The sequence below is a fragment of the Sphingobacterium sp. UBA3519 genome, assembly GCF_002377215.1.
GTDB classification, from domain to species: Bacteria; Bacteroidota; Bacteroidia; order Sphingobacteriales; family Sphingobacteriaceae; genus Sphingobacterium; species Sphingobacterium multivorum.
The window spans coordinates 1-105,047 of record NZ_DFPI01000001.1 but is presented as its reverse complement, the minus strand read 5'-3'; the positions used below and the strand labels follow the sequence as shown (position 1 = coordinate 105,047).

At 38.8% G+C, this 105,047-nt stretch carries 94 protein-coding genes and 2 tRNA genes; 52 read left to right on the top strand and 44 right to left on the bottom strand.

The features are described 5' to 3' along the window. The first annotated feature begins 733 nt into the window (after window positions 1-733). The 6 genes from B3297_RS00470 to B3297_RS00445 all read left to right on the top strand — a co-directional run bounded on the left by B3297_RS00470 (window position 734) and on the right by B3297_RS00445 (window position 9,737). On the top strand, window positions 734-3,109 hold the full coding sequence (locus B3297_RS00470; RefSeq protein ID WP_286778248.1) for an ABC transporter permease: 2,376 nt from the start codon (window positions 734-736) through the stop codon (window positions 3,107-3,109). A gap of 395 nt (window positions 3,110-3,504) precedes the next feature. Next, window positions 3,505-3,852 (top strand): 50S ribosomal protein L19, encoded by a 348-nt coding sequence (gene rplS, locus B3297_RS00465; RefSeq protein WP_046671854.1) that lies wholly within the window; start codon window positions 3,505-3,507, stop codon window positions 3,850-3,852. 295 nt (window positions 3,853-4,147) lie between these two features. After that, window positions 4,148-5,233 (top strand): carbohydrate-binding family 9-like protein, encoded by a 1,086-nt coding sequence (locus B3297_RS00460; RefSeq protein WP_070563028.1) that lies wholly within the window; start codon window positions 4,148-4,150, stop codon window positions 5,231-5,233. 123 nt (window positions 5,234-5,356) lie between these two features. After that, a complete protein-coding gene (locus B3297_RS00455; protein WP_286778247.1) occupies window positions 5,357-6,967 on the top strand; it encodes a CTP synthase in 1,611 nt (536 codons plus the stop codon). Window positions 6,968-7,006: 39 nt separating this feature from the next. Then, entirely contained in the window at window positions 7,007-8,833 is a 1,827-nt protein-coding gene (gene yidC / locus B3297_RS00450; protein ID WP_286778246.1) for a membrane protein insertase YidC, read from the top strand. Between the two features lie 118 nt (window positions 8,834-8,951). After that, on the top strand, window positions 8,952-9,737 hold the full coding sequence (locus B3297_RS00445) for an META domain-containing protein (RefSeq protein ID WP_286778245.1): 786 nt from the start codon (window positions 8,952-8,954) through the stop codon (window positions 9,735-9,737). Between the two features lie 112 nt (window positions 9,738-9,849). Here the strand turns inward: B3297_RS00445 and B3297_RS00440 are convergent, their stop codons facing one another. After that, window positions 9,850-11,199, bottom strand: a complete 1,350-nt coding sequence (locus B3297_RS00440) for an acyl-CoA dehydrogenase family protein (protein WP_204990850.1) — start codon at window positions 11,197-11,199, stop codon at window positions 9,850-9,852. A gap of 354 nt (window positions 11,200-11,553) precedes the next feature. On the opposite strand from B3297_RS00440, the gene B3297_RS00435 reads away from it, so the two are divergent. The 11 genes from B3297_RS00435 to B3297_RS00385 all read left to right on the top strand — a co-directional run bounded on the left by B3297_RS00435 (window position 11,554) and on the right by B3297_RS00385 (window position 20,362). Then, complete coding sequence (locus B3297_RS00435) at window positions 11,554-11,778, top strand: hypothetical protein (RefSeq protein ID WP_286778244.1); 225 nt, start codon at window positions 11,554-11,556, stop codon at window positions 11,776-11,778. Window positions 11,779-11,924: 146 nt separating this feature from the next. After that, the gene (locus tag B3297_RS00430; protein ID WP_046671847.1) at window positions 11,925-12,149 is read left to right on the top strand and encodes a hypothetical protein; all 225 of its coding nucleotides are present in this window, start codon (window positions 11,925-11,927) and stop codon (window positions 12,147-12,149) included. A gap of 128 nt (window positions 12,150-12,277) precedes the next feature. Continuing rightward, complete coding sequence (gene purB / locus B3297_RS00425; RefSeq protein ID WP_286778243.1) at window positions 12,278-13,627, top strand: adenylosuccinate lyase; 1,350 nt, start codon at window positions 12,278-12,280, stop codon at window positions 13,625-13,627. A gap of 71 nt (window positions 13,628-13,698) precedes the next feature. Then, on the top strand, window positions 13,699-14,253 hold the full coding sequence (locus B3297_RS00420; RefSeq protein ID WP_286778242.1) for a NifU family protein: 555 nt from the start codon (window positions 13,699-13,701) through the stop codon (window positions 14,251-14,253). Between the two features lie 284 nt (window positions 14,254-14,537). Further along, a complete protein-coding gene (locus tag B3297_RS00415; protein ID WP_046671843.1) occupies window positions 14,538-15,386 on the top strand; it encodes a transketolase in 849 nt (282 codons plus the stop codon). Window position 15,387: 1 nt separating this feature from the next. After that, window positions 15,388-16,341: a transketolase family protein gene (locus B3297_RS00410; protein ID WP_046671842.1), complete on the top strand. Its 954-nt coding sequence runs from the start codon at window positions 15,388-15,390 to the stop codon at window positions 16,339-16,341. A gap of 21 nt (window positions 16,342-16,362) precedes the next feature. Further along, on the top strand, window positions 16,363-16,908 hold the full coding sequence (locus B3297_RS00405) for an RNA polymerase sigma factor (protein ID WP_286778241.1): 546 nt from the start codon (window positions 16,363-16,365) through the stop codon (window positions 16,906-16,908). Window positions 16,909-16,941: 33 nt separating this feature from the next. Then, window positions 16,942-17,898 carry a hypothetical protein gene (locus tag B3297_RS00400; protein WP_070563055.1) on the top strand — a complete coding sequence of 319 codons (957 nt, stop codon included), beginning with the start codon at window positions 16,942-16,944 and terminating at the stop codon, window positions 17,896-17,898. Next, entirely contained in the window at window positions 17,898-18,317 is a 420-nt protein-coding gene (locus tag B3297_RS00395; RefSeq protein WP_286778240.1) for a hypothetical protein, read from the top strand. Before B3297_RS00400 ends, B3297_RS00395 begins: the two co-directional genes overlap by 1 nt. Window positions 18,318-18,378: 61 nt before the next feature. Further along, complete coding sequence (locus B3297_RS00390; protein WP_115046670.1) at window positions 18,379-19,566, top strand: aspartate aminotransferase family protein; 1,188 nt, start codon at window positions 18,379-18,381, stop codon at window positions 19,564-19,566. Window positions 19,567-19,600: 34 nt separating this feature from the next. Beyond that, entirely contained in the window at window positions 19,601-20,362 is a 762-nt protein-coding gene (locus B3297_RS00385; protein ID WP_115046669.1) for an SGNH/GDSL hydrolase family protein, read from the top strand. Between the two features lie 69 nt (window positions 20,363-20,431). Here B3297_RS00385 and B3297_RS00380 read toward each other — a convergent pair whose 3' ends face one another. Together B3297_RS00380 and B3297_RS00375 are read right to left on the bottom strand one after the other, a co-directional pair. Further along, complete coding sequence (locus B3297_RS00380) at window positions 20,432-21,628, bottom strand: MFS transporter (RefSeq protein ID WP_070563062.1); 1,197 nt, start codon at window positions 21,626-21,628, stop codon at window positions 20,432-20,434. 65 nt (window positions 21,629-21,693) lie between these two features. Beyond that, window positions 21,694-22,881, bottom strand: coding sequence for a class I SAM-dependent rRNA methyltransferase (locus B3297_RS00375; protein WP_070563065.1), 1,188 nt, complete (start codon window positions 22,879-22,881; stop codon window positions 21,694-21,696). A gap of 226 nt (window positions 22,882-23,107) precedes the next feature. On the opposite strand from B3297_RS00375, the gene B3297_RS00370 reads away from it, so the two are divergent. Then, complete coding sequence (locus B3297_RS00370) at window positions 23,108-23,881, top strand: hypothetical protein (RefSeq protein WP_139144922.1); 774 nt, start codon at window positions 23,108-23,110, stop codon at window positions 23,879-23,881. A 15-nt stretch (window positions 23,882-23,896) separates the two neighbouring features. On the opposite strand, the gene thrC is transcribed toward B3297_RS00370, so the two are convergent. The 3 genes from thrC to thrA form a co-directional block, all read right to left on the bottom strand. Continuing rightward, window positions 23,897-25,204: a threonine synthase gene (thrC, locus tag B3297_RS00365; protein ID WP_070563071.1), complete on the bottom strand. Its 1,308-nt coding sequence runs from the start codon at window positions 25,202-25,204 to the stop codon at window positions 23,897-23,899. A gap of 152 nt (window positions 25,205-25,356) precedes the next feature. Then, window positions 25,357-26,295 carry a homoserine kinase gene (locus B3297_RS00360; RefSeq protein ID WP_046672011.1) on the bottom strand — a complete coding sequence of 313 codons (939 nt, stop codon included), beginning with the start codon at window positions 26,293-26,295 and terminating at the stop codon, window positions 25,357-25,359. A gap of 87 nt (window positions 26,296-26,382) precedes the next feature. After that, window positions 26,383-28,830, bottom strand: coding sequence for a bifunctional aspartate kinase/homoserine dehydrogenase I (gene thrA / locus B3297_RS00355; protein WP_070563074.1), 2,448 nt, complete (start codon window positions 28,828-28,830; stop codon window positions 26,383-26,385). A gap of 536 nt (window positions 28,831-29,366) precedes the next feature. On the opposite strand from thrA, the gene B3297_RS00350 reads away from it, so the two are divergent. Both B3297_RS00350 and B3297_RS00345 read left to right on the top strand, forming a co-directional pair. Continuing rightward, window positions 29,367-29,948: a C40 family peptidase gene (locus B3297_RS00350; protein WP_046671999.1), complete on the top strand. Its 582-nt coding sequence runs from the start codon at window positions 29,367-29,369 to the stop codon at window positions 29,946-29,948. 105 nt (window positions 29,949-30,053) lie between these two features. Beyond that, a complete protein-coding gene (locus tag B3297_RS00345) occupies window positions 30,054-30,566 on the top strand; it encodes a phosphoribosyltransferase family protein (protein ID WP_070563077.1) in 513 nt (170 codons plus the stop codon). A gap of 9 nt (window positions 30,567-30,575) precedes the next feature. Here B3297_RS00345 and B3297_RS00340 read toward each other — a convergent pair whose 3' ends face one another. From B3297_RS00340 to B3297_RS00320, 5 genes are all read right to left on the bottom strand, one after another. Beyond that, window positions 30,576-32,042, bottom strand: a complete 1,467-nt coding sequence (locus B3297_RS00340) for a LysM peptidoglycan-binding domain-containing protein (protein ID WP_286753109.1) — start codon at window positions 32,040-32,042, stop codon at window positions 30,576-30,578. A gap of 183 nt (window positions 32,043-32,225) precedes the next feature. Continuing rightward, complete coding sequence (gene tatA, locus B3297_RS00335) at window positions 32,226-32,423, bottom strand: twin-arginine translocase TatA/TatE family subunit (RefSeq protein WP_046671996.1); 198 nt, start codon at window positions 32,421-32,423, stop codon at window positions 32,226-32,228. Between the two features lie 93 nt (window positions 32,424-32,516). Then, window positions 32,517-33,830 carry a murein hydrolase activator EnvC family protein gene (locus B3297_RS00330; RefSeq protein ID WP_070563083.1) on the bottom strand — a complete coding sequence of 438 codons (1,314 nt, stop codon included), beginning with the start codon at window positions 33,828-33,830 and terminating at the stop codon, window positions 32,517-32,519. A gap of 108 nt (window positions 33,831-33,938) precedes the next feature. After that, window positions 33,939-34,742 carry a DUF4292 domain-containing protein gene (locus B3297_RS00325; RefSeq protein ID WP_070563085.1) on the bottom strand — a complete coding sequence of 268 codons (804 nt, stop codon included), beginning with the start codon at window positions 34,740-34,742 and terminating at the stop codon, window positions 33,939-33,941. Beyond that, window positions 34,732-36,453: a tetratricopeptide repeat protein gene (locus tag B3297_RS00320; RefSeq protein ID WP_286766926.1), complete on the bottom strand. Its 1,722-nt coding sequence runs from the start codon at window positions 36,451-36,453 to the stop codon at window positions 34,732-34,734. Before B3297_RS00320 ends, B3297_RS00325 begins: the two co-directional genes overlap by 11 nt. Before the next feature lie 235 nt (window positions 36,454-36,688). Here B3297_RS00320 and rplM point away from each other — a divergent pair, with 235 nt between their 5' ends. The 6 genes from rplM (at window position 36,689) to B3297_RS00290 (ending at window position 41,391) form a co-directional block, all read left to right on the top strand. Further along, window positions 36,689-37,132 (top strand): 50S ribosomal protein L13, encoded by a 444-nt coding sequence (rplM, locus tag B3297_RS00315; RefSeq protein WP_046671993.1) that lies wholly within the window; start codon window positions 36,689-36,691, stop codon window positions 37,130-37,132. 11 nt (window positions 37,133-37,143) lie between these two features. Next, complete coding sequence (rpsI, locus tag B3297_RS00310; protein WP_070563091.1) at window positions 37,144-37,530, top strand: 30S ribosomal protein S9; 387 nt, start codon at window positions 37,144-37,146, stop codon at window positions 37,528-37,530. Window positions 37,531-37,548: 18 nt separating this feature from the next. Beyond that, entirely contained in the window at window positions 37,549-38,346 is a 798-nt protein-coding gene (gene rpsB / locus B3297_RS00305) for a 30S ribosomal protein S2 (RefSeq protein WP_070563093.1), read from the top strand. 195 nt (window positions 38,347-38,541) lie between these two features. Beyond that, a complete protein-coding gene (gene tsf / locus B3297_RS00300) occupies window positions 38,542-39,378 on the top strand; it encodes a translation elongation factor Ts (RefSeq protein ID WP_070563096.1) in 837 nt (278 codons plus the stop codon). Window positions 39,379-39,560: 182 nt separating this feature from the next. Next, a complete protein-coding gene (locus B3297_RS00295) occupies window positions 39,561-40,430 on the top strand; it encodes an SDR family oxidoreductase (protein WP_286709740.1) in 870 nt (289 codons plus the stop codon). A gap of 139 nt (window positions 40,431-40,569) precedes the next feature. Continuing rightward, the gene (locus B3297_RS00290) at window positions 40,570-41,391 is read left to right on the top strand and encodes a helix-turn-helix domain-containing protein (protein ID WP_286709741.1); all 822 of its coding nucleotides are present in this window, start codon (window positions 40,570-40,572) and stop codon (window positions 41,389-41,391) included. Here B3297_RS00290 and B3297_RS00285 read toward each other — a convergent pair. Next, the gene (locus tag B3297_RS00285) at window positions 41,388-41,648 is read right to left on the bottom strand and encodes a hypothetical protein (RefSeq protein WP_070563105.1); all 261 of its coding nucleotides are present in this window, start codon (window positions 41,646-41,648) and stop codon (window positions 41,388-41,390) included. The two genes, B3297_RS00290 and B3297_RS00285, sit on opposite strands and share 4 nt — an antisense overlap. A 195-nt stretch (window positions 41,649-41,843) precedes the next feature. On the opposite strand from B3297_RS00285, the gene B3297_RS00280 reads away from it, so the two are divergent. The 3 genes from B3297_RS00280 (at window position 41,844) to B3297_RS00270 (ending at window position 44,843) form a co-directional block, all read left to right on the top strand. Then, window positions 41,844-42,227 (top strand): hypothetical protein, encoded by a 384-nt coding sequence (locus B3297_RS00280; RefSeq protein ID WP_070563107.1) that lies wholly within the window; start codon window positions 41,844-41,846, stop codon window positions 42,225-42,227. Between the two features lie 158 nt (window positions 42,228-42,385). Next, window positions 42,386-43,162, top strand: coding sequence for an ABC transporter ATP-binding protein (locus tag B3297_RS00275; protein WP_070563110.1), 777 nt, complete (start codon window positions 42,386-42,388; stop codon window positions 43,160-43,162). Window position 43,163: 1 nt separating this feature from the next. After that, window positions 43,164-44,843: a hypothetical protein gene (locus tag B3297_RS00270; RefSeq protein WP_159333395.1), complete on the top strand. Its 1,680-nt coding sequence runs from the start codon at window positions 43,164-43,166 to the stop codon at window positions 44,841-44,843. A gap of 94 nt (window positions 44,844-44,937) precedes the next feature. Here B3297_RS00270 and B3297_RS00265 read toward each other — a convergent pair whose 3' ends face one another. From B3297_RS00265 to B3297_RS00255, 3 genes are all read right to left on the bottom strand, one after another. Further along, the gene (locus B3297_RS00265; protein ID WP_286776897.1) at window positions 44,938-46,854 is read right to left on the bottom strand and encodes a peptide-N-glycosidase F-related protein; all 1,917 of its coding nucleotides are present in this window, start codon (window positions 46,852-46,854) and stop codon (window positions 44,938-44,940) included. A gap of 135 nt (window positions 46,855-46,989) precedes the next feature. Next, window positions 46,990-47,063, bottom strand: a tRNA-Met gene (locus B3297_RS00260). A gap of 293 nt (window positions 47,064-47,356) precedes the next feature. Further along, window positions 47,357-47,430: transfer RNA gene (locus tag B3297_RS00255), tRNA-Met, on the bottom strand. A 66-nt stretch (window positions 47,431-47,496) separates the two neighbouring features. Between B3297_RS00255 and B3297_RS00250 the strand changes: the two genes are divergently transcribed. From B3297_RS00250 to B3297_RS00235, 5 genes are all read left to right on the top strand, one after another. Beyond that, on the top strand, window positions 47,497-47,874 hold the full coding sequence (locus B3297_RS00250) for an START-like domain-containing protein (protein WP_070563117.1): 378 nt from the start codon (window positions 47,497-47,499) through the stop codon (window positions 47,872-47,874). A gap of 102 nt (window positions 47,875-47,976) precedes the next feature. Beyond that, entirely contained in the window at window positions 47,977-49,461 is a 1,485-nt protein-coding gene (locus B3297_RS00245; RefSeq protein ID WP_070563119.1) for an LptF/LptG family permease, read from the top strand. A 71-nt stretch (window positions 49,462-49,532) separates the two neighbouring features. Further along, entirely contained in the window at window positions 49,533-50,747 is a 1,215-nt protein-coding gene (locus tag B3297_RS00240; protein ID WP_070563122.1) for a bifunctional 3,4-dihydroxy-2-butanone-4-phosphate synthase/GTP cyclohydrolase II, read from the top strand. 141 nt (window positions 50,748-50,888) lie between these two features. Continuing rightward, window positions 50,889-51,284 (top strand): thiol-disulfide oxidoreductase DCC family protein, encoded by a 396-nt coding sequence (locus B3297_RS24770; protein WP_070563123.1) that lies wholly within the window; start codon window positions 50,889-50,891, stop codon window positions 51,282-51,284. 77 nt (window positions 51,285-51,361) lie between these two features. After that, entirely contained in the window at window positions 51,362-52,795 is a 1,434-nt protein-coding gene (locus B3297_RS00235) for an NAD-dependent succinate-semialdehyde dehydrogenase (RefSeq protein ID WP_070563128.1), read from the top strand. A 21-nt stretch (window positions 52,796-52,816) separates the two neighbouring features. Here the strand turns inward: B3297_RS00235 and B3297_RS00230 are convergent, their stop codons facing one another. From B3297_RS00230 to B3297_RS00205, 6 genes are all read right to left on the bottom strand, one after another. Next, a complete protein-coding gene (locus B3297_RS00230) occupies window positions 52,817-53,710 on the bottom strand; it encodes a DUF4476 domain-containing protein (RefSeq protein ID WP_070563131.1) in 894 nt (297 codons plus the stop codon). Window positions 53,711-53,786: 76 nt separating this feature from the next. Continuing rightward, window positions 53,787-54,326, bottom strand: a complete 540-nt coding sequence (locus B3297_RS00225; RefSeq protein ID WP_070563133.1) for a CopD family protein — start codon at window positions 54,324-54,326, stop codon at window positions 53,787-53,789. A 171-nt stretch (window positions 54,327-54,497) separates the two neighbouring features. Further along, the gene (hemE, locus tag B3297_RS00220; RefSeq protein ID WP_070563136.1) at window positions 54,498-55,535 is read right to left on the bottom strand and encodes a uroporphyrinogen decarboxylase; all 1,038 of its coding nucleotides are present in this window, start codon (window positions 55,533-55,535) and stop codon (window positions 54,498-54,500) included. Further along, complete coding sequence (locus tag B3297_RS00215; protein WP_236560284.1) at window positions 55,535-56,053, bottom strand: hypothetical protein; 519 nt, start codon at window positions 56,051-56,053, stop codon at window positions 55,535-55,537. The genes hemE and B3297_RS00215 overlap by 1 nt, the downstream gene beginning before the upstream one ends. A 10-nt stretch (window positions 56,054-56,063) precedes the next feature. Next, complete coding sequence (locus B3297_RS00210) at window positions 56,064-56,771, bottom strand: response regulator transcription factor (RefSeq protein ID WP_070563139.1); 708 nt, start codon at window positions 56,769-56,771, stop codon at window positions 56,064-56,066. After that, window positions 56,761-57,636: a sensor histidine kinase gene (locus B3297_RS00205; RefSeq protein ID WP_070563141.1), complete on the bottom strand. Its 876-nt coding sequence runs from the start codon at window positions 57,634-57,636 to the stop codon at window positions 56,761-56,763. Before B3297_RS00205 ends, B3297_RS00210 begins: the two co-directional genes overlap by 11 nt. Window positions 57,637-57,849: 213 nt before the next feature. Here B3297_RS00205 and B3297_RS00200 point away from each other — a divergent pair, with 213 nt between their 5' ends. After that, window positions 57,850-58,554, top strand: coding sequence for a YjjG family noncanonical pyrimidine nucleotidase (locus B3297_RS00200; protein WP_070563144.1), 705 nt, complete (start codon window positions 57,850-57,852; stop codon window positions 58,552-58,554). A 32-nt stretch (window positions 58,555-58,586) separates the two neighbouring features. Here B3297_RS00200 and B3297_RS00195 read toward each other — a convergent pair whose 3' ends face one another. From B3297_RS00195 to B3297_RS00185, 3 genes are all read right to left on the bottom strand, one after another. Next, window positions 58,587-59,396, bottom strand: coding sequence for a 3-keto-disaccharide hydrolase (locus tag B3297_RS00195; protein ID WP_083295832.1), 810 nt, complete (start codon window positions 59,394-59,396; stop codon window positions 58,587-58,589). 67 nt (window positions 59,397-59,463) lie between these two features. Further along, window positions 59,464-61,905, bottom strand: coding sequence for a TonB-dependent receptor domain-containing protein (locus B3297_RS00190; protein ID WP_204990851.1), 2,442 nt, complete (start codon window positions 61,903-61,905; stop codon window positions 59,464-59,466). 99 nt (window positions 61,906-62,004) lie between these two features. Further along, window positions 62,005-62,286, bottom strand: a complete 282-nt coding sequence (locus B3297_RS00185) for an ATP-dependent Clp protease adaptor ClpS (protein WP_046671971.1) — start codon at window positions 62,284-62,286, stop codon at window positions 62,005-62,007. 78 nt (window positions 62,287-62,364) lie between these two features. On the opposite strand from B3297_RS00185, the gene B3297_RS00180 reads away from it, so the two are divergent. Continuing rightward, window positions 62,365-63,411: a 3-oxoacyl-ACP synthase III family protein gene (locus tag B3297_RS00180; RefSeq protein WP_070563148.1), complete on the top strand. Its 1,047-nt coding sequence runs from the start codon at window positions 62,365-62,367 to the stop codon at window positions 63,409-63,411. A 70-nt stretch (window positions 63,412-63,481) separates the two neighbouring features. Here B3297_RS00180 and atpG read toward each other — a convergent pair whose 3' ends face one another. From atpG to B3297_RS00140, 9 genes are all read right to left on the bottom strand, one after another. After that, the gene (gene atpG / locus B3297_RS00175; RefSeq protein ID WP_070563149.1) at window positions 63,482-64,381 is read right to left on the bottom strand and encodes an ATP synthase F1 subunit gamma; all 900 of its coding nucleotides are present in this window, start codon (window positions 64,379-64,381) and stop codon (window positions 63,482-63,484) included. 77 nt (window positions 64,382-64,458) lie between these two features. Next, window positions 64,459-66,033, bottom strand: coding sequence for a F0F1 ATP synthase subunit alpha (atpA, locus tag B3297_RS00170; protein WP_070563151.1), 1,575 nt, complete (start codon window positions 66,031-66,033; stop codon window positions 64,459-64,461). Between the two features lie 54 nt (window positions 66,034-66,087). After that, window positions 66,088-66,630, bottom strand: a complete 543-nt coding sequence (gene atpH, locus B3297_RS00165) for an ATP synthase F1 subunit delta (protein WP_070563152.1) — start codon at window positions 66,628-66,630, stop codon at window positions 66,088-66,090. Window positions 66,631-66,659: 29 nt separating this feature from the next. Next, window positions 66,660-67,160, bottom strand: coding sequence for a F0F1 ATP synthase subunit B (locus tag B3297_RS00160; protein ID WP_070563156.1), 501 nt, complete (start codon window positions 67,158-67,160; stop codon window positions 66,660-66,662). Window positions 67,161-67,256: 96 nt separating this feature from the next. After that, window positions 67,257-67,445, bottom strand: coding sequence for an ATP synthase F0 subunit C (atpE, locus tag B3297_RS00155; RefSeq protein ID WP_021188666.1), 189 nt, complete (start codon window positions 67,443-67,445; stop codon window positions 67,257-67,259). 34 nt (window positions 67,446-67,479) lie between these two features. Beyond that, window positions 67,480-68,676, bottom strand: coding sequence for a F0F1 ATP synthase subunit A (gene atpB / locus B3297_RS00150; RefSeq protein WP_070563159.1), 1,197 nt, complete (start codon window positions 68,674-68,676; stop codon window positions 67,480-67,482). A 106-nt stretch (window positions 68,677-68,782) separates the two neighbouring features. Continuing rightward, window positions 68,783-69,169, bottom strand: coding sequence for a hypothetical protein (locus tag B3297_RS00145; protein ID WP_046671964.1), 387 nt, complete (start codon window positions 69,167-69,169; stop codon window positions 68,783-68,785). After that, entirely contained in the window at window positions 69,166-69,381 is a 216-nt protein-coding gene (locus B3297_RS24765; protein WP_070563162.1) for an AtpZ/AtpI family protein, read from the bottom strand. Before B3297_RS24765 ends, B3297_RS00145 begins: the two co-directional genes overlap by 4 nt. A gap of 83 nt (window positions 69,382-69,464) precedes the next feature. After that, on the bottom strand, window positions 69,465-71,690 hold the full coding sequence (locus B3297_RS00140) for a helix-turn-helix domain-containing protein (RefSeq protein WP_070563165.1): 2,226 nt from the start codon (window positions 71,688-71,690) through the stop codon (window positions 69,465-69,467). A 197-nt stretch (window positions 71,691-71,887) separates the two neighbouring features. Between B3297_RS00140 and B3297_RS00135 the strand changes: the two genes are divergently transcribed. From B3297_RS00135 to B3297_RS00120, 4 genes are all read left to right on the top strand, one after another. Next, complete coding sequence (locus tag B3297_RS00135; protein WP_046671961.1) at window positions 71,888-72,385, top strand: cupin domain-containing protein; 498 nt, start codon at window positions 71,888-71,890, stop codon at window positions 72,383-72,385. 238 nt (window positions 72,386-72,623) lie between these two features. Then, complete coding sequence (locus B3297_RS00130) at window positions 72,624-73,370, top strand: hypothetical protein (RefSeq protein ID WP_139144923.1); 747 nt, start codon at window positions 72,624-72,626, stop codon at window positions 73,368-73,370. A 10-nt stretch (window positions 73,371-73,380) separates the two neighbouring features. Then, complete coding sequence (locus B3297_RS00125) at window positions 73,381-74,490, top strand: hypothetical protein (protein ID WP_088162938.1); 1,110 nt, start codon at window positions 73,381-73,383, stop codon at window positions 74,488-74,490. A 34-nt stretch (window positions 74,491-74,524) separates the two neighbouring features. Then, window positions 74,525-75,520, top strand: a complete 996-nt coding sequence (locus B3297_RS00120; protein WP_120333221.1) for a hypothetical protein — start codon at window positions 74,525-74,527, stop codon at window positions 75,518-75,520. Between the two features lie 72 nt (window positions 75,521-75,592). On the opposite strand, the gene B3297_RS00115 is transcribed toward B3297_RS00120, so the two are convergent. After that, entirely contained in the window at window positions 75,593-76,702 is a 1,110-nt protein-coding gene (locus tag B3297_RS00115) for a zinc finger domain-containing protein (protein WP_286778239.1), read from the bottom strand. 23 nt (window positions 76,703-76,725) lie between these two features. Then, the gene (locus B3297_RS00110; protein ID WP_159333399.1) at window positions 76,726-77,880 is read right to left on the bottom strand and encodes an SPFH domain-containing protein; all 1,155 of its coding nucleotides are present in this window, start codon (window positions 77,878-77,880) and stop codon (window positions 76,726-76,728) included. Between the two features lie 167 nt (window positions 77,881-78,047). Between B3297_RS00110 and B3297_RS00105 the strand changes: the two genes are divergently transcribed. From B3297_RS00105 to B3297_RS00095, 3 genes are all read left to right on the top strand, one after another. Continuing rightward, window positions 78,048-79,901, top strand: coding sequence for a DNA topoisomerase IV subunit B (locus B3297_RS00105; protein WP_070563183.1), 1,854 nt, complete (start codon window positions 78,048-78,050; stop codon window positions 79,899-79,901). Window positions 79,902-79,938: 37 nt separating this feature from the next. Continuing rightward, window positions 79,939-80,781, top strand: coding sequence for a formyltetrahydrofolate deformylase (gene purU, locus B3297_RS00100; RefSeq protein WP_286778238.1), 843 nt, complete (start codon window positions 79,939-79,941; stop codon window positions 80,779-80,781). Window positions 80,782-80,864: 83 nt separating this feature from the next. Next, window positions 80,865-82,643 (top strand): hypothetical protein, encoded by a 1,779-nt coding sequence (locus tag B3297_RS00095; protein ID WP_286778237.1) that lies wholly within the window; start codon window positions 80,865-80,867, stop codon window positions 82,641-82,643. Window positions 82,644-82,722: 79 nt separating this feature from the next. Here B3297_RS00095 and B3297_RS00090 read toward each other — a convergent pair whose 3' ends face one another. From B3297_RS00090 to B3297_RS00080, 3 genes are all read right to left on the bottom strand, one after another. Then, the gene (locus tag B3297_RS00090) at window positions 82,723-83,628 is read right to left on the bottom strand and encodes a class I SAM-dependent methyltransferase (RefSeq protein ID WP_070563192.1); all 906 of its coding nucleotides are present in this window, start codon (window positions 83,626-83,628) and stop codon (window positions 82,723-82,725) included. Window positions 83,629-83,735: 107 nt separating this feature from the next. Next, the gene (locus B3297_RS00085; protein WP_070563195.1) at window positions 83,736-84,494 is read right to left on the bottom strand and encodes an ABC transporter ATP-binding protein; all 759 of its coding nucleotides are present in this window, start codon (window positions 84,492-84,494) and stop codon (window positions 83,736-83,738) included. Between the two features lie 9 nt (window positions 84,495-84,503). Beyond that, the gene (locus tag B3297_RS00080; protein WP_112375483.1) at window positions 84,504-85,238 is read right to left on the bottom strand and encodes an MlaE family ABC transporter permease; all 735 of its coding nucleotides are present in this window, start codon (window positions 85,236-85,238) and stop codon (window positions 84,504-84,506) included. Window positions 85,239-85,484: 246 nt separating this feature from the next. On the opposite strand from B3297_RS00080, the gene B3297_RS00075 reads away from it, so the two are divergent. Both B3297_RS00075 and ispG read left to right on the top strand, forming a co-directional pair. Next, window positions 85,485-86,432: a LiaI-LiaF-like domain-containing protein gene (locus B3297_RS00075; RefSeq protein WP_070563198.1), complete on the top strand. Its 948-nt coding sequence runs from the start codon at window positions 85,485-85,487 to the stop codon at window positions 86,430-86,432. A 45-nt stretch (window positions 86,433-86,477) separates the two neighbouring features. Then, complete coding sequence (gene ispG / locus B3297_RS00070) at window positions 86,478-88,493, top strand: (E)-4-hydroxy-3-methylbut-2-enyl-diphosphate synthase (protein ID WP_286778236.1); 2,016 nt, start codon at window positions 86,478-86,480, stop codon at window positions 88,491-88,493. A gap of 114 nt (window positions 88,494-88,607) precedes the next feature. Here the strand turns inward: ispG and B3297_RS00065 are convergent, their stop codons facing one another. After that, window positions 88,608-89,042 (bottom strand): T9SS type A sorting domain-containing protein, encoded by a 435-nt coding sequence (locus tag B3297_RS00065; RefSeq protein WP_070563202.1) that lies wholly within the window; start codon window positions 89,040-89,042, stop codon window positions 88,608-88,610. A gap of 259 nt (window positions 89,043-89,301) precedes the next feature. Here B3297_RS00065 and B3297_RS00060 point away from each other — a divergent pair, with 259 nt between their 5' ends. After that, a complete protein-coding gene (locus B3297_RS00060) occupies window positions 89,302-91,248 on the top strand; it encodes a KUP/HAK/KT family potassium transporter (protein ID WP_046671947.1) in 1,947 nt (648 codons plus the stop codon). A 77-nt stretch (window positions 91,249-91,325) separates the two neighbouring features. Continuing rightward, window positions 91,326-92,237: a 23S rRNA (adenine(1618)-N(6))-methyltransferase RlmF gene (gene rlmF / locus B3297_RS00055; protein ID WP_070563205.1), complete on the top strand. Its 912-nt coding sequence runs from the start codon at window positions 91,326-91,328 to the stop codon at window positions 92,235-92,237. 88 nt (window positions 92,238-92,325) lie between these two features. Here the strand turns inward: rlmF and B3297_RS00050 are convergent, their stop codons facing one another. Together B3297_RS00050 and B3297_RS00045 are read right to left on the bottom strand one after the other, a co-directional pair. Beyond that, window positions 92,326-94,020, bottom strand: coding sequence for an amino acid permease (locus B3297_RS00050; RefSeq protein WP_112375480.1), 1,695 nt, complete (start codon window positions 94,018-94,020; stop codon window positions 92,326-92,328). Window positions 94,021-94,100: 80 nt separating this feature from the next. Continuing rightward, entirely contained in the window at window positions 94,101-94,784 is a 684-nt protein-coding gene (locus B3297_RS00045) for an ACP phosphodiesterase (protein ID WP_112375479.1), read from the bottom strand. Between the two features lie 103 nt (window positions 94,785-94,887). Here B3297_RS00045 and tyrS point away from each other — a divergent pair, with 103 nt between their 5' ends. Continuing rightward, the gene (tyrS, locus tag B3297_RS00040; RefSeq protein ID WP_070563213.1) at window positions 94,888-96,171 is read left to right on the top strand and encodes a tyrosine--tRNA ligase; all 1,284 of its coding nucleotides are present in this window, start codon (window positions 94,888-94,890) and stop codon (window positions 96,169-96,171) included. Between the two features lie 121 nt (window positions 96,172-96,292). On the opposite strand, the gene B3297_RS00035 is transcribed toward tyrS, so the two are convergent. After that, window positions 96,293-96,802: a GNAT family N-acetyltransferase gene (locus tag B3297_RS00035; RefSeq protein WP_112375478.1), complete on the bottom strand. Its 510-nt coding sequence runs from the start codon at window positions 96,800-96,802 to the stop codon at window positions 96,293-96,295. A 276-nt stretch (window positions 96,803-97,078) separates the two neighbouring features. Between B3297_RS00035 and B3297_RS00030 the strand changes: the two genes are divergently transcribed. Next, window positions 97,079-99,814 carry an FtsK/SpoIIIE family DNA translocase gene (locus B3297_RS00030; RefSeq protein ID WP_115046640.1) on the top strand — a complete coding sequence of 912 codons (2,736 nt, stop codon included), beginning with the start codon at window positions 97,079-97,081 and terminating at the stop codon, window positions 99,812-99,814. A 1-nt stretch (window position 99,815) separates the two neighbouring features. Further along, a complete protein-coding gene (locus B3297_RS00025) occupies window positions 99,816-100,469 on the top strand; it encodes a LolA family protein (RefSeq protein ID WP_112375477.1) in 654 nt (217 codons plus the stop codon). Window positions 100,470-100,566: 97 nt separating this feature from the next. Here B3297_RS00025 and B3297_RS00020 read toward each other — a convergent pair whose 3' ends face one another. After that, complete coding sequence (locus tag B3297_RS00020) at window positions 100,567-101,379, bottom strand: lytic transglycosylase domain-containing protein (protein WP_112375476.1); 813 nt, start codon at window positions 101,377-101,379, stop codon at window positions 100,567-100,569. A 242-nt stretch (window positions 101,380-101,621) separates the two neighbouring features. Here B3297_RS00020 and B3297_RS00015 point away from each other — a divergent pair, with 242 nt between their 5' ends. Both B3297_RS00015 and B3297_RS00010 read left to right on the top strand, forming a co-directional pair. Further along, window positions 101,622-103,238: a pseudouridine synthase gene (locus tag B3297_RS00015; RefSeq protein WP_112375475.1), complete on the top strand. Its 1,617-nt coding sequence runs from the start codon at window positions 101,622-101,624 to the stop codon at window positions 103,236-103,238. 94 nt (window positions 103,239-103,332) lie between these two features. Then, window positions 103,333-103,800: a nucleoside triphosphate pyrophosphohydrolase family protein gene (locus B3297_RS00010; RefSeq protein WP_070570070.1), complete on the top strand. Its 468-nt coding sequence runs from the start codon at window positions 103,333-103,335 to the stop codon at window positions 103,798-103,800. Between the two features lie 148 nt (window positions 103,801-103,948). Here the strand turns inward: B3297_RS00010 and B3297_RS00005 are convergent, their stop codons facing one another. Beyond that, the gene (locus B3297_RS00005) at window positions 103,949-104,890 is read right to left on the bottom strand and encodes a TIGR01212 family radical SAM protein (protein ID WP_070570068.1); all 942 of its coding nucleotides are present in this window, start codon (window positions 104,888-104,890) and stop codon (window positions 103,949-103,951) included. Window positions 104,891-105,047 lie beyond the last annotated feature (157 nt).

The window sequence follows — 105,047 nt, the reverse complement described above, 5'->3', positions numbered from 1 at the left end:
CCTTTGTTTTGTGTGGCACAAAAGTAAATTAAAAATATGTTTTTTTCAAAAATATTCTCTACATAACACCTAACAAGCTGACTTATTGTAAAATAATTTACAAAACATATAAAACACATATCGATTTCGATCCATAATAATTTTAAAAACCAGCATGACTGCCCTGAATAGCGAAGTTAACACTTGGCTAGCTAAAATAGCGGGATTGGCTGGCCCTGACTGAGTTTCCTCCGGATCAATCTAAATAACACCCTAAAGGCCGTAGGTTCGCCTTCCTACCCTGAAACAAAAAAAAGCCCTAACTTTCGTTNNTTGTTTTGTGTGGCACAAATATACGCTTCTTACAAATTATTTGCAAATGAAAAACATAAAATAAAACTAACAAGTTGTTATATTGCGACATACTCTTTGCCCTGACGATACATAGCTCTCCTTTATACATCAAATCTGATGCTATTTCGAATATTTGTCACTTCGATCAAGCGCTCACCTGTCAATTAAAATCTTTTTGACCTCCCCACTGTAGCCTGTTCGAATATGAACATGAAGTGTTCGAATCCAAACACTTTAACCACAAAAAGAAAGAATACAATCTATTGACTAAAAATACTTTAGCCCTTTGGCCGCTTTTTTGAAATTGATCCATTGAACATTTTTTTCAAAATAGAAATCAACCTATCCTTCAACGGGATTGATTACCATAAGTTCAGAATGAACACTTATAACAAAAAGTATGATAAAGACCTATTTCCAAATCGCCTGGAGAAACCTTATTAAGAACAAGGTTTTTTCCTTTATCAATATCCTTGGCTTAACAATAGGCATCACCGTCTGCGCAATGATATTCCTGTTTATCGCCAATCAGTTTAGCTTCGACAAGTTTCACAGCCAAGGTGACCGGATCTATCGGGTCATGCGTGGCTTTGACAACACCAAAGACCGCGCTCCTTATTTATCTGCACCCTATGCCACCGCCTTAATAACCGATTATCCGGATGATATCAAAAAAGCTGTACGGGTAATGCCTGCCAATGGGTTATTCTCTTTTGGCAATATCGCATTCAATGAAAAGAAACTCTTTATTGCAGATGACGATTTCTTTGAACTATTTAGTTTTCCGCTCATCAAGGGAAATCCAATGACTGTTTTAAAAAATCCAACAAGTGTTGTATTAACGGAAAAAACTGCGAAAAAATATTTTGGAGATGAGAATCCCATCGGTAAAATACTACAGCTTGATAAAAATAAACAATTAACCGTTACTGGGATCGCTAAAGATCTTCCGGTCAATTCGCATCTGGATTTTGATCTCATTATCCCCTTATCCAATTATCTCGATACCGAACCCTTTAAAGCCTGGCAAAACAACAATTTATTCACTTACATCTTACTTGACGAACATAAGGATGCTAGGCAATTGGAAAAGCAGTTTCCTGATTTCATGAATAGGCATATGAAAGCAGTTTCTACCAATATGGGCATTCATTTTGATCTTGCGCTTACACCGCTACGAGACGTCTATCTTGAATCCCACAGCGCATTTGACAGCGCAAAACATGGCGACAAAAAGGTTATTTACATTTTCCTTTCCATCGCCATACTTATATTGATTATCGCCTGCATCAATTTCATGAATCTCTCAACAATACGTGCAGTTGACCGATCAAAAGAAGTTGGTTTAAGAAAGGTACTTGGCGCTCGACGTCTTCAATTAATGGGACAGTTTATCGGAGAATCCATTTTATTAACCAGCATATCCTGCGCACTCGCCATGTGTCTGTTGCAACTACTCATGCCTGTATATAATCAACTATTGGGATACAGCCTAACAGTCCCATGGAATTCATGGCCGATCTATATTTTTTTGATTGCAGTTATCATTATAGTAGGTCTATTAGCGGGAAGTTACCCCGCATTATACCTTTCGACCTTCTCCCCTATACAGGCATTAAAAGGCAAATTGCGCTTCGGCAAGGGCGGCACACTGTTCCGACATACGCTGGTTGTATTCCAATTCAGCATATACATTTTACTTATCATCGGTACACTGATTATCTCCAAGCAGATGAAATATGTAAAAGAACTAGGGCTCGGCTACGACAACCAACAGACTGTGGTTATTCCAATAGACAATGAAGAACTGTACAACAACCTTCGTACATTCAAAAACGAATTATCTGTGAGCAGTGATATTGCATCGGTCTCCTTTATGTCCGGTGAACCGGGCGGCTTCTTCGATAGCCACACATTCGAGGTCGAAGGAAAGAACGGTGAGAAGTGGAAGTCAAGGACAGAGTTCACTGATTTTGACTATGTAAGTACGTTGAAACTCAAAATAATAGCAGGCCGAAACTTTTCAATACAACACCCGACCGACTCCACTAGGGCTGTATTAGTCAATCGTACTGCAGCATCGATGCTTGGATTTACTCCCGAACAGGCCATTGGCAAATGGATAAAAAATACGATCCGCGATCAATCCCCCCGGACAATCATTGGTGTAATTGATGATTTTAACTTCCTATCCCTAAAAGAAAACATGGATGCATTAGTTGTTGCCCCTTCTGATGATCTAAGGGTAGCCCTTATCCGCTTAAACACAAAAGATTTCCCTGAAGCTCTAAAAACTATCAGAACCGCATTTGGGAAAGTAGCCCCATTATATCCGTTTGAATACAGTTTTTTGGACCAGAAATTCGATATGCTGTACAAAACTGATCTTAGGCAACAACGTATACTCAGTCTTTTTTCTGGATTGGCCATATTTATCGCGTGCCTAGGCCTCTATGGTTTAGCCTCATTTACGGCTGCCAAACGAAACAAAGAGATCGGAATTCGCAAGGTGCTTGGCGCTTCGGTATCGGGTGTCACTACATTACTGTCCAGAGATTTTATAAAACCCGTATTAATTGCCTTGATAATCGCCTCGCCGATCGCCTGGCTAACCATGAACAAATGGCTGGAAGACTTTGCTTACCGCATCGAGATCCAATGGTGGATGTTTGTGCTGGCGGGACTAGTAACAATAGGCATCGCATTAATTACAGTAAGTTGGCAGGCTATCCGAACAGCCATAGCTAATCCTATAAACAGCTTACGGGACGAATAAAAAGAGGATACAAAAAAAGCTCTAACTTTCGTTAGAGCTTTTAAGTCGGGGTGGCAGGATTCGAANNTTGTTTTGTGTGGCACAAATATCGAATCATTTTTTGACTTTGTCAACACCCTATAGAAAATTAATCACTAAACAGCTGATTGATTGCATAATATTTTTATCAAAAGAATATATTCTATTGAATTTAGCAATCAAAAACCCTTTCCATATAGCCTACAAAGGAATATTCAAAATATCTTTAGATTATCCATTTCATTTTCATATCTTTGCATCCGATTTGAATATCAGTCAATAGTTTTTTAAAAAAGTATTTTTATATTCAGAAAATAAGTCGTAATATTGCATTCCGATTTTTACAGGATATAAATCGTTAATAATTACTCGAAATCATGGATTTAGTAAAATTTGTAGAAGAACAAGCGGTAGTAAAGAATGAAATTCCCGCTTTCAAAGCTGGAGATACCATCAGCGTTCATTATAAAATTCGCGAAGGAAATAAGGAGCGTGTACAGGTGTACCAAGGTGTAGTAATTCAATTAAACAGCGAAGGTGCTAACGCTACTTTTACCGTTCGTAAAATCTCAAACGGTGTAGGTGTTGAACGTATTTTCCCTGTAAACTCACCAAACATTGAAAAAATTGAAGTAAACAGCTACGGTAAAGTTCGTCGCGCGAAATTATTCTATTTACGCGGCCTTACTGGTAAAGCTGCTCGTATTAAATCGAAAAGAATCTAATTACGACTACCACGGCATAAAAAAAGGCTTTGAAATCATTCAAAGCCTTTTTTTATACCCTACCACCCGTAGCTTCCAAAACGCAGGTCATACAAACAACTGCTTCTGTAATAAATTTAGGACAATTATATATTGTTTCCTAAAATCACACCCTCCTCTTTGCCGCGCTAAAACATTTTACTTACTTTTAGCTTCGTATCTGAAAGGTAGAATCGTAGATGATCGCAATAGTTAAAAACATCCTAATTTTGTTCCATCTTCACTTTGCTGCCGTTAAAAATCAAACTGTATCTTGATGAGAATTATAGCTTTTATCCTTGCTTTTATAAGCTATCCGACCTTTACTTTTGCACAACGGAATCTGAATGAATTTCTTCAGTTACAGTCGCGCCCTGAAACCTATTATGTACACCCAGCAACAGATGCAATCACGATTGACGGAAAGGACGATGAGGCTTCCTGGTCAAAAGCGCCATGGACAGACTCTTTTAAGGATATTGAGGGATTAAATAAGCCTGTTCCTACTTTTAAGACGCAAGTCAAGATGCTTTGGGATAAAGAAAACCTTTATCTTTTTGCCAAGCTTCAAGAACCTCATATCAAAGGATATTTAAGACAGAAAGATACAATCATCTATCATGACAATGATTTTGAGATCTTTCTCAAGCCAAATCTATTCTCTCCGGAATATATAGAGATTGAAATAAATGCATTAAATACAGTTATGGATCTTTTGATGACTAAACCTTATCGCTTTGGCGGTAGGGCTAATCTAAATTGGGACACAAAAGATATTGAAACTGCAGTCTATCATGCCGGGTCCATCAACAATCCACAAGACAAGGATGAATTTTGGACTGTGGAAATGAAAATACCTGTAAAAAGTCTAAAATACTTTGGCGAAGGAAATCAGATCAAAGTAAATGAAACCTGGAAGATAAACTTCTCACGCGTTCAGTGGCATTATGACAACACCGAAACCACCTACAGCAAGAGAAAAGACAATACGGGTAAGACGCTCGCTGAAGAGAACTGGGTATGGTCTCCAATCGGCCTCGTTAATATGCATTACCCCGAGCGATGGGGACATATAAAATTTGTTGATGATGCAAACCATCAACCTATCGACCAGCAATTCCTCGCGCTCGAAAAAGTTACCTGGAATATCTTTTACCTGCAACAGATCTATAGAAACGATAAAAAACGTTATGCAACGTCAATTCAGGAGTTAAGCAAATTATATCCTGAAATTATAAATGAGCAAAAAAATTATGAGATTGTATTTTCAAACAGTATTAATTTCTATCGCATTGAAATCAAGTCAAAAGCACAGCCTACATTAAAGACGACAATCGATAGCCAAGGTAACATCTATTTTTAATTTAATTATTCGAGCGATCTTCAATTCTGATTTTGAATAAAAATTGCTATCTTTGTATCCCGTACATAAAGCAACTATTATTGGTCATTTTGACCACATAAAATTGAAAATCCTTTAATTGTTATGACTAAATATATTTTTGTTACGGGCGGCGTTACTTCGTCGTTGGGGAAAGGTATTATTGCTGCCTCCCTTGCTAAACTTCTCCAGGCGCGTGGCTATAAAGTTACCATTCAAAAATTCGACCCTTACATTAACATCGACCCAGGAACATTAAATCCATATGAGCATGGAGAATGCTATGTTACGGAAGATGGTGCTGAAACAGACCTTGACTTAGGTCATTACGAGCGCTTCCTGAACGTCCCTACTTCACAAGCAAATAACGTCACGACAGGCCGCATCTATCAACACGTTATCCAACAAGAACGTGAAGGTGCATATTTAGGAAAAACTGTTCAAGTGATTCCCCATATCACAGATGAGATAAAACGCAGAATGCAACTGTTGGGTGAGTCTGGTGAATATGACATTATCATCACTGAATTGGGCGGAACCGTGGGCGATATTGAGTCCTTACCATTTGTGGAAGCTGTAAGACAACTTCGCTGGGAATTAGGAGCCAATAATTCGCTGGTTATCCATTTGACTTTAGTCCCTTACCTAGCCGCTGCTGGCGAGCTTAAAACTAAACCTACGCAACATTCAGTAAAAACATTATTGGAATATGGTGTACAACCAGATATTCTAGTGTGTCGTACTGAACATAAATTATCACAAGAAATCCGTAAAAAATTAGCGCAATTCTGTAATGTCAACATCAACGCCGTCGTAGAATCTATCGATGCGTCGACGATTTATGACGTTCCATTACTGATGCTAAAGGAGAATCTTGATAAAACAGCATTAACAAAGCTAAAACTTTCCAACAAAAATGAGCCAGATTTAGAAAATTGGAAGAACTTCCTTGGCAAGCTCAAAAACCCAACTAGTGAAGTGAATATTGCCTTAGTCGGAAAATATGTTGAACTACCAGATGCTTACAAATCCATTATCGAAGGATTTATCCATGCAGGGGCAACAAACGAATGTAAAGTAAAAGTAAGCTATATTGCTGCTGAAAGTGTTACAAAAGAAAATGTTGCTGAAAAGCTAAAAGTTATGGATGGAGTTTTGGTTGCTCCAGGATTCGGGGAACGCGGTTTGGACGGTAAGTTAAATGCTATTCAGTATGTTCGTGAAAATAATATTCCGTTCTTCGGTATCTGTTTAGGTATGCAATGTTCGGTTATCGAGTTCGGAAGAAACGTATTGGGTCTGAAAGACGCTAATAGTTTCGAGATGGATGCCACCACGAGCAATCCGGTCATCAATTTGATGGAAGAGCAAAAAAATATCACCAATATGGGCGGTACAATGCGTTTAGGTGCTTACGACTGTGAAATTAAAAAAGGAACTAAGGCCTTTGCCATTTATGGTAAAACAAAAATTTCTGAAAGACACCGTCACCGTTATGAATTTAACAATGACTATTTAAAACAATATGAAGCTGCTGGAATGATTGCTTCAGGATTCAATCCGGAGACTGGATTAGTTGAAATTGTCGAATTGAAAAACCATCCATTTTTCGTTGCCGGACAATTTCATCCAGAATTAAAGTCAACTGTTGCAAATCCTCACCCACTTTTTGTTAGCTTTGTAGCCGCTGCTTTGGCCAACAAAAAATCAAAGTAGTAATAGAAGGATACAATTAATTAAGTTTAATTATTAAAAATGGATAGAAATACCCTAATTGGTTTGGTCCTGATGTTTGCTATCATCACTGGTTCATTTTACCTGATGAAGCCTTCAGAATCGGAAATCAAACAAGAACAAGCGAGACAAGAGGCTAAAGCGCGTACCGAAAAAGGACTGCCTGCCGAAAGTGACTCTACCGCTAAAGCCAAAGCAGCACAAACAGCAGTGATTGCTGATTCGGCGGAATTGAAAAAACCTTTTGGCGCGACAAAATTTGGAACGGAGAAAGTCATTACGATTGAAAACGAGAAAATCATTGCCAAAATCAGTACAAAAGGTGGTAAGGTTAAATCCGTAGAACTAAAAGGCGAAAAGAATTTCAATGGAAAACCGTTGATGCTTTTTGATGGCGACGACAACAAGTTTGGTTTTCAGTTTAATGCAGCTGGTCAAAATGTATCAACAAATGATTTATACTTCAATACAGAATCTTCGGATATCCAAGTTTCTGCTGAGGGTAAACAATCTGTAAAATTCCGACTAAATTACAGTGCCGATCAATATATTGAATATGTATACTCGATTGCTGGCAAAGGTTATAATGTAGGACTGGACATTAACACAAAAGGGATACAGAATTTAATTCCGCAGAGTCAAAAAACGTTGACCCTGAACTGGAACACCACGTTGAGACAGAAAGAGCAAAACATAGAATCGGAAAGACAGAAATCTACCCTGTATTATAAAGAAGATAATAAAGTAGATCACCTTTCCGAATCAAAAGATGCTGATGAAGCATTGGAGAAAAAAGTACAATGGATTGCATTCAAGCAGCATTACTTCTCTAGTATCCTCAGCGCTAAAGATGGCTTTGTCAATGCAAAAGTGGATGTAAAACATGCGTCAGAAACCGATATCGTTAAATTCTACAACACAAACGCGGAATTAGCATTTGATAACCATAAGGACAATAATTATTCCCTAAACTTCTTCTTTGGACCAAATCAATACAATGTATTGAAGGCTGAAGGAAATGATTATCAATCGATTATCAATATGGGTTGGGGGCCTATGCGTTGGATCAACCAATGGATTACAGTACCTGTATTCAACTTCCTGGATGGTTTCCATATGAGCTATGGTATCGTTATCCTTTTATTGACATTGATGTTGAAGTTGATTCTTTCCCCAATGACCTACAAGTCTTATGTCTCTATGGCCAAAATGCGTGTTTTAAAACCGCAGCTGGATGAGATCAAAGCAAAAGTGGGTGAAGACAATCAAATGTTGATGCAGCAGGAGCAAATGAAACTGTACAAACAGGTCGGTGTGAATCCACTTGGCGGATGTCTTCCTCTCGTCTTACAAATGCCATTTACCATTGCGTTCTTCTACTTCTTTCCAAATTTATTTGAATTGAGAGGACAAAGCTTCTTGTTTATGAAGGACATGTCAACTTATGATACGCTATTCACATTTGCACCTATTTTTGGATCATTCAACCACATCTCGTTGATGTGTATCTTGATGACATTGACAACACTGTTAACGACCTGGTATAACAACGCTACATCTGGTGCTACAGGACAAATGAAATACATGGGCTATATCATGCCGTTGATTTTCTTCTTTGTTTTGAATAGCTTCCCAGCAGGTTTGAATTACTACTATTTCTTAAGTGCATTATTTACGTTCTTAACGCAGTTGGTTATTCGCACTATGGTGAATGATGAGAAAATCTTAGCTAAATTGGAGGAAAATAAAAAGAATCCAAAAGCAGATAAAAAATCGAGCTTCCAAACGAAAATGGAAGAAATGATGCGTGCACAACAACAAGCACAACAAAATAAAAACAAATCGTAAGATTTATCCTACTGATAAAGAAGGCTTCCAAACTGGAAGCCTTTTTTGTTTGTGAACTTTTGTAGCATTTTGTCAAACCAAACGTTAAAAAGGGTGTTAATAGGTTAAAATTTAAAATATGAACTTTAAAAACATCGCCATACTGGCCATCTTAATCGTTAGTCTTGGAAGTTGCTCTGTGATGAAGAAAAACGCGAATGAGCAGAACACAGAAAGTAACCTGTCGTCAGTAATTGGAAAAAAATGGCAATTGATTGAAATCAATGGACAGCCAGTAGCGGCTCAGATCAACGGTAAAATGCCTTACCTCCAGCTGGATGAAAAAAGTTACAGTGCAAGTGGGGGATGTAATGGCATCGGTGGAGAATTGACTTTATCAAAGAATGGAAAGGTTAAATTTGCTCAGGGTATGTCTACGATGATGGCCTGTCCGGATATGTCTATTGAACAAGCCTTATCCAAAAACCTGATTGCTGCAGATAACTATACGGTTAAGGATGATATTCTTAGCTTGAACAAAGCGAAAATGGCTCCCCTGGCAAAATTTAAGTTGATTCAGGACAATAAGCAACAACTTAGTGGAACTTGGGAACTTGATTATATATCCGGCCCACGGATTGCTTTCGATGGCCTATATCCCAATCGTAAACCAACCATGATATTTGATGTTTCCAGTGGTAAAGTAAACGGAAATAGCAGCTGTAATAATTACAATATGACTTTTAAAACGAATGGAAACACCATTAATTTTGGCCCCATTATGTCGACAAAGATGGCCTGCGAAGGTAATGGCGAAGTAACCTTCTTTTCGACCTTAGACAAGGTAAATACCTTTAGTATAAGCGAGAATACGTTGACATTTATCATGGGTGACATTGCTATTATGCGATTCAAACGGAAATAGAAAATTAGATTTTTGCTCCAAATGAAGTAAAAAGGGCGTTGTTACGAAACAATGCCCTTTTTATGTATTAAGCGATATTTTGCAACAGGATGCCAAAGACTAGCCAGATACCCTAAACAAAGGCGCTAAATCCAGTTATACTTCTGCCAACAATGAGTGAATTGATTTCTTTTGTCCCCTCATAGGAATAAATGGCTTCAGCATCGGCCAAAAACCGTGCGACATTATATTCCAACAGAATACCGTTTCCGCCCATGACCTCTCGAGCCTTGGAAACAATATCCCTGGTACGTAAAGAACAGAAGACTTTGGCCAGCGAGGCATGTTCATCTCTTAGCTCACCCTTATCCTGTAATTCAGATAATCTGAAGACAAGCGTTTGCATAGCCGTTAAATTGGACAACATTTCAACCAGGTGATTTTGAATAAGCTGAAAAGAGGCGATTGGTTTACCAAATTGCCTCCTTTTACGCGTATAATCCAAGGCATTTTCATAGGCGCCTCGCGCACATCCTACGGCCATCCAAGCGACACCTGCTCGCGTCATCTGAAGAACCTTTCCTGTATCTTTAAAAGAATTTGCATGTTGCAGGCGATCACTTTCTTGAACGATGCAATTCGCTAAAGTAATAAGACCATTCTGTACGATACGCAAAGCCATTTTATCTTTAATTTTCTCAACGGAAAAACCTGGATTATCCTTTCGTACAATAAACCCCTTAACTTCGCCATCATCAAGATCCCTAGCCCAAACAATGGTTATATCCGAAAAAGTGGAGTTCCCGATCCATTTTTTCTGACCATTTAACACCCAGCCTTCGGCGGTCTTCTTACAGGTTGTTGTCAACCCGCCCGCTGCTCCCGACCCTACTTCGGGCTCGGTTAGACCAAAAGCACCAATCACTTGCATTTTCTGCATGTTGGGCAACCACTCCTGTTTTTGTTCTTCGGATCCGCATATATAGATTGATCCCATAGCCAAACCACTCTGTACGCCAAAAAAAGTCGCTACAGAAGCATCAACACGCGCTATCTCCGCTGCGATGATCCCCTCCATTAAAGAACTGCCCCCCATACAGCCATACCCATCGTAGGTATAGCCACAAATATTTAAAGCGGCTAGTTTCGGTATAATTTCGAAAGGAAATTCATCTCTTAACCAATATTTATTGACAATTGGCTTGACTTCATTCTCCATAAATTCCCGCACCTTCAATTGCAATGCACGATCTGAATCATTTAATTTGCTATCCATAGCATAGAAATCACCATTAATAGGAGGTAATTCCTTTTTTTCTTTTCCTGCACTCAGCATTTTCATTAAACCATGAAGCTGCTTATCATCCATTTTTGATACGGCATCCATTACTGCTCCCAAATCCACTTTCTTCGATATTTCTTCCAATTTGCCAAAGTCTATTGATTTTGCCAAATCCATTATATTCTTTACTTTATCAAACATAATTGCAATTTCTTTTTAAGTGTTTACTTTTTAAAATAAGAAATATAATCGAAAATTGTTTGTTATCAATACCATCTTATCCCTAGATTGGCTAAAATACATTCACACAAGCTCAGCACAACAAACACACAAGAACGACACAATGATCACCCTTCCTTAGCCCTTGTTAAGCTAAAGGATGACACAAGCCGAGACTTGTGGGATACCATCTTATTCTAAATAAATTAAACAACTTAAATTCAGTCATTTATATATTATTTTAAAAAAAACATATTTTTTGGGTTACCTTTTTTGGTTACGTGTATTAAGAGATGAAAAAGAAAATTATTTCAATTTAAATTAGAAAATTAGAAAATGAAAAACGCATTAAAATTCGGTTTCTTAGGTTTAGCTTTAACTGTAGCTTTCGCATCTTGTAACAATTCAGAGAAAAAAGCTGAAGGTGCTGCAGATTCAGCTTCTGCTTTAGTTGATTCAGCTGCTAACACTTTGGATTCAGCTGCTAACCACGTAGATTCAGCTGCTGTTAAAGTTGATTCAGCTGCTGCTAAAGTTGATTCAGCTGCTACTAAAAAATAATTTAGGACTGAATAAAGCTTTTGGAAGGCCTTTTTTAACAAAAGGTCTTTCTTTTTTCAAAAAGAGAAAAACCTGGGGTTACCTTTTTAATTTATCGGTATTAATCCCTAAATAACAAGATTTAAAAATATTTTAATTTTAATAAAATGAAAAACGCATTCAAATTCGGTTTCTTAGGTTTAGCTTTAACATTGGCTTTCGCATCATGTGGTGAAACTGCTAAAAAAACTGACGCTGCTACTGATTCAGCTAATGTTGCTTTAGATTCAGCTAACACACAATTGGATTCAGCAAAAACTGCTGTAGATTCAGCAAAATCTGCTGTAGATTCAGCTGCTGCTAAAGTTGATTCAACTAAAGCTGCTCACTAATTTTCTGAAATAGAATTTAGACCTTATAAAAAAGCTTCCTTCACCAAGGAGGCTTTTTTTATATCTGCGCCAATTAAATTGCTAAGCTCCAAGCATTTTTTTACCTTTGCCAAAAAATCATTCAATCTATGGCTTTATCATCTTTAACAGCAGTTACTCCTATCGACGGACGCTATTACAATAACACTCATGAACTTTCAGCATTTTTTTCTGAATTTGCTTTAATAAAATATCGCGTACGCGTGGAAGTGGAATATTTTATTGCATTAGGTGAATCAGGTATTGCTCAATTGCAACAATTTGACAAAAGAGTAAATGAGAAATTGCGTGATATTTATAGAAATTTTTCTGAGGAAGATGCCACTTGGATCAAAGACACAGAGAAAGTTACGAACCATGATGTTAAAGCGGTTGAATATTTTCTAAAAGATCAATTTGAAAAATTAGGGCTACAGGACTACCTTGAATTCATTCATTTTGGTTTAACATCGCAAGATATCAATAATACAGCTATTCCGCTTTCTTGGAAAGAAGCCATTAAAGAAAGTTACTCGCCAGCGATTGACGAGTTGCTTCATGAATTAAAATCATTAGCGACGTCATGGTCAGGCATTCCGATGTTGGCCCGTACACATGGACAGCCTGCATCTCCAACTCGTTTGGGCAAAGAATTTTATGTTTTCATTGAACGTATAGAACGTCAATTGCAGTTATTACATCAAGTACCGTATTCAGCTAAATTTGGTGGTGCGACTGGTAATTTTAATGCGCATCACGTTGCATATCCAGCGACAAATTGGATCGATTTTGGAAATAATTTCGTCAACAATATCTTGGGTTTAGACCGTTCGCAAACGACCACGCAAATTGAGCATTACGATAACTTTGCGGCAAGTTGTGATGCCTTAAAACGGATCAACAATATTGTCATCGATTTATGTCGTGATATTTGGACGTATATTTCCATGGATTATTTTAAGCAAAAAATCACTGCCGGTCAAATCGGTTCTTCGGCTATGCCACATAAAGTCAACCCGATTGACTTTGAAAATGCAGAAGGAAATTTAGGTATTGCAAATGCAATTTTTGAGCACCTCGCAGCGAAGTTACCTGTTTCCCGTCTTCAACGGGATTTAACAGATTCTACGGTATTACGTAATATTGGTGTTCCATTTGCACATACCCTAATTGCTATTAAATCAACTTTGAGAGGGTTACGCAAATTGATCTTAAACGAACAGGCATTGGCCAATGATCTTGAAAATAATTGGGCTGTTGTTGCCGAAGCGCTACAAACGATACTAAGACGAGAAGGCTATCCAAAACCGTATGAAGCTTTAAAAGACCTAACACGTACCAACACGCATGTCACGAAAGAAACAATAGCGACATTTGTTGATAATCTAAATGTGTCAGCGGAAGTTAAGGCGGAACTGAAAGCGATCAGTCCTTCTAACTACACAGGTGTTACTTTATAAGCTTTTACTTATAGATGACCTTAAGAAAGCTCCTTTTGACCTATATTTGTTTGGAATAAAATAGATATTACATGGCTACGATTAACGTATATACAGAGTCTACCCCCAATCCTTCTACAATGAAGTTCTTGGTCAATAAATTGTTGATCAACGGTAGTGTAGATTATCCAAATAAAGAAGCAGCACAAGATTCACCGTTTGCACTTGAATTGTTCAAATTTAATTTTGTAAGTGGTGTATTTTTCGCGAGTAACTTCGTTACTATTACCAAAACGGAAGATGCAGAATGGGAAGACATCGAAGCTTTGTTGAAAGATTTTGTAAAAGGTGCTGTAGAGTCTGAACTTGCTGTAAAAACGATACACCACGACACAGAAGTGGATTTTGAGGGCACCGAAACTGAAGTTAAGATACAACAAGTTTTACACGATTATGTACGACCTGCTGTTGAACAAGATGGGGGTGCTATACATTATAAATCATTTAATGAAGGTGTGGTAACGGTTGAACTAAAGGGTTCTTGTAGCGGTTGTCCATCATCTACAATTACTTTAAAAGCAGGCATTGAAGGATTGTTGAAACGCATGGTTCCGGAAGTGACTGAAGTTGTTGCTGAAGCCATGTAATCTTAGCTTCACATTTATAATAAAAAAAGGATTCGGCATGAGTGATGCTGAATCCTTTTTTTATGCCCGGTAATGCAAAAGGTCTGAAAATATCCAGCGTATCAAAGTAGTAATCAGGCAGGCAAAACTCCCTGGCTCCAATAGCATTTTATAAGTATTATCCTGCGAACATTTTTCTAAAGCGGCTTGAGATTCGGTTATAAGTCAATATAAATTCATTTTTTAACAAGCATCTAGCTTAAAAATAGTTAACTTTACGACCAATTGTGAAACCAACAAAAAAAATGAGTGCAGATATTAACAAACTAGAACAAATTGCATCACAGGTAAGACGTGATATCGTACGTATGGTACACGCTTGTCAATCAGGACACCCAGGTGGTTCGTTAGGTTGTACAGATTACTTTGTGGCGCTTTATTTCAATGCAATGAAACGCAATCCTTCCTTTGACATGGATGGAAAAGGAGAAGATTTATTCTTCCTATCAAATGGACACATTTCTCCTGTATTTTACAGTACATTGGCGCATGCAGGATATTTTGAAGTGAGCGAATTAGCAACGTTCAGAAAAATCAATTCCAGACTTCAAGGTCACCCAACAACGCACGAAGGTCTTCCAGGTATTCGTATTGCGTCGGGATCATTGGGCCAAGGATTATCTGTTGCAATTGGAGCCGCACAAGCAAAAAAATTGAATAAAGACAATAATCTAGTTTATGTATTAATGGGTGATGGCGAATTGCAGGAGGGCCAAGTTTGGGAAGCTGCGATGTATGCACCACACAATAAGATCGACAATTTAATTGCTACTGTTGACTATAACAAAGCACAAATTGACGGATCTACAGATCAAGTATTATCTCTTGGTGATCTTCGTGCAAAATGGGAAGCATTTGGCTGGGATGTGATGGAAATTGCTAAAGGCAATGATATGAATGCTGTTGTTGCAGGTTTAGCAGAAGCTAAGTCACGCACAGGAAAAGGTAAACCAGTCATTATTCTGATGCATACTGAAATGGGTAACGGTGTTGATTTTATGATGGGTTCTCATAAATGGCATGGTGTTGCTCCAAATGACGAACAATTGGCGTCGGCATTGAATCAGCTTACAGAAACTTTAGGAGATTACTAGAATGAAAAAATATACTTATACAGAGTCAAAAGATACACGTTCAGGATTTGGTGCGGGATTACTAGAAGCAGGAAAGCAAGATGAGAATGTAGTTGCATTATGTGCTGATTTAATTGGTTCGTTAAAAATGAACGATTTTATCAAAGAATTTCCAGAACGTTTTTTCCAAATCGGTATCGCGGAAGCTAATATGATGGGAATTGCTGCCGGACTTACGATCGGTGGTAAAATACCATTCACTGGTACATTCGCAAATTTCTCAACAGGACGTGTTTATGATCAGATTCGCCAATCGATTGCATACTCGGACAAAAATGTAAAAATTGCAGCGTCGCATGCCGGCCTAACCTTAGGTGAAGATGGTGCAACTCACCAAATCTTAGAAGATATCGGCTTGATGAAAATGTTGCCAGGAATGACAGTGATCAATCCTTGTGATTTCAATCAAACAAAAGCCGCTACGATTGCAGCAGCAAAATATGAGGGACCAGTTTATTTGCGTTTTGGCCGTCCCGTAGTTCCTAACTTCACTCCTGCTGATCAAGAATTTGTGATTGGTAAGGCGGTATTATTAAATGAAGGAACGGATGTTACGATCATTGCTACAGGTCATTTAGTATGGGAAGCTATCCAAGCTGGCGAGAAATTAGCTGAGTTGGGTATCAACGCTGAGATTATCAATATCCATACCATCAAACCTTTGGATGAAGAAGCTATTTTAAAATCTGTTGCGAAAACCAAATGTGTCGTAACGGCAGAAGAGCATAATCGTCTTGGCGGTTTGGGTGATAGCGTTGCTCAAGTGTTAACAAGAGAGTTACCTACTCCACAAGAGTACGTTGCCGTAAATGATAGTTTTGGAGAATCAGGTACTCCTGCTCAATTGATGGAAAAATACGGTTTGAATGCTGCGGCTATTGTGGCTGCGGTTCAAAAAGTAATCAAAAGAAAATAACAAAACTACGCAAGTCAATATATGGATGACGCTTTAATTATAGCAAAATTCGCCGAAGAGAGTACGCGAGAAGAAGCTTTCCGTTTATTGTTGAAGAAATATCAACAGAAGATTTATTGGCATGTGCGAAGAATGGTCATCGATCATGACGATGCGGACGATGTTGTTCAAGATATCTTTGTCAAAGTATGGAAAAACCTTGGGAATTTCCGTGAAGACTCACAATTATACACTTGGCTTTATCGTATCGCAACAAATGAATGTATTACCTTCTTAAATAAGAAAAAGCAAAAGCAGAACGTGTCGTTGGATGACGACACGACTGCTTATTTGGCAGAAACGCTTGCTGATGGCAATTATTTTAACGGTGATAAAGCTCAAATGAAATTACAACAGGCTTTGTTGACTTTGCCAGAAAAGCAAAAATTGGTCTTCAATATGAAATATTTTGAAGATATGAAATACGAAGAAATTTCAGAATTACTCGGAACAAGTGTCGGAGCGCTTAAAGCCTCTTATCATTTAGCTGTCAAAAAAATAGAGGCATTTTTTAACAACAACGATTAAACCTTTTAGCGAAATTAGGTTCTAACAGATACTATGAAGGAAAATGGCACATATCATGATGGGCTGGAGCCTACAAATCTTCCAGCATCGTTGCGTGAAAATCCATTTGGCTTACCTGAAAATTATTTCAGTGATTTAGAATCAAAAATAATTACGCAAGTCAAATTGGTTGAATGCAAGGAAGAATCCATCTTTGAGGTTCCAGAAGGATATTTTAATAGCTTATCTGACGCCATAATGTGTAAGGTTGCGGAAGATAGTTTAAAAAATCAGGTTACTACAGACGGCTTTGAAATTCCTGAAAATTATGCTTCTGAACTATCTTCAACTATCTTCAACCGAATTTTAGAAGACAAATTAAAAGAAACGATTGCATCGGATGGCTTTACCATGCCTTCTGCTTATAATCAAACCCTTGAAGACTCCATCTTCGCCCGTTTAGCGGCGGAGAAATTGAAGGAAACAGTTCCGACAGATGGTTTTACAGCTCCTGTTGGCTACGAAGAAATAGTTGAATCGACAATTTTTGCTCGTATTGCTGAAGAAAAACTAAAAGAAACGATTGTGACTGCAGGTTTTGATGTACCACAACATTATTTTGAGATTCTTTCGGACAGCATCATTGATCGTGTTCAAATGCTTGAAAAGGATAATACACCGATCCGTCAGATTGGGAAACCTAAAAAATGGTACGCTCGTTATGCGGTTGCGGCATCCTTTGCGGCTATGTTGAGTATAGGCGGATATTGGGGTTATCAATATCAACAGCAAAATACGACTCCTGTAGAAGCTGTTGCAGAAGAGCAGTTAAGCCAGCATTTGTCAGAAATTCCTAAGCAGGAAATCATTAATTACCTTGCGGAGTCGGCTTCTGGTGACGATATGATCTATATGGCCCAGTATACTGACGAAGCAAATCTCCCTACTAAGGGATTTGGAAGTAATATATCTAAACAAGAAATAGAAGATTATCTAAATTATACCTTATAATGATGTTCAATAAAAAATACATATGGATAACATTGTTCTTTAGTATATTTTCTATTGCCTTGGGCTTTGCGCAAGACAAAAATCGATTTCAAGCTATAGAAAATGAAAAAATAGCTTACATTACTAAAGAACTGGATTTAACTCCGAGAGAGGCTCAGCAATTCTTCCCGCTCTATAATGAATACAGCCAAACGCTTTGGGATATCAGGAAAGAAAAATTGAATGGTGCTCCAAAAAATAGTTTTAGAGGTGGCTCCAGAGACGTCTTACAGTATGATGCTAAGGAAGTGGAGATCAAAAAACAATATCGGGCCAAATTTGCCAAAGTTATTGGCAATGCGCGAGCATCGCAATTTTTTGAAGTAGAACAGGAATTCAGGGAACATCTATACAAATCCCTGCAGAATAGAAGAAAATAATCTCGAAAATAAAAAAGAAGTCTTGAAGACTTCTTTTTTATTTTCGGACATTTGTAAGATCATGTTAAGCAACAGAGAATTATTTTTAATGAATACCGCTCAAACATCTAGCTCACCTAGATTGGTTGAAGTAGTTAAGGCTGAAGGTGTCTACCTTTATGGCCCAAATGGAGAAGAATACATGGATTTGGTCTCTGGCTTCAATGTCAGCAATATAGGCCATCGTCACCCGAAGGTTTTGGAAGCTATAAAATCACAATTGGACCAGTACCTACATGTCACCGTTTATGGTGAATTTGTGCAGGCCCCACAGGTGCAATTTGCTACAGAATTATTAGCAGAACTTCCTCCTAATTTTCAATCGGTTTACCTCACCAACAGTGGAACGGAAGCCGTAGAGGGATCAATGAAAATAGCAAAGAAATATACCGGTCGCAGGCAGATTATCGCTGCAAAAAAGGCGTACCACGGCAGTACACAAGGCGCGCTCAGTCTTATCGGAAACGATGCGTACCGTAAAGCGTATGCCCCCCTCCTTCCCGAAATAGATTTTATCGAGTTTAATGATCTGGACGATCTAACAAAGATTACGGAACAAACTGCTGCTGTCATCCTCGAAGCTATTCAGGGGGAAGCGGGTGTCCGAGTCCCGGATATCGCTTACATGCAAGCCGTCAGAAAACGCTGTAATGAAACAGGTACCCTACTGATCTTTGATGAAATCCAAACTGGTTTTGGCCGCACAGGCCGTCTCTTTGCTTTTGAGCATTTTGCTATCGTCCCAGATGTCCTGATGCTTGCCAAAGGAATCGGTGGTGGCATGCCCCTAGGCGCATTTGTTGCAGCCAAAGAAGTGATGGATGTTATTAAGGATAATCCCATGCTTGGACATATCACGACTTTTGGGGGCCACCCCGTAAGTTGTGCCGCAGCACGGGCTTCACTGGCTGTTATCAAGGAAGAAAAATTGGTAGAACAGGTCGAGCGAAAATCGCTTTTATTTAAAGAAAAACTCCGACACCCTGCAATTAAAGAAATTCGAGGATTAGGTCTTATGATGTGTCTGCAATTGGATTCCTTTGATCAGGTTTACAACGTGAGTAAGTATTGTGCTGAAAACGGGGTTATGATCGATTGGTATCTGCATTGTGAAACAGCACTGCGTGTCGCTCCTCCATTGACTATTACAGATCTGGAAATTGAAAAAGCGTGTAACATCATTATAAAAGGTTTGGAAAAGTATGCTTAAAGTATGTAACTTTAAACATAACAAAAACCTAATAATGAACACAAACCGCAGATCATTTATCAAAAAAAGCATTATTGGTTCCGGTCTATTGACTGGTGCCAATATACTGGGAAACGATGTATTCGCTCACGAATCCACCGCCAGTTCCTCAAAAATCAGTTTAAATAACGACGACATCATTTTATTTCAGGGCGATTCCATTACGGATGTGGGCCGAGATAGAAACAATAGAAATGCCAATGATACCGCAGCACTTGGACATGGTTATGCTCTATTGGCTGCCAGCCAGCTCTTAAATAAATATTCGGCAAAAAAACTAAAGGTATATAATACAGGTATTAGTGGAAATCGTGTGCCCGATCTTCAAAAGCGCTGGCAGGAGGATACACTGGCAATAAAACCCACTGTATTGAGTATTTTGATCGGTGTGAACGATTTCTGGCGAACAATCGACCGCGGAGCACAGACAACGGTTGAGGAGTATAAATCCCAATACCAACAGTTACTACAGGAGACATTACAAAAGCTTCCAAACGTCAAATTGATCATTGGAGAACCTTTTGCAGTAAAGGGCGTAGGTCACATTACTGAAGCGTGGTATCCAAAATTTTTGGCCTACCAAGAATCCGCTCGTGAGGTCGCCAAAGAATTTGGCGCAATTCTAATTCCCTATCAAAAAATATTCGACAATGCCCAAAAGAATGCTCCTGGTGCCTACTGGGCAGCAGATGGTGTACACCCTACCCTTGCCGGCGCACAGATGATGGCCTCAGCCTGGATGGACTGCATCAAATAATAACAAAAAAGAGCGGATATTTTATTGAAATCCGCTCTTTCGTGTTTAACATGCGCCTATATGCCAAATCTAGATTTCTTTGTAAGGTGTTTTTTGTAGATTGGGAAGAAAATAAGCCACAATACCCATCAATGGCAGGTAGGAACATAGGTGATAAATAAACTCGATGGACGTATGATCTGCCTGCCAGCCAAGTACAGCGGATCCAATCCCTCCCATTCCAAATGCAAAGCCGTAAAATAAACCTGAAACCATGCCCAACTTCTTAGGCAATAGTTCTTGTGCATAAACAATAATTGCTGGAAAAGCTGATGATAAAATCAATCCAATAATCACGATTAGTATTCCCGTCATCGTAAGTCCGACATAGGGTAATGCTAATGCAAATGGTGCAACGCCCAAGACGGAGAACCAAATGACATATTTGCGACCAAATCGGTCCCCGAATACTCCGCCCAGTAATGTTCCCACCGCAACAGCTATCAGAAAATAAAATAGATAGACTTGTGCTTCCACTTCATTAATCCCAAATTTCTTGATGGTATAAAACTGGAAATAGTTTGTAATACTTGCTATATAGAAGTATTTTGAAACAATCAGTAAGAGGAGTATAACAACGGTCACGACGATTCGGCTATTGGGTAGATCAGGCACGCGTATTGTTTTCTTCGTTGATTTGGCAAAGCTTTGAAGTCTCTTTTTATACCAACTACCAATATAATAAGATATAAATTGGCCAAGAATCGTAAATAAGCACATCCAGGCGATCGCCTGCTGCCCTCTCGGTAATACCAAAAAAGCGACAATGATTGGGGCCATTGCGGTCCCTCCATTTCCTCCAATCTGAAAAATAGATTGTGCCATACTTCTTCTCCCTCCCGATGCCATATAAGCTACACGAGAAGATTCAGGGTGAAAGATTGAAGAACCAATCCCGACCAGAAAAACAGAAAATAAGATCCATTCATAACTATGTGCTTTCGAAAACAAAAGCATACCGAGAAGGGAAAAAGACATCCCAATGATCTGAGAGTATGGTACAGGATGTTTGTCCGTAAATGAGCCTACAACGGGCTGGAATATTGAAGCTGCTATCTGATAAACCATTGTAATCATCCCAACCTGAGAAAAGCTTAGATGATGCTCTTCTTTGAGCAAGGGATAGGTCGCCGGTATCACTCCCTGAATCATATCGTTCAAAAGATGCACCATGCTCACGGCAAACAAAATAGAAAAAATAGGTCTACTCGTCTTCTCTTGTATCATGACGTTGTTCAAAAATTAAAAAGGTTGATTTGTTAAAATCAACCTAAACTATCTTCATATAATAATTACAATACGCGCACCAACAATCCTTTCAGATACTCGCCTTCTGGGAACGAAGCCCGGACAGGATGATCTTCAGGCTGATGAAATTGTCTGATAAACTGAATTTCCTTACCGGCATCCAGTGCAGCCCAAGCGAGCACCTGTTTGAAGGTATCCATGTCCATCGCACCTGAGCAAGAAAATGTCGCTAATAAACCACCACTATTTAACAACATCAATCCGCGGCGATTGAGGTCTTTATACGCCCTTGATGCTCTTTCCAATGCAGATCGAGAGGGCGCATATTTCGGTGGATCCAAGACAATAAGATCAAATTTTTCCCCTTCATCAATGAATTTACGCAATTGCTTGTTTACATCAGACAATATTGCGCTATGTCGACTAAGTTCAAAACCATTTTCAATAATATTCTTTTCCAGGGTTTCAATAGCCAGTGCAGAACTATCTACAGATATAACTTCTGCCGCCCCACTTTTCAAGCTATTTAACGTAAAACCACCGGAATAGCAAAAACAATCTAGGACGCGTTTATTTGAAACGTAATTGGCCGTCAGCTGGCGATTTTCACGTTGGTCGCAATAAAATCCCGATTTTTGTCCATCAATAATGTTCACCTTATAATGAATGCCATTTTCGATAACGTCGACAAATTCAGATGGAAGTTCTCCAAACAAAAGCCCATTGGTATCAGGTAAACCTTCATGTTCGCGAGATTTCAGATCACTACGCTCATAAATTCCTTTGGGTTGCAGCAAAGCATTCAATTCATCGATAATAACTGATTTGACTTTTTCCACCCCAACTGAATGAACCTGAATGGATATAAAATCCGCGTATTTGTCTGCAATAAGTCCAGGAAGAAAATCTGCTTCAGCAAAGATTAAACGAACCGTATTGGTGACACCTTCTTGCAACAGATGCTGTCTTGCTGCTACAGCCTTCTGAACGCGTGCACGCCACCAATCTGCATCAATCTGTGCTTGAGGGTTCCATTCCAATAAACGAATGGCTACACGCGAGCTATTGTGAAATAGACCATAGGCAATAAATTCACGTTCAGCATTGTAAACGCCAACAACTTCGCCATCTTCAATCTTATCGGACAATGATTTAATTGCTCCAGAAAATACCCAAGGATGCAATTGCCAGGCAGCTTTATCCTTACCCTTATTCAAATAAACTGATTTCATTGTTGCAAAATTAACGTATTAATTGTAAAACCCTGCTTCTTTATTTGTCAAAAAATAAATGAAACAATTATTCTTGTATATTTACAAAATGAATTTAAAACACTTATTATTAACCACAACATTTATTTGTTCGCTTTTTTCGTGTAAAAAATCAGATTCTGAACTCACAATTAAAAATGAGGAGGATCTTGAGCTTGTCGAGTTGTCTAGATTTGAAAAAACAGAAATGAAAGTCAGCCAAGCAATTAAAGCTGAACCATATTTTATGGTAGGCTATGGATATGATGCAAAAGAAAACCTACTTTTTGTCAATAAGGGGCTACGTGCAAAAATCATTGATACCGAAAAATTAAAGGAGTCTTCCTATATTTCTAGAACAACGGGCTTTTCAAGTGGTGGTGCATTTAGCGAAGATATTAATAAGGAGGGACTATTGAGAAGTCTGAGAATACAATTTGATCATTACGGGGAGCAACTCGTTACAACGGAAACAGATGCATTGGCACGCATTCCCTCGGACCAGAAAATGCAACTAACCAACTATTATTCTGAAGGATTTCAATACAGCATGCTTTTCTTTGCAGTAAAAGATCCGAAATTTCAAAATCAAGACTTCATTAATTTTGTTCAGAACAACAGTCCAGAACTTATTGTAAAAAAGTATGGCACACATCTCATTTTGAGTTGCACCAAGGGGGCGTCCGTAAATCTTATAAAATACCTGGACAAAAAAACTGTGCTTGATGACAAAGTCATAAAAGATTGGAAAATTGTAGCGTTTGTTTCAGGTGCCAATCTCCGATTATTTGATATGCACCCGATAAAAAATACCATTGATGTCAGTGCATGGTTAAGTTCATTGACGGAAGAAAATGGAGATTTCATAAGATTTGGGCGAGAGCAACCTATCCCCATCTATGACTTAATCTTAGATAAGGATAAAAAACTTGAATTAAAGAATTATATTGATACTTATCTTGGTATAAAAAAGGGCTCCTAAAGGAGCCCTCAACGTTTAGTTATGGTTGATTAAATATTTTTTGAAGGCTTCGAAATCAACTTTTAAAAGTTCCGCTAATTTTTCTTTTCCTTGCAATGTTTCTGCACCGGCAGGCAACACTATTTTTCCAAATACATCTGCTGCTATTGCGTCGGGGAATTTGCAGGGATGTGCTGTCGATAAGAAAACCGAAGCGTAATGACCTGGATGCTCCTTTGCATAAGCACGAGCGCCAAGCCAGGCGATTGCTGTATGCGGACAGGCGATATAGTTCGATTCTTCATATAATTTTTGCATTCCTTCTTTTGTTTCTTCATCTGTAAATGTATAAGAAGAGAGCATATTTTTTAATTCCTCCACATTTCCGCCAAAAAGATCCTGTATACGCACCCAGTTGCTGGGATTCCCAACATCCATGGCATTGCTTAAGGTTTGAACAGAAGGCAATGGTTCATATTTGCCGGAAGAAAGGAATCGAGGAACGGTATCATTGACGTTTGTTGCAGCTACAAAATGCTTCACTGGAAGTCCCATTTTATAGGACAATAAACCAGCCCCGATATTACCAAAATTACCACTCGGCACTGTAAACACGACCTCATTGATTCCTTGTGACTTCAATTGTGCATACGCATAAAAATAATAAAATGTCTGTGGGATCAGCCGTGCTATATTGATTGAATTAGCGGAGGTCAAACGCAATACAGCATTGAGTTCTGCATCACTAAAAGCTTGCTTTACTAATGCCTGACAATCATCAAAAGTTCCTTCAACTTCAATAGCACGAATATTTTGTCCATTGGTGGTCAATTGTAGTTCCTGAACTTCCGAGACTTTACCTTTAGGATATAAGATCGTCACACGTGTTCCTTCTACGCCCAAAAAGCCCAATGCAACAGCTCCTCCTGTATCGCCTGACGTCGCAACAAGCACGTCCAGTAATTTATCGTCAGTCTTTGAAAAATAGCCCATAACCCTGCTCATAAACCGAGCTCCGAAATCTTTAAAAGCATAAGACGGCCCATGAAATAGTTCGAGCACAGCCGTGCTGTCGGTCAAGAATCTTACAGGAGCATCAAAATTGATGGCATCGTTCACAATCTGTTTTAAATCGCCTTTGGGAATATCTTTTCCCAATAGTGTAGAAGCTACTTCGAAAGCAATCTCCTGCAAGGAATACTGTTGAATATTCTTAATGAATAGCGGGTCCAATTGTGGAATCTCTTCAGGCATATACAATCCTTTGTCTGCAGGGAGAGAATTGAAGACCGCATCTTTAAAGGAGACTTCTAATGTTTTATTATTTGTACTATAAAATTTCATATGTAAATAATTTTGTCAAGGCCATATAAAATATCCTGTTATTTTGATTCGTATTCACTTTAGAATGCGGATATTTCATTTTATTATCTTTTCTGAGCCAATTATCAATTGACCTGAGATTTATAAACCTCGTTTCTGTCCGTAAATAATTTTTAATCTAAAACCCTGGGTCCTTCGACATTGACACGGGAAACATAGCCAAAACTGTCAATTTCATTTTCTTTGAGATGAGTTTGAATTTTGTCGGCGATATCCTTTGCTATTTTTTCGTCCCGTGTTATTGCAACGACAGAGGGGCCTGAGCCAGAAATACCAAAACTCAAGGCACCATTTTTCAAAGCAATCTCCTTCATTTCATAAAACTGGGGAATTAAAATTGCACGTGTTGGTTCAATGAGGATATCTTTCATGCTTCGTGCAATGAGATCGTAATCTTCTTTGAACAATGCAGCGACCAATCCCGCGATATTTCCCCATTGTGTCACGGCGTCTTTCAACAGCACTTTATCCTTTATGAGTTGTCTTGCGTCACGTGTGGGAACATCGACCTGTGGAAAAACCACTGCTGCTACGAGTTCTTTTGGGGAAGGTATAGAAATAACATCCAAAGGTTCATTTCCCCGGATTAATGTGATGCCTCCATAAAGCGCTGGAGCAACATTATCGGCGTGGCCTGTACCGCAAGCCAAACGCTCACCTTCAACACAAAATGGTAATAATTCTTCTTTTGTCAAAGGGTTTCCGAGCATGGTATTGATGGCAAAAAGCCCAGCTACGGTGCTTGCTGCGCTGGAACCTAGCCCAGATCCAATTGGCATATGTTTATGCAATTCGATTTCGACACCTACCTTTGATGAGATATTCAGGGCTTGTAATAGATATTGCACACAGGCAGATACGGTGTTCTTACCGGGATCGAGCGGCAGTCTTCCATCGTCACCAGTTATTTCCCGAATCGTTACTCCAGGTTGTTGCGTACGTCGCATCACCACCTCATCACCGGGTTGCTCAACAGCAAAACCCAATATATCAAAACCGCAGATCATATTTGCGACAGTTGCAGGTGCAAAAACACGAACTTCCGACAGCATGCTGTCTAAATTTATCACCTTATCTTTCAGATACTCCACATTTAAATTATTGGCCATCACGTAATTTTTATTTTCCTTGAATAGTTTTTATGCTCCGACATTTACCAAATCTGCAAATACACCGGCAGCTGTCACCTCAGCTCCCGCACCAGGACCTTTTACGACAAGAGGACGTTCTTTATAACGCTCTGTTGTAAACGATATAATGTTATCGCTGCCTGATAAAGCATAAAAAGGATGGTTTTCATCAACAAACTGAATCGCAATGGATACCTTTCCATTTTCCAATTTCCCGATGTAGCGGATTACTTTATTTTCATTGGCTGCTTTCTTCTTCATTGCTTCGAAATATTCATTTTCCTGTTGCAATTCTGTATAAAAAGAATCTACTGTATCTGCTTTCAAACATGCTGGAGGTAATATTGCACCGAGGTCTACATCTTCGGCCTCAACAGCATACCCCGCATCTCTCGCCAGGATGAGCATTTTACGCATAAAATCTACACCACCTAAATCATCCCTTGGATCTGGCTCGGTGTATCCCAGCTCCTGAGCCTGTTTGACGATATCATAAAAAGAAGCATCTGCTTTAAAATTGTTGAAAATATACGAGATTGTCCCTGAAAGAATAGCCTCTATCTTCAGAATACGGTCACCGCTCAGCATCAAGTCTTTGAGCACCCTGACGATAGGCAATCCTGCACCTACATTTGTTTCATAAAAGAAATCTACACCGTGTCGATGAGCAGTATCGCGTAATGTTTTATATTGCTCGAATTTACCTGAATTCGCAATTTTATTGCAGGTGACGATTGAAATATTGGATTTAAAGATATCTTCGTAGTAGGTTGCAGGTAATTTGCTTGCAGTATTATCGATAAATACACAGTTCGGCAAATTCAGCGCTTTCATTCGATCTATAAACAATGCCAGGTCTGATTCAGTTCCATTTTTAGCAAGTTCATCCGACCAATTATTTAAATCAACACCTTCGGTATTGAAAAGCATTTTACGGCTATTGGAAATTCCAACAACTTTAATTTCAATATCATTTTTATCCAATAGGAAGTCATGTTGATTTTCCAATTGTTTAAATAAAGTTGCACCAATGTTACCGGTACCGATATTAAATACATGCAGCGTTTTCTTTAGCTCTGCAAAAAACGCATCATGTACGGCATTAAGTGCCTTCGCTAAATCTTCTTTACCAATAATTACAGATATATTGTATTCGGATGATCCCTGTGCAATAGCACGGACGTTGATACCGTTGCGTCCTAATGCTGCAAATAACCGACCGGCCATGCCGGGAGTTTTTTTCATATTTTCACCAACGATAGCTAAGACCGACAGGTTTTCTTCGATCGCAGGAACGACCAGTTTATTTGCCTGGATTTCAAGCTCAAACTCCACTTCGATCAATTGTATAGCGCGTTTGGCATCCGATGGATTGACAGCAAATGTGATGCTGTGTTCGGAAGATGATTGCGTGATTAGCACAACATTGATCTGCTCTCGAGCCAATAGCGTAAAAAGCCGCCCGCTAAAACCCGATTTACCGATCATCCCTGATCCACTCAGGTTGATGACAGAAATATCCGAGATCGAAGAAATCCCCTTGATTGGCAGCGCAGTTTTTCCACTATCAAACTGAATCACTGTCCCTGAAAAATCAGGCTCAAAAGTATTTCGAATAACTATCGGTATTTTCTTTAAGAAAGCCGGAATCATCGTTGGAGGATAAATCACCTTAGCACCGAAGTAAGATAACTCCATTGCCTCTGTGTATGATAATACAGGCAAGGAAAACGCTTTCTTCACAATACGTGGATCGGCAGTTAACATCCCATTCACATCTGTCCAAATTTCAATGGCTGTTGCGTCCAGTATCGACCCGAAGATCGCTGCGGTATAATCTGATCCACCTCTTCCCAAGGTGGTAATACGTCCATTTTCATTACTTCCGATAAAACCGGTGACAAACAGCAGTTTATCACCATGCGTGATATACAATGATTTCACCAATTGCTCCGTTAGCATTTCATTTAAATGTGCATTACCAAAATTTGAATCAGTTTTCACATAATGGGATGCATCTACAAATAGAGACTCGGGAATATATTGTTCCATCACCTTAGATACCATATAATTTGAGCAACGTTCACCGTAGCTAAGGATCAAATCTTTACTTTGATTACTCAGCTCCTTTAGTGCAGAAATTCCTTGCAGGAGATCTTCTATCTCATTAAAAAACAACTTTAGCTTTGTAAATACAGGATTTTGATATTTCACAGCCAAGAGCTCTTTGACAACCGTAAAATGCTTATCTTCCAAGGACTTTAGACCATCCGAAAAGGACTTTCCTTCGGCAGCGTCCTCCGCCAGTTGGGTAAGTAAGTTTGTTACACCTGACATAGCTGACAACACAACCAATGGTTTTTCCTTTGCATCGTAAGATTTTTTTACAATGCTTAAGACCGCCTTTAGACTTTCTACCGTCCCGACCGATGTGCCTCCAAATTTTAAAACTTTCATACTGTTTTATACTGTTTGTTTAGATTGATGATTTTTATGCTAAAAAAAGAAGCGCTTTCCTTTGTCGAGGAAAGCGCTTCTAAATATTGTGTCTACAATTATATACAACGAAACTACTTCCTCCTGAGTTTTATCCCGGTGGTAATAATAATCGATGTAATAATTGTATTTGTGTTCATTGCTTTTGCTTATGTTTTGTAAATATAGAACAAATATTATCACTTTACCAAAGAAAATTAATATTTTTTTTAAGATTCACAATGAGACATATAATCAAGTGGCATTCTGATATTAGGGGACCGTTTTTTACTCGAACAGGTGGTTGAGGCACTGTAGTTGATCGTTGACAGAATTATTAAAGTACAATATGCCCAAATGGGCGTTATGAAGATGTTAAAATTGTTAAAATTTCGTTAAATACCTTAAAATAAATTTGACCCTAAACTGATATTGTATTATATTCGCAACAGTGCTGTCCAAAATAGATGACAGTGTTAAATTTTTAAAAGTTAAATGTTGTACAAAAAAGCGATTTAATGAAAACAAAGAAATTTATAGCGTCAATGCTATTTATCGGCTTATGTCTAGTGTCGCAGGCACAAACCAACAGAAACTCCAAACCAGAATCAGATCCTGATAATCTAGCGAAAGAATACTTTTCACAAATCATGGGAGTTGCAGTCTCAGCAACAACAAATACCAAACTTTATCAATTTGTTTACGAATGGTTGGGAACTCCATACCGCTTAGGAGGAGATTCAAAAAGAGGCATTGATTGTTCTAAATTTTCTTATGAATTATACGACAAAGTATTTAACACTTCGTTAGGATATAATAGCAGAAATCAATATTCTCAAGTCAAAACTGTCGAAAAAAATGAGCTAAAAGCAGGTGATTTGGTATTCTTCAAAATTAGAAGTAAAAGTATTACCCATGTAGGTGTTTATATCGGCGATAATAAGTTTGCACATGCCTCGTCCAGTAAAGGAGTTATGATTAGCAATTTAGATGAGCCATACTGGCGACGTTATTATTACAATGGTGGTCGTTTACCAGAAGATAATAGATCGCTTACAGCAGAAATATTAAAAGCGGAAAAAGATAATAAATTGAATTAATAAGATTGATTCAGTCTCGAAAAGTCCAAAGCGTTTAACTCGTTTTGGACTTTTTTTATACAATATAATATCCTATTTTTACCCCATAATCATTGGAATACTATTATGTCTTCAAAGAAAACGCTCATCTTAAATAAAGAACAAATAAAACAAAAATCTATTCGGATTGCCTATCAAATTTTGGAAGACAATTTTGAAGATGAAACACTTGTATTGGTAGGAATTGCTGACCGGGGTTATGTATTTGCACAACGCCTTCAGGCGATTTTACAGGAGATTTCAACGAAGGAAATCCTGCTGATTAAAGTTACTATGAAGAAAACGAGTAGATCGTTGAGTGCAAGCACAGACATACCTGTTGATATTGCAAAAGATAAGACCATCATCTTAGTCGATGATGTACTGAATAGTGGTAGAGCCTTAGCCTATGGACTAGGTGTATTCTTAAACGTTCCATTGAAGAAAATGAGAACGGCTGTATTAATTGATAGAAGCCACCATAAGTTCCCTATATTTAGTGACTACTATGGTACGAAGCTTTCAACGATATTAAGAGAACATGTTACCGTTACTCTTGAAGAATTTGACAAAGAAGAAGATGCAGCATGGTTAATTTAAACCATGCTGTTATTTTTTTGAGACTTTCAATTTCATCCCCGGTTTTATCCGGCTTCCATTTAAATCATTTTCACTTTTAAGTCGACCGACTGATGTGCCATTTTTATCTGCGATCTCAGATAATGTATCACCTTTCTTAACGACATAGTAAGCTGTACGCGTGGCGCTAGCGGCACGTTGTTGGTTTTTCTTTGAAGACCTTTCTGTGTTACGAGCTAATTTCGCATTGACGAAATCATCCTCCTTTTTTATCAGTAAGTTTTGTCCAGGGACAATCTGATTTCCACGCAGGTTATTCCAAGATTTTATATCCTGTACGGTTACTTCAAACTTGTCAGCAATGGAAGCGAATGTCTCACCAACTTTCACTTTATATTTCCCATTCTGTAAAGGCTCGCTTGGATTTTCTGTCTGACTAGGATTTGCCGAAGATATTGGCGTATTGAGCGCTGCATACAATTCCTCTGCGGCAATCTTTTTATCCAATACAGGTAAAACTAATCGCAATGGGGACTCTTCAGTGCCATTTAACACGTTTCTTTTAAAACTAGGATTCAATGCACGTAATGTCTCTTTTGACACCTGTAAAGCATCCGCTATTTGGTTCAATGAAATACGCTTATTGATATCCAATGCTTGAGTTCTCAGTGAAAGTTCGGTATCCGCAGCATTGATATCATTTTCGTCTGCGTATTTCATCGCATAGGTCATTGCGATGAACTTAGGGATATAGTTTTGGGTCTGTTGCGTTAGATATGGAGCGATATCCCAAAAAGTAGCATTCTCCTTTCCCGAACGTTGGATCGCACGGCTAACCGCTCCTTTACCGCCATTATAGGATGCTATCGCTAACAACCAATCGCCATATTCATCATAAGCTTCTTTTAGGATTTTTGCAATAGCATAGCTCGAAGCGATCGGATCCATACGTTGGTCGGTATAACTGTCCACCGTAAGATGATAAGTTTTGGCTTCATAATACATCAATTGCCATAATCCTGTTGCTCCGGCACTAGAGATATCACGTGGATTTAATGATGATTCGACTACACTTAGATATTTGAGTTCCCGCGGCACTCCTACTTCATCCATGATTTTATCAAACAATGGGAAATAGTATTGTCCTAGTCCCATCATCCTACACATATAGGGATTATAATTATCCGACGTGTATTTGGCAATCAGATCTTTCACTCGTGGTGAGTAGTCCAATGGAACCTCACGTTCTATTGCCTTTAATTTCCGTACAAGCTGTATATCTTCATCTGTAATTTCAGCATCATGCTGTCGGTTACTTCCGGAAGATTTTATACTGTCCAGGTACTGGTAAATCTCTTGTTTTTCTTTTTCGATGCTTTTTTGAAAGAAGGTATGGGCAGCTTCTTTCATACCTTCTACAGCGCTTTCTTGGGCCATGAGTGGTAGTACATAGCATACCCCTCCTAGTATTGAAATTAACGTCTGTTTTCCGATCATAAATTTACTGTTAAATCCGAGTTTGATTCATCTGCTGAAAAATCAACAATAATCTAAACGATTAGAAATGGATTTTAGTATAAAATGGTTTTCGTCCTATTTCGCTATAGGTCGCGTATAAAACAAAATACGATTTTGTTCATCACAAAATCGTATCCATGCTATATGGGATCAAAACCTCCCTTATTTGTTATCTTCTACTTCAGATTTTTTTTCAGGTGAAGACTCATCTTTTTGGCCTTCTTTAAATTCCTTTACTCCTTTACCCAATCCGCGCATCAATTCAGGAATCTTCTTGCCACCAAATAATAGTAACAATATTACTACAATGACAATTAACTCTTGCCCCCCGATTCCCATGATTAATAATGATGTTGACATAACTATAATTTCTTGTTTTTCAATTCTTTTAAACTAAAACTTCTCTCTCTATTTACAAATGTAATGATAATTATTAAATATAGTAATTATTTCTTATCTCGCCAACCATGACATCGGATTCAGTGGTGTTGTTCCTTGTAGTACAGAAAATTCTACCATCGGAACTCCCGTATCGGAATCTACATCGGCCGTCCCTATCGTCTGTCCCGTACTTACTTTTTGTCCTTTTGAAACACTTACACCAGCCAAATTCATATAAACAGTAAAGTATTCACCATGTTTAATCATGACAATACGCTGCCCCATCATCGATACTATACTCAAAACTTCTCCATTAAATACTGCTTTCACGGCCGAACCGCTTGATGTTTGTATTTTGACAGTTTCATGATCCCAATTGACATTTCTACCGACACTTTCTGAACCAAACTCTTGCATAATCTTCGCATTAGAAACAGGCCAAGGCAAACTACCTCGGTTCGATCTGAAGTCATTTGAAAGTTTGACTGCTTCCGGAGTACTACGTAAGACTTCAGAATCTGATTTTCGCGCAGTATTACTGCCTTTCGAACTTGTATTATTTTTACCCTTTGTAGTTGATGTGGACTCATTCGCTTTGCGATTCCGTTCAGCAGCAGCTTCCGCAGCACGACGCGCCGCCTCAGCTCGTCGACGTTCAGCCTCAATTTCTCTTCTAATGATCTCCTTGATGGCCGCATTAATACGACGCTCCTCTTTTTGCTTTTGGGTAATATCTTTCTTCACGCCGCGCTCTGTAACAATCAATTCACTCAATTGTCCAGAATAAACAGATCGCTGTTGAGATATGGTTTTTTTCTCATTTTCCTGCTCTTTCATCAAGGCAACCTGTTTGTTTCGGTCCGCCTGCAATTGAGCAATTTTTTGTTCAATCTGTTTCTTGGTATTTTCGATATCGGCAGCTTTCAGCTTTCTAGAATCGTTAAACTGTTGTAAGTACTTAACCCGTCGGAACCCCTGATTAAAATCCTTGGATGCAAAAATAAACATCAATTTATTATAGGCATTCCGGTTTCTGAACGCAAACATCACCATCTTCTCATAGTCACGTTTCATCTTCTCCAATTCGGCCTTTAACTTATTTACGGCAGCGGTATTGGCATTGATATGTTTGTTAATTACAGCTACTTCCGAAGTAATGGTATTTATCTTCTGCTCGCGCAAATTAATCTGCTTACTCAATGCTGTCACTTGTTGTTGAGTAAGTGATTTTTCCTTTGCAATCTCTTTGACCGTATTCTGTAATTCAGCAATTTCACGATTGAGTTTCTCACGCTGTTTTTCAAGTTCAGCCCTAGTCTGCGCCGATGAAATCCCAATCATGAATAGGAAAGCAGCTATACCAAGTATTGTCTTTTTAAAGTTCATTTACAGTACTATTTTTTTGTGTTTGCCATCTTTCTATCCTATTAATTCACCCCATACTTTAGCAAACTAATTGCGAAAGTAATAAATCTAAAGGAAATAGACAGCTTCTCATCGGATTACTTTGTAACGTGACGATACTGAAAAAGGCATTTCGACTGGTTCATTAAAAGTCACTTTGTTAAAATTTATCTCTGTTTTTATCTCTTGACGACCATCAGAAATGATCATTTTTAAAAGCATCGGAAATTCTTGTCCAGAGGCCATGGCATATTCACCGTAATTGGCCTCCAGCAATTGTTTTTTTGAAAGTTGCGCTAATCTAAACTGATAAGGCCTATTGTTATTATTTAACTTATATAAAAAATCTAGTTCATTCAGTTTGCCATCCAACTGGACAGACATCGAGTCCTGTTTAAAATTAACCTGATCAATATCGGACAATAGATTCACCGAAAGATTGGCTAGCAACAAATCCTGTAGATTTCCGAAAGTTAAATCCGGACTGGCAAAACGATATAGGTAGTCAAATGGCTTAACCATATATTCGCTCTGAAACTTATTTAAGATTTGTACACTGTCTGGAGTGATCAATACCCGGGCAACCTCTATACCCAGTGTAGCAGAAATGGAAATCCAGATCCTTTTATCTTTCTCTATTCGAATAGTAGAAGTGACATCATAATTGTCCTTCCCAAGATCGAGACGCATCTTCGCTTTTCCAGAAAAAGTAGAATAATTCAAATTGGTCAAAAAAAGATCACGTAAGCTATTCTTTTTCGCCTCCCTTGTATTATCTTTTATGGTCAACTCGTTTTCAGCTTTAAGGTCAGCACCTTTTAGTAGTTTCTTCTTAGAACTACAAGAAGAAAGCAGCAACACAACAGCACTAACCCAAACAATTTTATTCCACATAGCTCTTAGTCTCAATCTTCTTTTTCAATTTCAGCTTACCCTCCTCCGTATCAGCTCCCTTTTCTAAAGCGAGGTTCCACTGCTTAACGGCATCCGTTGTTTTCCCTAACTTAATCAAAATGTCGCCATAATGTTCCAGTAATACCGCCGTTTGCGGATTTGTATTTTTTAACGCTTTTTGAATCCATACTAGTGCGTCATCATATTTTCCATTTGCAAAAAGTACCCAAGCATAGGTATCTTCAAAAGTTCCATTATTGGGCTGCAATTTCGTCGCCATTGCGGCATACTTTATAGCTTCATCAAGTCGTTCTTTTCTTAACGACAAATAGTATGCTAAATTGTTCATCGCCGTCACATTTGTACTATCCAATCGAATAGCTTCGATATAAGCCGCGTCAGAGGCTTTATACATCTGAAGTGAATTATAAATATCACCTAATCCCCCATAAATATTTGCTTGTAGAAAAGGCGATTCATCCTGTGCATTATTAAGTGCAGCCTCCATAAACTTTCGGCTATTTTCCATGTCTTTTTTCATCAAATAGGCCATACTCGTAAAATAGAGTATGGTCGCATTATTGGACACATAGTGCAGCGCTTCCCCACCATGTGCAATGGCTTGATCAAATTCACCTTTGTCCATATCCAAACTCATCAGCATCCGCCAAGCATCGATCTGGTAGGGGTTCATACTCACGGCTACCGCTAGTGAACTTTGAGCAGCGGACTTATCGTCTCTCAACCATAACACTTGTCCCTTTGCCATATGGCTTTCGGCAATACGTGGATGAACTTCAACCAAGATATTCACCAATTCCAAAAGTTGGTCTTTTGTATAGGGACCTTTCGGATTCAACAAGGTCATTATAATCCGATTCTTATCTGCAAAATCAACTTTCTTAGATTGAAATCCTTGCTTAAGTGCATCAAAAGATAATTTCAGCTTTTTATCAAATCGATAGAGATCAGCCAAATCGAAATAAAGAAAATCCTCTTTTGTGGTCTGAATTCCTTTATTAATGTAGTCCAATGCAAGCTTCGAATTTTTGGAAAGATTATAGGCTTGCGCTAATTGTCCATACACTTGAGCCAGCGAAGTCCCTTTGTCTGCCCAGGGCTTCAAAAGATCAATGACAGCTTTATAATTACCGGCATCATTTAACAACACACTGCCAACCATGTCCAATGTATCAGAAGCGACAGCGATCTCTTTGGTTTTATAGAAATACTCCAAAGCCACATCCTTGTACCCACCATTGAAAAGGAGCATGATACGCTCCCGTTTTAGTGAGGCAGTATTATTGTCATCTCGATCTATCAACTTATCGAGATAGATTAAAGCACTATCCGCGTCGTTTTTACTTTTAAATGCATCTACAGCAAAACTTAGATATTCCGGCTTCGACTGAATATTCAGCGCTTCTTTTATAGCTTCGATCGCTCCATCTTGATTTCTCATCTGCGCAAGAAGAATTGCCTTTGTAAAATAGATATCATCGGCTTGTGGGTAATCTGCGATTATAGCATCCAAAGAATCCATCCCGGGGCCAATTTTTCCTTGCTTCAATATTTCCTGCACGTTTTTGAGTCGTGCATCGTAAGGTTTAGGCTTATTATCCGGAGATTGTGCCTTTAATGAGCCCAGTGCTACTAGGAGTAAACCAATAAAACTTAAAAAAAATCGCTTATCTAAAAAATTCAATCTCATCTACTTCCGCTATAATAATTTAAAAATTCTTCCTGCAATATACTAACTAATGTAACAATATTCATTCGAGGAAGTTGTAAAAATATTGAGATTAGTGGGGCTCGCTTGAAATTCAACTCGTTTTCAACAAAATAAGCAAAATAGATTTTAAAATATAGAATAATAGATGTACCTTTGCAGACCCTTGAGATAAGGGGAAGAAAAATTTTTTAATAAATTATTTAAACAAAAGCAAGTGAATACGTTAAGTTACAAAACTGTCTCTGCCAACAAGAACACCGTTAACAAAGAGTGGATCGTTGTTGACGCTGAAGGAGAGATTTTGGGGCGTTTGGCGAGCAACATCGCGAAAGTAATTCGTGGTAAGCATAAGCCTACATTCACCCCACACGTAGACTGTGGAGATAACGTGATTGTTATCAATGCAGACAAAATTAAATTGACAGGAAACAAATTAGGCGACAAAGTTTACGTACGCTACACTGGATACCCAGGTGGTCAACGTTTCGTTTCTCCTAAAGAGTTAATGGCTAAATTTCCTGAACGCATTATTGAAAAAGCTGTTCGCGGTATGCTTCCTAAAAACCGTTTAGGTCGTCAATTGTTTAAAAACCTTTACGTTTATGCTGGTACTGAGCACAAGCATGAAGCACAAAATCCAAAACCAGTTAAATTTTAAGGAGAATCGTCATGTCAACAACTAACACTTCAGGAAGAAGAAAAACTGCTGTTGCCCGCATTTACTTAACTGCTGGTAGCGGAAACATTATCATAAACGGTAAAGACTACAAAGAGTATTTCCCAACATTACCTTTGCAATACATCGCTACACAGTCATTGAACGTAGCTGGTGAATTAGCAAACTTTGATGTAAAAGTAAACGTTAACGGAGGTGGTGTTAAAGGTCAAGCAGAAGCTGTTCGCTTAGCGATCGCAAAAGCTTTGGTTGAGCTTAACCCAGAAGTTAAACCTGCATTACGCGCTAAAGGTTTAGTAACACGTGATGACCGCATGGTTGAACGTAAGAAACCAGGACGTCGTAAAGCTCGTAGAAGATTCCAATTCAGTAAACGTTAATCAAAGGAGGATCAAAAAATGGCAAGAACTACTTATCAAGATTTATTGGATGCAGGTGTGCACTTTGGTCACCTTACACGTAAATGGGATCCGAAAATGGCTAAGTACATTTTCATGGAACGCAACGGTATCCACATCATTGACTTGAACAAAACTCTTACGAAATTAGAAGAAGCTGCTTCAGCTATCAAACAAATCGTAAAATCAGGTCGCAAAGTTTTATTCGTCGCTACGAAAAAACAAGCAAAAGAGATCATCGCACAACAAGCAAAAGAGGTTAATATGCCTTTTGTAACTGAGCGTTGGTTAGGTGGTATGCTTACAAACTTCGCTACAGTTCGTAAGTCTATCAAAAAAATGTCTAACATTGACAAAATGCAAAAAGATGGTACATATGATGTATTGTCTAAAAAAGAGAAGTTGATGATTCAACGTGAGCGTATCAAATTAGAAAACCTTTTAGGAGGTATCGCTGATTTGAACCGTTTACCAGCTGCTTTATTCATCATCGATGTGAAAAAAGAACACATCGCTGTTTCTGAAGCAATGAAATTGAACATCCCTACTTTTGCAATGGTAGATACAAACTCTGATCCTTCAAACATTGATTTCCCAATCCCAGCAAATGATGACGCTAGTAAATCTATTAGTTTAATCGCCGGTATCATTGGTCAAGCAATCCAAGAAGGTTTGGACGAGCGCAAACGCGACAAAGAAGAAGAAGCTGAAAAAGATGCTGCTGCTGCTAAAGCAAAAGTTGATAATAGTGATGCTTCAGAAGCTAAACGTCCTCGCAAAGCGAAAGACGGAGAATAATATTTTTATTCCAAACCGGATGGCGTAGCGTTAGTTTCTGGAAAAGTTTACTTTTCTTGAACTAGCCTCTCTGTCCGGTTTTTTGGTTTAACAATACTCGTTTATCAAGAAATGTTAAACTTCATATTAGCTTAACATGTTTTAAGTTAATATTGTACAAATTTCAGTCGTAAATAATAATAAAAAGAAATAAACATGTCAGTACAAATTTCTGCATCAGATGTGAACAAATTGCGTCAACAAACTGGCGCTGGTATGATGGATTGTAAAAAAGCTTTAGTTGAGTCTAATGGTGACTTTGAAGCTGCTGTAGATTACTTGCGTAAAAAAGGCGCTAAAGTAGCTGCTAGCCGTCAAGATCGCGACTCTAACGAAGGTGTTATCATCGCTAAAGCTACTGCTGATGGTAAATCAGGTATCGTAGTTGAAGTTAATTGTGAAACTGACTTCGTAGCTAAAAACGCAGACTTCGTTGCTTTCGCTGAAAAAATTGCAGACGTTGCATTAAACAGTAAACCTGCTTCTTTGGAAGAATTAAAAGGTTTGGAACTTGATGGCAAAAACATCGCTGATTTATTAATCGAGCAAACTGGTGTAATTGGCGAGAAAATTGACGTTTCTAAATACGAAACTATCACTGCTGAAAAGGTTATCGCTTATATTCACGGTAACTACCGTTTAGGTGTATTAGTAGGTCTTTCTGCTGATGCTGCTGGTGCTGAAGAAGCAGGTAAAGATGTAGCAATGCAAATTGCCGCAATGAACCCTATCGCAATTGACAAAGATGGTGTTGATCAAAACACAATCGAGCGTGAAATCGCTATTGCTAAAGAGCAAATCATTGCTGAAGGTAAACCTGCTGAAATGGCTGAGAAAATCGCTCAAGGTAAATTGAATAAATTCTTCAAAGACACAACTTTGTTAAACCAAGAATTCGTAAAAGATTCTTCTAAAAACATCGCTCAATTCTTGGATTCAGTTTCCAAAGGATTAACTGTAACTGCTTTCAAACGCGTACAATTGGGCGCATAAGCATAATCCATTCTATTACCAGAATTGGAAATTTTTAAAACAGGAGCTATTCTTCGAATGGCTCCTGTTTTTGTTTATATCTCTTCCTTCATTTATTCCCGAACTACTTTTCACCGCTGGCCTTGACTTTTATTTTATCTCAAATTTGTGTAACTTAAGGATACATAAAAACTGGACAGCATATGGGTATTTTAAAGGAAAACGCGTTAAAAGGAAAACGAATTTTGATTACGGGTGGTGGTACAGGCCTCGGAAAAGCCATGACAGATTACTTTCTCGAGCTTGGCGCCTCTTGCCTGATCACGAGCCGTAAAGATGATGTTATACAGCATACAGCGAACGAATTGTCGGAAAAATATCAGGCGAAATGTCTTGCAGTAGCTGGAGATGTCCGAAATTATGAGGATGTCGAGCGCGTCGTTTCCTGTGGATATGAACATTTTGGCGGGATAGATATACTCATAAACAATGCTGCCGGAAATTTTATCTCCCCTACCGAACGTTTAAGCCACCGCGCCTTCGAATCTGTTATTGGTATCGTTCTCCAAGGTAGTATAAACTATACCCTAGCACTGGGCAAGCGTTGGATTGAGGCCAACGAACATAATAAAGCTATACTAAGTATCGTCACAACCTATGCTTGGACGGGTTCTGGCTACGTTGTTCCTTCTGCAACAGCTAAAGCCGGAGTTCTTGCATTAACTCGATCGTTAGCCGTTGAATGGGGAAAAAAAGGGATAAGACTCAATGCTATAGCTCCGGGTCCATTCCAAACTTCAGGTGCCATGGAACGGCTACTTCCAGGTGAATTAGGCGAACTTCTCTCGCCTACCAAACGTATCCCCTTGGGCCGCTTGGGCAAACTGGAGGAATTGGCCAACCTCGCGGCCTATCTGGTATCCGATTACGCCAGTTATATCAACGGTGATGTTATCACGATAGATGGCGGCGAGTGGCTTAAGGGAGCAGGTGAGTTCAATGGATTGGATATTATTCCTGAAGATCAATGGGATGCTATTGAACAGATGACCAGAAATGCAAAAAGCACCTGATAATCGTTTAAAATAACGAATGATTTATTTTATGGTGAATACGCAACTGTATTACATGCCGGTTTAAAAGAGGAAATAGCAAGGTCTTTAATCCATTTTTCTTAGGTTTGTAGCGATTATTCCAATAGACTCTGTACATATGATGAATTTATCTTTCGAATCTCAAAAAATCAAGCATAAAGAAAAATTAGAACTCAATAAAACGGGTTTTGATTTTGCGTTAGTTTATATAACCGAAGGCACACTCGTATCGAAAGGGAATAATTTAAAATTTTCCAAAGAGAATTTACTTTTTTTGAATAAAGATTTCGAAACACTTGAGACAAAAAAAGATACAACTGCATTTGTACTCTATTTCTCCAACTCCTACTTTAAAGATCTGCACTTTATACAACAAAATTTTAGACTTACTCACAACCCGGTTGATATCTTTAACTCGAAGACATTGTTAAATAAGAGCCTATCCCTTAAAAAGGAAAATAAAAAACTGATCGAGCGGGTAATTTCGCTAATTCAACAATATGAGAGTGAACATGAAGCGGCATCAATTTTTATATTCCACCAGACAATGTCCCTTTTCGCTTTAGTAGAAAATATATTGAAAGATCTGGAGCTACCTATTAACGAGTCTTATGAATTGTCTCAAGAGATCGAGCAATACATACAGCAAAATATCTATTTCCCGGATAAATTACAAATCAAGTCGATTGCAGATCAGTTCCAAATTTCAGCAAATTATTTTGGGGCCTTTTTTAAAAAAAGATATTCAAAAAGCTACAAAGTGTATATAGACGATATTCGTATTAAACTAATTGAGGAGCGACTAGCATCCAATAGATACACGATGAAACAAATTGTAGAAGAACTCGGATTTAATGATGAAAGTCACCTAACCAATTTCTATAAGAAGAAAAGAAATATTACACCCAGCTCTTATAAAAGAGCTAAAAATAGTGCTTAGTTATCGAGTTGGATTACACCATTAAGATCGTGATTTAAAGAGCGTTGAATGGCTTCATCCAAAATAAGAATCTTCTTTCCTTGAAAGGTCGCTGCATCATGACTGTCAAAATTTGAGCTACTGGAATTAAAAGATTCCAATTTCATTGGGAAATAAATTGGGTTCTCATCTTCAGCCCGACCAATGGTCAATAAAATATTGTAGCCTTGTAGGCGTAAACTCTGTAAAGTCTGATAATTTAAACGCTTGAAGATCATAATTCCTATTTTAGAATAAAACAAACATATAATTATATTGTTTTACTGCTTTAACCATTTTTTGGATTTTATCTTTCCAAAAGAATCTTCACATTCCTGACCTCCTAGTGGCACTGGAACATTCGCTTTCACAGATAAATCAAAAACTTTTTTTTACGGGAACTGTTTTACAGATAAATAAAAATTAGCAGGATTATGTCGAAAAAAGAAAGTAAAAATGGGAAAGTCGAAGAAGATTATCCAGATAAAGAGCAGGACCTTGCTTTTAATGAAGAACTTGACAGTTATGAAATGGATGTCGATGACAACGATCCAGACTACGATCACCCGGCTGACTACGATACAGTAGCTGAAGGTGCAATTGATGATGATTCAACATACGATGACTCTAATCCTTTTGTCGGAGATGAGTATGCAACACAAGATGAACTCAAAGAGGAAGATCTAGATAATGCTAACATGCGAATCGAGACTTTTGATCATGAACGTTTATCCCCTTTGGACAAGAAATTAGCCGAGAACGAAGAAGATTTGAGAGATGATCTCGATGAAGAGGGATATCCTAAAAACGATAGGTAGTTTTTCCGAAAATAACATAATTTTTGAAGGGACCGGAAGGTCCCTTTTCCATTGATTAAAATAAAGACTTTCTTCTCAAAATTAGGTATCATATACTTTTCAATTGGAAACTATAACTCCAATTTTTTATGTAAGTTTACTTTGAAGATTATAATGATATGGAAAGTATATTACCTCTCATCCGGATTGTTGACCTAAAAAAGTCATACGGAGAAAAAGAAATATTGAAAGGAATCAACCTCGACATATTCCCAGGTCAAGTTATCGGATATATTGGCCCAAATGGTGCCGGCAAATCCACAACTGTTAAAATATTAACAGGACTTATCGAGGACTTCACAGGCACTGTAGAAATTAATGGCATCAATATTCAAAAAGATCCACTTGCAGTAAAAGCATTATTGGGATATGTTCCCGAAAACGCAGAATTATATGATGTACTGACTCCCATGGAATACCTGGATTTTGTAGGTAAACTCTATGGAATGGAAGATAAGGTCATTCAGGAACGTTCCTTAAAACTGTTAGCGGCGTTTGGCCTTGAATCTAATGTAAATAATAGGATGGATACCTTCTCCAAAGGAATGCGTCAAAAAGTACTTTTAATTTCAGGAATTATTCATAACCCACAAATTATCGTGCTGGATGAACCATTATCTGGACTCGATGCTAATGCTGTTATCTTTGTTAAAGAACTTATCTCATTACTTGCAAAAGAAGGGAAAACAATTTTCTATTGTTCACATATGATGGACGTTGTTGAAAAAGTATCTGATCGGATCTTACTGATAAACCAGGGGAGCATCATTGCGGATGGTACGATTGAGGAACTAAAAACAGATCCTAACGAATCATTGGAGCATATATTTGCTAAATTAACCAATACGGGCAGCAGCGCATTGGACGCTTCCAATATCATTACAGCAATTCAATAACATGGAAAAATTTATCTTAAAATTTATCCTTCTTTTTCGTGGGGTTTGGAAAGGCTTAGGTATCAATTATGAACAGTTTAAAATCATCTTAGAAACCAAAATAATCCTAGATAATCGAAAGCCTATTAGCTTTCGCAAACGTAGCTCGGGAAAATCATCTTCGTCGTCATCGATTTTACAATTCTTATTGTATCTCATCTTTGGCCTGATATTCATGGTCATTATTTTGTCGATTCCAGATAGGTACTTAGCCATTTCGATCATGCTACTCAGTTTCATTAGCATGTTAAGTATTACACTGGTGTCCGATTTTTCGCCCATACTATTAGATACTCGGGATCAGTATATCATTATGCCCAGACCAGTTAATGATAAGACTTTAGCTATTTCCCGAATAACTTTTATTGCAATCAAGCTTTTTAATCAAGTAATTGCGTTAACCTTACCTGTGCTTATTTATGTATCTTTCAATTGGGATATCGTCTCCGTCCTTCTTCTATGTCTGCAGCTTATACTAAGCACATTGATCGCGCTGATATTTGTCAACGGATTTTATCTGATTAGCATCAAATATCTCCCCATACAAAAGTTTAAAGATGTAATTACTTATATACAGATCGGTCTCTCGCTAGTTCTTTTCCTATCCTATTATGTTGGCCCTAATTTGATTCAATCTATTGTAGAATCTCATTTAACGATGGAACAGCTCAGATTTCTTTGGATATTCCCAAGTACCTGGATTGCATCATTTCAACCATTACTCTTTGGCAGCCACAGTGTACATATGGTCGTCTTATCAACATTAGGAATACTAACTCCTCTTGCTGGTATTTACGCTTGTACTAAGCTATTTTCACGTGGATTTAATGCGAAAATAGCTGCACTTGCAACCGCCGATAGCCTTCCTGATGAAGCTTCACAATTAACTCGAAATAATCCATCCCAATTACCTTTATATAAAAGAATTTCCTCGAAGGTTTGCTCATCCCCGGTTGAAGAGGCAGGATTTAGCATTGTATGGCTGATAAGTTCTAAAACGAGAGAATTTAAGCAACAGCTATACCCTTCGTTGGCTTATCTACCTATTTATTTCGTTTTTTTATTTCTACGTACAGGAGATGATCTCCCAATAGCTGGCAAAATAGCGAAGCTTCGTGATTCAGGCTTGTATATAATTATGTTTTATCTTTCGTTATTAACCATACTAACCGTTTTCCAGCTTATTACGCAAAGTAATAAATATAAAGCGGCCTGGGTCTACCATGTGACTCCCATACAAAAACCAGGACAACTGATGACTGGAGTTCTTAAAGCATGTCTTATCAAATATGTTTTACCGTTCAACATTCTGTTTCTTTCTATCTGTGTACCACTATTTGGTCTCAGTTCTATTAATGATCTGCTATTATCTTCCGCTATTGGCGGTATCGAAAGTATTCTGATTATGCTTTTTATTGTCAAAAGCTATCCGTTTTCGAAGGCTAGTCAATCCAATTCAAAAGCAATAACTAATCTACTGATATTAGGTCTATTGGGTATTTTGGGATACTTACATAAAACCATTTTCCACTATGAAACACTAATTTGGATCTTAGCTGGACTTGCATGGTTCATCTTCTTTTTAATGCTGAAGTACTTACAGCGAGAAGACTGGAAAGGCTTAGCTTACGACGACAATTGATTAAACAGATGAAAAAAAGCTCCATAATGGAGCTTTTTTTATCAAATTCTTCAAAATCTAAGCACAAAATATCTTCACGCTTTTCTTTATCCGGTTATCTTTTATTTATTCGTCCTTTAAACTGGCTAATACCATCCATCAAAACTTCTACGATTATTCTTCCTGATGGTAAATGACTCACATCATAATTCAGCACAGCCTGTTGAATGGATTTGTATTCGTGTTTTTGCCACAAAACGCCATCAACCATAAAAAGCACAGTCATCTCACTCGGTTCATTGGAGACTACGCTTAGTTGAGTCTTATCCACAACCGACCTTGGATAAAGCGAGAAGGCATATTGCGTTGAACTTAGACCCGTCTCAAATCCACGTTTAGCATGGAAACTAAACATTTCGCCATTTCCACAATCGCTTTCAAAAGCATGAATAAGGTTTCCTTTCAAATCGAAGATTCGTAAATGGCCATCACCATTTTCAGGTTGTGCCCAAAACTGCAGTCCGTTACCTGCGGTATCGGCCAAAGAGAGTGAGTGGTTTCCATCATTAAGGTGTAAAGTATCTCTATACATCGTTGCCGCAGCCAGTTGGGCGCCATTTTTGCGAAAGACCGTATCCTGCTTTGCATTAATTAGAAATATACGATTATCCGCCGGTTTATTATTGGTCATAAACTCCAAAACAAAATCAGTGGGAAATAGCTGCAGCGCGGTAAAGACGCTTTCCGCCTTATTGTCTATAGGCCACGCATCCGACTTGCCATTCGGTTTTAGAAGTGATACCGTAAATACATTCTCCTGATCTCTTTCTTGTATTTCTCCAGGCAGTATAACTTCTGCAACCTGATTAAAAGAAAGATTACCTTTCCAATGAAAAGTTCTGGCAGGGAATCCCTTCGTGCCATAAACAATTTCTAGGGTACGAATCGGCTCAGCACCTAAATTTCTGAAAGAGATCCTTGGGCCAACACTCGCCGGATTTAATCGAGAAAAACGCTGTTCATCACTTGAAACCATTATTGACTCAACGGCAACATCAACTTTTTGCTTAGGGGCAGAATATTGAAACAAGTAAGCGGATATATTTTCGACAGCCTGCACATTATCAGTCGCTGTATAATGTTCCATCTGTAAGGCAATTTGATGGGTACCAACTTTAGTAAATACATCAATAAAATCAGGCTGCTGTAAATCTCCAGGACACCAATATGCGCGGTCATGTACCCAGGTCCCGCCTTGTGGATAAAGTGGATTACCCCCACATTTCTTCCACATATCACGTTTGTCCACAGTCTTTCCATCGAAGGTTAGTTCGCGCCACCGGCTACAGAATTCGCTACAGCCACGTGGTTTATCCATACCATGCCCTGTATGCTGAATGCGTATTCGGCTCAATGCTGCTCCCGCACTCGAGGTATATGTTATTGGCAGTAGATTTTCTGCTATCTTTTCGTTGACATCCCCATATTTATAGGCTTTATTCCACAGCGTTGTTATTCCCAATGGGGTAACAACTGGTGGACCTGATAAAATTTCAAAATCTACGGTAAGTGCCCATCCCACAGTCTTGTCCTCAAAACCAGAATGAGTATAGACAATTTCCACGCTATCCCTTAAGAAAGGAGCAAAATCAGTTACATCGACCTGCCACTTCCAACTCCATCCCTTATTGTAAATACTACCATATGGCGTAAGCATTCTTCCTAATTCATAATTTAGTGCTGGTCCATTTTTCCCTCCTTTACGACGTAATACGATGTGATCCAAATAGTCCCAATGCGCCGTGCGCAAACTATCCGGGCTCCCCAGCGTAACAAACATAGTAACCTTTCGTATAGGATAATTTTCTTTTGGAAATACTCCCCAAGCCGGGTAAGAATTCTCGCCTTTCTGTGCATCACATAGAATGGTTTTCCGTTGATGTGTAACGACGTGGCTTTTTGTGCCTTGTTGTGCAAAAACATGATGGCAGATAAAAAAGCAAAATAGGGTTAGTATAGGTCTTATATTCATTATTTAAATATTATCCATAAAACAATACAAAGATAGATGTAATCTTGCCAGCAGCGAAAAAAAGGAAATGCGATAAAAAGGAAATACATGCAATCATAAAAAAAGCATCAATCTTGTTAAGATTGATGCTTTTAGTAGCGGGGAGCAGAATCGAACTGCCGACCTTTGGGTTATGAATCCAACGCTCTAACCATCTGAGCTACCCCGCCGTTTCGGTATGCAAATATACCACTTCGTATGTCAATTCAAAAGATTTTTTTATTTTTTTACTGATTCTGGCCTATTTAAAACTTGTATTAAACACAACAAACTCATTTTTAACTCAATAAATTTAGCATTGAAAAATAGAAAATGAACTTAAAAAAATTGACAGCCCAAAAAACAACATGTTTATTAAAAAACGGGAGCAACTTTTTACAAAAAAACTTGCAATAACAAAATAAATATGTATTATTACAAATAATAAGTTGATGCAATAAAAAGCAATTTTGGAAGAGATTTGTAGCGGGGAGCAGAATCGAACTGCCGACCTTTGGGTTATGAATCCAACGCTCTAACCATCTGAGCTACCCCGCCATTTTTGGGAATGCAAATATAGCTTATTTTTGATTTAAACAAACTAAAATTTAAAAAAACATTTTTATGGCAGATAAAATAAAATTCCAACTAGAATATATCATCAACTCTTCACCTAGAATTTTATTTCCGTATTTGCAAGAACCAAACGAATTGGCGCAATGGTTTGCAGATGATGTAAACTATAAAGACACCGTTTATACTTTCATTTGGGATGATGAACCTCACCGAGCAAAAATTGTAGCATCAAAAGAAAATAAATCTGTACGCTTTAAATGGCTAGATGATGATCCCTATTATTTCGATCTGGAGATCGATCAAGACGAGCTAACGAATGATGTTGCTCTTAAGATAACAGATTACGCTAAAGAAGAAGACCTTGAAAATAGAAAGTTAATTTGGAAAAATTCAATAGTCTATCTTCAAAGTGTTATAGGTGCATAAAAAAGCCTATCTTTGCAATATATTTCCACTAGGGGCTCCAGCAGGAGCTTCTTAGTTGGGAGATGCCTTAATGTAAAGGCATCAATTTGCTTTGCGTCACGGATGAAAAAGGTTCATTTACTTATTCTTCAAGCTTTCATAAAACCATTTATTGTCACATTCTTTATTGTGATGTTTGTCTTATTGATGCTTTTCCTATTCAAGTACATTGATGATTTGATTGGAAAAGGATTTGAATGGTATACCATCATGGAGCTAATTGGATATCAATGCGTTGTTCAAATCCAAATGGCAATGCCTTTATCCATGCTCCTTTCCTCCATTATGACTTTCGGAAATCTGGGTGAAAGCTATGAATTAGTTGCAATCAAGGCTGCAGGCGTATCTTTACGTAAAGCAATGACCCCGCTATTTATACTCGTTGCAATTTTCGCAACAAGTTCTTTTCTGTTCTCCGATTATATTCTCCCCGTAGTGAACCTAAAAATGGGTACGCTACTTACTGATGTACGTAATAAAAAGGCAGATTTCCTCATCAAACCCGGAATCTTTAACAACACCATTCCAGGTTACTCAATCCGCGCTAGAGGAAAAAACAAAGCGGGAACAATTCTCTATGACTTGATGATCTATGATCATCGTGGCGGTAATACAGCCAATAATGTACTTATGGCCAAAGAAGGGTATATCTATAACTCTCCTGACAACAATTATATGATCCTTAAACTTAAGGATGGTATCCGCTACGAGGAAGCACGGACTAAAAACTCCAAGACCTACGATCCACGCCAGCAATTTACGCGGTTTAAGTTTAAGGAAACAGAGCAAAAGTTTGATATGGGAAGTTTTCAACAGGGTAAAACTGACGAAAACCTCTTCAAGAGCCACCATGCCATGTTAAACCTGAAACAGTTAGACATGTACATCGATTCCAATCATATCAAAATAGACAGCATGGGAAAGGCAATCGTCCGTACATTAGACACCCGATATAATATCTATTCGAAATATTTTAGTGTGAATCAACCCGGACAGCCAAAGGTCAAAGAGGCTAAGATCAAACCTTTTAAAAATTTGCTTACCGATCTCGTTCCACAAGAACAACGAGCACAAATCACTATGAATGCGCTGAACCAGTTGAATTATTTAAAGGAAGATCTAAACGGCCGCACACTTGAATTTAAAGATTACAAATCGAAAGATATCCGTTATCGTATTGAATGGCATCGCAAGTTTACCCTAGCTGTCTCCTGTCTCTTACTATTTGCAATTGGAGCTCCACTAGGAGCCATTATCAGAAAAGGTGGACTTGGTCTTCCTGTGGTGATGGCCATCATTTTCTTTCTGATCTATCACATTATCTCTACAGTAGCAGAAAAAACAGCTAAAGATGGTGCCATATCATCAGCCGTTGGCATGTGGATGGCCATTATTGTCTTAACACCATTGGCCGCTTTTCTAACATACAAGTCAACGACAGATTCCGCGTTATTTGATATTGATCAATATAAATTAAAAGTAGAAGCCGCTTGGAAATGGATTAAGGAAAAGCTTGCAAAAAAGAATAAATTGAAAGAATCACATTAGATTGTGACAACGCTATTATAAATAAATTTAGATTCTACACTAACTTTGTACCAATTACAATATATCAATAAATGGATTTCAAATTAAACACGATCGAAGAAGCGATCGCTGATATACAAGCAGGAAAAGTAGTAATCGTCGTGGATGACGAAGATCGCGAAAATGAAGGAGACTTTGTCACAGCTGCCCGCAATGCAACTCCCGAAATCATCAACTTTATGGCGACTCATGGTCGTGGACTAGTGTGTGCCCCAATTACAAAAGAAAGAGCAGATGCATTACATCTGGATCTAATGGTGGGACAGAATACAGCAGTATATGAAACAAACTTTACAGTTTCCATTGACTTACAGGGATACGGTTGTACAACCGGAATTTCTGCGTCAGACCGCTCGAAAACAATTAAAGCAATGATTGATCCTAATATTCATTATGAAGAATTAGGTAGACCAGGACATATTTTCCCGCTAATAGCAAAAGATGGTGGCGTATTACGTCGCACAGGACACACTGAAGCTACCGTTGACCTGGCTCGATTAGCAGGATTTGAACCAGCAGGTGTATTGGTTGAGATTCTAAAAGAAGATGGTGAAATGGCCAGACTTCCAGAACTAATAGAGGTTGCTAAAAAATTTGATTTAAAGATCGTTAGTATTGAAGATCTAATTGAATACCGTCTTAAGCACGATTCTTTAATCAATGAAGAAGTCACTGTTAATATGCCAACGCAATTTGGTGATTTTAAGATGAAAGCCTTTACACAAAAAGACACTGGCGAACAACATTTAGCGCTTTACAAAGGCGAGTGGAATGAAGATGAGCCTATTTTGGTGCGGGTGCACAGCTCTTGTGTTACGGGTGATATTTTTGGTTCTTGCCGTTGTGACTGTGGTCCTCAATTGCACAAAGCAATGGAAATGATCCAGCAAGAGGGGAAAGGTGTTATTGTCTATATGAATCAAGAAGGTCGCGGTATTGGACTGATCAATAAGCTACATGCTTACAAGTTACAAGAAAATGGCTTGGACACGGTAGATGCCAATGTACAATTAGGATTTAAAGCAGATTTAAGAGACTATGGTGTCGGAGCACAGATTCTTCGAAATCTTGGTGTCACAAAAATGCGTCTTATGTCAAATAATCCGACAAAACGTGCTGGCCTAGTAGGTTATGGTCTTGAAATTATAGAAAATGTACCTATTGAAATAACTGCAAATCCCTTTAACGAAGAGTACTTAAAAACCAAAAGGGATCGTATGGGACATACAATCATGAAAAACCTATAAAAAGGAATTAAAAAAGGCGGTGTTTCCAATAGAAACACCGCCTTTTTTACATAGAGGACTAAACTCGGTTAATGATAAAATCTCTCCCTTTTATGATCTTGTTGTGGCAGTACTTTCAATAAATAGAAGTAACTTTATAATATGGAACAACAAGGGAGATATATCATCTTTTTCGATGGTGATTGCTTGATCTGTAATCGCTTTGTTCAACTATTATTAAGAATAGATCGCAGAAAGAAATTCTTATTTAGTTCTTTGCAGTCTGAATTTGCCCGGACCACACTAACAAATATTCCCAAAAATACTGACTCCATTGTTTTCCTATCTCCAACCGGTATCTATCTCAAAAGTGAAGCTGTTTTAAAGATTTGTAAGCAATTGGGCTTCCCATACATGACATGTTATTTACTGAAGATTTTACCACTCAAATGGAGAGATGCGCTCTATGATTATTTTGCTAAAAATCGCTATCGATGGTTTGGAAAAAATGAGTTTTGCACAATACCGTCAAAATCTGAGCGAGAGAGATTCATTTGAACAAACAACGATCATATTGAAGTGAAGTTTAGTTCAGAAATCTTCTAATTATACTTGTGACAATTAAATTTACATCGATGAAAAATACACTTTTAATTGACAGTGCCTATATCAATGGGAAATTTATCAAGTCAAAACACACCTTTGATGTGGTAAATCCTGCAACAGGGAAAGTTATTGCTTCGTTGCCAGATCTAAAAGTAGCTGACTGTACTAAAGCCATAATTGATGCTGACAAGGCGTGGAAAAGCTGGAAAAACACAACTGTACTGGAACGATGCAACACCGTCCGAAAGTGGTACGATCTTATTCAGCAATATAAAGACGATCTAGCGGAAATCATGACCTTAGAAAGTGGCAAACCCCTTAGCGAATCGAGGGTAGAGGTTGACTACGGTAGTTCCTTCGTAGAATGGTTTTCAGAAGAAGGAAAAAGGGCCTATGGTGAGACGATACCTTCTCAAAAAAAAGGAACTAGAATGCTTACAATTAGGCAAGGGGTCGGAGTTGTTGCTGCAATTACACCCTGGAATTTCCCCTTAGCGATGATCACCCGAAAGGTTGCTCCAGCTTTGGTATCTGGTTGTACCATTGTGCTAAAACCGGCATCTCAAACACCATTTTCTGCTATAGCTTTGGCTAAACTGGCTGAAGATGCTGGGATTCCAAAAGGCGTTTTTAATGTGATTACTGGAAAAGATAGTGCTGGTATCGGCAAAGAACTCGCTACGAACAACCTCATACGAAAACTATCTTTCACAGGCTCAACCGAAGTCGGAAAAACACTCATAGAACAATCAGCCTCTAACATTAAAAAAGTGTCTATGGAGCTTGGTGGTAATGCTCCTTTTTTGGTTTTTAACGATGCGGATATTGATGCTGCAGTCGAAGGAGCTATTGCCGGAAAATTTAGAAACTCAGGGCAAACTTGCGTTTCCATCAATAGGTTTCTAATCCAAGAAGAAGTCTATGATGAGTTTTCGATGAAACTTAGCCATGCTGTCAGTAAATTGAAAGTTGGCAATGGACTTGACAAAGGCGTCCAGGTAGGTCCATTAATCAATACAAAAGGGCTAGAAAAAGTGCAGCATCATGTGCAAGACGCGTTAAATCATGGTGCCGAATTGGCTACAGGAGGAAAGGTCATCAAAGACCTATTTTTCCAACCAACTGTCCTGACCAACGTCCCGAAAGAAGCACTTATATTCCGCGAGGAGACTTTTGGTCCTATTTGCGCTCTTTTCAGTTTCAAAACAGAAGATGATGGAATAGCAATGGCCAACGCTACTGAATTTGGCCTAGCCTCCTATTTCTATAGTACAAATATAAATCGCTGTTTTCGTGTTGCTGAACAGCTAGAAGCTGGCATGGTAGGTATTAACACAGGTCTTATTTCAAATGCAGCAGCTCCTTTTGGTGGAGTAAAAAAATCTGGTGTAGGTCGTGAAGGTTCTAAACACGGTTTGGATGAATATATGGAATTAAAATATATCTGCTTCGGCGGTGAATAAAAAAGGAGCAAAATGCTCCTTTTATTTTTTTAAAAAATCCACTAGCTTCTCCCGGGTTGAACTGAACGATAAGGCATCCCCTACTCTCTCATAATGCTGTTTATCCACACAGGTCGGATAAGCATATTTGGCAAAAGCCAGTTTATTATCATCTCGTATAAAAAGTTCCATTAAATCAACAATTTCAGTAACACTTAGGCGCATACTTTTTAATTCCTGAGCAGCTACAGCAAGCCTATCCTGATCGTTTTCCTTCTGATTCAATAGATCGTTCAATCGATTAGAATTCGTCTTATTCATTACTCCGTTATCAGACTGATCATTATCTTCATTTTCAGCATATCCTCTTTGATTCGCTACACCGTCGCGATAAACCTTATCGTCTCCTGATTGCCTATATCGATCATTATTCCATCCTTTGTTATATCCTTCACGATTATTGTCTGGCAAATCGTCACGATCTTCTGATTGTCTGTATCGATCATTACCTTGTTCATTGCGATATCCGTCCCGGTTAGTATAAGGTAAATCCTCACGATAATTACCGTTGTTATACCGATCAACAGGATTCATGGACTCCAAGATAATCCCCCTATTTCCACGTCTGCTACTGACAGAAAATACAACATTCATATATTGTCCATTTCTATTGACAAGTTGCACGCCGCTACCGTTCAACGTTCGTTGCTGCCTATCAGCAAACACAATACGCAGATCATAACGACGACTCGTCAAATTGGGGACCCTGATATCCGTGGAAGCTCTATTGTTATACAAAACGTTGTTGATATAAAGAAAAAATGGAACATCAGTAGAATAGATATTTAATGCTCCTCCAAAAGGTCTGTATCGCTGCGCGAACCCAGCCGTTGCGACAATAAGCAACGAGACCGTCACCAAAATTTTCCTGTACATAATCCGATTCAATTTATAATCTTTCGACTACACAGCATAAAAAAGGATTAAGAAACCAGACGAATTTAACATTTTGTTATGCTTTCTTGTTCCGGTACTTCTTATAAAGTTTTACGGCCATCATTAAAGCGATGGATAAAATTAAGAGCCCCAAAACACCAAATATCCAATTCAGGGCTGACTTTAAGACAACAGTAAAAACAATCGCAAATAATAAAACTGTCGCGACCTCATTAAACAAACGGAGTTTTGTTGAGGTTAATTTGGATTCTTGACGGCTTAATTTGAACATAATCTTCTGGCAGGTAAAATGATAAATTATCATTCCCAGAACGAATGTCAGTTTTACATGCATCCACCCCATGGATAATAAGCCAGGAGAATACCATAACATAACTAGTGCAGAAAAGACTGTGATGTACATCGCAGGAGTAGTAATTACCCACCACAGTAATTTTTCCATCTTACTGAATTCTTTATGCAAAACATCAAATGCTTCCTGACTCTTGTCCTTAGCTTCTGTATGATATATAAAGAGTCGAGGCATATAGAACAGACCTGACATCCAACAAATCACAAAGATAATATGAACTGCTTTTGCATATAAATAGACCATAGGTACAAAAATAAGAAAAGTTAAGAGCAATCAATACGTCCAAACATCAATTGCACAAATCTTACATCCATTATACAAAAGAACACTATCAAAAACACGAGATTGTAGCATGTAACAACAAAAACGACCTGCCAGAGGCAAGTCGTTTTTGTTGTTGAAGTGGATAGCAAACTAATAGCTAAATTCCTTTACAACCTCAATGGCATATTTTACATTATCAAAAGGAATATCCGGCATAATACCATGACCCAAATTGAAAATAAAACCATTTTCACCTCTCATGCGCTCAAATAGTTCGATAATCTTCTTTTTGATAACAGGTTTATCTGCATACAAAACAAATGGATCCAAATTCCCTTGAACAGCAATACCCTGCGGCAGAGATTGTTTAATATTTTTTAAATCTGCATTCCAATCGATAGAAACAACATCAGGTTGCGCTTCGACCATCATTGGTGCAAAAACAGAAGATCCTTTGCAAAAGGAAATGACTGGAATATCCTTACGGTTCAACTTCGCAATAATCTGCTTATTATAATAATGCGAAAAATCACGATAATCATTCCAAGATAAGGCCAAGGCCCAGCTATCAAATAATTGAATTGCATTTACTCCGGCTGCAATCTGCATGTTAAGATATTCAACCGTTACATCTGCAATCTTTTGAAGGATCAGATGTGCTAACTCAGGCTGATTGTTCAACATCAACTTCGTTAACTTAAAATCTTTTGAAGATCCACCTTCAACCAAATAACTTAAAATTGTAAATGGTGCGCCCGCAAAACCAATCAAAGGGATGCGGCTGTCAAGACGTTGTTGAATGACCTTGATTGCATCAGCAACATACTGCAATTTATCCAAACAGTTGGTAGACAAAGCTTCAGCATCCTTTACAGAGCGAACAGGATTAGAAAAACGAGGACCGACACCTTGCTCAAAGGACAGATCCCCTCCCATAGCTTCAGCTGTAACTAAAATATCAGAAAATAAAATAGCGGCATCAATGCCTAGCAAATCTACTGGGAGCATAGTGACATCCGCAGCAATTTCTGGTGTTTTGCACATCTCCAAAAAGGAATATTTATTCTTGATATCCCAATATTCCTTCATAAAGCGTCCAGCTTGACGCATCATCCACACAGGAGGTCTTTCCGTTTGCTGCGAGAACGCAGCTCTAATCAATAAGTCGTTTTGTAAAGTAGTACTCACTATAAATGTTTTGAAATTTCGTTTTCTATTTTTGTAATAATGCTGTTCTGCCTAGCCGTCAGATGTAGTTTATTGGCAACATCTGTATAAGCTCTAGCTCTTTCATAATCCAACTTTCGCAGCGCGATATTTGCTAGATTAATCATAACCATACCCTTTTCATTATCTTTTTTCCAAGGCAGACGCGAAGCTAGCTGAAAATGATATTCAGCCTCATCGACGCGTTCCTCTTTAAGCGCAATGTTTCCCATCATAAATTCATAGAAATTGCGCCTGCCTTTACGAAGTGCATCCGGATTCTTTATCTCAGCAAGTAAGTTTTTTGCCTTTTCATAATCTTGTCTATGAAAAGCCTGCGTTGCCAAAAAAACGGACCCTTCTCTAAAATGACTCCAAATCAAGTAGCCTATTCCACCCGCTATCAGCACAGCAGTTTGATAATGCCCCTGGTATAAGCCATAGCCTAAAAATAATGCAGCAATAAAAATAACGGCTATTCTAGCCTTGATTGTCATCATCTCTTTCTACCTATGCGTTATTGTCGGTAAACTTATAACCAACACCTCTGATAGAATGGAAATAAATCGGATGCTTTTGATCTGGTTCGAAATATTTTCGGAAGGTTAAGATAAAATTGTCGATGGTACGCGTAGATGGATAAACATCGTAATTCCATACGGTCTCCAATATTTGTTCCCGTGATACTGCCTCATTACGTCGTTCAATCAACAGTTTCAACAGCATAGTCTCCTTCTTTGTCAAAGAAGTGATCGTGCCATCCGCATGATGTAGCTCATACGAATTAAAATAGATCGTTTTATCACCGATTTGATAAGAATTTAGTTCTTTCAAATCATCCGGTTTCATGCCACGACGCACCAAATTTCCAACGCGAAGGATCAATTCTTCTAAGTTGAAAGGTTTTACCAAATAATCATCCGCCCCTTTCTTAAGACCCGTAATTCGATCCTCACTGCTATTTTTCGCAGTTAAAAACATGATAGGAACTTCAGTGTTTTGCAGTCGAATAGTTTCAGCTACTTGGAATCCATCTATTTCGGGAATCATCACATCCAAAACCACCAAGTTGAAACGTTCCTCCTTGAAGACTTTTAGTGCTTTTTTTCCATCGGTAGCCGTAGTAACACGGTAACCTTCCATTTCGAGATTCAACTTGATAGCTTCTAACAAGTGTTCTTCATCTTCGACAAGTAATATTCTTTGTTTACTTTGCATTTCTTTCAAATGTTACTTCAAAAATACTCCCTTTAGGAGTGTTATCTTTAACTTTTATGGTCGCGTCGTGCTTCTGCAATACGGTTTTCACGATATATAACCCCAAACCTGTACCTTTGGTTTTTCGTGTTGCCTCACTTCCCACGCGATAAAACTTATTAAAGATAAGTTTTTTCTCTTCATCACTGATACCGATACCATGGTCAGCAACAGAAAAAATTATTTTATTATTCTCCGTATATAATTTCACATCCACCATAGCACATGCCGGTGAATACTTAATGGCATTTTCTATCAGATTAGTAACCACATTACTAATCGCAAACTTATCAGCATGAATAATGATATCCGACTCCAAATAAGGTTTCAAGACTTGCGAACTACAGGAATTCTTTTGAAGTCTATCCACAACCTGTTCTACCAAAGCAGTAAAATTAAAATCCTCTTTCGGCATACTGTAGTTACGGCTGTCCAACTTGGTTGTCATCAATACATTTTCAACCAGATCATCCAAACGCTCGATATCCTTCAGCGAATTTCTCAAGAACGTTTGTTGTTGCTCCTTGTCAAGATCACGTCTCAAAATCGTTTGAATATACAATTTGACAGAAGCCAACGGCGATTTAAGTTCATGTGTGATAGCCAAAAGAAAGTTCTGCTGTTGCTGCAACAGTTTCTGCTCCCTTTCAACCAGTCGCTTCAATCGCCATGCACCCCACAAGAAAATAATCAAGAAGAATATTCCCTCCCCTATGATCATGTTCTTTTTACTCGGATCAAAACGAATAAACATCACCCCCCACCATATCAGTTGCATAACCGCATAGAACAATAGAAAATAAAAGAGTAACAGCGCTTTCTTCATGTGACAAAAATAGGTATTCACCTATGTATTTGGAAATATCCGGAGGATTATGACACAAAGAAGAAAATTAACCGATTCGCAATAAGACTAAAATCACCAAACAGACTCATATAAACCATCGGAGACCCGATAGCGCTAAAAGTGACCTTTAATTTCATCACTAGCTAACCCAACTGACCTGGAATTTAAAATTAATTTGTTTTAATTTTGTATATGTTTAATCACGAGAAAAAAGACATTTTCTTCGACCTGGATCATACCATATGGGATTTTGATAAAAATGCCGAAGAAAGTCTGCACGAGTTATATTTTAAATACAAGTTTGATCACTTGTTCAATCAAGAGTCATCCACTCGTTTTATAGAAACTTATACGGTTAACAATCATCGCCTTTGGGGGCTCTATCATCACGGAAAGATATCAAAACCAGAACTCAGGAAAGCACGCTTTGCCGACACCTTTACTGAGCTCGGTGTCGATCCGGAGTTGTTTCCTGAAGAATTCGAACTGGAATACCTCGCTATCTGTCCCAAAAAAACAAATCTGTTTCCACATGCACATGAAACCTTGGCTTATTTGGGTGACAGATACAATCTTCACCTGATATCGAATGGTTTTAAAGAGGCCTGTGAGACCAAACTGGAAAAGAGCAACCTCAGCAAATATTTCAAACATATTTTTATTTCGGAAGTCATCGGCGTGAATAAACCGGACCCCCGAATATTTGAGTTCGCTATGACGACTGCTCAAGCTCGGGCGCAGCAATCACTGATGATTGGAGATAACCTGGATGCCGACATCCGTGGAGCCGTAAATGTAGGCATGGATGCCATTTTCTTTAACCCAAATGTTATTGAAAAACCGGACGATGTATCACATATGATTATCGACTTAAAAGAGTTACAATCGATACTATAGCAAATAGAAAAAGCAGCTTAAAGCTGCTTTTTCTATTTTAGAACCTTAACGGTAATATTCTTAAACCAGACATCATTTCCATGATCCTGAAGACCGATAAGCCCTGATTTGCTATCGCCACCAACATGGCTCAACAATTCAAAAGCCAAAGGCCATTTTTCTTCACTGAATTTACTTTTTTGCAATAAATCAATCCACGACTTATCCCATAATGTATATTCAACAACCTTTACACCATTTTGAAAATGCTCGACCTTGCCATTGTTTACTCTGATCTTAACCTTATTCCACTCGCCATACGGTTTACCATTCTGCGGCTTGGCAGGAATCATATCGTACAATGAAGTCGATTTACGGTTTCCATCTACCCCCATTTTAGCATCAGGATGGTTTTCATTGTCCAGGACCTGGCATTCTGGAGACGAGATATAAATCGGCTGTCCTTCCACTTCCTTCGCTAAAAAGAAGATACCCGAATTTGCTCCTTTAGCAACTTTCCATTCCATCTCCAATTCGAAATTCTTAAAATCATGAGCAAAGACCAAATCTCCGCCTTCTTCTTTACCAACATTAGCTTGGCTATCAAATTTGATCGCCCCCTCATTAATTACCCATCTTTTCGGGACTACGGTCTTATCATATCCTCTCCAGCCTTCCAGCGAAGTACCATCAAAAATAACATAGGCTCCAGCTTTATTCTTTTTAAATTTCTTGATATCTACACGAGGTAAATCTAAGATTTTGTAAGCAGGAACCTCTTTTTTTGCTTGCGCTACGGCAGTATTAAGATGTGCTGAAAAAGCAATCACCGATACCGCAAGAACTGTTTTTAATAACTTCATTCTTTTTAGTTTTAGGTTTGTTTTAAAATTAAATTTAAGCATTTGAGTGTATAAAGAGGAATATTTTTTAATATTCCTCTCCACCGCCCATTTCATTTGTATTTGACTCTTTCTTCTTTGATTTGTTTAAATCTTGGCTACCAAACCGATAGGAAAGTGATAAAGTTACCATCCGCTTCATCCAACGGTGCTCAAAATTGGATATAAGTTGAGAGGTTTCTGTCACACCATTCATTTTCCGCGAATTAAATACATCTCTAACATTCAACATAATTGAAGCTTTCTTCTTAAACACATCTTTTTTCAAGGCCAGATCCATACCTTTCATTGCATTCATCTGTCCCTGAGCCATTACACGGGAAGAATTATACTCGCCGCGCACTTGTGCAGAAAATGTTGGCGTAAAACGATAATTAGCGGTCAGATTAGCATTATAAGCGAAATCATTTCGTTCTTTAATATCATAGTCCGGGTTTGCATTATACTGAATGTGGATCAAATTGAGATTAAATGTAAAGTCAAAATCCTTCGTTGCGTTGATCTTTGAAATAAACTCAAAACCCGAAAGATTACGACTGGTCATATTCTCCCATCTACTGTATGTTCTTCCATCCTCTATCTTGTAAACAAATGGCTGAATAACCTCACTTGCGTGATTGAAATAAGCCGAAGATATGAGGTTTACTTTACCAAAGGTTTTGGCAAAGCTCATTTCCAAACTGTGCACATCTTCCGGTTTCAGATTCGGATTTCCCTGACGATAATTTAAATCATCGGATACGTTTAAAAATGGGTTAACTTGCCAACCACGAGCCCGTTGAACACGGCGCGAGTAGCTAAATTGAACTTTATCCCCATTTTCACCAACATCGTAGGTTAAAAACAGTGTTGGATATAACCTGAAAAATTTCTGTTTAGCATTGGATTCCGTTTCCACAGCAGCTGGATCCTTGGAGAAATAGGTAGACTTCAGCTCAAATTGTTCTCCACGTAGTCCGATTTGATAGCCAATTTTATCCGTTAATTTATTTTGATAATTCGCATAGATCGCATGGACTGTACTCGTGAAATCAAAATCGTTGCTGATTCTATAATCTGGCACATAGTTACCTATAGAATCGAGTGATCTGGAAAACTGGGTATCAAATGACTTTCTGATTTGAGAACGGTAACCCGCCTCAAATTTGCTTACTTCAGAGAAAGGTAAAACATAATCTAATTGAAGGTTGATATTCTTGCCATCCTCAGACGTAACATTCTTCCGTGAAGTGGCCTTCCGTCCATCGGTATAATTTTGAGAAAAATCATTTGTACCATCTTCCTTGTCTCTTCCATAACTTGCATTCCCCGTCAACTCCTCTCCTTCTCGCTTAAATTGATGTTTAAAATCAGCATTTAATTCATAACCCAGATCGTCCTCAAATTGCGTTGAATTTCGAACACTCGTTCCTGTCATCTGCGATTGCTTGAAGAACTCATAATTCAAGTCCTCTATTCGCTTGTTATCACGTATACTTAAATTACCCGAAAAACTCAATGAAGTTCGATCTGACATATTATAATCAAACCCAGCTTTTACCGTATGGCTATTGCCCTTTCTTGACGATTCGGATTCGCTATAATTACGCGTGCTATCACCAAAAAACGTGTTGTCCGTTTTCCCACTTCCCAACATGTTTCGTTTATTGAAGTTATAGGATCCGAAGTAATTGAATTTCCGATCACGATAATTCAATGTTATACCAGCCATATAATTATCATAAGAACCAGCGGATGTATTTATCGATCCGTTCAGCCCTGTTCGAATATTTTTCTTTAAAACAATATTGATAATCCCAGTTTGGCCCTCTGCATCATATTTAGAGGATGGATTTGTGATGACTTCAACTTTTTCAATTGAATTGGCAGGTAGACTCTGAAGCAAAGAAGTTACATCATTTCCTGCTAAAGCAGACTCCCGGCCGTCGATTAAAATCTTCACACTACTTGATCCACGCAAACTGACCGATCCATCCTGATCAACTTGCAAAGTGGGAACATTAGCAAGCACATCAGTCGCTGTTCCACCCGCGCTGACCAAACTCTCACCTACATTGAAGATTTTACGGTCTATACCAATCTGCATGGCTGGAGCTCGTCCTTCAATAACAACTTCATTCAACATATTACCCGTAGGTTTCAAAGCAATTCGACCTAAGTCCTTACTTTTACCCCCTAAGACCGCTATACTATCTATAGTTTGTGTTTCGTAGCCAACATAAGTGATACGGACAATATATTTACCAGGTTTAATATCAGACAACAAAAGGAATCCTTGGGATACAGACTGTCCCCCCTTAACAAGAACGTTACTATGGGCGTCCAAGAGCGCGACACTAGCCGATGAAATAGGTTTAGAGGTTTCGCTATCAACTAAAATAGCTTTGATTTGACCTGTTTGAGCAAAAAGGACAACAGGTAAAAAGAATACAAATAAGAAAGATTTAAACGATTTAGCGTAAAAAAACATGCTTCAGCTTAGTTTATAAGTTATAGTGCAAAGAAAACTAAAACTTATAGACAAAATTGAAGCGTAACCATATTATTACGGTAACAAAAGAATAGTAAATTACTCCACAGAAACAGTCAATCCCTCGGCTTTCAGAATTTTACGATAGATTTCCATCTCCGTATAGGTGCCTTCCAATACAGCACATTTCCCCTCAGTGTGTACTTTCCAGGCAATCTTCTCAGCTTGCTTCTCGGTATATTGTAAATGATAGATGAGACAATGAATCACATGTTCAAACGTATTGGTTTCATCATTCCACAAAATGAGTCGATTAGACTCTTTCACAGAGGCTAATATCTCTTCTAACGTAAAGGTTTCTTCAGCAGTTTGGGTACCCATGCTGCAAAAATAGAATATTTTTTTCTAAATTAACGATAATATAAAAGGGAAGAATACAATCAATTAGAGGAATTTATTATGTTACAGTCAAAAATTGCAGGAATTGGCTATTACGTTCCAAAAAATGTATATACCAATAATGACCTAACACGCTTTATGGATACCAGTGACGAATGGATTCAAGAACGAACTGGCATTAAAGAACGTAGATATGCAGACCGAATAGGCGAAACCACCACCACTATGGGGGTCGAAGCCGCTAAAATTGCCATCGAACGAGCCCATATTACACCTGAAGATGTCGACTTCATCATCTTTGCCACCTTATCGCCAGATTATTATTTCCCGGGCTGCGCCGTTCTACTGCAACGGGAAATGAAGATGAAGGAGGTCGGGGCGCTGGATATTAGAAACCAATGTTCAGGTTTTATATATGCACTTTCTATTGCCGATCAATTTGTCAAAACAGGGATGTACAAAAATGTGCTAGTGGTTGGTTCGGAGAAACACTCTTTTGCACTTGACTTTTCTACGAGAGGACGAGCCGTTTCTGTTATTTTCGGCGATGGTGCCGGAGCAGTGGTTGTGCAACCCACAGCCGAAAACGGCAAAGGAATCCTGAGCACGCACTTACATTCAGACGGAGACGATGCCGAAAAGCTAGCTATGTATTATCCCGGTGCATCCAGTGGAATTTGGCTGGATAAAATGCCCGATTGGCCGGACCAAGAATTGGGAGGATTATTGATGACCAAGGAGATGCTCGAAGATGGGACTGCGTTTCCAAATATGGATGGACAGGCCGTCTTCAAAAAAGCTGTTGTCAAATTCCCTGAGGTTATTCATGAAGCACTAGCAAAAAATAATTTAAAAACTAATGATATCGATTTATTAATTCCACATCAGGCCAATCTTCGCATTTCGCAATTTGTACAGAAAACACTTGGATTAAGGGAGGATCAGGTATTCAACAATATTCAGAAATATGGTAATACCACTGCAGCCTCTGTACCGATAGCACTATGCGAGGCTTGGGAAGAAGGAAAGATTAAAGACGGTGATCTCGTATGTTTGGCAGCTTTTGGAGCAGGATTTACGTGGGGTTCAGCCTTAATTCGATGGTAAAAAATAGCATATATAAAAAAGGTGATAATCTTTCGATTATCACCTTTTTTATATATTTCCAAATAAAGGATTATCCGTTTGATAATGCCGCTGCACCAGATACGATCTCCGTCAATTCTGTTGTAATTGCAGCTTGACGTGCCTGGTTGTAAGATAGCTTCAGTGATTTGATTAAGTCACCGGCATTCTCTGTAGCTTTATCCATTGCCGTCATACGTGCTCCATGCTCAGAAGCATTCGAGTCTAAAACAGCTTTGTATAATTGAATCTTGATTGCTTTAGGAATCAATTCCTCGATAATCTTCTCTTTGGAAGGCTCGATGATATAATCCACCTCAGCTTCTATTTTTGCTTTATGCGTATGTTGTTTGTTTTCTTCCGCAGGTAATAATGGTAAAATCTGTTCTGCAGTCAACTCTTGAACTGCAGCATTTTTGAACTGATTATAAACCACTTCAACACGATCAAAATTACCTTCTTTGAATTGCTCCATGATAAATTCAGTCACCACAGATACAGAACCAAAATTTAAATCAGAAAACAAATCAGAGTGATTAGCTACCACATTGAAGTTACGTTTCGAGTAGAAGTCATAACCCTTTTTACCAATACCAATGATACTCAAATTGCCCTTAGCATGTTGCTCAGCATATTTGTTAAAGATCAAGTTATTAGTCGTTTTGATAACATTTGCGTTGAATGCTCCAGCCAAACCTCTATTAGAAGAAACAACAACGATTAATACCTTATTTGGCTCGCGATCCACTGTAAAAGGAGAGTTACTTCCCTCAACACTCGCAGAAACATCCGCCAAAATATCTCTTAGTTTATTCGCATATGGGCGCAATTGTAAGATAGCGTTAGTAGCGCGCTTCAATTTAGCAGCCGAAACCATTTTCATAGCTTTCGTGATCTGCTGTGTTGATGATACCGAGGTAATCCGGTTTCTTACTTCTTTTAAATTTGCCATATTTGTTTTAAGTATTAAGTACCTAGTATTGAGTATTGAGCCTAGTCAATAGACTCAATACCAAATACTCATTACTATTAATATTTTGATGCTAAATCCTTAGCTACTGTTTCTAACACTGCAGTTAATTCATCGGAGAACTTATTAGCTTTGAAAGCTGACAATACTTCTGGATGACGTTGTTCCAATTGAGTCAAGAATTCTTCTTCAAATTCTCTCACTTTATTTACAGGAACATTACGCAATAAACCTTTAGTTCCGATATAAATAATCGCAACTTGTTTCTCTACAGAAACTGGAGAATATTGACCTTGTTTCAAGATCTCAACGTTACGAACACCTTTATCTAAGACAGATTTAGTAGCAGCATCTAGATCAGAACCGAATTTCGCAAAAGCTTCCAATTCACGGTACTGAGCTTGATCTAACTTTAATGTACCAGATACCTTTTTCATCGGTTTGATCTGCGCATTACCACCTACACGAGATACAGAGATACCTACGTTGATCGCTGGACGAATACCTGCGTTAAACAAGTTAGACTCCAAGAAAATCTGACCGTCTGTAATTGAAATTACGTTGGTTGGGATATATGCAGAAACGTCACCAGCTTGGGTTTCAATGATCGGAAGGGCAGTTAATGAGCCACCGCCTTTGACCAAGTGTTTGATCGATTCAGGTAGATCATTCATGTTGCGCGCGATATCATCTGAAGAGTTGATTTTCGCTGCACGCTCCAACAAACGACTGTGTAGATAAAATACGTCACCTGGGTATGCTTCGCGGCCCGGTGGACGACGTAACAATAAAGAAACCTCACGGTAAGCTACAGCTTGCTTAGACAAATCATCATAAACGATCAATGCTGGACGACCTGTATCACGGAAAAACTCACCGATAGCAGCACCTGACATTGGTGCATAAAACTGAAGTGGAGCTGGATCAGCAGCAGATGCAGCCACAACTACTGTATAAGCCATAGCACCTCTTTCCTCCAATGTACGCACGATATTCGCAACTGTAGAATTCTTTTGACCTACGGCAACGTAGATACAAAATACAGGTTCTCCTGCATCATAGAATTCTTTTTGGTTCAAGATTGTATCGATACAAACAGCTGTTTTACCTGTCTGACGGTCACCAATAACCAACTCACGTTGACCACGACCTACTGGAATCATTGCATCGATCGCTTTAATACCTGTTTGTAATGGTTCAGTTACCGGTTGACGGTAGATAACACCCGGAGCTTTACGCTCGATAGGCATTTCATACAAATCACCTTGAATAGGTCCTTTACCATCGATTGGTTGACCTAAAGTATTTACAACACGTCCCAACAAGCCTTCACCAACTTTGATGGATGCAATACGGTTGGTACGTTTAATAGTATCTCCTTCTTTGATCTCATCCGAAGGACCTAAAAGTACAACACCAACGTTGTCTTCTTCTAAGTTTAATACAATACCTTGTAATCCGTTATCAAATTCAACCAACTCACCGGACTGAACTTTAGTTAAGCCGTAAATACGAGCAATACCGTCACCTACAGCAAGTACGGTACCCACTTCCTCTAGTTCGGCTTCTGATTTAAAGCCCGACAATTGCTCTCTTAGAATTGCCGAAACTTCATCTGGTCTTACCTCTATCATTTTAATTATTATAAGGGGTTTTTTGATTTATTTTACTTCAAGTATCAGAACAAATTAATTATTCTGATTCAAATATCTTTCCAATTTATTCAACTTACCAGCAATACTTGCATCAATTTGGCGATCGCCGATATTGACTACAAATCCACCGATCAAACTATGATCAACTTTATTGATCAATATCACTTGAGCGTTGGTTTCCTTCGCAAGTACATCTTTCATCGCTGCCAAATTAGCTTCAGAAAGTGGCGCTGCAGATGTAACTGTAGCTTTCACAATTCCTTTTACCTCGTTATACTCACGAATAAATTCTTGAGAAGTGGCATATACAATCTCGCCACGACCTTTGTTGATCATGATCTTAAAGAATGCCAAGATATTGGGATTGATCTTATCTTTAAATAGCGCATCCAATATGTTTTTCTTCTTGTCCAAAGGAACAATAGGATTGGCAAAAACAGCTTGCAATTCTGTACTGGATTTTAAAACAGCAATGAATGAATCCATATCCGCCTTGACTGTCTCCAGTGAGCCTTGCTCGCTAGCCAAGTCAATTAATGACTTAGCGTATCTTGATGCTACTTTAAATACTGACATAATTCTATTTCGTAATTTGAGTGACCGGATTAGTTCAATTTAACGTCATTAAGCAAATCTGCTACTAGAGCTTCTTGCTTTCCTTGGTCCTCAAATTCTTTGTTTAACACTTTACGAGCAATATCCAAAGACAAAGAAGAAACCTGAGACTTAACCTCAGCCAAAGCTTTGTTCTTTTGTTCGTTGATCTCGATTTTTGCTTGTGCAATCAATTTTGCACCTTCAGCCTGTGCTTGCGTTTTTGCCTCAGTTACAATCTTATCTTTAAGTTCTTTTGCTTCCTTAAGGATAACATCGCGTTCTGCGCGAGCTTCTTTTAGTAATTGTTCGTTCTCATTTGTTAAACGAGCCATTTCTAATTTCGCTTTTTCAGCAGCCTCTAAAGCACCTGCAATACCTTTTTCACGTTCGTCTAGGGCATCAACAATTGGTTTCCAAGCGAATTTACCTAATAAAAAGATAATAACCACAAGGACGATGACCATCCAAAAAAACAAACCGTACGAAAACGAATGTATTAATTTATCCATTGTTATACTATATAATGATAATTCTTATTTTTTAAGATTCAGGAATAATATAACCTGCAACCAACCGTTGCAGGTTATATTATAAAACCGTTGTGACTATTTACCTAATAATAAAGCACCGAATGCTAAACCTTCAAGTAAGGCACCAATGATAATCATTGCAGTTTGGATTTTAGATGCTGCTTCTGGTTGACGAGCGATAGCTTCCATTGCAGAACCACCAATTTTACCTAAACCTAAACCTGCACCGATAACGATTAAACCGGCTCCAATTAAATTGTACATAATGTATGATTTGAATAATTAAAAAATTTACTAATTAATGATCGTGATGTTCTTCAACAGCCATACCGATAAATAAGGATGACAACATCGTAAAAATAAATGCTTGTAAGAATGCTACCAATAATTCGATAACCATCAAGAAGATTGTCAAGAACATGGAAACACCGATACTACCCACTACAGTCAATTGGTGTTGCAATAAATAAACAATTGCAATCAGTCCCATTACGACAGTGTGACCAGCTGTAATATTTGCAAACAAACGTACCATCAACGAAAATGGTTTTGTAAACAATCCCAATACTTCAATTGGTGCTAAAACAAATTTAAATGGAACCGGAACACCTGGCATCCAAAAAATATGCTTCCAGTAGTTTGCGTTTGCTTTGATATTGACAATTAAGAATGTAAAAAGAGCCAAACATAAAGTGACTGTGATGTTTCCTGTAACGTTAAACCCTAGTGGTGTCAAACCAACCAAATTCAAAATCCAGATCAAAAAGAATACAGACAATAAATAAGGCATGAATTCCTTGTAACGATGACCAATGTTTGGAATAGCCATCTCATCACGTACATAGATAACCAAAGGCTCCAATACACGTCCAACACCTTTTGGCAAATTGTTAGCACCTTTTTTATACGTTTTAGCCAAACTAATAAATGCCCAAAACATTAAAAATGCAGCCAAAAACAAACCGACAACACTTTTAGTGATCGAGAAATCTAAAGGCATCGCTACAGATGGATGAAAATCAACAGCATCATGAATTTCATGAGAACCAATCACATAAGAAGTTTCAAATTCCTTTTTCTCTTCTTTTCCATCTTCATTTATAGTCATAACATAACTACCATCAGCATTTTTACGATACTCATGACCAGCCAAATTACCGGCAGCATCAGTCTTATAAATTTTTCCGTGGTACAATGCATAATACTGACCGTCAACCTCAGCAACTTTATTACCGTGATCGAATGCTGAAGCCATAAAAACTTTCAAGCCATTATCGATCAAAATAACGGGCAATGAAAAACCATAATGTTTACCTGTCTCTTCATCCGAAAAGAAGCTAAAATAATAATCATCTTGTAAGTGATGCTCAATATGGCTATTGATTTCCTCAGCCTGCGATTTTTCTCCGTGTGCATTCTCATTCGCCTTTGTTAAAAATGGCGCAACTGCAAACAGAATAACTGCTAAAAATTGAAGTGTTCTTTTAAGACTCACGATACTACTATTATGTTATTTAAAATTTTTTGCGAAAATACTATATATAAAGCACAAAAGCTACTTTAATATTACATTTTTTTGAAAAAACTATCGTTTTTCTCCCTTAGGATTTGTTTAAAGCCTTGTAAGCAAATATAACATCGTAAAAAAGGAATAAAACGACAACGATCAAATAGTTATATTTTAAAATATCAGCCTGCGGTTTTGCCAACCCATTATGGATGTATACATAATTTAGGACAAACTTTAAAGTCAATAATCCCAAGAAAACAAAACCAACATACTGCGGAAATTTCTGCGAACAGTAACTTATCCCCACCATGATGATCACGGATAATATCAGTTGAAAAATATAAATTTCATACAATGGAAAATGTAGATCTTCCAAGGAATGAATACCATCAAAAGATTTTAATAAAAAGAAATGAACGGCAAAAATCAAAACCGCTACAAAAAATAAAATAAGGGTCTGCTTTATATATACTATCATCTATCGTTTAATCGATTCACTTGTCTAATGACTTGATATAGAGAAATTCCAATCCCGCCAAGAGTACAGATCTTCATCCATAGTTGGTTCTCCGCATGAAACTTACCGTCCAGCCAATCCCCTAATAAATAAAATACATAAATGGTAAAAACCATCTGGGTTGAAATAGTCGTCAGCACAAGCCACTTGTTAGGATCTTTCTTGTCTTCCATAAGCAATCTTAAGGTTATCAATGGGCTTTCAACAAACTATATCACACAATTTGTTACAAATATACGCTATAAATTTTTATTGCCTACAATCCCAAAACTTTTTGTCCAATTTTAATATCCGGATAATCAATATCCACGCCCAAAAGCATCTTAAGTTCCGAAGAGGATTTATCCGGATTTGCACGAATAACACCAAGAATACGATCCAACTTCTCCTGCTCGATCAACTCTGTTGCTTCCACTTCCGTACCAACAAAATTAATTAAATGTCCATATATCGTACCTGCGACCATCCCGCGCTTAACCGCTATATCAGCAATGCTCATACCATCTTTAAACATTTCTAAGGAAATCTCCTTTGTATCCAACTTCTTCGGCCCTTCTTCATCTGCACTTTGCGCAGCCAATTCATCTTTTTCTTTGGTCTTCACACTAGCAGCAACATCGAGCATCGCTGTTTGAAAATCTTCCCGTTTTGAAAGCGTATCAGCAATAAGTAGACAATGTTGCAACTGCTCGCGTTTTCGCTTGTAATCAAGCAATAATGCTTTTAACTCATCAATATATTTCTTCGTACGTTTTCGTATCTGGTACTCCTCAATATGTTTGGTTAAAGCCTCAATCAGATCTACATCCATTTTCGGTAAAAACCAATTGACCGCAGCAGTAGAACGTTCACAGATGACATCATAATCGATTGCGTTTTTATCCCGCAACAAATCATACAGTACAACAATAAATTTATGTGCAACTTTCTCTTGGTTCTGAAGGTGTTTGACCAATTGTTGGAAAAATAATACGGCTTGTTCCTTTCCATCAATATTACGCTCTTCAAGTGATTTCAGCAGCTCCGAAGTCTCGGCCAATAGTCCGTCCCAACGGAAACCGTGCATTAAAATCTGACCAAGATAATTCCGTTGGCATTGCTCCAAAATCTCATTGACGTCCGCCTGCCCCTGAGCACGCTGTGCAAATTCGACCACTTGGTAATCGGTACGGATGGCATAAGAAGGGATAATGGATTTTAATACAAGTCCATCTAAACTCGTTAAACGGCTCAATGCAACGTACACCTGTCCCGCGGCAAACGAGGTCCCTGCGTCAATGATCGCTTTTTGAAAAGTTAAACCCTGACTTTTATGAATAGTGATAGCCCAAGCCAATCGAAGTGGAAATTGCGAAAATGTACCCAATATCTCCTCTTTAATCTGATCTTGCCCCTTATCGTAATTATACCGAATATTCTCCCAGGTCTCCCTTTTTACCGTTACAGATTCCGGCCCATCAGGAAATGTAACCGTTACCGTGCCCTGCACCGTATCGATGTCCTTTACCGTACCGATCTTTCCATTGTAATATTTACGTTCATCACCGGAATCGTTTCGAATAAACATCACCTGAGCCCCTATCTTTAAGGACAACGTTTCTTCAGCAGGATAGGAGCCCTGCGCAAAATCGTCCTTTACAACTGCTTTAAGATTTAACATTTTACCCGATAATGAAGCCAGCTTGGCTCCATTTATTTCATCCGCATTTCGATTATGGGAGGTCAATGTAATATACTGTTCCTCTTCATTTGGAACAAAGTCCTGTTGATAATAACCATTTAAGGTCGTGAGCATGTCACTTGTACACTGATTGTTTCGTATGGCATTCAAAATTGAAATAAAACCTTCATCTTGTTGACGATAGATTTTATTGAGCTCTAACATCACCAGCGGATTATCCCTCAAAATTTTAGCATTAAAGAAGAAAACAGAAGAATAATGATCCCGCAAAACATTCCATTCGGCATCTTTCACAACTGGCGGCAACTGGTACAAATCTCCGATAAACAGCACCTGTAATCCACCAAAAGGCCGCATATCGCGACGAACAGATTGCAGAATTACATTAATCGCATCTAATGTATCTGCACGGACCATCGAAACCTCATCAATCACCAAAAGCTCTAGCTCCTGCAAGATGGCCCGACGCTGCTTGGTCAATTTAATCGTGCTGAATAAACGTGATTTATTGTAGATATGACTATCCTGTTCGTCCCAACGTAACTCATAATCTTCAATAAAAGTCCCAAAAGGAAGCCAAAATAAAGAATGTAAAGTTGTTCCGCCCGCATTCATCGCCGCAACACCTGTAGGTGCAGTAATAGCCATCTTTTTGTAGCTATGCTCACGGATATACTTCAAGAAAGTCGTTTTTCCGGTACCCGCCTTTCCTGTAATAAATACATTCTGGTTCGTTTGGTTAACAAAAGCAACAGCCTGCATAAATGCAGTATTTTCCCGATCGACTTGAAAGTTTGACATATCCTGAAATTAGATTGATCACAAAATTAGCAATTTCATTTTTAACTTCACGCGATATAGTATAGCTTAGGGTATCTAACGCAGCTCCATTATAAAGGATTTAGATTAAGCTAAAACGGTTAACTTAAAATATTAAATGGATTTTTTTTATATTTAGCAACTGAATTAACGAATAACAAATTTTTAGAATTTTTAATATGGCTATAGATAAAATCGCATTGTTTGAAAAAGTACAGGAAATGCTGACATCCAAAGGTTTTCGTATTGATAAATCAGATGCTGCACGCCCTTGGGGAGGATTTTTCGTAATCGACGAATCCCAAGCGCAAGAATTTGCCGATGAGTACTTCGGCGGAATGGATGTACAAGAATTAAGAATCTCAGGAAAATTAAGTCCAAAAATTTTAATTGTTGCACCAGAAAAAAGACTTTCATGGCAATATCACCACCGTCGTGCCGAAATATGGCGTGTTATCCAAGGTAACGTAGGTGTTATGGTTTCTGACACCGATGAAGAATCGGTTGTTTCAACCTTGAAAGAAGGCGAAACAATTAGATTACGCCAAGGACAGCGTCACCGTTTAATTGGATTGGATGGCTTCGGTATTCTAGCCGAGATCTGGCAACACACCGATGCCAACAACCCTTCTGATGAAGACGATATTGTTCGCGTACAAGATGATTTTGGCAGATAGTAGTCCCACAGGACCATGACCACCAAAACAAAGATTCCCAATCAACAATTGGGAATCTTTGTTTTTATCCCTAACATAAAATGCGATAGCAGCTGATTCACTCGCCCTACAGGTCCATTTCATCGCTTCTATCCAAGCTCCTATACCTCCTGTATCCATTTCAGGTATTCCATAGCGCAATTCATTAGAAGAGAATATTAATTTTTATTATTTTAGTAGAGATATAATCAACTATGATATGATGAGTAACGACGATACTAAAAGAGGATCCAGTATATTAAACAGTCTAAAGAAATTAATTTTTGAGGACGATCAGCCGCAGCAAACGCCACCGGCACAAGCCCCTCCAGCACCAGCTACTAACGCTGCTCCAGAAAGACCCCATGTACCTCCGGCATATTCATCGCCGACGGCCCAGGCTCCAACTGGAAAAACACCGCCCCCAATCCCTATAACAGCCAATGATGGAACAACCGATCTCAAAGAAATGAAATTAAAGGTCTATGCCATTCTTGAAAAACTCAACGAGCAGGGTGTCGATTTTTTCGAAGTATGGAACGCTGCTGCCGCAATGGGAAAAGTAGAGGAAAACACATTAAAAGCGGCCTATACTTCATTGAAATTTGTAGACAGTTCGTTAACCAAGGATAAACTGGTAGCAACTGGCACAAATTATGCTAATAAATTGAAAGAAACCATTGCCAAAGAATCGGAACAAAAACAGGCTGAAAAGAAAAAGACTGAACAGGACCGAACCATGGAGATTGCAAATCTGAACACTGAAATCAAAACAATAACGGAGAATATCGCCAAATTGCAATATGATCTACAGAAAAAACAACTCGCTTTGGCACAAATTAATGAAAAGTACGAACCAAGGATTAAAGATATCGAACAAAAAATAAACATCGGCAACGCGGCCGTTGATGAAGTGGTCACCGAAATCAACACTGCATTGCGTATGATTAATCAATCAATAACATAAAAACAAATCAATGGAAAGAAAAGATCAGTATGTTAATATTCCAGCTGAGATAAAGACGCAACTTCCGATATTTCAAGTACTAGGCGATCATCTGCCTGCACAATTAAAATCACCAGAAGCGAAGAAGACAGCTTCGTCGATCTTCTTTTGGGCACTTTTACTTGGTGGAGCCTTTGCTTTTTTCAAGTACTTACCGATTATGCTGGAATATGCCGGAAAAAGTATTCTTTTTGTGATATTCAGTATAATCCTGATTACCTTATTATTGCTAGCGCCAAAGATCATTGCGCTATTGCACCGATTGGGAACCGTCCTACTTTTTAAAGGTGAAAAATCCATCATTAGAAATAACCCTATCGAAACCTTACAACTGTTATCAAGAGATGCAAAAGACACCCTGAAACGTGTGAAGGAAAAAATCAGCAATGTAGACGGTGTCCGGATCGACATGATTCAAAGCGGTGAAACTGCTCAAAAAACAGCCGAAGAGAAGTACACCTATGCGAAACGTTTCACCGCAGAAGCGGCTAATCTCGACGAGAAATCAAAGGAGGAAACGAGCAAAAATAATGCAGAGAAGGCCAATGCTTATGCAAGAGATGCCAAAGAAACCCGTACCAAAGCATTTCTATTGGGAAAAGAAGGTGAATCTGAAGAACAAAATGCGCGCAGTTATGTCCAATATGCCAATCAATTTGCAAAAGTATTGGAAGTCCTAAAAGATAATGAAAGCGCAGCGCGTATCTATGTCAGCACTTTAGATAGCAGCATTTCCATTATTTCCAAGAAGCTGGAAGCCACGCAAAAGATGAAAAATGCCACCGATGGCCTAGCCGATGTGTTCAATATTAAAGATGGCTGGGCATTTCAAGAGGCCATGAATGCCGCAACAGGTGCCATCAGTCAAAATATTGCCTCTATCCGATCGAATCTTGATTTCTTGGATCAAAACAACAACATCACCGTGGGTGGTACGCCTACTCAAGGTGAACTGGAAGAGTTTATCCGCAAAGTTGACGAACGTAATCTAAATGTATTAAACGTAACGCAAATGGCCGATGCCAGCTATGAACTCAAACCCGAAGAAAAAGTAGATAAAGGATTTACATTACTCGATTAATATTAACTAAAATCAAACTTATTATACGAACATTATGGAAGAAAAATCAACATGGGCAAGATTAAGATGGCCAATCAAAGCAATTATCATCGCCTTACCTATTCTCGCAATTGGTTATTGGGCCATTCAATCGGGCAAATTTGATGCTAATTCGACAGTCCAAACAACGGATTCAACAAGCAATAATGGTCATGCGGCCGCACCTTCATCAGGCTCAGAAACGACTCGTTCATTCAACTATCAACCCGAAAAACCAGTCGATGGCGAATACAAGGGTGTCGTTGAAGTGGGCGCTTCGGGTTTCAATTCCTTTGTCGTCAATATGGACAAAGAAAATCGCTGGGAGATCATTTCCAAAGACTTCGGAAAGTCATTTGCCTACGAAGGATTGGCAAATACGGAAGACATCCGTAAAGGACTAAAAGATTATATAGGCATGATGCTCGATAAAGGCGTCAAATCCAAAAACATACATTTCGTCATTAGCTCCGGAGCCCAGAAAGAACCTAAAACTTCAGTTATCAGTGCTGAACTAAGAAAAATGGGCTTTGTGGTCAACTTGGTTACAGCAGAGCAAGAAGGAAAATTAGCGTTAAAATCTGTCCTGCCGAAAGCTTACGAAGATAATTCATTTGTTGTTGACATTGGCTCCGGTAACACCAAAATTTCCTGGATTGACGGTGACACAAAATCGGTAGAAGCACCTGGTGCAAAATATTATGAAAAAGACCTTAAAGATGACGCTGTCTATACAGAAGTAAAAAAATTAGGCGAGAAAATTCCTTCAAATAAAAGAGAGGTTTGTTTTATTATAGGCGGGGTTCCTTTTGAACTAGCATCACAGACACGCCAAGGTGAAGAGCGTTTTACGGTTTTGAACGATCCAGCATCCTACAAAGCTGATAAAATAAAAACAAAAAGCGGTGTCAACATCTATAAAGCAATTAAAGATGCAACCAATTGCGACACCTTCGTATTTGATTGGGATGCCAATTTCACGATCGGATTCTTACTTTCACTAAACAAATAGTCAAGACGATTAGCATAAAAAAAGCGCTGTTCTCTTTTATTGAGAACAGCGCTTTTTTTATAACCTTTTTTGTTATCCCATAAAACTCAAGAGATACAACACAATAATGATCGCCAATACCAAAAAAGCGATTTTCCAAAAGCTATAAGGTCTTTGTCCATAAACTTTTCCGTTAAATGCATTGACCATGATCTGATAACTCTTTCCTTTGTACTGATAAGCTGATAACCATACAGGTAAAAGAATATACTTCAATTTAATGGATTTAAAATCGCTATCAATAGAATCAATATCCTGTGTATCACCACCGATGTCATGCTCAACCTGACGTTCGATTTCCCGATCCATTATAGTCCGGGCAGTCTCCGCCGCTTTTACATGATCCACACTAAAGGTTTCAGCGATAAAGCCACTTAAATATTGCTCATTGAAAGGTTTTAGGTAGCCCAAATTCCAAGGTCCGATTTTATCAGAGAACTTTTCGGGAAGAGATGTTGATCCCGAAATGACAATATCCTTAAATTGACTATAGATACTACCTGAAGCTGGATACCAATTTGTTCGTCTTTCTTCGTATTCTTCCGTCTCGCCATCCGAATTGCGTCTTGTACGCGTCACATAATAATATTCTCCACGTGATCCTACGTAATCAGATTGTACATCTGCATCATAGGACCAAAATGGCACATACACCCCTTTTAAACGATCATTTCTTGAATTAAAAATTCGCTTAAAGTCATTCGGAGCGAACCATATCTTACCCGCCCATTGTGTCAATAGCCTAAAAGCATTTTTGTAATCAACGGAAAAGGGAACAAGACCATGTGGCTTCAAAATACGCTTTTGCTGATGGTCAATTACCAATGGTGAAGCACAAAAAGCACATAAATCTGCCGTAACATGAGGATTCAAACGCGAGTTTGCGCCACAGTTACTACAATGCACAACTTCAGCCAAATAGCTATAGCGCTCATCGGCGAGCCCCTCCATTGCTTGTCCAAAAACTTTATAATCTGTAGATTCAATATGCCCATCTTCCGGTAGCTGATCCGCTATTTCATTCCTGGTTCCACAATAGGAACACGCTAAATAGGACGTACCGGGCTGATAAGTCAAAATAGCACCACAGCCCTGACATTTTAACCCCTGCTCTATTTCGGAGGTTTTTTCTTCAAAACTCATAAAACTCGGTAATGCATTTTACCCTAAACTCCTGGTATCGTTGGCGGGTTCTGCGAAAACAGATCCTTTAATTCGACTACCTTTTCAGCCTCAATCCAGTTTTCAAGTCCCTCTTTCCAGACCAAGGTAGCAAGTGTCATCGTCCCCTCTTTTATCAGAGCGCGCAGCTGTTCCGAATCAAAGGGCCCTTCCTGTTTGCCTTTAACGGCCAGGTAATAAGCGACCGCTTTGGGCAATGGAGGAGGTCCAACGGCCCCTGCAGACGAAGCCGCAGCAGCTGATCCCGTACCAGTAGGATTATTCCCATCAAAACTATTTTGCTGAAATACATTACCCATTTGACCAACCATTCCTGCTCCCAACCCAGCACCAAATCCAGCACCTACAATCCCTCCACTACTGGGATTCTCAGCAGCTTTCTCCATTGAATTTGCGGCTTGGAATTGGGCATAGGCCCCCAGATTACCAACGACCCCCATACTGCTTCGCTTATCAAGGGCTTTCTCGACTTCTTCTGGGAATGAAATATTTTCAATTAAGAACTTCGTTAAGCTCAAACCCAACTCATCAAAATCAACCCCAATTTTTTGCTGTATCAAGGCCGAAACTTCATCATAGTTGGATGCAAGATCCAAGGCCGGTATCTTCGACTCAGCAATAGCATCCATCCCCCGCGATACCGCAATGTTTCGAAGCTGCTCTGTGATATCTTCAACTGTAAATACAGGCGTCGTCGCAACAAGCTGTTTCATAAAAACAGTAACGTCCTTCACCTGAAAAGAGAAATTACCGAAAGCCCGAAGTCGAATGGGACCAAATTCAGGATCCCGCAACATAATCGGATTTTTAGTTCCCCATTTCTGATTGACAAATTGTCGAAGGTTGACAAAATAAACATCGGCTTTGAATGGACTATTGAACCCATATTTCCAACCTCTGAGGGTTGTCATGATCGGCATATTCTGGGTCGTCAGTTCGTAACGACCAGGCTGAAAGACGTCCGCAACCACGCCTTCATTCAAAAATACCGCAGCCTGCCCTTCTCGCACAGTCAACTGTGCCCCCATTTTTATTTCATTCTGATACCGTGGAAACTTCCACACAATCGTATCTGTGCTATTATCGACCCATTCGATAATATCGACAAACTCATTCCTGATTTTATCAAATAATCCCATAAATTATTCTCTTTACAATTACTTACACTAAATGTAAACATTTCCCCGCAAACCGGCAATTTTCTCCAGCAGTACGCAAACTAGCGATATCTAAAAAATTTAGCCTTTTAAACTACTTATCGTAGTTTATTTTTTTTACTTTTGTTAGCTAAGTTCTACATTAATTTATGAGTACATATAACGAAGACAGCATTAGGTCCCTGGATTGGAAAGAGCATATCCGCCTCCGTCCGGGAATGTACATTGGAAAGTTGGGGGACGGTTCGGCCTATGATGATGGTATCTATGTTTTATTGAAAGAGGTCGTTGACAACTCAATTGATGAGTTTGTTATGGGTGCCGGTAAAACTATTGATATCACGGTAAACGAAAATAAAGTTTCCGTACGCGATTATGGACGTGGTATCCCAATTGGTTCTGTGGTTGATGTTGTTTCTAAAATCAATACGGGTGGTAAATATGATAGTAAGGCTTTCCAAAAGTCCGTCGGTTTAAATGGTGTCGGTACAAAAGCCGTAAATGCTTTGTCCAGTCAGTTTACCGTCCAGTCATACCGTCAAAATATAACACGCATTGCCCAATTCTCTAAAGGGGAATTAGTCAATGATGAACAAAAAGATACGACGCAACGGAATGGTACATCTGTAACATTCTATCCAGACGATTCTATTTTCAGAAACTACAAATACCGTCCCGAATTTGTAGAGAATATGATCTGGAACTATGTTTTTCTAAACTCAGGTCTTACGATCAACTTTAATGGGCAAAAGTTTATTTCTGAGCACGGACTAAAAGATCTATTGGAACGAAATATTGATGCCGAGTCCATGCGCTATCCAATTATCCACTTACGGGGGGATGATATTGAAATCGCGATGACTCACGGCCAGCAATATGGAGAAGAATATTATTCTTTTGTCAACGGTCAGCACACCACACAGGGTGGAACACACCAGGCAGCCTTCCGTGAAGCACTAGTCAAAACAATCCGCGATTTTTACAGAAAAGAATTTGACGCATCGGATATTCGTTCATCAATTATCGGTGCCATCGCCATCAAAGTGCAGGAACCCGTTTTTGAATCACAGACCAAAACAAAGCTAGGATCTCAAAGTGTAGGCCCAGAAGGCCCTACGGTAAGAGGATTTATCAATGACTTTGTTAAAAAAGCATTGGATGATTACTTACATAAAAATCCGGCTACGGCAGATGCTCTTCAAAAACGTATTCTTCAATCGGAACGTGAACGTAAGGATATCGCCGGTATCAAAAAACTCGCCAACGAAAGAGCGAAGAAAGCCTCTTTGCACAACCGTAAACTACGTGACTGTAAAGTGCACTTCAGCGATAAAAATGAACGTAACCAAGAAACAACGTTGTTTATCACCGAGGGGGATTCTGCATCTGGTTCTATTACCAAATCGCGGGATGTGCAGACTCAAGCTGTTTTCAGTCTGAAAGGAAAACCGTTAAACTCCTACGGTATGTCCAAAAAGATTGTTTATGAAAACGAGGAATTTAACCTCTTACAACATGCGCTTAATATTGAAGACGGTCTCGATGGATTACGCTACAACAATATCGTAATTGCTACCGATGCCGATGTCGACGGCATGCACATCCGCCTGTTGCTATTGACATTTTTCTTGCAGTTTTTCCCAGACCTTGTCAAAGCTGGCCACGTTTCCATCTTACAGACACCACTTTTCCGTGTCCGCAACAAAAAGGAAACGATCTATTGCTATTCCGATGAAGAACGACAAAAAGCAATCGCAAAATTAGGCGCTAAACCTGAAATTACCCGATTCAAAGGTTTGGGTGAGATATCACCTTCCGAATTTGGATTATTTATCGGAAAAGATATCCGTCTTGACCCGGTTATCTTGTCCAAAGACAATAAAATTCAACAGTTATTAGAATATTACATGGGCAAAAACACACCAGATCGACAAAAGCATATTGTCGAAAATCTGCGTGTTGAAGTTGACCTTGAAGAAGAACTAACAAAAAAAGCGGGTTAAAATAACCCGCTTTTTTAGCAACCTACAACCACCTTTCATGCACAACCAAACCTTAATTCTGATCCAATGTCAAGATGCCGTTGGATTGGTCGCCAACATTTCAAATACGCTGGCAAAATATCAACTCAATATTGTCACCATGCGTGAATATGTGGATGAAGAAGCCAACAAATTCTTCGTGCGTATCGTGTGTAACGGTATCGTGCCTGAGCAGAAACAGCTTTCGGATTCCCTTGCCGAAGTACTTCCCCCATCTGCTCAGATACAGATAAACCCCAATAACCGCAAAAAAATCGTCGTCCTCGTGACCAAAGAGCATCACTGCCTTGCCGATATCCTGGTACGTCAACACTTCGAAACATGGGGAGCCGAAGTACAGGCCGTAATTGGTAATTATGAATCATTACGCTCCTTTACGGAAAAGTTTGATATTCCTTTTCATTGCATCTCACATGAAAACCTAACAAAGGAAACATTCGAAAAACAACTGATCGCACAAATCCAAAACTATAATTTCGATTACATCATTCTGGCGAAGTTCATGCGAATCTTGTCTCCTCAGTTTGTCAGTACCTTTGAAAATAAACTGGTCAACATACACCATTCATTTCTACCCGCTTTTATTGGTGCCAACCCGTACAAGCAGGCTCATGCAAGAGGCGTTAAGATCATCGGTGCCACAGCGCATTTCGTTACCGACCAACTCGATGAAGGCCCCATCATCGTACAGGATATACGACATGTCAATCACACCTATACTGTAAAAGATATGGTAACTGCCGGCAAAGAAATAGAAAAGGCTGTTCTGAGCAGAGCAATTCGTCTGCTTAGTGAAGATCGTGTGATGCGCAACGATTACAAGACAATTGTATTTGAATAGTGATTACAATCATGTCCAGATAAAACAATCATTACTTTTTTTCAGCGTTATTCTCTATTATTTCGTAAAAGAAATATTTAAGAATGACGCATACTTTTCATATCCCCGTATTAGGCTTAGCTTTCTCCATCGACTCCGCACTTAAGGTCGCACAATATGGTATCTCCACCGTAATGTCTATTGTTGACGATGAACTCATCGAGCGCATGCGCCGCTATTACTGCGGACAATATCAAATCGTCTATCATCCGATCACTAAAACAGAAGAAGATTACCGGGCAAAAAGAATTACGGCCTATCTCAATCTCGTACACTTTGTGGTCAAGAAGCAAGTCGTGGCCTTGAAGCGTCAGCCCTTTACCGAAAATTCAGAACTTACCAAATATTTTCAGCTTTTACCCGAGTCACATCCTTCAAAACCGATTTATCACGCGATGGAAATGGAAACCAATCGCGCGATTAAAACCGAGCTGCAAGATCTATTGATCAATTATCTCAAACCGGGAGACATCGATGTTAATATTATGTCCAAAGTAGATAAAATGAATTACCAGGATGGTAACCTATTGGATCAGCGTTATTCTGATGCTTCAGCAGCCTTACGTGGTTTTGCAAATTCCAACTTGCATTCCTCCCTTATCCTTTCCGCAGGGATGAATCCACACCTATACGCTTACCTCGCTGAATTACCGGCTTTCTTCCCCAATAGTGAAGGTCTATTTGACAAAAAAGTCGTTTTGAAAGTAAGTGACTTTCGATCGGCGCTCATCCAGGCAAAATATCTCGCTAAGCGTGGTGTATGGGTATCTGAATTCAGAATAGAATCCGGTTTGAACTGCGGTGGTCATGCTTTCGCAACCGATGGTCTTCTTCTGGGACCAATCCTTCAAGAGTTTAAAGAGAAAAAAGAAAGTTTGAAAACCGAACTTTTCGAGATATACCACGCATATTGGGTTTCCCAGGAGCGCTCATTAACAACTCCTCCCAGCATCAAATATACAGTTCAAGGAGGCGTGGGAACAGCTTCAGAACATCAGTTCTTATTAGACTATTATGGATTCGATGCCGTAGGATGGGGATCCCCATTCCTGATGGTTCCCGAAGCAACCACAGTAGATCAAGAAACCCTGAAAGCATTGGAACTTGCCAAGAAAGAAGACTTCTACTGTAGTGGAGCATCTCCATTGGGAATTCCCTTTAACAATTTCAGACAAAGTGGCGCAGAGTACCTACGGTTGGAACGTATAAAAAAAGGGCGCCCCGGTAGCCCTTGTAAAAAAGAATACCTTATTTCGAACACCGAGTTTGGTGATAAACCGATCTGCACTGCATCACGCGTCTATCAACATCAAAAGATCCAGGAACTACAAAAACAAAATCTGTCCGCTGCGGAATACGATAAAGCCTTTGACGCCATTACAGAAAAAACCTGTCTTTGTGAAGGGCTCGCAGCACCAGCTTATCTTAAGTACAATATCCAAAAGAGCAAAGAACAGACCGCTGTATCCATCTGCCCAGGCCCGAATCTTGTCTGGTTCAAAAAACAATATTCTTTGCGGGAAATGATCGACCACATCTATGGCCGTATATCAGTTTTTGAAAATGACAACAGACCTTTTGTTATGATCAACGAACTCAACCTGTATATCGATCATATTCAAAAATATGTAACAGACAATAAAAATATCATGAACGATAAAAAGATAAAATATGTAGCTAGATTCAAAGCACAATTACAAGCTGGAATAGCTTATTACAACGAACTTACCCAGCACTTATCGCTTATTCCACAAAATATCAGCACAGCGATACCCAGACAGCTTGAACTGGCATCACTACGTTTAAAAGACATCCATATGTAACCTCCTAATATAACTTTAAACAAACACGGGGCGCTTCAATAAGCGCCCCGTGTTATTATCAGGAATCTTTTGACAAGCCTTACTTCGCTATTTTGCGAAATTTACCAAATACCCCAAGTGGAAGTTTCGGACCTGCAGTTGCTTGTAAGAACAACTCGCCTATTTCCAAGTTTTCCACTTTTGGGAAAGCTGTCTTAATTAAATTTTCAACAATAACAGAGGAAAACCCTAATGAATACGTATTCAAAATCAAGAAATGCTCTTTAGGATCCAATAGTTGAACGACTTCAGTCATCATTTCCATAATGTGATCTTCCAATTTCCATTTCTCGCCCTTTGGCCCATGCCCATATGCGGGTGGATCCAAAATAATCCCATTATACGTATTACCTCTTTTCAGCTCACGCTTTACAAATTTCAAAGCATCTTCAACCACCCAACGAATGTTATCCAAATTGGAAATTTCCATATTTTCATTTGCCCAGGTAACAACCTGTTTAATCGAATCTACGTGAGTCGTATCCGCGCCCGCAGCCTTTGCTATTAAAGATGCTCCACCAGTGTATGCAAAAAGATTTAGAACCTTCGGTCTTTCCGTCTTAAATGAACGTACAGATTCCGAAATATAGTCCCAATTTACAGCCTGTTCCGGAAATATCCCGACGTGTTTAAAAGATGTCAAGCCCAATCTAAATTTGATGGCCACATCCTTATTTTTATATTCGATATGCCAACGGTCTTGGGCCTTAGGATTTTTCTTCAACCATTCTCCTGAAGTAGCCGAACGACCTTTGAATTTGATATGATAACGCTTGTTCCACTCCGCATCAGTCAATGCTTTAGGCCATACAGCCTGAGGTTCTGGTCTGATTAAAATTAAATCACCAAAACGTTCCAGTTTTTCAAAATCACCACAATCAATGAGTTCATAGTCCTTCCAATGCTGTGGGGTCAATAGTTGTATATTTGTTGCTGCCAAAATCAAAATTTTCCGACAAAACTAAGCTAAATTTCAATATAAAAGAAATCTGCATGATGCTAACACAGATCAAACACATAAAATTACGCGCAATAAAGCCATGTTCCCAGCCCTTATTGCCCCATAGAAGCTTTCGCACTTTTCATTAATGGGCTTGCAAAAACAAAGTTGTTCAATTCCTCCACATCCGACCGCATCATATCCTTATTGGAACCTTCCCAGAATTTCTCTCCTTTATAGAGAAACAAAATATACTCACCAATTCCCATCACAGAATTCATATCATGTGTAACAACGACTGTCGTACATTTCAACTCTTGCGTAATTTTTAGTACCAATTCATCAATAACAATCGAAGTCTCCGGATCCAATCCCGAATTGGGTTCATCACAAAATAGATATTTAGGGTTCATACTAATTGCACGTGCAATTCCAACCCGCTTTTTCATCCCCCCCGAAAGCTCCGCAGGGAACAGTTTATTTCGTCCCTCCAGATTAACCTGTTCCAAACAATGATTTGCACGGTCTAATTTTTCCGCTTTGGACATATCCGTAAACATGTCCAACGAAAACATGATATTCTGTTCGACCGTCATCGAATCAAACAGCGCTGAATTTTGAAAAAGCATACCTATTTCTTTTCGAATAGGAACACGCTCTTCAAAATTCATCCGAGTAAAATCCTTGCCATCAAAAATTACCTTTCCTTTTTCCGGTTGGTGTAGGCCCACGATACATTTCAATAAAGTACTCTTTCCCGAACCCGACCCTCCAATAATCAAACTCACCTTTCCAGGTTCGAAATTTGCACTAATTCCTTTCAGAACATGGTTGTCACCAAACGATTTGTTAATATCTTCGATTTGAATCATAAAATCTTTTTAAAGCATTAATGCGGTTATCACATAATCCGCCGCAAGAATAGTTATACAGCCAACGACAACTGCTTCTGTGCTAGCTTGCCCAACTTCCAACGCTCCGCCCTTTACATTATACCCTTTATAAGCAGATATCGAGGTAATAATAAACCCAAACAAAACAGCTTTAACAAGGGCAACTGTCACCGTGAAGCCGTTGAAGCCATCTTGAATTCCTAAAATATAATCCGCCTGTGTCACAGCGCCCGAAAGGGATCCACCTAACAAACCGCCCACTAAAGCGCACACGATAGAAATAATCACCAACATCGGAATCATGGTGATACCCGCCAATATTTTGGGTAATATCAAATAACCAGGAGCATTGATCCCCATAATTTCCAAAGCATCAATCTGCTCTGTAACACGCATGGATCCGATCTGTGAAGATATAGACGACCCAATTTTCCCCATTAAGACCAATCCCGAGATCGTCGGTCCTAATTCCAAAATATTTGAATCCCGGTTGATCGAACCTATAATTGAATTTGGGATCAAGTCGGATACCATCTGAAAGGCAATTTGCATGGTCATAACAGCGCCAATGAAGGTGGAAATAATAACGATAAGTCCTAGAGATCCTATACCAATATCGGTCATTGCCAATACGGTTTCCTTCCAATAAATTCGCCCTTTCTCCGGTCTTTTAAAAACTGATTTCAGGAGTATGAGATATGCACCAATGTGATGAAAGATCATATTATCTATTTAATTTCAATGTATTACGCCAATTTAACGGCTATACTGAGCCAAGCTATCCATTAAAGGTAATTAATTCCAGCAAATATATAAACAAGCAAAAACCCAAAAAGTATACGAAAAACGAAATTACTTACCGATCAATTAGTCACATTTACCGATTTTTTATGTATAATAGCCTAAACATTCATACGGTATCTCCCAAAGCGACTTACTTTTGAGATATATTAACAAACGGAATTAGTTATGAATACACGAAGAATAACAACTGGTATCACCATTCTCTTTATAGGAGTTGTCTTATTATTATCACAGCTCAACACAATTTCTTTCAACTGGGTAGGTATTTTTAGATACTGGCCGCTGTTTATTGTGCTTGCCGGAATTCGTATGCTGGTACCCAAAGACCAACAGATTGGACAGTTTGTCGCCATCGGTTCTACCGTCGTAATTTTAGGTTTTTTGACTTACATAGGGCTGTCGACACCAAAGGAACCACTTTTAACACAGCTTTTAAAAAGTAAAGGCGTCAACATCAATGTCGACGATCCCAACGATAAAACAAATTATACAACAGAAAAATTAAACGTCCCGCTGGATGATAAAATCCATAGTGCTACCCTAAACCTCGATTTGGGGGCCACTTCATTAAGAAATGATAGTAGCACTACTTCAGAAATCTTCTCGGCATTTAACACATCAAAAGAATATCTACTGGGCATAACTGTACATGGAGAATCTGCAGACAAATTAGATATCAACCTAAAGGGAAAATACAAAAACAAGGATTTTAACAGCAAAAACAACAATACGTTTATCGCATTAAACCCCAACATCCTATGGAATCTGAATTTTGATGTAGGTGCAATTGATGCCAGGTTAGATCTTTCACCCTACAAGATTGAAACATTGGATATCGATGCTGGAGCGACTAGTCTAAAGTTAAAATTAGGTCAACCGCTGGCAACAACTAAAATTTCTATGGATGCTGGAGCCTCCTCTATTGAAATCTCCATCCCCAAAAACGCGGCCTGTCGTATTACAAGCGACAATGCATTATCCTCGACAGATTATGAGGGCGATTTCCTAAAAAGTGAAGGCGAAGTAAAATCGACAAATTACGACTCTGCCGCTCAAAAATTCGATTTCGATATCAACGGTGGCATCGCGTCAATAAAAATTAGAAGATATTAATTGACACCCGATTTTTAGTCAAGAAAAGCTAACTTTGTGTTAGATATGGACACAAGTAATATGTTGACATTACCTGGAATCTATTGCAATTCCAAGGTAGATTATTCGAGATGGAAAACAAGGGAAATTCAGATCGGTGATATTCCCATGGGTGGCGATAATCCCATTCGTATTCAAAGTATGACTACGGTAGATACAATGGATACGATGGGCTCAGTTGAGCAGACCATTCGAATGGTAGAGGCGGGCTGCGAATACGTTCGTATTACCGCTCCAAGTATTAAAGAAGCACAAAATTTAGCTAACATAAAAGATGAACTTCGCAGAAGAGGCTATAAAGTCCCTTTAGTCGCTGATATTCATTTTACACCAAATGCTGCCGAGGTCGCTGCGCGCATCGTCGAGAAAGTAAGGGTCAATCCCGGTAACTATGCAGACAAGAAGAAATTTGATCAGCTATCTTATACCGATGCTGAATACAAGCGCGAGTTAGATCGCATCTATCAAAAATTCACTCCGCTCGTAAATATCTGTAAGGAAAATGGTACCGCCATGCGTATTGGTACCAACCACGGCTCACTTTCGGATAGGATCATGAGTCATTATGGTGACACTCCGGAAGGGATGGTCGAATCTGCCATGGAGTTTATCCGGATGTGTGAAGATCTGAGTTTCTACAATCTCTGTATCTCCATGAAATCTTCCAACCCGCAGGTCATGGTCGAAGCCTATCGATTGCTGGTCGAAAAAATGGTTTCCGAAAACATGAACTATCCCCTACATCTCGGTGTAACTGAAGCTGGAGACGGTGAAGATGGTCGTGTAAAATCTGCCGTCGGTATCGGAACACTGTTGGAAGATGGATTGGGCGATACGGTACGTGTATCGCTAACCGAAGAGCCTGAACGGGAAGCTCCGGTCGCTATAGCACTTGTCAATAGATATAGCAAAAGAAAGGCAAACATCGCGAGTCAGCCCAAACAAGAGATTGTTCAGCTCTCTCCGGAGACACCACATATTCCTTATGCCAGCCAAGAAGTAAATACCTTCATCGGCGGCTCTTTGGTACCTAGGGTTGTGGTCGACATTTCTAAGGAAAATCTAAAGGACGCTCAGATCCTTACCAAAGTAGGTTATCGCTACGATATCCTATTAGATAAATACCACATGGGTGAGCAGTCTGTAGACTTTGTTTATCTCGCAGACAGTTTACCATCCTTTACGATGCCGGCAAATCTGAAGCAAGTATATAACTATAATACCTGGTCAAAACTTACCGATCAAACCAATATTCATCCCCTCTTTACCTTAGAAGAATTCGTAAAGTCAGACAATAAGGATAAAGTCCTGAATATGGTCAAAATCTGTAATTCAGATTTATTAACCCCATTGTTTGAATCCTTACAGCTAGACAAAACAATCGTATTTATCGTAGAAACCGATTACTTGCACGGTATGGCAGATCAAAGACAGTTCTTTCGAAATCTGCAGGAAATCGGTATTGACAATCCTGTCATTATCAAGCGTTCTTATTTAGCGGAAGAATTCTCAGGACCCATTGGTGATTTTATGAATCCCGAAGAACCGATATCAAAAATACAGCTGTACGCTTCTACAGATCTAGGGGCATTATTAATTGATGGTTTAGGTTCAGGAATTTGGATTGACTCTCCGGCAACGGCATTGGAAAATATCGCCTCACTTTCGTTCGGAATTTTACAGGCGACACGATCCAGAATATCCAAGACAGAATATATTTCCTGTCCAAGCTGTGGCAGAACCTTATTTGATCTCCAAGAAACCACGCAGATGATCCGAAGCCGTACCAATCACTTAAAAGGCTTAAAAATTGGAATCATGGGCTGTATTGTTAATGGCCCTGGAGAAATGGCAGATGCAGACTATGGTTATGTTGGGGCGGGCCCTGATAAAGTGACATTATATAGAGGTCAGCAGGTGGTTAAGAAAAATGTGAGTTCAGCCCATGCCTTAGATGAATTGATCAAGATCATTCAAGATGATGGACTGTGGATCGAAGAACTACAACAAGACCAAAATTAACAAATCAAGCTATACATAAAATAGCAAAGGGGATCATTTGATCCCCTTTGCTGTTTTATGTATACGAATGAACGTACATTACAAATTACCTTTTTATCGAAAAATGTTACTTTCTTATCGAATAGAAAATCTTTTCACCACGGTTTCCGAACCTGCAACTACGCGTACAAAGTAAAATCCTGTCGTTAATTTCCCACCATGCTCAAAGGAAAGATTTTGAATTCCTGAATCCAGATTACCATTCATTAATTGGAGAATCTCATTGCCCAATGCATCCATTACTTTGATAGACACACTCGACGATTTTGCCAATTTAAAAGAAAGATTTATTTGTTCAGCAATCGGATTGTAGAAAACCTTCACATTATTGATAAGTTTCTCTGTCTCCTTGATGTTATTATCTTCTCCGAATGCCTCACTGCCGTCCCAAATATGTTGCGAAATAGTATGGTCATAAGGAGACTTTGCATACACCCGAGTCAACCCGCTACACAATGTCAGTGCGGATAAAAGTGTTAAACAAGCTGCTTTAAGTAGATTTCTCCCCATAGTGTTAAATTAGACTTCAAATACTGGTTACGGTTTAATCAAATATAACGCTAACTATTTGAATTATCAACAACAAAGTTAGTATTTTGTTTAAAAGTTTTTCAGCAAATAGATTCATTCTAAGTTTCTTTTAACAAATTTTAACAGCTCTTGCGCATGTCAAAGTAAATGCTAAAATTTGGCGCAGGAAATGTACCTACTTAAAGTACAGGCAAAAAGTATATTTTTGCAGTATATTTTGAAATAAAATAATTGATAAATGGCAGACAACAGTCATCACAACAGTATCAATAAGGTGAGTTTCGCCGGATTATTGATCAGTTTAGGAATCGTTTTTGGAGATATCGGAACTTCTCCATTGTATGTTTTCAAAGCAATCATGGGACAAGGAGCCATTCAAAAAGACTTAGTCTTGGGCGGGCTATCCTGTGTTTTTTGGACACTGACGCTCCAAACAACAGTAAAGTATGTTTGGATCACACTCCGGGCAGACAATAAAGGTGAAGGCGGTATCCTATCCCTCTATTCATTGGTACGCAAACGTGCCCCTTGGTTAATTTTCCCGGCGATGATCGGTGCAGCGACCTTGTTAGCGGACGGAATGATCACCCCTGCCATCACAATATCCTCGGCTATTGAAGGTTTGGATCTCAAATTCCCAGGATTACCTACAGTACCTATTGTAGTTACAATTATCTCCTTATTGTTTATTATCCAACGATTTGGAACATCTGTTGTAGGAAAGGTTTTCGGCCCATTGATGACCATCTGGTTTACAATCATTGGTGTAATCGGTTTATCTCATCTTCACCTCGCACCAGAAGTGATGAAAGCGATCAACCCCTATTATGCTTTCCATATTTTGATTACCTACCCCCATTCGCTATTACTGATCGGTGCCGTGTTTTTATGTACTACAGGTGCCGAAGCATTGTATTCGGATATGGGACACTGTGGTAAAAACAATATCCGTATCAGCTGGATCTACGTAAAAATCACACTTATACTAAATTATTTCGGACAAGGAGCCTGGTTGTTGACACAGGAAGGACGCGTCCTTGGAGGTGAAAATCCGTTCTACTCAATCATGCCCGATTGGTTTATAGGCTACGGTATCGCTATCGCGACGATTGCAGCGGTCATCGCCAGTCAAGCCATGATATCCGGATCCTATACCTTAATCTCGGAAGCAGTACGGTTGAATATATGGCCCAAGGTGGCTATCCGCTACCCCAGTGAACATAAAGGTCAGTTGTATGTACCATCCATCAATTTAATTTTATGGGTCGGCTGTATGATTGTCATCTGGGTTTTTGAAGAATCAAGCCGTATGGATGCAGCCTATGGTCTTGCGATCAATTTAACGGTATTGATGACCACGATTTTAATGGGATACTTCCTCGCCATGAAAAAAGTCAACCGTGTACTAATTGCGGTATTTTTGATTGCTTATTTTGTTATTGAACTAACTTTCTTAATAGGAAATGGTGTCAAAATAGCCCATGGTGGTTGGTTGACTCTTCTGCTTGCTACTGCGCTATATATAACAATGTATTGCTGGTACACAGCGCGAAAAATTAAAAATCGTTTTGTTAACTTCATTAACATCAATAAATACTACCCCATTATCTCCGAATTGAGCGAGGACAAATCCGTCCCTCCCTATGCGTCGCATTTGGTCTATCTGACAAGTGCAAATTTCAAATCCGAGATAGAGGCTAAAATTATTTATTCAATTATTAATAAAAAGCCAAAACGTGCGGATGTATATTGGCTCGTCCACGTTGATGTGATGGATCATCCACATACAAAAGAATATTCAATCGATCAGCTTATCCCGGGTAAGTTAATACGGGTTGATTTTAAACTTGGCTTTAGAGAGGAACAGCGCATCAGTCTACTGTTCAGAAAAGTAGTTGAGGAAATGGTGAAAAAAGGTGAAATTGACATCACCAGTCAATACGACACCCTACGTAAACACAATATTCCTGGTGACTTTAAGTTTGTTGTTTTGGAAAAAGTACTCTCCAAAACCAACCAGATGACATGGATAGAAAAAGTAATTATGGACATCTATGGTTACCTCAAAAAAATGAGTTTGTCCGAAGAAAAAGGTTTTGGTTTAGATTCCAGCTTTGTTACAATTGAACGGGTTCCGCTCAATTTTCCACAGACTTCAGAGGTCCATCTCATACGGAAAGATTAAGACTCCTCAAGGTGATGCTCAAGCATCACCTTTTTTATTCAATAGAATTGCATTACTTTTGTTGCAAATAATACATCATGGCAGACGCTAATCCAAAAAAGAAATTACATCCTAGAAATAGACATCTCGATAACTACAATTTTGAAGAATTGAGCAAAGTGGAACCTTCGCTCAAAGATTTTGTTATAGAAAATGCGTATAAAGTAAAGTCCATTGATTTTAACAACCCCGATGCTGTTAAAACGTTAAACAAGGCACTTCTAAAAAAATATTACCACATTCAACACTGGGATATCCCCAAAGAGAATCTTTGCCCCCCTATTCCGGGCCGGGCAGATTATATTCATTATATCGCAGACGTTCTTGCAAGGGACAATAATGGTGAAATTCCAAAAGGCGGAAACATCCACGTCCTCGACATCGGTGTTGGTGCAAATTGTATCTACCCCATCATCGGACATCAGGAGTATGGATGGAGCTTTGTAGGGTCTGAAATCATCAAGAGCGCATACAAAAACGCCATCGAGATAACACGGACAAATATGAGCTTAAAAAAGAGCATACAGATCCGCCTCCAAAATAATCCGAAGGCCATATTCAAAGACATTATTCTTCCAGGGGAAAAATATGATGTGGTGATCTGTAATCCCCCATTTTTTAGCTCTCAGACCGAGGCTTTACAGCAGTCCATCCGTAAGACCACAGGTATCAAAGACGCTAAAATAGACGAAAAACCGGTCACACAGGCATTTTCTGGACAAGGAAGCGAGTTATGGTGCGATGGTGGTGAAAAAGCGTTCTTGTCACGCATGATCTTTGAAAGCCAATTTCACAAAGATCAAGTAAAATGGTTCACAACATTAGTTGCCCACCGCGAAGACATTCGCTTTCTACAACACAAACTAAAGAAAATAAACGTAAAAGAGACCGAAGTGATCCGCATGGAACAAGGTAATAAGGTAAGCCGGATCCTTTTATGGAGATTCTAATAAGTCCATGATATTAAAAAAAAGGAGCTATCTTTTATGCAGATAGCTCCTTTTCTTTGATCCATTACTGTACGACGCTTCTCCTATACTAGGCTTGCGCCTGTTTATTTAACTTTGAATGTTTATAGCCATACATAAAATATACAGCCAATCCAATCACGAGCCAGATCACAAATATTATCCAGTTACTTGCCCCCAGCTCCGTCATTAAATACAGATTGATCAGAATACCAACGACAGGCAATAGGGAAAAGTTCATTTTAAAGCTATAAATCCCCAGTCCAAGCCAAGTTAACCAAAATATGATGACTAACATTTTATGTTCTAGAATTTCAAGGATGGTAAGCGATTTCCACTCCTGTATCGTCTCTTGCGCATAGCTAAAAATAAACACAATAGCAATCAGTAGCCCTGCACCAACCAAATACTTACCGTTGATGTAAGGAACTTTAAATTTGGATTTTGCCGATAAACCCGAATAATCCATATACAATACACCGGCGCACACAAGTATAAAGGCAAAAAAGGTACCGACGCTCGTTAAATCCACAAAGAAATCCATTTTAAAAAATAACGAAGGGATAGCAACCACCAAACCCGTTACAATAGTTGCAAACGAAGGTGTTTTATATTTTGGGTGAATGGTCGCAAATTTCTTCCACAACAAACCATCCCGACTCATCGTCATCCAGATTCTTGGTTGCGCCAATTGATACACCAGCAAGGCACTGGTGATGGCAATCACAGAGGTCACCGATATAATTCCGGCCATATGGTCGAAACCCACATATTTAAACACGAAAGCAAGCGGATCCTTCACATTTAATTCGGTGTAATTAACCATCCCCGTCAAGACTAAGGTAATAGCGACATACAATACAGTACAAATCAATAGGCAATAGATCATCGCCTTAGGTAGATCGCGCTGCGGGTTTTTACACTCTTCGGCAGTTGTGGAGATCGAATCGAATCCGATAAAGGCAAAGAAAACCGCGGCCACACTTCCGAGTACACCTTTGAGGCCGTTCGGCGCAAAAGGTGTCCAATTTTCAGGTTTAATGAAAAATATACCCCCAAAAATTACGGCAAGGATAATCGCTACCTTGATCATAACCATAATCATACTCGCTTTCTGGGACTCTTTGATTCCGATATAAACCAACCAAGTAACCAAAAATGTAATGACACCTGCTGGTAAATCGAAAATAATAGGCATTCCTCCTATTCGTGGTGCACTATTAAAAGCATCCAGACCATGTTGGTCGATTGCGGTCAGTGCAGCCGCACCATGTTGGTTCATCTTCTCTACAGCATCATAAGCATAGCCTGGCGCCATGGACAACCAAGCCGGTATGTGGAGTCCAAAGCCCTCCAGCATGGAGACAAAATACTGCGACCAGGAAATGGCAATAACCGTATTGGAAACAGCATACTCCAAGACCAATGCCCAACCTATAATCCATGCAAACAACTCACCAAAGGCCACATAAGCGTATGTATATGCTGAGCCAGACACAGGAACTGTACTGGCAAATTGCGCATAGGCCAATGCCGTAAAAACACAGGCAAAAGCCGTAAAAACGAAGAGGAGTGATACCGCTGGTCCACCTTCATAACTCGCCAATCCAATTGTGCTGAAGATTCCAGCCCCTACAATAGCGGCGATACCCAACGAAACCAGATCTGTTACCCCCAATACCTTTGCAAGGCCCGTCCCCTCCTCTTTTTGAGTGTCATGCAGAATCTGATCAACACTTTTCTTCCGAAAAAGTCTATGTGACATGTAAATTTAGTTTTTGATACTTAAAATTATGCGAAAATAAATATTTTCAAGGTCTTATACTATTGGTATTTTCTGACAGACTAATTAAAGTCCACCAGCTCATATTGAATATACTGGTAAATTTCTTGATAATCGGTCATCTGCGTATGTAAATAGGAAATCAGCTGTTCTGTCAGAAGCTGTCTTTGCTCCACTGAAACTTCAAATTTCCACAATCGCTTACAAATATTGAAAAGCGCACTTGCAATTTTTTCTACCTGTGCATAGTCATAAATATACGCCCACTCAATAAACTGATGATAGAACTTTTCAAACTTAGGAATATCACTCAGCTGATTAATTTTCAAAAACTTCCGAACAGCATCTTCATTGACATGTACCAGTGCAGCGTAGAATTTATCGATGGAGACCGCTTTATTTTGTGTTAGGATATGATCCAACAATAGCTCCAACGCAATATGGGCCATAAAGGACGGACGGATAGGCAGCCCGGCTAAACTAGACTGGATTTTTAGTTTCAGCTGATGTGTATGATGAAAAAAGTAAGGTGAATTGTGAAATAGACGATCGACCTCGATATGACGATTCCAGCCTATGTACAATTGTTCCAGTAAAGGATTGTCCAAGAGCTCATCTTCATACTGACGCGGTTTTAGCATAAAGGATTTATCCGCATTTTTTAATAGATCGGGTAACAATCCACCCACCATACGTTCGGGATTAGTTGAAAACCGTTCAAAATAGAAATGTGATAAAAAATTCATACCAGCTTATTAGCGTGTGCTTTTATGGGAAATAATTCGCTCAATATACGCTTAATCTCCTATCTTTGCATCTTGTAAATTAAAAAATTAAATCCATTTAACAATGAGCTTTGTAGAAGAATTACGTTGGAGAGGCATGTTGCAAGATATTATGCCAGGCACTGAAGACTTACTGAATAAAGAAAAAGTCGCTGGTTATATCGGCTTTGATCCCACAGGCGACTCTCTACACGTAGGACACTTGACGCAAATCATGACGTTGATCCATTTCCAAAATGCAGGCCACAAACCAGTTGCCCTGGTTGGAGGAGCAACAGGCATGATCGGAGACCCTTCTTTCAAATCTGCAGAGCGTAACTTGTTGGACGAAGCTACCTTACAGCATAATGTCGCTTGTCTGAAAAAGCAGTTAGGCAAATTTCTTGAATTTGGAGAAGGGGAAAATGACGCCCAAATGGTTAATAATTACGACTGGTTTAAAGATTTTAAATTTTTGGATTTTATTCGTGATATCGGTAAAATGATTACCGTTAACTATATGATGTCAAAAGATTCTGTAAAAAAACGTCTGGAAGGCGACAATGGTCTCTCATTTACAGAGTTTACCTATCAATTGATTCAAGGATATGACTTCTACTATCTTTGGAAGCACCACAACTGTAAAGTTCAAATGGGCGGGTCGGACCAATGGGGTAACATCGTAACAGGAAGCGAAATGATCCGTCGCCAAGATCAGGGAACAGCCTATGCCATCACGACGCAATTAATCAAAAAAGCCGACGGCCAGAAATTTGGAAAGACCGAATCTGGTGCCATATGGTTAGATCCAAAAAAAACTTCTCCGTATAAGTACTACCAATTTTGGTTGAATACGTCAGATGATGATGCTAAAAACTGGATCAAAATTTTTACACTCAAACCTCAGGAAGAAATTGAGTCCATTATTGCAGAACATGATGCAGCGCCACACTTACGTTTAGTTCAAAAAGCACTGGCAAAAGATATCACCATTCGTACCCACTCCGAAGAAGCGTACGAAACTGCGATCAAAACTTCTGAATTTCTTTTTGGAAATGGCTCTTTAGAATTCTTAAACAACTTAGATCACGACGCAGTTTTAGAGGTATTTGAAGGCATTCCGCAGTTTCAGGTCGCTAAAGCAGATCTCGCAGCAGGCATCAATATTCTTGATTTACTAGCTGTTCAGACACAGGTATTCCCCTCAAAAGGTGAAGCCCGCAAAATGCTTCAGGGCGGCGGCGTTTCTATCAACCGAGAAAAAGCAACCGATATTGAAGATTCGATTACGGACAATCACCTTGTAAACAATAAATATATAGTTGCACAACGCGGTAAAAAGAATTACTACTTGATTATTGCAGATTAATGATCAGCAGTATCCTGATTTAATAATCCATAAATATAAAAAAGTCCCTTTTGATTTGTTCAAAAGGGACTTTTTTATGCAATCCAATGCTATTCTTCCTCCGCTGAAAAAATCGGTTAGATTATTTTAATAGCTTTTCAAATGCCTTACGTGATGCGCCTCTAAAATGTACCTCCCCACAATAGTGGTATCCCAACTTTTCGAACACATGCAGCATACCCCCATTGTCAAAATTAGTATCCACCTTAATACTATAAACGTCATGATCAACAGCGATCTCCTCCACCCCGGACATAATAGCCGTCCCCACACCTTTCATATGCGGATCCTGCGCCGAGGCCAGTCGGTGTATACCGACATAAGGACCATCACTTAACCATTTTCCGTCAATATCATTATATGCAGGTTCGACATCAAAAATAATAGCAACATAACCTACAATCCTACGCTCCACTTCAACGACATGCCCGTAGCCCTTATCAATATCCGACTGCACCACATCTTCATTCGGATAACCATCTTGCCATTGTCGGCTACCTTGTTCTTTCCTGAGGGCAATTGCTTGTTGTATAATTTCCCAAATCCGTTCTTTATCAGCTAAAGTCGCTTTTCGTATTTCAAACTTGTTCATCCGCTCTGTTATTTTTATTCGTAAAACTACATATTTTACAGCAACTCCAACGAATACACCAAAACAGTGGCAATCTATATTGATATCCACATTCTTTGGTCAACCCCATTTGCAGGGCATAGTATTTGCTAGTCATTATAACTATCAAGCTTTTTAGCTACATCTAAATTTATTCATTCATAAAAAACGACAAACTTAAAATAATTAGGCTATCGGCATCTTTAAAATACTATCAAAATAACTAAGTTTGTAAGCAGTATAATTGTGAGCTTTTCAATGTCAAACAAAGGAAATACATTTAGGCAGACAGGGAATTCAGTTTCCGGCAAACGTGCCCCTCAAAAGGAATCAACAACATTTAAAAAAGAAAAAAGTCAAAAAAATAGTGTACCAAGAGATTATTCTGATGCACAGCAAAAGGCTGTCAAGATATTAGGGATTTTATTGATCTTGCTTTCATTAGCATTTGCTACCGCTTTCGTATCCTACCTATTCACTTGGGAAGACGATCAAAGTTATATCGCAAAAACTAATGGCGGATGGTCAACATTATTTAGATCTACGGAAGAAATTCATGATGAAAGTGTTGATCTACCCGTTGTTGACAATAAACTAGGGAAATTTGGTGCATTGCTTGCCAACCAATTCATGTACGAATGGTTTGGTGTCGCATCTTTTCTTTTTATCCCGGTATTATTCATTTTAGGATATCGCCTGTTGTTCAAGAAATCATTACTTCCGTTGTACCGTACGGTAGTCTATTCTTTCGTTGCTATCGTTTTTATCTCGGTAACATTAGGCTTCCTGCATGGATTTATGGCCGATACACCGCATATGCTTGAGGGCAAATTTGGCTTTTGGACCAATAAATTATTGGAAGCACAAGTTGGCATTGTCGGCGTTGGCTGTATATTGGCTTTTGCCTACCTGACGACATTGATCTTACTTTACAACCTCGATTTTAAATTTGTCCTATTCAGTAACAGGAAATCCAAGTCATTCTCCGAAGATACGGACGAAGAGGATGAGGATGAATACGCTCCACAAAATCTTAGAAACAAAATTCATATTGAAGATGATTCCATCCAGTCGGTGCGAGAATCTTTCCAACGGTCAACGTCAATCAATGAGCGATTTCAATCTGCTCGGGACAAAGAGGTACAGGAAGAACTTCAGCGTCCTGCCTTTACGCATCACCCTGTACCCGAAGTACAAATTGATCCGAAGGACAAAGTGGTGCTCACCTTCGACGATAGTCCGCTTGAAAGAACAGAGAATACACCTTCAATCAGTTTTACAATTGATCAGCCAAATGAAGAATTTGAAGCCGAAGACTTACCGTTAATCCAGGAATATCAAGCGCCGAAAATCGAAGCAGAACCCCAACGAGAGCCAGAAGCTATTATTGAACCCGATGCAGTACCCGGTCTGGTGGTCGAAGATATCAAAGAGGAAAAAGAAATTACCGCCAGTGATCTTGTGGCCCAATTCGGACAGTATGACCCAAAATTGGATCTTTCTGGCTACCAACATCCGGCATTGGATTTATTGAAGGACTATGGTGGTGGTAAAATTACCATCAATCAACAGGAACTCGAAGCGAACAAAAATAGGATTGTTGATACACTGAGAAACTATAGCATCGAGATCGAAAGCATCAAGGCAACGATAGGACCAACGGTGACTTTGTATGAAATTATACCAAAACCAGGTGTACGGATTTCAAAAATCAAAAATCTGGAAGATGACATTGCCTTAAGTCTTGCGGCCTTAGGTATCCGGATCATTGCACCGATGCCCGGAAAAGGAACTATTGGTATTGAGGTACCAAACTCCAGTCCGGAAATGGTGTCCATGCGATCGGTCCTTGCTACGGAGAAGTTTCAGAAAACAGATATGGATCTCCCGATCGCTTTAGGTAAGACAATTTCAAATGAAGTGTATATTGCCGATTTAGCTAAAATGCCTCACCTTCTGGTTGCGGGGGCTACCGGGCAAGGTAAATCAGTAGGTATTAACGCGATTCTGACCTCTCTACTGTATAAAAAGCATCCAGCCGAACTAAAATTTGTCCTTGTTGACCCTAAGAAAGTGGAACTTTCTCTATTCAAAAAAGTAGAGCGCCACTTCCTTGCAAAATTGCCTGACGACGGAGATGCGATTATCACCGATACGAAGAAAGTAATCAACACCTTAAATTCCCTCTGTATAGAAATGGATCAACGTTATGATTTGTTAAAAAATGCGCAGGTACGGAATTTAAAGGAATATAATGCAAAATTTATCAATCGCAGATTAAACCCTGAGGAGGGTCATCGATTCTTACCATATATCGTTCTTATTGTTGATGAGTTTGCCGACTTGATGATGACAGCAGGAAAAGAGGTCGAAACACCGATTGCACGATTGGCACAATTGGCCCGTGCGGTAGGAATTCACCTGGTTATTGCAACCCAGCGTCCTTCTGTCAATATCATTACCGGTACAATCAAGGCCAACTTCCCTGCACGTCTGGCATTCCGTGTGTTGTCGAAAGTCGATTCACGGACCATTCTAGATACAGGCGGTGCAGATCAGTTGATCGGTCGGGGTGACATGCTTCTAGCGACTGGAAGTGATTTGATACGTATTCAATGTGCTTTTGTGGATACGCCTGAGGTTGAACAAATTTCCGATTACATCGGTGCGCAACGAGGCTATCCTTCGGCATTTATGCTTCCGGAGTACGTAGACGAAAACGGAGATGGTTCTGGTAGTGTAGATTTTGACCCCAAAGACCGCGATCAGTTGTTCGAAGAAGCTGCCCGATTGATTGTCATGCATCAGCAAGGCTCTACGTCATTAATCCAACGTAAATTAAAATTGGGTTATAACAGAGCAGGACGAATCATCGATCAATTGGAAGCTGCAGGAATTGTAGGTCCATTTGAAGGAAGTAAGGCCCGGGAAGTGCTTTATCCAGATGAGTATTCATTAGAACAATTTTTGGAGACGTTAAGAAAGGACAACTAAGATGAAAAAACAAGTATGGTTTATTGTAGGTCTGCTAATCATGGCATACAGCCAAAACAGTTATGCACAAAATGACGCTGCTGCCAAGGCGCTACTGACGAAAGTAAGCCAAAAGTACAATGCATACAAAACAATACAGGCCAATTTCTCATTAGATATTAAACAAGCTAATGGCGGCTCGCATACTGATGCCGGAACAATATACCTGGACAAGAGTAACAACAAGTACCAGCTCAATACCAAAAATCAAGTATTGATATCGGATTCCAAGACACAGTGGAATATCATGAAAGCGGAAAAAGAAGTTGAAATCTCAGAAGCAAGCAATTCGACCAACGAGATCAATCCAACAAATATATTCAGCTTTTATACCACCGGTTTTAAATATACCTTGACCAATACAGAAAAGGTAAAAGGGCTTACACTAAGTGTTGTTGAATTAAGTCCTCTTGATAGCAAAAAAAACTATTCAAAGATCAAGCTGCGCATTAACAAAGCAAGCAGTCTGATCTATGATACCACCGTATTTGATAAAAGTGGTAATCGCTATACGTATACATTAACTTCTCAGGAAGGTAATAAGGCGCTTTCCGGTAGTCTATTCGTATTCAACAAAAATGATTATAAAGGCTTCGACATCGTCGATCTGAGGTAAAAATAGAACAATACTACAGGTCTGATTAAAGACAGTACAATAAAAAGGGCTTTCCACTATGCAGTGGAAAGCCCTTTTTATTGTGAAGTACACTATTTTACAGCATGTTCGGTTCCTTATCCAACGTCTCACTTTCTTTATTGGCATAACGTGAATAGCCATGCTTCTGTGGATGTTCGATAATTTCCTTCATAGAAACAAGTTTGTACACATACGAACCCGTTTCATTATTCAATTTCAAGGCAAAATAGTCGTCCTTTTTTTGTCTTCTTATAGAACCTCTTAAACTGCCATCACCAACATTATACGCCGCAGCAACCAAGGTCCAGTTACCAAATTGGCCATAGAGGTATTTGAGGTATCTCGCTGCAGCATGCGTAGATTTAACAAGATCCTTTCGGTCGTCTACCGTACCATTGACTTTTAAGCCATACAAACGGGCTGTTGCCGGCATAAATTGCCAATAGCCACCAGCTCCCTTCGATGAAACAACAGCTTTACTAAGGCCACTTTCCACCAATGGAATGTACTTGAAATCTTCCGGAATACCATGTGATTTAAGGATCTTTGCAATCATAGGCAAGTAGGTCTCTGCCTTTTTGTGCATATCGTACGATCCTGTTTTTTTAAACGAGAATCGACTGAAAAATTTACGCAATTTACTTTCCACAAGCGGACGATCCATCGGTAATGAATCTTCGGCAAATGTCAATGAATTCATATACGATTCAAAGGAATTGCTTTTTTCTTTTTTTTCTTCTTCATCCCCATGATGAACGGGAACTACTACGAGCTTCGGTTCAACGATCTTATCGCCGTTTGAAGCATTGTTGTGTGGGGTTGAGTATAACTTTGACAGCAATAAAGCAAACAAAATCAAACTACTACATAAAACTTTCTTTCTTATCATTCACTCCCTTAATGCTACCCTATCCACGACTGCAATCGATCAAAAAATAGCTTGGTTCAAATTCAAGGGTACAAAGGTAAACACTATTTATTTAAAAAACAAATAGTTACATTCTAGACAACTTAAAGCGGGTTTGTTAGCGTAAAAACGCAGCAAATTCAAGAAAAGACAAAAAGATAAGGATTTTTTCGCAAAACCCAAAATTATACCTAACTTTGTCGTTCACATTTTAGCAAAACACAATGCCATTCAGCAATAAAAGGAACAGTCGTGATGACAACTCCAGAAAGTCACGAGGCAACTCAGATAGTTTCAAATCTAGAGGCGATAAGAACAATAGTTTCGGAAAAAAATCATATGGGTCGAATGACCAATCTGAAAGAGGCTCTTTCAGAAAAGATGATAATCGTGAGAACAGATCATTCGGATCTAAAAAATTCTCAGACAAACCTTCCTTCCGAGGAGATAACAATTCCTTCCGTTCAAAAGATAATTCAGAAAAATCCTTTGGTAGAGGAGGCCGCTCATTTGATAAAAATGATTCTTCAAGATCTTTTGACAAAAAAGATTCCTTCAATAAATTTGATAGATCAGAACGTTCTTTTGACAAAAAAGATAACTTCAAACGTTCCGATAGAAATGACTCTTCAAGATCTTTTGACCGTTCAGAACGTTCTTTTGATAAAAGAGATAGTTTCAAACGTACAGATAGAAATGATTCCTCAAGATCTTTTGACCGTTCAGAGCGTTCTTTTGATAAAAGAGATAGTTTCAAACGTTCAGACAGAAATGACTCTTCAAGATCTTTTGACCGTTCAGAACGTTCTTTTGACAAAAGAGACAGTTTCAAACGTTCAGACAGAAATGACGCTCCAAGATCTTTTGACCGTTCAGAGCGTTCTTTCGATAAAAAAGATAACTTCAAACGTTCAGACAGAAATGACAGCCCAAGATCATTCGATAGATCAGAGCGTTCTTTTGACAAAAGAGACAGTTTCAAACGTTCAGACAGAAATGACTCTTCAAGACCTTCTAACAGAAAGTTTGATGGCGATAAAAGTAGAAATTTTGACGACAACAAAAACTTTGGTGATAAACAATATATTAAACGTCCAAAGAAAAAAGCAGAGGATGCAGAAGATGACGGCTTAGTTCGTTTAAATCGTTACATCGCCAATGCTGGTATCTGTTCAAGACGTAAAGCGGATGAGCTTATCACTGCTGGTGTTATTTGGGTAAATGGAGAACCTGTTACGGAATTGGGTACCAAGGTGGATCCTGCAACAGATGAAATCCGTTACAACAACGAACGTCTAAAACGTGAAAAAAATGTTTATGTTTTGTTGAACAAACCAAAAGATTATATCACGACTACAGATGATCCGCAGGAGCGTCATACCGTAATGGAACTTGTTTCTAAAGCGACAAAAGAAAGAATCTATCCTGTTGGTCGTCTTGACAGAAACACAACAGGACTACTTTTGATGACAAATGATGGTAGTCTTGCTGAAAAACTTTCACACCCGCGCAACAGCATCAGCAAAATCTATAATGTCGAGTTAAACAAAAGCCTTACACAAGGCGATTTTAACAAAATCAGCTTTGGTATCGAATTAGAGGACGGTGTAATTAAACCAGATGACTTGAGCTATGTTCAAGGCGGATCGAAACGTGAAGTCGGTATCCAAATCCACTCGGGGAAAAATCGTATCGTACGTCGTATTTTTGAGTCATTAGGATATGAAGTCGTTAAATTGGATCGTGTGGTTTATGCAAACTTAACGAAAAAAGACCTTCCACGTGGCCGTTGGAGATATTTAGAAGAGCGTGAAATCGTGCAGTTAAAGCACCTGATTTAATCGCTTAAGCAGATAAATAAAAATAAAGGACGGTCATTCAGTTAACCGTCCTTTATTTTTTATATTTGCTCTTTCAAATAATAAAACAAAGAATATGACTGATCCGAAAACACTTTCATCCGTTGCGGAATTCCATAAAACATTCCAACATCCAATCCTAGACACGCCTACTATTCCATCTGAACAAAGATGTGCCTTACGGGTATCGTTGATCGCTGAGGAATTAAAAGAATTAGAAGAGGCCATCCGGGATAAAGATTTGGTCGAGATTGCAGATGCGCTATGTGACATTCAATATGTACTTGCTGGAGCGGTATTGGAATTTGGTTTAAAAGATAAATTCTCTGCTCTTTTTGATGAAGTTCAACGTTCCAATATGAGCAAAGCATGTAAAGACGAAGCAGAAGCCATCGCTACACAGGAGCACTATAAATTAAAAGGTGTAGAATCCTATTATAAAGAAGTTGATGGCAAATTTCTGGTATTCAGAACAGCTGACAATAAAACGTTAAAATCCATCAATTACTCTCCAGCCGATCTAAAAACAATTGTTGAGGGCTAAATAAAGATGGTAATCGTACCCTTTTTTTGTAGGTAAACAGCAAAGGCTTCATTAGAGAAGCCTTTGCTGTTTTTATAGCGCTGAATATATTCATTAAACGCGATAGCATACAATGATCTATCAAAAGAGTATAAAATATTAGGAACGGCTAAAAAAGACTCCCCTGCACGACCTGACGTGCTTCCAATCCCTTATCGATGTATGTTTGAATACCTGATTTCGGTAAGCCCCAATTCGGAGCAATTAACAATTCTTTATCTGCAATCCCGAAAATACGTTGAATGATCAGATCAGGACGCAATCGAGGAATAAACTTTGCTAAGAATTCCGTATAACCTTCTATCGAGAAAAGTTCAAAAGGCTCACGTTTGAACTTAACGCCCATAATAGATCCCTCTACAATATGTAAGTGATGCAACTTCACAAATTTAATTTGTGGAAAGCGGTTGATTTCATCTGCATATTTCAACATCATTTCTTCAGATTCCCACGGGAAGCCAAAGATGGTATGCACACAAAGCTCCAACGGAGTATCTTTCAGCATATTCATGGCCTGAACAAATTCGTCGTGAGAACAGCCTCTATTGATCTGCTCCAATGTATCGTTGTAAATAGATTCCATACCCATTTCCAAATCCACATCGTAACGATCTGTATAAGACTCCAACAATGCTATCTTTTCAAAATCCAAACAATCAGGACGTGTACCCACAGAAAGACCCAAAGTATTTTCAGGATCAATACTTAAAGCCTCATCATACATCATCTTCAGTAGATGAGTCGGCGCATATGTATTTGTATTTGGCTGGAAATAAATAATAAACTTCTCAGCGCCATAGCTATTACGTGCTCTTTCAATACCCGATTCCACCTGCTCGCGTATAGAAGGAATTTTCCGGGCAGTATCCGGTGTAAAAGAATCTACATTACAGTACGTACAACCACCATAGCCCTTACTACCATCACGATTGGGGCAGGTAAAATTACCATCCACAATCACTTTAAACACTTTCTGTCCGTTATACTTTTGCTTTAAATAAGCCCCGTAATGATTATACGGTTTAATTCCGTTGTCCAATAATGTACCCATTGCGCTGCAAAGTTACTCAATAAAAATCATAATTGTATTATTGCTCAGGAACAAAGCACTATGACATCACCCATTGTTGCGTCATTGTAAAAGATATCAGTTGTAAGGATAAACACTATTTTTACAGTAATAGATAGGCAGGTAGCTAAACGAAAGA

Bases quoted from the DNA above. Each gene is read 5' to 3' on its own strand.
- B3297_RS00180 (WP_070563148.1), top strand. From the start codon at position 62,365: ATGTTACAGTCAAAAATTGCAGGAATTGGCTATTACGTTCCAAAAAAT.
- atpH (WP_070563152.1), bottom strand. From the start codon at position 66,630: ATGTCAGTATTTAAAGTAGCATCAAGATACGCTAAGTCATTAATTGAC.
- B3297_RS00240 (WP_070563122.1), top strand. From the start codon at position 49,533: ATGGATTTCAAATTAAACACGATCGAAGAAGCGATCGCTGATATACAA.
- atpA (WP_070563151.1), bottom strand. From the start codon at position 66,033: ATGATAGAGGTAAGACCAGATGAAGTTTCGGCAATTCTAAGAGAGCAA.
- B3297_RS00060 (WP_046671947.1), top strand. From the start codon at position 89,302: ATGGCAGACAACAGTCATCACAACAGTATCAATAAGGTGAGTTTCGCC.
- tatA (WP_046671996.1), bottom strand. From the start codon at position 32,423: ATGTCAACATCATTATTAATCATGGGAATCGGGGGGCAAGAGTTAATT.
- B3297_RS00440 (WP_204990850.1), bottom strand. From the start codon at position 11,199: ATGTTTGATAAAGTAAAGAATATAATGGATTTGGCAAAATCAATAGAC.
- B3297_RS00295 (WP_286709740.1), top strand. From the start codon at position 39,561: ATGGGTATTTTAAAGGAAAACGCGTTAAAAGGAAAACGAATTTTGATT.
- B3297_RS00205 (WP_070563141.1), bottom strand. From the start codon at position 57,636: ATGAAGAAAGCGCTGTTACTCTTTTATTTTCTATTGTTCTATGCGGTT.
- rplS (WP_046671854.1), top strand. From the start codon at position 3,505: ATGGATTTAGTAAAATTTGTAGAAGAACAAGCGGTAGTAAAGAATGAA.
- B3297_RS00190 (WP_204990851.1), bottom strand. From the start codon at position 61,905: ATGTTTTTTTACGCTAAATCGTTTAAATCTTTCTTATTTGTATTCTTT.
- B3297_RS00400 (WP_070563055.1), top strand. From the start codon at position 16,942: ATGAAGGAAAATGGCACATATCATGATGGGCTGGAGCCTACAAATCTT.
- B3297_RS00230 (WP_070563131.1), bottom strand. From the start codon at position 53,710: ATGTACAGGAAAATTTTGGTGACGGTCTCGTTGCTTATTGTCGCAACG.
- B3297_RS00105 (WP_070563183.1), top strand. From the start codon at position 78,048: ATGAGTACATATAACGAAGACAGCATTAGGTCCCTGGATTGGAAAGAG.
- tyrS (WP_070563213.1), top strand. From the start codon at position 94,888: ATGAGCTTTGTAGAAGAATTACGTTGGAGAGGCATGTTGCAAGATATT.
- B3297_RS00320 (WP_286766926.1), bottom strand. From the start codon at position 36,453: ATGAGATTGAATTTTTTAGATAAGCGATTTTTTTTAAGTTTTATTGGT.
- thrA (WP_070563074.1), bottom strand. From the start codon at position 28,830: ATGAAAGTTTTAAAATTTGGAGGCACATCGGTCGGGACGGTAGAAAGT.
- B3297_RS00185 (WP_046671971.1), bottom strand. From the start codon at position 62,286: ATGGGTACCCAAACTGCTGAAGAAACCTTTACGTTAGAAGAGATATTA.
- B3297_RS00405 (WP_286778241.1), top strand. From the start codon at position 16,363: ATGGATGACGCTTTAATTATAGCAAAATTCGCCGAAGAGAGTACGCGA.
- B3297_RS00410 (WP_046671842.1), top strand. From the start codon at position 15,388: ATGAAAAAATATACTTATACAGAGTCAAAAGATACACGTTCAGGATTT.
- B3297_RS00420 (WP_286778242.1), top strand. From the start codon at position 13,699: ATGGCTACGATTAACGTATATACAGAGTCTACCCCCAATCCTTCTACA.
- B3297_RS00095 (WP_286778237.1), top strand. From the start codon at position 80,865: ATGACGCATACTTTTCATATCCCCGTATTAGGCTTAGCTTTCTCCATC.
- B3297_RS00415 (WP_046671843.1), top strand. From the start codon at position 14,538: ATGAGTGCAGATATTAACAAACTAGAACAAATTGCATCACAGGTAAGA.
- B3297_RS00360 (WP_046672011.1), bottom strand. From the start codon at position 26,295: ATGCTGTCGGAAGTTCGTGTTTTTGCACCTGCAACTGTCGCAAATATG.
- B3297_RS00470 (WP_286778248.1), top strand. From the start codon at position 734: ATGATAAAGACCTATTTCCAAATCGCCTGGAGAAACCTTATTAAGAAC.
- rpsI (WP_070563091.1), top strand. From the start codon at position 37,144: ATGTCAACAACTAACACTTCAGGAAGAAGAAAAACTGCTGTTGCCCGC.
- B3297_RS00130 (WP_139144923.1), top strand. From the start codon at position 72,624: ATGATGAGTAACGACGATACTAAAAGAGGATCCAGTATATTAAACAGT.
- purU (WP_286778238.1), top strand. From the start codon at position 79,939: ATGCACAACCAAACCTTAATTCTGATCCAATGTCAAGATGCCGTTGGA.
- B3297_RS00245 (WP_070563119.1), top strand. From the start codon at position 47,977: ATGAAAAAGGTTCATTTACTTATTCTTCAAGCTTTCATAAAACCATTT.
- B3297_RS00195 (WP_083295832.1), bottom strand. From the start codon at position 59,396: ATGAAGTTATTAAAAACAGTTCTTGCGGTATCGGTGATTGCTTTTTCA.
- B3297_RS00370 (WP_139144922.1), top strand. From the start codon at position 23,108: ATGAAAGTCAGCCAAGCAATTAAAGCTGAACCATATTTTATGGTAGGC.
- ispG (WP_286778236.1), top strand. From the start codon at position 86,478: ATGGACACAAGTAATATGTTGACATTACCTGGAATCTATTGCAATTCC.
- B3297_RS00125 (WP_088162938.1), top strand. From the start codon at position 73,381: ATGGAAAGAAAAGATCAGTATGTTAATATTCCAGCTGAGATAAAGACG.
- B3297_RS00115 (WP_286778239.1), bottom strand. From the start codon at position 76,702: ATGAGTTTTGAAGAAAAAACCTCCGAAATAGAGCAGGGGTTAAAATGT.
- B3297_RS00330 (WP_070563083.1), bottom strand. From the start codon at position 33,830: ATGAACTTTAAAAAGACAATACTTGGTATAGCTGCTTTCCTATTCATG.
- B3297_RS00030 (WP_115046640.1), top strand. From the start codon at position 97,079: ATGTCAAACAAAGGAAATACATTTAGGCAGACAGGGAATTCAGTTTCC.
- B3297_RS00350 (WP_046671999.1), top strand. From the start codon at position 29,367: ATGAAAACAAAGAAATTTATAGCGTCAATGCTATTTATCGGCTTATGT.
- B3297_RS00010 (WP_070570070.1), top strand. From the start codon at position 103,333: ATGACTGATCCGAAAACACTTTCATCCGTTGCGGAATTCCATAAAACA.
- B3297_RS00035 (WP_112375478.1), bottom strand. From the start codon at position 96,802: ATGAACAAGTTTGAAATACGAAAAGCGACTTTAGCTGATAAAGAACGG.
- B3297_RS00140 (WP_070563165.1), bottom strand. From the start codon at position 71,690: ATGTCAAACTTTCAAGTCGATCGGGAAAATACTGCATTTATGCAGGCT.
- B3297_RS00270 (WP_159333395.1), top strand. From the start codon at position 43,164: ATGGAAAAATTTATCTTAAAATTTATCCTTCTTTTTCGTGGGGTTTGG.
- B3297_RS00110 (WP_159333399.1), bottom strand. From the start codon at position 77,880: ATGGGATTATTTGATAAAATCAGGAATGAGTTTGTCGATATTATCGAA.
- B3297_RS00380 (WP_070563062.1), bottom strand. From the start codon at position 21,628: ATGATACAAGAGAAGACGAGTAGACCTATTTTTTCTATTTTGTTTGCC.
- B3297_RS00275 (WP_070563110.1), top strand. From the start codon at position 42,386: ATGGAAAGTATATTACCTCTCATCCGGATTGTTGACCTAAAAAAGTCA.
- rlmF (WP_070563205.1), top strand. From the start codon at position 91,326: ATGGCAGACGCTAATCCAAAAAAGAAATTACATCCTAGAAATAGACAT.
- B3297_RS00215 (WP_236560284.1), bottom strand. From the start codon at position 56,053: ATGATGACAATCAAGGCTAGAATAGCCGTTATTTTTATTGCTGCATTA.
- B3297_RS00235 (WP_070563128.1), top strand. From the start codon at position 51,362: ATGAAAAATACACTTTTAATTGACAGTGCCTATATCAATGGGAAATTT.
- B3297_RS00430 (WP_046671847.1), top strand. From the start codon at position 11,925: ATGAAAAACGCATTCAAATTCGGTTTCTTAGGTTTAGCTTTAACATTG.
- purB (WP_286778243.1), top strand. From the start codon at position 12,278: ATGGCTTTATCATCTTTAACAGCAGTTACTCCTATCGACGGACGCTAT.
- B3297_RS00250 (WP_070563117.1), top strand. From the start codon at position 47,497: ATGGCAGATAAAATAAAATTCCAACTAGAATATATCATCAACTCTTCA.
- B3297_RS00375 (WP_070563065.1), bottom strand. From the start codon at position 22,881: ATGAAATCAGTTTATTTGAATAAGGGTAAGGATAAAGCTGCCTGGCAA.
- B3297_RS00065 (WP_070563202.1), bottom strand. From the start codon at position 89,042: ATGGGGAGAAATCTACTTAAAGCAGCTTGTTTAACACTTTTATCCGCA.
- B3297_RS00285 (WP_070563105.1), bottom strand. From the start codon at position 41,648: ATGATCTTCAAGCGTTTAAATTATCAGACTTTACAGAGTTTACGCCTA.
- atpE (WP_021188666.1), bottom strand. From the start codon at position 67,445: ATGTACAATTTAATTGGAGCCGGTTTAATCGTTATCGGTGCAGGTTTA.
- B3297_RS00345 (WP_070563077.1), top strand. From the start codon at position 30,054: ATGTCTTCAAAGAAAACGCTCATCTTAAATAAAGAACAAATAAAACAA.
- B3297_RS00085 (WP_070563195.1), bottom strand. From the start codon at position 84,494: ATGATTCAAATCGAAGATATTAACAAATCGTTTGGTGACAACCATGTT.
- B3297_RS00200 (WP_070563144.1), top strand. From the start codon at position 57,850: ATGTTTAATCACGAGAAAAAAGACATTTTCTTCGACCTGGATCATACC.
- rpsB (WP_070563093.1), top strand. From the start codon at position 37,549: ATGGCAAGAACTACTTATCAAGATTTATTGGATGCAGGTGTGCACTTT.
- B3297_RS00135 (WP_046671961.1), top strand. From the start codon at position 71,888: ATGGCTATAGATAAAATCGCATTGTTTGAAAAAGTACAGGAAATGCTG.
- B3297_RS00080 (WP_112375483.1), bottom strand. From the start codon at position 85,238: ATGATCTTTCATCACATTGGTGCATATCTCATACTCCTGAAATCAGTT.
- B3297_RS00120 (WP_120333221.1), top strand. From the start codon at position 74,525: ATGGAAGAAAAATCAACATGGGCAAGATTAAGATGGCCAATCAAAGCA.
- B3297_RS00280 (WP_070563107.1), top strand. From the start codon at position 41,844: ATGTCGAAAAAAGAAAGTAAAAATGGGAAAGTCGAAGAAGATTATCCA.
- B3297_RS00050 (WP_112375480.1), bottom strand. From the start codon at position 94,020: ATGTCACATAGACTTTTTCGGAAGAAAAGTGTTGATCAGATTCTGCAT.
- B3297_RS00225 (WP_070563133.1), bottom strand. From the start codon at position 54,326: ATGGTCTATTTATATGCAAAAGCAGTTCATATTATCTTTGTGATTTGT.
- B3297_RS00395 (WP_286778240.1), top strand. From the start codon at position 17,898: ATGATGTTCAATAAAAAATACATATGGATAACATTGTTCTTTAGTATA.
- atpG (WP_070563149.1), bottom strand. From the start codon at position 64,381: ATGGCAAATTTAAAAGAAGTAAGAAACCGGATTACCTCGGTATCATCA.
- B3297_RS00045 (WP_112375479.1), bottom strand. From the start codon at position 94,784: ATGAATTTTTTATCACATTTCTATTTTGAACGGTTTTCAACTAATCCC.
- tsf (WP_070563096.1), top strand. From the start codon at position 38,542: ATGTCAGTACAAATTTCTGCATCAGATGTGAACAAATTGCGTCAACAA.
- B3297_RS00385 (WP_115046669.1), top strand. From the start codon at position 19,601: ATGAACACAAACCGCAGATCATTTATCAAAAAAAGCATTATTGGTTCC.
- B3297_RS00160 (WP_070563156.1), bottom strand. From the start codon at position 67,160: ATGGATAAATTAATACATTCGTTTTCGTACGGTTTGTTTTTTTGGATG.
- B3297_RS00460 (WP_070563028.1), top strand. From the start codon at position 4,148: ATGAGAATTATAGCTTTTATCCTTGCTTTTATAAGCTATCCGACCTTT.
- thrC (WP_070563071.1), bottom strand. From the start codon at position 25,204: ATGAAATTTTATAGTACAAATAATAAAACATTAGAAGTCTCCTTTAAA.
- yidC (WP_286778246.1), top strand. From the start codon at position 7,007: ATGGATAGAAATACCCTAATTGGTTTGGTCCTGATGTTTGCTATCATC.
- B3297_RS00005 (WP_070570068.1), bottom strand. From the start codon at position 104,890: ATGGGTACATTATTGGACAACGGAATTAAACCGTATAATCATTACGGG.
- B3297_RS00290 (WP_286709741.1), top strand. From the start codon at position 40,570: ATGATGAATTTATCTTTCGAATCTCAAAAAATCAAGCATAAAGAAAAA.
- B3297_RS00435 (WP_286778244.1), top strand. From the start codon at position 11,554: ATGAAAAACGCATTAAAATTCGGTTTCTTAGGTTTAGCTTTAACTGTA.
- B3297_RS00020 (WP_112375476.1), bottom strand. From the start codon at position 101,379: ATGATAAGAAAGAAAGTTTTATGTAGTAGTTTGATTTTGTTTGCTTTA.
- B3297_RS00015 (WP_112375475.1), top strand. From the start codon at position 101,622: ATGCCATTCAGCAATAAAAGGAACAGTCGTGATGACAACTCCAGAAAG.
- B3297_RS00145 (WP_046671964.1), bottom strand. From the start codon at position 69,169: ATGATAGTATATATAAAGCAGACCCTTATTTTATTTTTTGTAGCGGTT.
- B3297_RS00075 (WP_070563198.1), top strand. From the start codon at position 85,485: ATGAATACACGAAGAATAACAACTGGTATCACCATTCTCTTTATAGGA.
- B3297_RS00340 (WP_286753109.1), bottom strand. From the start codon at position 32,042: ATGATCGGAAAACAGACGTTAATTTCAATACTAGGAGGGGTATGCTAT.
- B3297_RS00455 (WP_286778247.1), top strand. From the start codon at position 5,357: ATGACTAAATATATTTTTGTTACGGGCGGCGTTACTTCGTCGTTGGGG.
- B3297_RS00325 (WP_070563085.1), bottom strand. From the start codon at position 34,742: ATGTGGAATAAAATTGTTTGGGTTAGTGCTGTTGTGTTGCTGCTTTCT.
- B3297_RS00210 (WP_070563139.1), bottom strand. From the start codon at position 56,771: ATGCAAAGTAAACAAAGAATATTACTTGTCGAAGATGAAGAACACTTG.
- B3297_RS00445 (WP_286778245.1), top strand. From the start codon at position 8,952: ATGAACTTTAAAAACATCGCCATACTGGCCATCTTAATCGTTAGTCTT.
- B3297_RS00390 (WP_115046670.1), top strand. From the start codon at position 18,379: ATGTTAAGCAACAGAGAATTATTTTTAATGAATACCGCTCAAACATCT.
- B3297_RS00265 (WP_286776897.1), bottom strand. From the start codon at position 46,854: ATGAATATAAGACCTATACTAACCCTATTTTGCTTTTTTATCTGCCAT.
- B3297_RS24770 (WP_070563123.1), top strand. From the start codon at position 50,889: ATGGAACAACAAGGGAGATATATCATCTTTTTCGATGGTGATTGCTTG.
- B3297_RS24765 (WP_070563162.1), bottom strand. From the start codon at position 69,381: ATGGAAGACAAGAAAGATCCTAACAAGTGGCTTGTGCTGACGACTATT.
- B3297_RS00025 (WP_112375477.1), top strand. From the start codon at position 99,816: ATGAAAAAACAAGTATGGTTTATTGTAGGTCTGCTAATCATGGCATAC.